117 protein-coding genes (2 of these 117 only partly in view) are annotated in these 115,343 nt (G+C 42.9%); 115 read left to right on the top strand and 2 right to left on the bottom strand.

What is annotated here, in order from left to right; translation table 11 throughout:
• The 31 genes from C509_RS0102015 to pyrE all read left to right on the top strand — a co-directional run.
• A protein-coding gene (locus tag C509_RS0102015; protein WP_018705230.1) for a stage V sporulation protein D crosses the window boundary here: on the top strand, window positions 1-457 show its 3' end. 1,457 nt of this gene lie to the left of the window's left edge; the window shows 457 of its 1,914 coding nt (coding positions 1,458-1,914); its start codon lies off the left edge, out of view; the stop codon is at window positions 455-457.
• A gap of 409 nt (window positions 458-866) precedes the next feature.
• Window positions 867-2,327 (top strand): UDP-N-acetylmuramoyl-L-alanyl-D-glutamate--2,6-diaminopimelate ligase, encoded by a 1,461-nt coding sequence (locus tag C509_RS0102005; RefSeq protein ID WP_018705228.1) that lies wholly within the window; start codon window positions 867-869, stop codon window positions 2,325-2,327.
• Window positions 2,321-2,764 (top strand): hypothetical protein, encoded by a 444-nt coding sequence (locus tag C509_RS23210; RefSeq protein WP_018705227.1) that lies wholly within the window; start codon window positions 2,321-2,323, stop codon window positions 2,762-2,764. Before C509_RS0102005 ends, C509_RS23210 begins: the two co-directional genes overlap by 7 nt.
• A gap of 3 nt (window positions 2,765-2,767) precedes the next feature.
• Window positions 2,768-3,742, top strand: coding sequence for a phospho-N-acetylmuramoyl-pentapeptide-transferase (gene mraY / locus C509_RS0101995; protein WP_018705226.1), 975 nt, complete (start codon window positions 2,768-2,770; stop codon window positions 3,740-3,742).
• A 1-nt stretch (window position 3,743) separates the two neighbouring features.
• Window positions 3,744-5,105 carry a UDP-N-acetylmuramoyl-L-alanine--D-glutamate ligase gene (gene murD / locus C509_RS0101990; RefSeq protein WP_018705225.1) on the top strand — a complete coding sequence of 454 codons (1,362 nt, stop codon included), beginning with the start codon at window positions 3,744-3,746 and terminating at the stop codon, window positions 5,103-5,105.
• A gap of 50 nt (window positions 5,106-5,155) precedes the next feature.
• Window positions 5,156-6,256: a stage V sporulation protein E gene (gene spoVE, locus C509_RS0101985; protein WP_018705224.1), complete on the top strand. Its 1,101-nt coding sequence runs from the start codon at window positions 5,156-5,158 to the stop codon at window positions 6,254-6,256.
• Window positions 6,257-6,405: 149 nt separating this feature from the next.
• Entirely contained in the window at window positions 6,406-7,509 is a 1,104-nt protein-coding gene (gene murG / locus C509_RS0101980; protein WP_018705223.1) for an undecaprenyldiphospho-muramoylpentapeptide beta-N-acetylglucosaminyltransferase, read from the top strand.
• A 13-nt stretch (window positions 7,510-7,522) separates the two neighbouring features.
• A complete protein-coding gene (murB, locus tag C509_RS0101975) occupies window positions 7,523-8,434 on the top strand; it encodes a UDP-N-acetylmuramate dehydrogenase (RefSeq protein ID WP_018705222.1) in 912 nt (303 codons plus the stop codon).
• Between the two features lie 426 nt (window positions 8,435-8,860).
• On the top strand, window positions 8,861-9,616 hold the full coding sequence (locus C509_RS0101970) for a cell division protein FtsQ/DivIB (protein ID WP_018705221.1): 756 nt from the start codon (window positions 8,861-8,863) through the stop codon (window positions 9,614-9,616).
• 409 nt (window positions 9,617-10,025) lie between these two features.
• A complete protein-coding gene (gene ftsA / locus C509_RS0101965) occupies window positions 10,026-11,318 on the top strand; it encodes a cell division protein FtsA (protein WP_018705220.1) in 1,293 nt (430 codons plus the stop codon).
• A 37-nt stretch (window positions 11,319-11,355) separates the two neighbouring features.
• On the top strand, window positions 11,356-12,492 hold the full coding sequence (ftsZ, locus tag C509_RS0101960) for a cell division protein FtsZ (RefSeq protein ID WP_018705219.1): 1,137 nt from the start codon (window positions 11,356-11,358) through the stop codon (window positions 12,490-12,492).
• Between the two features lie 88 nt (window positions 12,493-12,580).
• Window positions 12,581-12,793, top strand: coding sequence for a hypothetical protein (locus C509_RS26330; RefSeq protein ID WP_169509167.1), 213 nt, complete (start codon window positions 12,581-12,583; stop codon window positions 12,791-12,793).
• Window positions 12,794-13,103: 310 nt separating this feature from the next.
• Window positions 13,104-14,030 (top strand): sigma-E processing peptidase SpoIIGA, encoded by a 927-nt coding sequence (gene spoIIGA / locus C509_RS0101950; protein WP_018705217.1) that lies wholly within the window; start codon window positions 13,104-13,106, stop codon window positions 14,028-14,030.
• A gap of 36 nt (window positions 14,031-14,066) precedes the next feature.
• A complete protein-coding gene (sigE, locus tag C509_RS0101945; protein WP_018705216.1) occupies window positions 14,067-14,786 on the top strand; it encodes an RNA polymerase sporulation sigma factor SigE in 720 nt (239 codons plus the stop codon).
• A gap of 137 nt (window positions 14,787-14,923) precedes the next feature.
• Complete coding sequence (gene sigG, locus C509_RS0101940) at window positions 14,924-15,706, top strand: RNA polymerase sporulation sigma factor SigG (RefSeq protein WP_018705215.1); 783 nt, start codon at window positions 14,924-14,926, stop codon at window positions 15,704-15,706.
• Between the two features lie 187 nt (window positions 15,707-15,893).
• The gene (locus C509_RS0101935; RefSeq protein ID WP_018705214.1) at window positions 15,894-16,169 is read left to right on the top strand and encodes a YlmC/YmxH family sporulation protein; all 276 of its coding nucleotides are present in this window, start codon (window positions 15,894-15,896) and stop codon (window positions 16,167-16,169) included.
• A gap of 94 nt (window positions 16,170-16,263) precedes the next feature.
• Entirely contained in the window at window positions 16,264-16,938 is a 675-nt protein-coding gene (locus tag C509_RS0101930) for a YggS family pyridoxal phosphate-dependent enzyme (RefSeq protein WP_018705213.1), read from the top strand.
• 18 nt (window positions 16,939-16,956) lie between these two features.
• Entirely contained in the window at window positions 16,957-17,400 is a 444-nt protein-coding gene (locus C509_RS0101925; RefSeq protein ID WP_018705212.1) for a cell division protein SepF, read from the top strand.
• Between the two features lie 5 nt (window positions 17,401-17,405).
• The gene (locus C509_RS0101920) at window positions 17,406-17,669 is read left to right on the top strand and encodes a YggT family protein (RefSeq protein WP_018705211.1); all 264 of its coding nucleotides are present in this window, start codon (window positions 17,406-17,408) and stop codon (window positions 17,667-17,669) included.
• 51 nt (window positions 17,670-17,720) lie between these two features.
• Window positions 17,721-18,497, top strand: a complete 777-nt coding sequence (locus tag C509_RS0101915) for a YlmH family RNA-binding protein (RefSeq protein WP_018705210.1) — start codon at window positions 17,721-17,723, stop codon at window positions 18,495-18,497.
• Window positions 18,498-18,582: 85 nt separating this feature from the next.
• Entirely contained in the window at window positions 18,583-19,098 is a 516-nt protein-coding gene (locus tag C509_RS0101910; RefSeq protein ID WP_018705209.1) for a DivIVA domain-containing protein, read from the top strand.
• Window positions 19,099-19,442: 344 nt separating this feature from the next.
• On the top strand, window positions 19,443-22,199 hold the full coding sequence (gene ileS, locus C509_RS0101905) for an isoleucine--tRNA ligase (RefSeq protein WP_018705208.1): 2,757 nt from the start codon (window positions 19,443-19,445) through the stop codon (window positions 22,197-22,199).
• Between the two features lie 138 nt (window positions 22,200-22,337).
• The gene (gene lspA, locus C509_RS0101900; protein ID WP_018705207.1) at window positions 22,338-22,814 is read left to right on the top strand and encodes a signal peptidase II; all 477 of its coding nucleotides are present in this window, start codon (window positions 22,338-22,340) and stop codon (window positions 22,812-22,814) included.
• On the top strand, window positions 22,801-23,712 hold the full coding sequence (locus tag C509_RS0101895; RefSeq protein WP_018705206.1) for an RluA family pseudouridine synthase: 912 nt from the start codon (window positions 22,801-22,803) through the stop codon (window positions 23,710-23,712). Before lspA ends, C509_RS0101895 begins: the two co-directional genes overlap by 14 nt.
• A gap of 180 nt (window positions 23,713-23,892) precedes the next feature.
• Window positions 23,893-24,438, top strand: coding sequence for a bifunctional pyr operon transcriptional regulator/uracil phosphoribosyltransferase PyrR (gene pyrR, locus C509_RS0101890; RefSeq protein WP_083934505.1), 546 nt, complete (start codon window positions 23,893-23,895; stop codon window positions 24,436-24,438).
• 154 nt (window positions 24,439-24,592) lie between these two features.
• Window positions 24,593-25,477, top strand: a complete 885-nt coding sequence (locus tag C509_RS0101885; protein ID WP_018705204.1) for an aspartate carbamoyltransferase catalytic subunit — start codon at window positions 24,593-24,595, stop codon at window positions 25,475-25,477.
• 15 nt (window positions 25,478-25,492) lie between these two features.
• Complete coding sequence (locus tag C509_RS0101880; RefSeq protein ID WP_018705203.1) at window positions 25,493-26,779, top strand: dihydroorotase; 1,287 nt, start codon at window positions 25,493-25,495, stop codon at window positions 26,777-26,779.
• On the top strand, window positions 26,779-27,879 hold the full coding sequence (locus tag C509_RS0101875; RefSeq protein ID WP_018705202.1) for a carbamoyl phosphate synthase small subunit: 1,101 nt from the start codon (window positions 26,779-26,781) through the stop codon (window positions 27,877-27,879). The genes C509_RS0101880 and C509_RS0101875 overlap by 1 nt, the downstream gene beginning before the upstream one ends.
• Window positions 27,863-31,063 carry a carbamoyl-phosphate synthase large subunit gene (gene carB, locus C509_RS0101870; protein ID WP_018705201.1) on the top strand — a complete coding sequence of 1,067 codons (3,201 nt, stop codon included), beginning with the start codon at window positions 27,863-27,865 and terminating at the stop codon, window positions 31,061-31,063. The genes C509_RS0101875 and carB overlap by 17 nt, the downstream gene beginning before the upstream one ends.
• Entirely contained in the window at window positions 31,063-31,776 is a 714-nt protein-coding gene (gene pyrF / locus C509_RS0101865) for an orotidine-5'-phosphate decarboxylase (RefSeq protein WP_018705200.1), read from the top strand. Before carB ends, pyrF begins: the two co-directional genes overlap by 1 nt.
• Before the next feature lie 4 nt (window positions 31,777-31,780).
• Window positions 31,781-32,404, top strand: coding sequence for an orotate phosphoribosyltransferase (gene pyrE / locus C509_RS0101860; protein ID WP_018705199.1), 624 nt, complete (start codon window positions 31,781-31,783; stop codon window positions 32,402-32,404).
• Window positions 32,405-32,434: 30 nt separating this feature from the next.
• Here pyrE and C509_RS0101855 read toward each other — a convergent pair whose 3' ends face one another.
• The gene (locus C509_RS0101855; protein ID WP_018705198.1) at window positions 32,435-34,144 is read right to left on the bottom strand and encodes an Rqc2 family fibronectin-binding protein; all 1,710 of its coding nucleotides are present in this window, start codon (window positions 34,142-34,144) and stop codon (window positions 32,435-32,437) included.
• A 299-nt stretch (window positions 34,145-34,443) separates the two neighbouring features.
• Between C509_RS0101855 and C509_RS0101850 the strand changes: the two genes are divergently transcribed.
• The 16 genes from C509_RS0101850 to spoVM all read left to right on the top strand — a co-directional run bounded on the left by C509_RS0101850 (window position 34,444) and on the right by spoVM (window position 51,157).
• Window positions 34,444-37,128 carry a calcium-translocating P-type ATPase, SERCA-type gene (locus C509_RS0101850; protein WP_018705197.1) on the top strand — a complete coding sequence of 895 codons (2,685 nt, stop codon included), beginning with the start codon at window positions 34,444-34,446 and terminating at the stop codon, window positions 37,126-37,128.
• A 288-nt stretch (window positions 37,129-37,416) separates the two neighbouring features.
• On the top strand, window positions 37,417-38,286 hold the full coding sequence (locus C509_RS0101840; protein WP_245542421.1) for a YicC/YloC family endoribonuclease: 870 nt from the start codon (window positions 37,417-37,419) through the stop codon (window positions 38,284-38,286).
• A gap of 46 nt (window positions 38,287-38,332) precedes the next feature.
• Window positions 38,333-38,590: an extracellular matrix/biofilm regulator RemA gene (gene remA, locus C509_RS0101835; RefSeq protein WP_018705194.1), complete on the top strand. Its 258-nt coding sequence runs from the start codon at window positions 38,333-38,335 to the stop codon at window positions 38,588-38,590.
• Between the two features lie 9 nt (window positions 38,591-38,599).
• Window positions 38,600-39,214: a guanylate kinase gene (gene gmk, locus C509_RS0101830; RefSeq protein WP_018705193.1), complete on the top strand. Its 615-nt coding sequence runs from the start codon at window positions 38,600-38,602 to the stop codon at window positions 39,212-39,214.
• 1 nt (window position 39,215) lies between these two features.
• A complete protein-coding gene (gene rpoZ / locus C509_RS0101825; RefSeq protein WP_018705192.1) occupies window positions 39,216-39,455 on the top strand; it encodes a DNA-directed RNA polymerase subunit omega in 240 nt (79 codons plus the stop codon).
• 120 nt (window positions 39,456-39,575) lie between these two features.
• A complete protein-coding gene (gene coaBC, locus C509_RS0101820; RefSeq protein WP_018705191.1) occupies window positions 39,576-40,778 on the top strand; it encodes a bifunctional phosphopantothenoylcysteine decarboxylase/phosphopantothenate--cysteine ligase CoaBC in 1,203 nt (400 codons plus the stop codon).
• Window positions 40,775-43,177, top strand: a complete 2,403-nt coding sequence (gene priA / locus C509_RS0101815; protein WP_018705190.1) for a primosomal protein N' — start codon at window positions 40,775-40,777, stop codon at window positions 43,175-43,177. Before coaBC ends, priA begins: the two co-directional genes overlap by 4 nt.
• A 24-nt stretch (window positions 43,178-43,201) precedes the next feature.
• Window positions 43,202-43,705, top strand: a complete 504-nt coding sequence (gene def, locus C509_RS0101810) for a peptide deformylase (RefSeq protein ID WP_018705189.1) — start codon at window positions 43,202-43,204, stop codon at window positions 43,703-43,705.
• Complete coding sequence (gene fmt, locus C509_RS0101805; protein WP_026319630.1) at window positions 43,693-44,646, top strand: methionyl-tRNA formyltransferase; 954 nt, start codon at window positions 43,693-43,695, stop codon at window positions 44,644-44,646. The genes def and fmt overlap by 13 nt, the downstream gene beginning before the upstream one ends.
• Entirely contained in the window at window positions 44,639-45,976 is a 1,338-nt protein-coding gene (rsmB, locus tag C509_RS0101800; protein ID WP_018705187.1) for a 16S rRNA (cytosine(967)-C(5))-methyltransferase RsmB, read from the top strand. The genes fmt and rsmB overlap by 8 nt, the downstream gene beginning before the upstream one ends.
• Before the next feature lie 51 nt (window positions 45,977-46,027).
• Window positions 46,028-46,789: a Stp1/IreP family PP2C-type Ser/Thr phosphatase gene (locus C509_RS0101795; RefSeq protein WP_018705186.1), complete on the top strand. Its 762-nt coding sequence runs from the start codon at window positions 46,028-46,030 to the stop codon at window positions 46,787-46,789.
• Entirely contained in the window at window positions 46,783-48,741 is a 1,959-nt protein-coding gene (pknB, locus tag C509_RS0101790) for a Stk1 family PASTA domain-containing Ser/Thr kinase (protein WP_018705185.1), read from the top strand. The genes C509_RS0101795 and pknB overlap by 7 nt, the downstream gene beginning before the upstream one ends.
• Before the next feature lie 21 nt (window positions 48,742-48,762).
• Complete coding sequence (rsgA, locus tag C509_RS0101785) at window positions 48,763-49,644, top strand: ribosome small subunit-dependent GTPase A (protein WP_018705184.1); 882 nt, start codon at window positions 48,763-48,765, stop codon at window positions 49,642-49,644.
• A gap of 2 nt (window positions 49,645-49,646) precedes the next feature.
• Window positions 49,647-50,303, top strand: coding sequence for a ribulose-phosphate 3-epimerase (gene rpe, locus C509_RS0101780; protein ID WP_018705183.1), 657 nt, complete (start codon window positions 49,647-49,649; stop codon window positions 50,301-50,303).
• Window positions 50,304-50,320: 17 nt separating this feature from the next.
• Window positions 50,321-50,974 carry a thiamine diphosphokinase gene (locus C509_RS0101775; protein WP_018705182.1) on the top strand — a complete coding sequence of 218 codons (654 nt, stop codon included), beginning with the start codon at window positions 50,321-50,323 and terminating at the stop codon, window positions 50,972-50,974.
• Between the two features lie 102 nt (window positions 50,975-51,076).
• Window positions 51,077-51,157, top strand: a complete 81-nt coding sequence (gene spoVM, locus C509_RS23205; protein ID WP_018705181.1) for a stage V sporulation protein SpoVM — start codon at window positions 51,077-51,079, stop codon at window positions 51,155-51,157.
• 323 nt (window positions 51,158-51,480) lie between these two features.
• Here spoVM and rpmB read toward each other — a convergent pair whose 3' ends face one another.
• Window positions 51,481-51,669 carry a 50S ribosomal protein L28 gene (rpmB, locus tag C509_RS0101765; RefSeq protein WP_018705180.1) on the bottom strand — a complete coding sequence of 63 codons (189 nt, stop codon included), beginning with the start codon at window positions 51,667-51,669 and terminating at the stop codon, window positions 51,481-51,483.
• A 237-nt stretch (window positions 51,670-51,906) separates the two neighbouring features.
• Between rpmB and C509_RS25945 the strand changes: the two genes are divergently transcribed.
• The 68 genes from C509_RS25945 to C509_RS0101420 form a co-directional block, all read left to right on the top strand.
• Window positions 51,907-52,047: a hypothetical protein gene (locus C509_RS25945; RefSeq protein WP_154654306.1), complete on the top strand. Its 141-nt coding sequence runs from the start codon at window positions 51,907-51,909 to the stop codon at window positions 52,045-52,047.
• Between the two features lie 57 nt (window positions 52,048-52,104).
• Complete coding sequence (locus tag C509_RS0101755; protein WP_018705178.1) at window positions 52,105-52,467, top strand: Asp23/Gls24 family envelope stress response protein; 363 nt, start codon at window positions 52,105-52,107, stop codon at window positions 52,465-52,467.
• A gap of 16 nt (window positions 52,468-52,483) precedes the next feature.
• Window positions 52,484-54,142 (top strand): DAK2 domain-containing protein, encoded by a 1,659-nt coding sequence (locus C509_RS0101750; protein WP_018705177.1) that lies wholly within the window; start codon window positions 52,484-52,486, stop codon window positions 54,140-54,142.
• Between the two features lie 29 nt (window positions 54,143-54,171).
• Window positions 54,172-56,220 (top strand): ATP-dependent DNA helicase RecG, encoded by a 2,049-nt coding sequence (gene recG, locus C509_RS0101745; RefSeq protein ID WP_018705176.1) that lies wholly within the window; start codon window positions 54,172-54,174, stop codon window positions 56,218-56,220.
• Between the two features lie 97 nt (window positions 56,221-56,317).
• Window positions 56,318-56,881, top strand: a complete 564-nt coding sequence (gene fapR / locus C509_RS0101740) for a transcription factor FapR (RefSeq protein ID WP_018705175.1) — start codon at window positions 56,318-56,320, stop codon at window positions 56,879-56,881.
• Between the two features lie 351 nt (window positions 56,882-57,232).
• Window positions 57,233-58,222 carry a phosphate acyltransferase PlsX gene (gene plsX, locus C509_RS0101735; protein ID WP_018705174.1) on the top strand — a complete coding sequence of 330 codons (990 nt, stop codon included), beginning with the start codon at window positions 57,233-57,235 and terminating at the stop codon, window positions 58,220-58,222.
• 13 nt (window positions 58,223-58,235) lie between these two features.
• Window positions 58,236-59,183, top strand: coding sequence for an ACP S-malonyltransferase (fabD, locus tag C509_RS0101730; protein ID WP_018705173.1), 948 nt, complete (start codon window positions 58,236-58,238; stop codon window positions 59,181-59,183).
• Entirely contained in the window at window positions 59,180-59,923 is a 744-nt protein-coding gene (fabG, locus tag C509_RS0101725) for a 3-oxoacyl-[acyl-carrier-protein] reductase (protein ID WP_018705172.1), read from the top strand. Before fabD ends, fabG begins: the two co-directional genes overlap by 4 nt.
• Before the next feature lie 419 nt (window positions 59,924-60,342).
• A complete protein-coding gene (acpP, locus tag C509_RS0101720) occupies window positions 60,343-60,576 on the top strand; it encodes an acyl carrier protein (RefSeq protein WP_018705171.1) in 234 nt (77 codons plus the stop codon).
• Between the two features lie 78 nt (window positions 60,577-60,654).
• The gene (gene rnc, locus C509_RS0101715) at window positions 60,655-61,386 is read left to right on the top strand and encodes a ribonuclease III (protein ID WP_018705170.1); all 732 of its coding nucleotides are present in this window, start codon (window positions 60,655-60,657) and stop codon (window positions 61,384-61,386) included.
• A gap of 30 nt (window positions 61,387-61,416) precedes the next feature.
• Entirely contained in the window at window positions 61,417-64,983 is a 3,567-nt protein-coding gene (gene smc, locus C509_RS0101710; RefSeq protein ID WP_018705169.1) for a chromosome segregation protein SMC, read from the top strand.
• A gap of 17 nt (window positions 64,984-65,000) precedes the next feature.
• The gene (gene ftsY / locus C509_RS0101705) at window positions 65,001-65,990 is read left to right on the top strand and encodes a signal recognition particle-docking protein FtsY (RefSeq protein ID WP_018705168.1); all 990 of its coding nucleotides are present in this window, start codon (window positions 65,001-65,003) and stop codon (window positions 65,988-65,990) included.
• 638 nt (window positions 65,991-66,628) lie between these two features.
• A complete protein-coding gene (locus tag C509_RS0101700; RefSeq protein WP_018705167.1) occupies window positions 66,629-66,961 on the top strand; it encodes a putative DNA-binding protein in 333 nt (110 codons plus the stop codon).
• A gap of 13 nt (window positions 66,962-66,974) precedes the next feature.
• Window positions 66,975-68,318, top strand: coding sequence for a signal recognition particle protein (ffh, locus tag C509_RS0101695; protein WP_018705166.1), 1,344 nt, complete (start codon window positions 66,975-66,977; stop codon window positions 68,316-68,318).
• 95 nt (window positions 68,319-68,413) lie between these two features.
• Window positions 68,414-68,686 carry a 30S ribosomal protein S16 gene (gene rpsP, locus C509_RS0101690; RefSeq protein WP_018705165.1) on the top strand — a complete coding sequence of 91 codons (273 nt, stop codon included), beginning with the start codon at window positions 68,414-68,416 and terminating at the stop codon, window positions 68,684-68,686.
• A gap of 11 nt (window positions 68,687-68,697) precedes the next feature.
• Window positions 68,698-68,931 (top strand): KH domain-containing protein, encoded by a 234-nt coding sequence (locus C509_RS0101685; RefSeq protein ID WP_026319629.1) that lies wholly within the window; start codon window positions 68,698-68,700, stop codon window positions 68,929-68,931.
• A gap of 197 nt (window positions 68,932-69,128) precedes the next feature.
• On the top strand, window positions 69,129-69,521 hold the full coding sequence (locus C509_RS0101680; protein WP_018705163.1) for a YlqD family protein: 393 nt from the start codon (window positions 69,129-69,131) through the stop codon (window positions 69,519-69,521).
• Window positions 69,522-69,524: 3 nt separating this feature from the next.
• On the top strand, window positions 69,525-70,043 hold the full coding sequence (gene rimM / locus C509_RS0101675) for a ribosome maturation factor RimM (protein ID WP_018705162.1): 519 nt from the start codon (window positions 69,525-69,527) through the stop codon (window positions 70,041-70,043).
• Entirely contained in the window at window positions 70,040-70,756 is a 717-nt protein-coding gene (gene trmD / locus C509_RS0101670; RefSeq protein ID WP_018705161.1) for a tRNA (guanosine(37)-N1)-methyltransferase TrmD, read from the top strand. The genes rimM and trmD overlap by 4 nt, the downstream gene beginning before the upstream one ends.
• 148 nt (window positions 70,757-70,904) lie before the next feature.
• Entirely contained in the window at window positions 70,905-71,249 is a 345-nt protein-coding gene (rplS, locus tag C509_RS0101665) for a 50S ribosomal protein L19 (RefSeq protein WP_018705160.1), read from the top strand.
• 201 nt (window positions 71,250-71,450) lie between these two features.
• Window positions 71,451-71,990, top strand: coding sequence for a signal peptidase I (gene lepB / locus C509_RS0101660; RefSeq protein WP_018705159.1), 540 nt, complete (start codon window positions 71,451-71,453; stop codon window positions 71,988-71,990).
• Between the two features lie 19 nt (window positions 71,991-72,009).
• Window positions 72,010-72,867 (top strand): ribosome biogenesis GTPase YlqF, encoded by an 858-nt coding sequence (ylqF, locus tag C509_RS0101655; protein WP_018705158.1) that lies wholly within the window; start codon window positions 72,010-72,012, stop codon window positions 72,865-72,867.
• Between the two features lie 524 nt (window positions 72,868-73,391).
• The gene (locus tag C509_RS0101650; RefSeq protein ID WP_018705157.1) at window positions 73,392-74,168 is read left to right on the top strand and encodes a ribonuclease HII; all 777 of its coding nucleotides are present in this window, start codon (window positions 73,392-73,394) and stop codon (window positions 74,166-74,168) included.
• Between the two features lie 40 nt (window positions 74,169-74,208).
• Window positions 74,209-75,450 (top strand): hypothetical protein, encoded by a 1,242-nt coding sequence (locus tag C509_RS0101645; protein ID WP_018705156.1) that lies wholly within the window; start codon window positions 74,209-74,211, stop codon window positions 75,448-75,450.
• On the top strand, window positions 75,447-75,749 hold the full coding sequence (locus C509_RS0101640) for an EscU/YscU/HrcU family type III secretion system export apparatus switch protein (RefSeq protein ID WP_018705155.1): 303 nt from the start codon (window positions 75,447-75,449) through the stop codon (window positions 75,747-75,749). The genes C509_RS0101645 and C509_RS0101640 overlap by 4 nt, the downstream gene beginning before the upstream one ends.
• 78 nt (window positions 75,750-75,827) lie before the next feature.
• Window positions 75,828-76,988 carry an ADP-forming succinate--CoA ligase subunit beta gene (sucC, locus tag C509_RS0101635; RefSeq protein ID WP_018705154.1) on the top strand — a complete coding sequence of 387 codons (1,161 nt, stop codon included), beginning with the start codon at window positions 75,828-75,830 and terminating at the stop codon, window positions 76,986-76,988.
• Between the two features lie 68 nt (window positions 76,989-77,056).
• Entirely contained in the window at window positions 77,057-77,959 is a 903-nt protein-coding gene (sucD, locus tag C509_RS0101630) for a succinate--CoA ligase subunit alpha (RefSeq protein ID WP_018705153.1), read from the top strand.
• A gap of 218 nt (window positions 77,960-78,177) precedes the next feature.
• Window positions 78,178-78,894, top strand: a complete 717-nt coding sequence (dprA, locus tag C509_RS0101625) for a DNA-processing protein DprA (RefSeq protein WP_306419630.1) — start codon at window positions 78,178-78,180, stop codon at window positions 78,892-78,894.
• Between the two features lie 383 nt (window positions 78,895-79,277).
• On the top strand, window positions 79,278-81,353 hold the full coding sequence (gene topA, locus C509_RS0101620; RefSeq protein WP_018705151.1) for a type I DNA topoisomerase: 2,076 nt from the start codon (window positions 79,278-79,280) through the stop codon (window positions 81,351-81,353).
• A 413-nt stretch (window positions 81,354-81,766) separates the two neighbouring features.
• On the top strand, window positions 81,767-83,068 hold the full coding sequence (gene trmFO / locus C509_RS0101615) for an FADH(2)-oxidizing methylenetetrahydrofolate--tRNA-(uracil(54)-C(5))-methyltransferase TrmFO (protein ID WP_018705150.1): 1,302 nt from the start codon (window positions 81,767-81,769) through the stop codon (window positions 83,066-83,068).
• Between the two features lie 64 nt (window positions 83,069-83,132).
• Window positions 83,133-84,032, top strand: coding sequence for a tyrosine recombinase XerC (gene xerC / locus C509_RS0101610; RefSeq protein ID WP_018705149.1), 900 nt, complete (start codon window positions 83,133-83,135; stop codon window positions 84,030-84,032).
• Window positions 84,033-84,049: 17 nt separating this feature from the next.
• Window positions 84,050-84,592, top strand: coding sequence for an ATP-dependent protease subunit HslV (gene hslV, locus C509_RS0101605; protein WP_018705148.1), 543 nt, complete (start codon window positions 84,050-84,052; stop codon window positions 84,590-84,592).
• A 73-nt stretch (window positions 84,593-84,665) separates the two neighbouring features.
• Window positions 84,666-86,054, top strand: coding sequence for an ATP-dependent protease ATPase subunit HslU (gene hslU, locus C509_RS0101600; protein WP_033369676.1), 1,389 nt, complete (start codon window positions 84,666-84,668; stop codon window positions 86,052-86,054).
• A gap of 50 nt (window positions 86,055-86,104) precedes the next feature.
• Entirely contained in the window at window positions 86,105-86,884 is a 780-nt protein-coding gene (gene codY / locus C509_RS0101595) for a GTP-sensing pleiotropic transcriptional regulator CodY (protein ID WP_018705146.1), read from the top strand.
• A 199-nt stretch (window positions 86,885-87,083) separates the two neighbouring features.
• Window positions 87,084-87,473 (top strand): flagellar basal body rod protein FlgB, encoded by a 390-nt coding sequence (flgB, locus tag C509_RS0101590; RefSeq protein ID WP_018705145.1) that lies wholly within the window; start codon window positions 87,084-87,086, stop codon window positions 87,471-87,473.
• A gap of 8 nt (window positions 87,474-87,481) precedes the next feature.
• Window positions 87,482-87,934, top strand: a complete 453-nt coding sequence (gene flgC / locus C509_RS0101585; RefSeq protein ID WP_033369674.1) for a flagellar basal body rod protein FlgC — start codon at window positions 87,482-87,484, stop codon at window positions 87,932-87,934.
• An 18-nt stretch (window positions 87,935-87,952) separates the two neighbouring features.
• Window positions 87,953-88,261 carry a flagellar hook-basal body complex protein FliE gene (gene fliE / locus C509_RS0101580; protein WP_018705143.1) on the top strand — a complete coding sequence of 103 codons (309 nt, stop codon included), beginning with the start codon at window positions 87,953-87,955 and terminating at the stop codon, window positions 88,259-88,261.
• Window positions 88,262-88,284: 23 nt separating this feature from the next.
• Window positions 88,285-89,895 (top strand): flagellar basal-body MS-ring/collar protein FliF, encoded by a 1,611-nt coding sequence (gene fliF / locus C509_RS0101575; RefSeq protein WP_018705142.1) that lies wholly within the window; start codon window positions 88,285-88,287, stop codon window positions 89,893-89,895.
• Between the two features lie 3 nt (window positions 89,896-89,898).
• Window positions 89,899-90,906 (top strand): flagellar motor switch protein FliG, encoded by a 1,008-nt coding sequence (gene fliG / locus C509_RS0101570; RefSeq protein WP_018705141.1) that lies wholly within the window; start codon window positions 89,899-89,901, stop codon window positions 90,904-90,906.
• Window positions 90,899-91,663: a flagellar assembly protein FliH gene (gene fliH / locus C509_RS0101565; RefSeq protein WP_018705140.1), complete on the top strand. Its 765-nt coding sequence runs from the start codon at window positions 90,899-90,901 to the stop codon at window positions 91,661-91,663. Before fliG ends, fliH begins: the two co-directional genes overlap by 8 nt.
• Window positions 91,660-92,985, top strand: a complete 1,326-nt coding sequence (gene fliI, locus C509_RS0101560) for a flagellar protein export ATPase FliI (protein ID WP_018705139.1) — start codon at window positions 91,660-91,662, stop codon at window positions 92,983-92,985. Before fliH ends, fliI begins: the two co-directional genes overlap by 4 nt.
• Window positions 92,982-93,428: a flagellar export protein FliJ gene (gene fliJ, locus C509_RS0101555; RefSeq protein WP_018705138.1), complete on the top strand. Its 447-nt coding sequence runs from the start codon at window positions 92,982-92,984 to the stop codon at window positions 93,426-93,428. Before fliI ends, fliJ begins: the two co-directional genes overlap by 4 nt.
• 8 nt (window positions 93,429-93,436) lie before the next feature.
• Complete coding sequence (locus C509_RS0101550; RefSeq protein WP_018705137.1) at window positions 93,437-94,042, top strand: MotE family protein; 606 nt, start codon at window positions 93,437-93,439, stop codon at window positions 94,040-94,042.
• 6 nt (window positions 94,043-94,048) lie between these two features.
• On the top strand, window positions 94,049-95,311 hold the full coding sequence (locus C509_RS0101545; protein WP_018705136.1) for a flagellar hook-length control protein FliK: 1,263 nt from the start codon (window positions 94,049-94,051) through the stop codon (window positions 95,309-95,311).
• 10 nt (window positions 95,312-95,321) lie between these two features.
• The gene (gene flgD, locus C509_RS0101540; protein ID WP_018705135.1) at window positions 95,322-95,954 is read left to right on the top strand and encodes a flagellar hook assembly protein FlgD; all 633 of its coding nucleotides are present in this window, start codon (window positions 95,322-95,324) and stop codon (window positions 95,952-95,954) included.
• 15 nt (window positions 95,955-95,969) lie between these two features.
• Window positions 95,970-96,353 (top strand): TIGR02530 family flagellar biosynthesis protein, encoded by a 384-nt coding sequence (locus C509_RS0101535; protein WP_018705134.1) that lies wholly within the window; start codon window positions 95,970-95,972, stop codon window positions 96,351-96,353.
• Between the two features lie 81 nt (window positions 96,354-96,434).
• The gene (gene flgG / locus C509_RS0101530; protein WP_018705133.1) at window positions 96,435-97,244 is read left to right on the top strand and encodes a flagellar basal body rod protein FlgG; all 810 of its coding nucleotides are present in this window, start codon (window positions 96,435-96,437) and stop codon (window positions 97,242-97,244) included.
• A gap of 46 nt (window positions 97,245-97,290) precedes the next feature.
• Window positions 97,291-97,512, top strand: coding sequence for a flagellar FlbD family protein (locus tag C509_RS0101525; RefSeq protein ID WP_018705132.1), 222 nt, complete (start codon window positions 97,291-97,293; stop codon window positions 97,510-97,512).
• Entirely contained in the window at window positions 97,499-97,924 is a 426-nt protein-coding gene (gene fliL / locus C509_RS0101520) for a flagellar basal body-associated protein FliL (protein ID WP_018705131.1), read from the top strand. Before C509_RS0101525 ends, fliL begins: the two co-directional genes overlap by 14 nt.
• 32 nt (window positions 97,925-97,956) lie before the next feature.
• Window positions 97,957-98,982 carry a flagellar motor switch protein FliM gene (gene fliM / locus C509_RS0101515; RefSeq protein ID WP_018705130.1) on the top strand — a complete coding sequence of 342 codons (1,026 nt, stop codon included), beginning with the start codon at window positions 97,957-97,959 and terminating at the stop codon, window positions 98,980-98,982.
• The gene (gene fliY, locus C509_RS0101510; RefSeq protein ID WP_018705129.1) at window positions 98,972-100,126 is read left to right on the top strand and encodes a flagellar motor switch phosphatase FliY; all 1,155 of its coding nucleotides are present in this window, start codon (window positions 98,972-98,974) and stop codon (window positions 100,124-100,126) included. The genes fliM and fliY overlap by 11 nt, the downstream gene beginning before the upstream one ends.
• A 123-nt stretch (window positions 100,127-100,249) precedes the next feature.
• On the top strand, window positions 100,250-100,909 hold the full coding sequence (locus C509_RS0101500) for a flagellar biosynthetic protein FliO (protein ID WP_018705127.1): 660 nt from the start codon (window positions 100,250-100,252) through the stop codon (window positions 100,907-100,909).
• The gene (gene fliP / locus C509_RS0101495; protein ID WP_018705126.1) at window positions 100,906-101,568 is read left to right on the top strand and encodes a flagellar type III secretion system pore protein FliP; all 663 of its coding nucleotides are present in this window, start codon (window positions 100,906-100,908) and stop codon (window positions 101,566-101,568) included. Before C509_RS0101500 ends, fliP begins: the two co-directional genes overlap by 4 nt.
• A gap of 42 nt (window positions 101,569-101,610) precedes the next feature.
• Window positions 101,611-101,880, top strand: coding sequence for a flagellar biosynthesis protein FliQ (fliQ, locus tag C509_RS0101490; RefSeq protein ID WP_018705125.1), 270 nt, complete (start codon window positions 101,611-101,613; stop codon window positions 101,878-101,880).
• A 4-nt stretch (window positions 101,881-101,884) separates the two neighbouring features.
• Complete coding sequence (gene fliR, locus C509_RS0101485) at window positions 101,885-102,664, top strand: flagellar biosynthetic protein FliR (protein ID WP_018705124.1); 780 nt, start codon at window positions 101,885-101,887, stop codon at window positions 102,662-102,664.
• The gene (gene flhB, locus C509_RS0101480; protein WP_018705123.1) at window positions 102,661-103,743 is read left to right on the top strand and encodes a flagellar biosynthesis protein FlhB; all 1,083 of its coding nucleotides are present in this window, start codon (window positions 102,661-102,663) and stop codon (window positions 103,741-103,743) included. Before fliR ends, flhB begins: the two co-directional genes overlap by 4 nt.
• 32 nt (window positions 103,744-103,775) lie before the next feature.
• Window positions 103,776-105,806, top strand: a complete 2,031-nt coding sequence (gene flhA, locus C509_RS0101475) for a flagellar biosynthesis protein FlhA (RefSeq protein ID WP_026319625.1) — start codon at window positions 103,776-103,778, stop codon at window positions 105,804-105,806.
• Window positions 105,806-106,936 (top strand): flagellar biosynthesis GTPase FlhF, encoded by a 1,131-nt coding sequence (gene flhF / locus C509_RS0101470; protein WP_018705121.1) that lies wholly within the window; start codon window positions 105,806-105,808, stop codon window positions 106,934-106,936. Before flhA ends, flhF begins: the two co-directional genes overlap by 1 nt.
• Entirely contained in the window at window positions 106,933-107,799 is an 867-nt protein-coding gene (locus tag C509_RS0101465) for a MinD/ParA family protein (RefSeq protein ID WP_018705120.1), read from the top strand. The genes flhF and C509_RS0101465 overlap by 4 nt, the downstream gene beginning before the upstream one ends.
• Before the next feature lie 60 nt (window positions 107,800-107,859).
• The gene (locus tag C509_RS0101460; protein WP_018705119.1) at window positions 107,860-108,642 is read left to right on the top strand and encodes a FliA/WhiG family RNA polymerase sigma factor; all 783 of its coding nucleotides are present in this window, start codon (window positions 107,860-107,862) and stop codon (window positions 108,640-108,642) included.
• Window positions 108,643-108,644: 2 nt separating this feature from the next.
• On the top strand, window positions 108,645-109,124 hold the full coding sequence (locus C509_RS0101455) for a hypothetical protein (protein WP_033369593.1): 480 nt from the start codon (window positions 108,645-108,647) through the stop codon (window positions 109,122-109,124).
• Between the two features lie 186 nt (window positions 109,125-109,310).
• On the top strand, window positions 109,311-110,042 hold the full coding sequence (gene rpsB / locus C509_RS0101450) for a 30S ribosomal protein S2 (protein ID WP_018705117.1): 732 nt from the start codon (window positions 109,311-109,313) through the stop codon (window positions 110,040-110,042).
• Between the two features lie 204 nt (window positions 110,043-110,246).
• Complete coding sequence (gene tsf, locus C509_RS0101445; protein WP_018705116.1) at window positions 110,247-111,128, top strand: translation elongation factor Ts; 882 nt, start codon at window positions 110,247-110,249, stop codon at window positions 111,126-111,128.
• Between the two features lie 158 nt (window positions 111,129-111,286).
• Window positions 111,287-112,012 (top strand): UMP kinase, encoded by a 726-nt coding sequence (gene pyrH / locus C509_RS0101440; protein ID WP_018705115.1) that lies wholly within the window; start codon window positions 111,287-111,289, stop codon window positions 112,010-112,012.
• The gene (gene frr, locus C509_RS0101435; RefSeq protein ID WP_018705114.1) at window positions 112,012-112,569 is read left to right on the top strand and encodes a ribosome recycling factor; all 558 of its coding nucleotides are present in this window, start codon (window positions 112,012-112,014) and stop codon (window positions 112,567-112,569) included. Before pyrH ends, frr begins: the two co-directional genes overlap by 1 nt.
• Window positions 112,570-112,772: 203 nt before the next feature.
• Entirely contained in the window at window positions 112,773-113,567 is a 795-nt protein-coding gene (locus C509_RS0101430) for an undecaprenyl pyrophosphate synthase (RefSeq protein ID WP_018705113.1), read from the top strand.
• Complete coding sequence (locus tag C509_RS0101425; RefSeq protein ID WP_018705112.1) at window positions 113,568-114,353, top strand: phosphatidate cytidylyltransferase; 786 nt, start codon at window positions 113,568-113,570, stop codon at window positions 114,351-114,353.
• A 24-nt stretch (window positions 114,354-114,377) separates the two neighbouring features.
• Window positions 114,378-115,343, top strand: partial view of a 1-deoxy-D-xylulose-5-phosphate reductoisomerase gene (locus tag C509_RS0101420; protein ID WP_018705111.1) — the 5' portion only. Its footprint extends 180 nt past the window's final position; the window shows 966 of its 1,146 coding nt (coding positions 1-966); its start codon is at window positions 114,378-114,380; the stop codon falls past the right edge of the window.

Genomic DNA, 115,343 nt, shown 5'->3' with positions numbered 1-115,343 from the left:
TTTTATAGATACTTACCGGGTTGGAGGCAAAACGGGGACCGCGCAAAAAGCCAAGGACGGCAGGTATCTTGAGAATAATCATATAGTGTCTTTTATCGGTTTTGCACCTGCTGATGATCCACAGCTAGTCGTATACGCAGCGGTGGACAATCCAAAAGGAACAATTCAATTTGGAGGAACTGTTGCAGCCCCCATTGTAGGGAAAATCATGGAGGACTCGTTGCGTGCCCTTGATGTCAAGCCAAGGAAAGATCAGATCGAAAAAAAGACAAACTGGCTTGATCCCAAGATGGTCACTGTTCCGGACCTGAAAGGATCCACAAGGAAAGAACTGCTTCAGCAAATGTTGAACCTAAAGCTTGAAATCAGCGGGGATGGGACGAAAGTGATCCAGCAAGCTCCTGATCCGGGAGTTAAGGTCGAAGAGGGATCAGTTATAAGGGTTTATATGAAATAAGCAAAACCAGCCTGCTTTAATAGGGTATGAAAGTGAAAAAGTGAGTGGATCAAAAATCTACCCTAATGATTCTAGGGTAGATTTTTCAGATTGAAAAAATATCGGGAACTTATTTCCATATCGGCATATAGATGATAACGGTGCTTTTTCAAACAAATTCACTGATGTGAATGTGAAAATATGAAAATAAATGAATTGTAAAATATCGGAAATACCTTAAAAAATCTGGATTTTGCTTTCCATTGGGTTGCCTGTCGCGGTATATTAAGAATGCTGGATGTGGTAAAATGATGGGAAATAAAGTAGAGTTTATACAGTTGGGAGACTTCTCCTATATGAAATTTTTTGAACTCCGGATCGGCATTAAAATGCCGAACAGGATTTCAATGTTATAGAAAGGATCGTAAGAATGAATCTGAATACACTTTTGAGAGCTATGCCATTGGTAAAGCCGACTCTGGAAAACCCTGAAATCACTGCTATAGTAAATGATCATAGAAAAGTGGGACCGGGCTCGATGTTCATATGTATTAAAGGACATAGTGTTGACGGCCATGATTTTGCAAAAGAAGCAGCGGAAAAGGGAGCAGCTGCCATATTATCTGAAAAACCATTGTCTCTGTCCATACCGGTAATTGTTGTCAATGATACGAAACATGCGATGGCGGTTCTCGCTGATGTATTTTATGGCCATCCTACTGAAAAGCTTCGTTTGGTCGGCATTACTGGAACAAATGGGAAGACGACGACAAGTTTCATGGTTGAAGAGATTTTCAGGGAGGCTGGGCTTGAGACAGGTCTGATCGGAACGATCAGCATGAAAATTGGAGATAGAATCATCGAAACAAAAAATACGACTCCCGACACGATCGTACTGCAGGAAACTTTTGCCGAAATGGTCGGTGAAGGTGTTGACGCTGCTGTCATGGAGGTTTCTTCGCATGCACTTGTACAGGGCAGGGTGGATGGATGCGATTTTGATGTAGCTGTCTTTACCAATCTGTCACAGGATCATTTAGATTACCACAAGACAATGGAAGAATATAAAAAAGCAAAAGGACTTATGTTTACAAAGCTAGGTAATACATACACGAAGCCTAAATTTGCCGTAATCAATGCGGATGATCCGGCAGGGGAGCAGTATATTACCGATACGTCAGCACATGTTGTCACATACGGAATTGATCACTCCGCCGATTTTACGGCTGAAAATATTGTCATGGACAGTAATGGAACTTCATTTACGCTGAATTCTCCGGAAGGGAAAAGCAATGTCTATTTGAAGCTAATGGGGAAATTCAGCGTCTATAATACACTTGCCGCAATAGCGGCGGCATATGTTTCAAATGTTCCGCTTGAATCTATTATTCGTACGGTGGAGGCTGTTCAAGGTGTTCCCGGCCGTTTTGAAAGTGTAGATGAAGGGCAGGATTTTTCAGTAATTGTTGACTATGCCCATACACCTGACAGTTTGGAAAATGTCTTAAAGACGATAAAGGAATTTGCGGGAAAACGAATTTTTGCCGTTGTTGGATGCGGGGGTGACAGGGACCGGACAAAGCGTCCGCTCATGGCCGCAGCAGCATGTAAATATGCGTCTGATCCGATTTTTACATCTGACAATCCGCGTACGGAAGACCCTCTTGCCATTTTGAAAGATATGGAAAAAGGTGTTGAGGGAATGAATTATCAAGTAATCCCTGACCGGAAAGAAGCCATAAATGCTGCAATCAAGGCAGCCCGGGAAGGCGATGTAGTATTAATTGCAGGGAAGGGGCACGAGACTTATCAAATCATCGGAGATAAGGTATTTGATTTTGATGATCGCCTCGTTGCCAGCAATGCCATTAAGGAGTTAAGAAGATGTTGACATATGTAGATGTTGAGAAGGTTTTGCCTGAACCAAAAGGTTATAGAAGTGCCGCCATTTCATTTGGTTGCATTTCTTTTAGTAGCAGTAACGAACAGAAAAAAGGATTATTCATACAAATTGGTCAAGATGATGATTTGCAGGCGGCCATTTCAAACGGCGCAGTTGCTGCCGTTTGGCCTTTGAAAAAAGAACTTCCTTTTTATACACCAAACGATTTTCCGGTCTTTCTTACAGAAGAAGGGCCATTGTCTGCTGCAATCCGGATCATAGAACAGTACAGCGTTAAATTGAGCATGGAAAGTGCAGATGATAAAACGTTAGTGAAATTACCTAACTTCGAAGGCAGTGGTGTGCCTTTGGATATCATTAAAAAAATGGAGCAATTGATTCATTCAGTTCCAAATGACATTGATGACGGAAAAGGGGGAAGGTAACAGATGATGGAAAAAGTCGTCCTATTTACAATCATTATGGCTTTTCTTATTACCGTTCTGTTGTCACCTCTTTTCATACCTTTCTTAAGAAGGTTGAAATTCGGTCAAAGTATTCGTGACGAAGGACCGAAATCGCATCAAAAGAAAAGCGGCACTCCGACAATGGGAGGCATTTTGATTATCGTTTCAATCATTGTTACTACGCTGATCATGACCGGAAAGTATACGGAGCCGGGTTCTGAAACCTATTTACTCCTTTTGGTCACATTTGGCTATGGTTTGCTGGGCTTTTTGGATGATTTCATCAAAATCGCCCTTAAGCGTAATCTTGGGCTGACATCCAAGCAAAAATTGCTTGGCCAGGTGCTCATTGCGCTTGTATTTTATTTTGTATTGAAGACAGTTGGCTTTTCCACAGCCATTCATATTCCACTGACGGAGTTTTCTCTTGAACTTGGGCCTTTGTATGCCTTTTTCATTGTATTTTGGCTTGTTGGATTTTCCAATGCGGTCAATTTGACTGATGGCCTTGATGGGCTTGTTTCCGGAACTGCAGCCATCGCTTTCGGAGCATTCGCCATTTTGGCATGGAGCCAGTCCCAATATGAAGTGGCTGTCTTCTCCGTTGCTGTTGTGGGAGCCGTTTTAGGGTTTCTTGTTTTCAATGCACATCCTGCCAAAGTATTTATGGGAGATACTGGTTCTCTCGCATTGGGAGGAGCGATTGCTGCTGTAGCCATTTTGACCAAGACAGAAATAATCTTATTGGTGATCGGTGGCATTTTCGTGATTGAAACTTTGTCTGTCATATTGCAGGTGATATCTTTTAAACTGACAGGCAAGCGGATTTTTAAAATGAGTCCGCTGCATCATCATTATGAGTTGGTCGGATGGTCAGAGTGGCGGGTGGTTGTCACATTTTGGGCTGTCGGTCTGCTTTTTGCCATTTTAGGAATTTACATAGAGGTGTGGGTGTGAATTGAAGAATATTACGGATTACCAGCATAAAAAAATACTCGTGCTAGGATTAGCGAAAAGCGGCATTGCAGCTGCCACTCTTTTACATGAGTTGGGGGCTTTTGTCACTGTCAACGACCAAAAACCTTTTGAGGCAAATCCTGCAGCCCAGGAATTGCTCGAAAAAGGTATTACGGTCATTTGCGGCAGCCATCCGCCTGAACTGCTTGATGAAGGGTTTGAATTGGTTGTTAAAAATCCGGGCATTCCTTATACTAATCCGCTTGTTTCAAAAGCGATGGAAATGCAGATTCCGGTCATTACGGAGATCGAGCTCGCTTACCGCGTTTCTGAAGCCGGGATCATCGGCATAACTGGGTCGAATGGGAAGACGACAACCACTACGCTTATCTACAATATGCTTGAAAAAGGGGAAAAACACCCGTTGATTGCGGGTAATATCGGGACAGTTGCATCGGAAGTCGCTATGAAAGCGACCAGTGAAAATCAAATGGTTGTGGAATTATCTTCATTCCAATTGATGGGTGTGGATCAATTCAGACCGCATATTGCCATTATCACGAATATATATGAAGCGCATCTTGATTATCACAAGACGAAAGAAAATTATGCGAAAGCAAAAGCAAATATTACATTGAATCAAACTGAGGATGATTTCTTGATTGTGAACGCCGATCAGGAAGAGCTGCTGGAACTTGTAAGTTTTTCAAAAGCTGCAACCATTCCTTTTTCAACAAAGCGCTATCTGGAAAAAGGTGTTTCCATCAGGGAAGGAAAAATAGTTTATTTCGGTGAAGAAATCATTTCGCTTGAAGAGATTCTCCTTCCGGGAGAGCATAATCAAGAAAATATATTGGCGGCCATAGCAGCGGTGAAGCTTCTCGGTGTCAACAACGACGCAATTATCCGGGTATTGACATCTTTTCAGGGTGTAGAGCACAGGACCCAATTCATTTCGGATATAAACGGAAGAAAATTCTACAATGATTCCAAGGCTACAAATATACTGGCAACGAAAAGTGCTTTGCAGGCTTTTAAGAAGCCTGTCATACTGCTTGCTGGGGGATTGGACAGGGGAAATGGGTTTTCCGAACTAGTTCCATATTTGTCCGGTGTGAAAGCACTCATCCTATTTGGTGAAACAGCTCATAAGTTGGAAGATGCAGGTAAACAAGCGGGAATACAATCTATTTATCACGTCGATAATGTAGAAGAGGCTGTTCCGCTTTCTTATAAAGTTTCAGAACCTGGTGATATTGTTTTATTATCCCCGGCATGCGCAAGTTGGGATCAGTACAGGACTTTTGAAGTGCGGGGTAATATTTTTGCCCAAGCCGTGCATAAACTGAAGGAGAGCCGATAAAAAGCTGTAGGGAACAGGCTTAAATACAGTGGAGGCAGAGGTGCTGACTGTTGCCCTTGAAAAAATCTACACCAGACTTTATTTTGATCATCGTCACTATGACATTGCTGGCCATTGGTCTTATCATGGTTTACAGCGCCAGCGCCGTGTGGGCAGATTACAAATTCAATGACTCCTTTTTCTTTGCAAAAAGGCAGCTTCTGTTTGCAGGACTGGGCTTTGCCGCTATGTTTCTGATGATGAACATCGATTATTGGTCTTGGCGAAAGTGGGCCAAGCCAATATTGATCATCTGTTTTATATTATTGCTTGTGGTTTTGGTTCCAGGTATCGGAATGGAAAGGAACGGGTCCAGGAGTTGGATTGGGGTAGGGGCGTTTTCCGTACAGCCGTCTGAATTCATCAAACTTGCACTGATTGCTTTTTTGGCGAAATTCCTCTCTGAAAAACAAAGATATATTACAACGGTAAAAAAAGGCTTGGCGCCCTCTTTATCATTGGTGTTTCTGGCTTTTGGGCTGATCATGCTCCAGCCTGATCTTGGAACTGGTACAGTGATGGTTGGTACATGCATTGTAATGCTCTTCATAGCTGGTGCCCGGATTCTCCATTTCTCCATTTTGGGATTGATCGGGCTTGCCGGCTTTGTCGGCCTGATTTTATCCGCACCTTACCGGATGGCCAGAATCACCTCGTTTCTAGATCCCTGGCAGGATCCTTTAAACAGCGGCTTTCAGATTATCCAGTCATTGTATGCAATTGGACCGGGCGGATTATTCGGATTGGGCCTTGGTGAGAGCAGGCAGAAGTTCTTTTACTTGCCAGAGCCTCAGACAGATTTCATTTTTGCCATCCTATCAGAGGAACTTGGCTTCATTGGAGGAAGTCTCGTCATCCTGTTGTTTGCACTGCTTCTGTGGCGCGGGATAAAAATTGCTCTTGGAGCACCAGACTTATACGGAAGTTTCCTTGCAGTCGGGATCATATCCATGATTGCCATCCAGGTAATGATCAATATTGGTGTTGTGACAGGATTGATGCCGGTAACAGGTATTACACTCCCATTCCTTAGTTATGGAGGCTCTTCGTTGACAATCATGCTGATGGCGGTGGGTGTTCTGCTAAACATAAGCCGCTATGCAAGAGTCTGAAAAGAAACTCAATATCAATTGGGTTTCTTTTTTATTTCAAAATAACAACAATCTGCTATGAACACATTTTTCTTGTATAAAATATAGTAAAATAAGATAATTAAGGAGTTTGGTCTATTAATTAGATTTACACTAACCGAGGTGTTATCATGAAAATTATTGTCAGCGGCGGAGGAACCGGAGGACATGTCTATCCGGCCCTTGCCTTGATCCGGACGATCAAAAAGAAGCATCCGGACACAACGTTTCTATATATTGGAACAGAAAAAGGATTAGAAGCAAATATTATCCGAAGAGAGAATATTCCTTTTGAAGCAGTGGAAATTACCGGTTTTAAACGGTCGTTTTCCTTTGAAAATATTAAAACGCTTGTCCGATTTTTTAAGGGCGTTAAACGAAGTAAACAAATTATTAAGGAATTCAAACCGGATGCGGTCATTGGAACCGGGGGTTACGTCTCTGCTCCTGTTGTATATGCAGCGGCAAAAAAGAAAGTACCAGCGGTCATTCATGAACAAAACAGTGTGCCTGGCCTGACAAATAAATTTTTAAGCAGATATGTTCAAAAAGTGGCCATCTGTTTTGAATCAGCCAAAGAGTTTTTTCCTGCCCCAAAAGTGATGCTCACAGGAAATCCGCGTGCATCGGAAGTGGTTGGTAAGGACGGACGGGGTGAATTGGCCAAGTTGGGCTTAAAGGAAAATGTTCCTACGGCCCTTATTACGGGAGGAAGCAGAGGAGCGAGGCCGATCAATGAAGCCGTTATAAAGTCATTGACGCAGCTTGCCAATAAACCTTATCAGATTTTATACATAACCGGAGAGGTTCATTTCGAGACTGTCAAGAGAGAAGTGGAACTGATTGGAGATTCTCCGAATGTTGCGGTCGTTCCATTTATTCATAATATGGAAGAAGTGCTTACTGAGATTGATGTTGTTGTAGGCAGGGCTGGCGCGACCTCGCTAGCGGAAGTTACAGCACTGGGGCTGCCGTCAATACTTATCCCAAGTCCGTACGTAACGAACAACCATCAGGAAAAGAATGCTTCGGTACTTACATCTGCCGGTGCAGCCACCATGCTGCTGGAAAAGGACTTATCCAGCCAAAAGCTGATATCAGCACTTGATGATATCCTTTTGGACGATAAAAAAAGGAAGAACATGAGCGAGGCTTCCAAGAAATTGGGGATGCCCGATGCATCAGACCGGTTATATAATATACTTCTGGACTTGATTCAAAGCGGCAGGAATTGAAAGGGGCATGAAAATGGAAAGGATTATTAAGGAATTACGTGCAAACGATGTTGGAAAAGTGAAAGAAAATGAACCCCTGTCCAATCATACGACGATAAAAGTCGGAGGGCCGGCGGAAATTTTTGTAGAGCCTGACTCTGTAGATAACTTATTAAAGACAATGGAAATTGTCCAAAAATATCAACTGCCTTGGAGGGTGATCGGCCGTGGTTCCAATCTCCTCGTATCCGATGAAGGGATTGAGGGAGTGGTTATCAAACTTGGAAAAGGCATTGACCATCTTGAAATAGAAGGAACCCAAGTTCGGGTTGGTGCTGGGTATTCCTTCATCGTCCTCGCCAACGCATTGGGAAGAAAAGGTCTGAGCGGATTTGAGTTCGCAGGCGGTATACCGGGATCTGTTGGAGGAGCCGTATATATGAATGCCGGTGCACATGGCTCTGATATTTCAAAGATATTGGAAAAGGCGCGGGTGCTATTTCCTGATGGGACTGTGGAATGGCTTACCAATGAAGAAATGGAATATTCATACCGGACCTCTGTTCTTCAAAAGAAGCGCCCAGGAATTGTTCTGGAAGCTGTCTTTAACCTGAAAGAAGGGGACCGTGAGATGATTGCAGCCGAAATGAAGAAGCATCGGACCTACCGGCGTGATACCCAACCTGTTAAACCATGCTGCGGGAGCGTATTTCGTAATCCGCTGCCGGAACATGCCGGCAAGCTGATCCAGGACGCCAGCCTAAAGGGATATTCCATTGGAGGGGCACAAATATCTGAGCTCCACGGTAACTTTATCGTTAATAACGGATCAGCAAAAGCGGAGGATGTTTTGGCACTGATCAAGCATATGAAAGAAACGGTTCTCGAAAGAAACGGCATTGAAATGCATACAGAAGTCGAGATAGTAGAAAGAAATCGGGAATAGTGAAGAAACAGAGCCCATTTATCGCCGGACAGACTGGGGTACTCAGACAAGATCGGGGATTAGGAAGCCTGCTATGAATGATATATAGATTACGAGCGCTAAATAAGGTACAGTTTACTTGCATGAGCATCGACCTTTGAACTGATGGCACTTGAGCGTCTCAAAATGTTACAGTCTGTTCGCCGGAAGGTTCAGTACGGCCGCCTCTTGTCGCTTTAAATGCACTGGGACATCCTGTCCATCGGATCCGATGTTGACTTAACTGAAGAAAAGCCGATGGCATTTTTACAGTGGATCCTCTGAATAAACACCAAACAGATTTAAGACATGATAACAAAATTTCTTGAATAGTCCAGAGGAAAAGCAAAGAGCGAACCTAGCGGTGCAAAGACTGGGGAAAGTCAGTTTGAAAAGGGGGGAATAGCCGTGGATCAAAGGAAAGTTTTATCGCTGGAAGAAAGGATTCCCAAAATAAAAGAACACCGGAAGCGGAAAGCGAACAGACGGCTTATTTTCCTTATTTCGTTGTTTTTTCTCCTGATTATGCTAGTAATTTATTTTCAATCCCCGTTAAGCCACGTGAACGAAATAAAAGTTAAAGGTAATGAATCCGTCCCTGATAAGACTATTATTGATAAAAGCGGTCTTAAGACGGGTGCCAACATTTGGAAGTTGGACAAGAAGAAAGCAGTTCAAAAGTTAGAGGATCATCAAGAAGTGAAACATGCAAAAATTAAAATCGGTTTTCCCAACACCGTTTATTTGCAAATTCAGGAATATGAGACGATTGCTTACGTATCGACAGGAACCGATTTCCATCCAATTTTGGAAAATGGGCTAATTGTAGAAAATGGCACTGAAGGTACGGTTCCGGTGAATGCTCCAATATTATCCAATTTCAATGAAGATCGCATTTTAGAAAATATGGCTGGGGAATTGAAGGAACTGCCTCCAGAAATTGTAAATGTTATTTCGGAAATTCATTATACACCGAAAAATACCGATAAATACCACATCACCCTTTTTATGAATGATGGATACGAAGTGAGCGCGACTATTTTGACTTTCGCAGAAAAGATGGTGCATTATCCTTCTATTGTCAGCCAGTTGGATCCGAAGGTCAAAGGGGTTATTGATATGGAAGTTGGCTCATTCTTTAAAGCATATGAAACCAAAGAGTAGAATGGGATGAGCTCTGCAAGAACAACAAGTGAGTTCTTTAGTACCAGTTTTTAAAAGCTTGGTGACAAAGTTCTACATGATTTTTTTCCTATCATTACACGCTAATATTTTTCTAATCGCAAGTTTGGCTTTTCTAGGGCTCCATCTTAGTGTAGACTAATGTTTAGCAGCTGTTTTTATAGCCGCATTAAAAAAATATGTAGTAAAACGCAGAATATTGTCGAATATAGTGACCGGGCTGCCAAGAAAATTAACGAATGAAACTCACATAAATAATTCGATAGATTAAAAGGAAATTACCTGAATTTGCCGAATACATAAAAGTAATTGCTATGTCAAGGATGATTCTTTATGAATATTCGATATTTCAAGTTCAAGATAAAGAGAGAGTTGAAGGAGGTGCCGCGGAATGAACAATAGCGAGATGTATGTGAGTCTCGATATAGGAACATCCACAGTAAAAGTGATCATAGGTTCCATGGGCAGCGATTCCTTGAATGTAATTGGAGTAGGAAATGTAAGTTCCAAAGGAATTCGGAAAGGTTCTATAGTTGATATAGATGAGACTGTTCATTCGATTAAGAGTGCGGTCGAGCAGGCGGAGAGAATGATTGGAATGAAAATTAATGATGTGATTGTCGGTATTGCCGGCAACCATGTCGCTTTACAGCCTTGCCATGGAGTGGTGGCCGTATCAAGCCAAAATCGGGAAATTACAAATGAGGATGTAGCCAGGGTAATGGATGCGGCACAAGTCATTTCCATCCCTCCGGAAAGAGAAATCATCAATGTGATCCCTCGTCAATTTATTGTTGATGGATTGGATGAAATTACTGACCCTCGTGGTATGATTGGCGTCAGACTTGAAATGGAAGGGACCATTATCACCGGGGCGAAAACAATTCTACATAATACGCTTCGTTGCGTTGAACGGGCTGGGTTGAGCATTACAGATATTGTACTTCAACCACTTGCTGCAGCTGCTGCAGCCCTTTCAAAGGATGAGCAGCAGCTTGGTACTGCATTAATTGATATGGGAGGCGGATCAACGACGCTCTCTATATTTGAAAATGGCAGCATCAAGAATGTAAGTGTCATCCCGGTAGGTGGAGAACATATTACAAAAGACCTTTCTATCGGCCTAAGGACAGCTACGGAAGATGCAGAGAAAATCAAGATTTCATATGGTCATGCATTTTACGATCATGCATCGGAAGATGAGGTTTTCAGTGTACCCATAATTGGCAGTGACCAGCATCAGCAATTCAACCAATTGGAGCTTTCGGATATTATTGAAGCCAGGATGGAAGAGATTTTTGAATTGGTTCAGGATGAATTGAAAAGAATGGGAATCACTGACCTTCCGGGAGGTTTTGTGTTGACTGGCGGCTCGGCCAATATGTCCGGTGTCGTTGAACTGGCACAAATGATTTTCCAAAGTCGGGTCAGGGTAGCCATCCCGGATTATATCGGTGTCCGGGAGCCCCAGTATACGACAGCTGTAGGATTGATCAAATATTCCTACCAGAATGCCAGATTGCAAGGGAGAAGCGTCAGCGCATCTCCTGTCCAGGTGACTAATGAACACGATGACGGGTCAGTTGCAGATACGCACCAGCCCCCAAGACAGAAGCCTGAAAAAGACCCGGACAAGAAAATATCAAATAAAGTTAAAAAGTTTTTTGGCTACTTTTTCGAATAGGCCATCCGGTTGAATAAAACGAACAGGAGGACATGTCATGTTGGATTTCGATACGAATATTGATTCTTTGGCAACTATAAAGGTAATCGGAGTTGGCGGCGGCGGAAACAATGCTGTCAATCGCATGATTGAACATGAAGTGCAAGGTGTTGAATTTATAGCAGTAAACACTGACGCACAAGCATTGAACTTATCCAAAGCCGAAATAAAAATGCAAATTGGTGCGAAACTTACTAGAGGACTTGGAGCAGGAGCGAATCCTGAAGTCGGTAAAAAAGCTGCCGAGGAAAGCAAGGAACAGATTGAGGAAGCATTAAAAGGGGCAGATATGGTTTTTGTTACGGCTGGAATGGGAGGCGGTACTGGAACAGGTGCTGCGCCTGTCATCGCCCAGATTGCCAAAGATTTGGGAGCTTTGACAGTCGGAATTGTTACAAGGCCGTTTACTTTTGAAGGGCGGAAACGTGCAACTCAGGCGAGCGGTGGAATAGACGCAATGAAAGAGTCTGTTGATACTCTGATCGTTATTCCCAACGACAGACTTTTAGAAATCGTTGATAAGAGCACTCCGATGCTTGAAGCATTTAGAGAAGCCGACAATGTATTGCGGCAAGGTGTTCAGGGGATTTCGGAATTGATTGCTGTTCCCGGTTTGATTAACCTTGATTTCGCAGATGTCAAAACGATTATGACTAATAAGGGGTCTGCCTTGATGGGGATTGGGGTTGCAACCGGTGAAAACCGCGCAGTGGAAGCAGCTAAAAAAGCTATTTCTTCCCCACTATTGGAAACCTCTATTGACGGTGCACAAGGTGTTTTAATGAATATTTCAGGAGGAGCCAATTTAAGTCTTTTTGAAGTCCAGGAAGCGGCCGATGTCGTAGCTTCTGCCTCCGATCAAGAAGTAAATATGATTTTTGGCTCTGTTATAAATGATAATTTGAAAGAAGAGATTGTTGTAACGGTCATCGCAACCGGGTTCAACGATACGAAACCACAAAGTAAGCCACAGAGTCCATTGTTTGGACAAATGCGACAACAGCAAACTCCAGTACAGAACCGTGAGCCAAAAAGGGAAGAAGTGCAAGAGCCTGTAAGGCACGGACAGCAACAATCTCTAGAAGATACGCTGGATATCCCGACTTTTCTTAGAAATAGAAATAGAAGAAGATAAGTATTGCGATTTGAACCAGATGATATTCATCTGGTTTTTTGATTTCAGAAACTATAACCGACAGGTTGTTAATAACACTTATCATGTAATGTTTCGAAGAACAGGAAGTATTAGTGCGGATGATCTTGTCGAAACCAAAGGGAGCACTTTGAGGCGTCGTGCGACTATTGATTTGCGCATTTCCTTTCTTGTCCTTCTGGGGCAAGGTTTATTTCAACGAACATTCATAGCAAAGCTGCATATCGTCTACTCAAAGCAAGTGGCCATCTCAGGTTGCAGCTTTCATATGAAAGTCAAGTAAACATCAGCTCCTTTAACGCTACATTTCTTTTATCTTGTAAAGGCACTTAAGTATGTATCACACGAACAAGTGCTTGTATTTTATTCTTATAGAAAATAAAGGGGACCGTCGTATGCTCTCCTGTTCTGAACCTCTATAAGTTTCCTCTTCCCTCATTAGTCATTCTTCGATGTAAATTGTGAAAACTTCTATAAATTCACGTACAGGAAATGACACATTCCATTTTTTGCGTCCGTTATACTAATCATTAATAGAAAAAGCCGGGCAATTCCAATGCTTTGCCTCTTTGGAGGGGGGCCTTTTTATAATCATGACCATTTATTTGGATGTTATCTGGTTTTTGAATTTCCTTGTGGATTGTTTACTGCTATGGATCACAGCCATCTTTTTGAAGAGATATGTGAAAGCCTGGAAAATTCTCTTGGGAGGGCTGCTGGGTTCAAGTCTGATTTTGTTAGCCATCACTCCTTTGGCTGCAGCAGCAAGCCATCCCATTGTTAAGATGGGTGTTTCCCTTTGCATGGTTTTAACAGTATTTGGATTTAAGAGACTCAAGTCTTTTCTCTCCTGTTTGCTTACATTCTATTTCTCAACTTTTCTAATGGGCGGAATTTTAATGGGGACTCATTACTTTCTAACATACGATCTTAAGTTGAGGACCGCTGTATCATTGGAAAGCATCCGCGGATTCGGAGATCCGGTTAGTTGGCTGTTTGTAGCAGCCGCATTTCCGATCGCTTGGCATTTTTCGAGAAAAAGAGTTGAAGATTTGACCATCTCTTCCATTGAGTATGATGTCCTGATTGATGTCACCATTGAAATCAATGGCCTTAATATTCAATTGAAAGGATTGATTGACAGCGGAAATCAACTATATGACCCCATTTCCAAAACTCCTGTCATGATTGCATCCATATCCAGTTTTAAGGAGCAGCTGCCGCATGAGATTCTGCTTTTGTCCGACAAGAATAACAATCCAATTGAACTGGCGGATAAACTTCCGGAAATGTGGAGTGAGAAAATGAGACTGATACCTGCAAAAACTCTTGGAGCCAATAACGGTTTGCATTGTGCATTCAAACCTGAGGCCATTTATCTTCAGATGGAGGACGAGCGGAAGTCCGTCCAAAAAGCCATGATTATTTTTACAGATCAAGAATTATCCAGTGACGGCCGTTTCCAATGCATTGTTCACCCAGCAGTAGTGGAGCTGGCTGTTGTACAAACTGCATCTTAGGCAGAGGTCTCAAAAAATATAGGAGGAGGAGACTGCGTGAAAAAAATTCGTTTGCATCTCACCTATTATTGGTATAAGCTCCTGAAGAAGCTAGGCTGGAAATCCGATGAAATTTATTATATAGGAGGTAGTGAAGCCTTACCTCCACCCCTATCCAGGGAAGAGGAAGCTATCTTGCTTAAAAAGCTCCCAAATGGCGACAAGACGGCAAGATCTATGTTAATTGAAAGAAATCTGAGGCTCGTGGTATATATTGCAAGGAAATTTGAAAATACCGGCATCAATATTGAAGATTTAATAAGTATCGGAACCATCGGCCTGATTAAAGCGGTCAACACATTCAACCCGGAAAAGAAAATAAAGCTTGCTACATACGCATCACGATGCATTGAGAATGAGATATTAATGTATTTGAGAAGAAACAATAAAATCAGGTCCGAAGTGTCCTTTGATGAACCGTTAAATATTGACTGGGATGGAAACGAACTGCTTTTATCCGACGTTTTGGGCACTGATAATGATATTATAACCCGTGACATAGAGGCACACGTTGATAAGAAGCTTCTGCTGACCGCGCTTCAAAAGCTTTCCCAAAGAGAAAAACAAATCATGGAATTGAGGTTTGGTCTGGCGGGGGAAGAAGAGAAGACGCAAAAAGATGTGGCAGAAATTTTGGGAATTTCCCAGTCCTATATTTCACGTCTTGAGAAAAGAATTATCAAGCGGCTTCGTAAAGAATTTAACAAAATGATTTAATCAATAGTATCAATAATTCTGCCTGTTTTTGATGAATTTTTATCTGATTTTTTCATGCTTCCATGAAGTTAGCCATGCATATATTTTCCTCCTCAGGAGATACTTATTTCTAGCAACTCCTGGTAGGAGGGAAATAAGTGAAGCGAAATAAAGTAGAAATATGCGGTGTGGATACTTCAAAGCTCCCTGTCCTTAAAAACGAGGAAATGCGAGAACTTTTAAAGCAAATGCAGCGGGGCGATTTAACAGCAAGAGAAAAACTGATCAATGGGAATCTTCGCCTAGTGTTAAGCGTCATTCAGAGGTTTAACAACAGGGGAGAATATGTGGATGACCTCTTCCAAGTTGGTTGTATCGGTTTGATGAAATCGATTGACAACTTTGATTTAAGCCAAAATGTCCGGTTTTCCACTTATGCCGTTCCAATGATCATAGGAGAAATTCGCCGTTATTTGCGGGATAATAATCCCATCCGTGTTTCACGGTCATTGCGCGATATCGCTTATAAAGCACTCCATGTAAGAGAACGTCTTATGGCAAAAACTTCCAAAGAACCTACGGCAGCAGAGATCGCCAGGGAATTGGAATTACCTCATGAAGAAGTTGTTTTTGCCCTGGACGCTATACAGGACCCTGTATCATTATTTGAGCCGATTTATAATGACGGCGGTGATCCGATATTTGTAATGGATCAGTTGAGTGATGAGAAAAGCCGTGACAGTCAATGGATTGAGGAGATTGCATTGCATGACGGTTTGCAGCGGCTTAATGAGAGAGAAAAAATGATTATTCGAAAACGTTTTTTTCAAGGGAAAACACAAATGGAAGTGGCTGAGGAGATCGGGATTTCGCAGGCACAGGTGTCTCGTCTCGAAAAGGCTGCCATCAAGCAAATGAATAAGAATATTAATATTCAATAAGATGTTTAGGGGTCTGACCCCCTTTACTGCAGTAAAGGGGGTCAGACCCCTTTACCATGGAGCCGGGTTTCCATCGGGGAACATCCGGCTCTTTTCTATTATCATGAATAGCGGTACGAACAGCATATATATAAATTATGAAGGAGTGAACGCCTGTTTAAATGAATGACGGAAGCGGGGAATGAAAATGGTGAGAATCTCGGAGTTTCAAATAAAGGATGTCGTCAACATTTCAGATGGAAAAAAGTTGGGGAATATAAGCGACATCGAGATTAATCTGGATAGCGGCAGAATAGAATCAATCATTATTAGCGCTACTGGGAAGCTGCTTGGTTTTTTTGGAAAAGAAGATGAAGTTGTCATCCCGTGGAACCAGATTATCAAAATCGGAGAGGATGTCATTCTTGTCAGGCACAGCGAATCACAATATACACAGCAGCAGCTTGGAACGCCAAAAGACTAGATAAATCGGATGCCGTTCGCATACTTTTATGGTACACTTAAGAAAATGTCTTTTTTTCAGGAAAAAACAAGAAGATATAATAGGAGTAATCAACGTGAGAGATGTAAAAGAGAATTTAGCTTTTATTCAAGGTCAAATTGCAGAAGCATGCGAACGGTCCGGCCGTAAACCGGAAGATATTCATATCGTGGGAGTTACAAAGTATGTTTCGGTTGAAAGGGCTGCCGAAGCCTTGGAGGCCGGAATACGGAATCTTGGAGAAAACCGCGATGATGGACTAATCTCCAAGTGGGAGGTATTGAAGGACAAGCCATTGTGGCATTTTATAGGGACGCTTCAATCCCGTAAAGTAAGAAATATCATCGATAAGGTAGAATTCATTCATTCACTTGATCGTCTGTCATTGGCAAAGGAGATTCATAAACGCGCAAGCAAGAGGGTTAAATGCTTTATTCAGGTCAATGTTTCCGGGGAGGAATCCAAACATGGCCTCCAGCCCGAAAATACAGTAGAATTTATACAACAGCTTGAGCCTTTTGAAAATATAGAGGTCGTTGGGCTAATGACAATGGCTCCATATACGGATGATGAAGAGGCATTGCGTACTTGCTTCAGGCGGCTGAGAAACCTCAAAGAGGAAGTGGAAGGGATGAAATTAAGGCATGCTCCGTGTCATGAGTTATCAATGGGCATGTCAAATGATTTTCAAATAGCCATTGAAGAAGGGGCGACATTCATACGGATAGGGTCTGCCCTTGTCGGAGAATGATGCTGAGGAGGCCGAAAAATGGGCATTAAATCAAAGTTCAAAAATTTTTTCCTATTAGAAGATGAATACGAATACGAAGAAGAGAAAAATGAAGTTGAACCCCAAGCAGAAAAACAACCTGTAAAAACGGCATCCAACAAAAAACAAAATGTTGTCAGTCTTCAAAGCGTTCAGCAGTCTTCAAAGGTCATACTGATTGAACCGAGAGTGTATGCAGAAGCACAAGAAGTTGCCGACCATCTCGTCAGCCGCCGTGCGGTTGTAGTCAACTTGCAACGGATCCAGCACGATCAAGCGATTAGAATTGTAGATTTTCTAAGCGGCACGGTTTACGCGATTGGCGGGGATATCCAAAGGGTTGGCAAGGATATTTTCCTATGTACACCGGATAACGTGGAAGTGTCCGGAAACATAACTGAAATGTTTGATGATGAGAATTATGAAGATCCGAGGTGGTCCTAAACGGTATGAATCTAATCGTAGGAATTATTGTACAGTTGATAAGCCTGTATTCATGGGCATTGATTATCTATATATTGATGTCTTGGTTTCCAAATGCAAGAGAGACGTCGATAGGCCAGCTTCTTGCCAGGATATGCGAACCTTATTTGGAACCTTTCCGCAGAATCGTTCCTCCGCTCGGGATGATTGATATTTCCCCGATTGTTGCGTTTTTGGTCCTCAGGTTGGCAACAGCTGGACTGTGGGAAATCGCCAGATGGGTAAGTTAAAAGAGGAAAGCTGAATAGCTCTCCTTTTTTATGTTATAGGAGTTGTAGCGGATGTCATCAATCTATCAACACTTCAGGCCGGAGGAAAAGCAATTTATCGATACGGTCCTGGATTGGAAACAATACGTCGAAAATACATATGCTCCCAAACTGACTGACTTCTTGGATCCCCGGCAGCAGTTTATTTTACAGTCTGTCATAGGGGAAGGGACGGATGTTCGTTTTAATCTGTTCGGAGGAAGTGAACAAAGTGAGAGAAAAAGGGCCCTCCTGCATCCGGAATATTACCAGCCTGTAAATGGGGATTTCCTTGTAGGCTTGTACGAAATAGAGTATCCGCGGAAATTTATTAAGCTTGAGCACCCCATGGTATTGGGTTCTTTAATGTCATTGGGGGTAAAGAGAGATAAATTTGGCGACATTCTGGTAAATGAAGAACGCATTCAATTTTTTTCAAGTGAAGAAATTGAATCATTTCTAATGACGGGGCTTAGAGAAATTGGGCGGGCATCCGTACATCTTCGGAAACTTCCGGTGGAAGAAGCAATTCAAGAGTCGGAGCAATGGAAGGAGATGGAAATATCTGCCGCCTCATTAAGACTGGATGGTATTATATCCGCAGCTTTCAATTTATCAAGACAAAAATCGCAGGCACTAATTGAGCAAAAGCTTGTTAAACTAAACTGGAAAACGGTAGAAAGCCCAGCAGCGGAATGCTTGGAGGGAGATCTGATTTCCGCACGGAGGCTTGGCAGATGCAAAATCATCGAGCTGTTGGGTACTACGAAGAAAAACAAGGTAAGATTGAAAATTGGATTATTAAAATAATATTAAAATAAAAAAAGCCCGCCAACTATAGACGAAATTCGAGTATAATAAGTTAATAGACGCACATAGTAATGGAGGTGGCAAGATGCCGTTAACACCAGTCGATATACATAATAAGGAATTCAGCAAAGGATTCCGGGGATATGATGAAGATGAAGTCAATGAGTTTCTTGAACAAATCATAAAAGACTATGAAATGGTCATCCGTGAAAAAAGAGAACTCGAAGAGAAGATTGCCGCGATGAATGAAAGGCTGGGGCACTTCAGCACAATTGAAGAAACACTCAACAAATCAATTGTTGTAGCCCAGGAAGCTGCGGAAGAAGTCAAAGGCAATGCGATGAAGGAAGCGAAACTCATCATTAGGGAAGCGGAGAAAAACGCTGATCGGATTGTCAATGAGTCGTTATCCAAAGCCCGTAAAATTGCACTTGAAATCGAGGAATTAAAGAAGCAGTCAAAAGTATTTCGTACACGGTTCAGAATGCTGATTGAAGCCCAGCTAGATTTGATCAATAATGATGATTGGGATCAGCTAATGGAGTTTGAATTGGATGCAACCGAACTTAATTCCTTGGAAGAAGTCGAAGAATTGGAGTAAAACTTGACTCCTGATTTCGGATTCTCATATAATGGAATAAAATTATTTAAATATGCTAAGCGATGAAAGGGAGAGTACAATCTTATTTTCTGTTGAAAGCGAACTGGGGACGGTGGGAGCCCGGCAATGGAAGAGATTTGGAAAATCACCCTTGAGTACTTGATTCGAAAGCCTGGCAAGTAGATGAGAGCGGACCATCCACGATACGGATTTATGAGCGGGCAATTACACAAGGTAGTTGTCTATTTGGGTGGTACCGCGGGAATGAACCTTCTCGTCCCTTTTATGGGATGGGAAGGTTTTTTGTTTGTTGAATTGGAAAGTTAAACAAGGAGGAAGATGAATTGGATTACAAAGATACGTTACTCATGCCGAAAACGGATTTCCCAATGCGCGGAAATTTGCCGAAAAGAGAGCCGGAAATGCAGGCAAAGTGGGAAGAGGAGAATATTTATCAAAAAATTCAGGAGCGTACGAAAGGAAGGCCGCTTTATGTTTTGCATGATGGACCGCCGTATGCCAACGGTGATCTTCATATGGGCCATGCTCTTAATAAAACATTGAAGGATTTTATCGTCCGCTACAAATCAATGGCGGGCTTTTGCGCACCATATGTTCCCGGATGGGATACACATGGACTTCCTATTGAGCAGGCGCTGACTAACAAAGGGGTCAACCGCAAGGAAATGTCCGTTGCAGAATTTAGGAAGAAATGTGTACAATACGCATATGAGCAAATTGAAAATCAGAGAACGGAATTCAAACGCCTTGGAATCCGTGGAGATTGGGAGAATCCTTACATTACACTGAAGCCTGAGTATGAGGCAGAACAAATAAAAGTGTTCGGGGAGATGGCTAAAAAAGGCTATATTTACAAAGGGAAGAAGCCTGTATATTGGTCGCCTTCCAGCGAATCAGCCCTTGCGGAAGCAGAGATTGAATATAAGGATAAGCGCTCGCCTTCCATCTATGTTTCTTTTACAGTAACAGACGGAAAAGGTGTTGTGGACAGTGGAACCAATATCATCATTTGGACGACCACACCATGGACGATTCCTGCAAATCTCGCTGTTGCTGTCCATCCTGATATAACCTATGCAGTTATTGAACATGGTAACAAGAAATATATTGCTGCCGAGGAACTCGTTTCCAACCTGAAGGAAGCATTCGATTGGTCTGATGCCAAGACTGTCAAAACAATGAAAGGAACGGATCTTGAGCATGTTGTTGCAAAACATCCGTTTTATGATAGAGATTCTATTGTTATTTTAGGTGAACATGTCACGGTGGATTCAGGTACCGGATGTGTCCATACCGCTCCAGGCCATGGGGAAGATGACTTTATCATAGGGCAAAAATATGGTCTTGATGTTTTATGTCCCGTTGATGACAAAGGCCATATGACAGAAGAAGCGCCAGGATTTGAAGGCTTGTTTTATGATGCGGCCAACAAGCCGATCACCGAAAAACTTGAAGAAGTAGGCGCTCTGCTGAAGCTTGAATTTATCACTCACTCCTATCCTCATGACTGGCGTACCAAAAAGCCTGTTATCTTCAGGGCCACTTCCCAATGGTTCGCATCCATCAAGGATTTCAGGGAAGAACTTCTTGAATCTGTCAAAGATGTGAAATGGGTGCCGAAGTGGGGAGAAACAAGGCTGTATAATATGGTAAGAGACCGAGGAGACTGGTGTATCTCTCGCCAAAGGGTATGGGGAGTGCCGATTCCGGTATTTTATGCCGAAAATGGTGAAGCCATCATTACAGATGAAACGATTTCCCATGTATCAGAGCTTTTCCGTAAATATGGTTCCAATATTTGGTTTGAGAAAGAAGCATCTGAATTATTGCCGGAAGGATTTTCCCATCCAGGTAGTCCAAATGGAACTTTTACAAAAGAAACGGATATCATGGACGTTTGGTTTGATTCCGGCTCTTCGCATCAAGGAGTTTTAGTGGAAAGAGATGATCTAAGGCGTCCAGCAGATCTTTATCTGGAAGGTTCTGACCAATACCGCGGATGGTTTAACTCTTCACTGACAACAGCAGTCGCTGTGACAGGAAAGGCTCCTTATAAAGGTGTTTTAAGCCATGGGTTTGTTCTAGACGGTGAAGGCCATAAAATGAGTAAGTCTTTGGGGAATGTCATTGTTCCTGCTAAAGTAACCAACCAGTTTGGCGCAGAAATCCTTCGTTTATGGGTGGCATCCGTCGATTATCAGTCAGATGTAAGAATTTCTGACGCGATTTTGAAGCAGGTCAGTGAGGTTTATCGGAAAATACGGAATACATTCCGTTTCCTACTTGGAAACTTGGCCGATTTTAATCCGGAAGAGAATACAGTACCATTTGATGAACTCCGGGAAGTGGATCAATTTTTGTTGGTAAGGCTGAACAATTTGGTCAAGGAATCGCTTAAAGCTTATGATGAATTTGAGTTTGCTGATATTTACCATGCGGTCAATAACTTCTGTACAGTCGATCTGAGCTCGTTCTATATGGATTTTGCAAAAGACGTTCTATATATTGAAGCGGAAAACAATTTTGAAAGAAGAGCAATGCAGACTGTCATGCATAAGTGTGTTGTTTCTTTGGCAAAACTATTATCACCGATTTTACCGCATACGGCAGATGAGGTCTGGACTTATATCCCTGGAATAGAGGAGAAAAATGTCCAACTGACTGATATGCCGGAAGTGGAAGAGTTTGAAAATGGTGTTGATCTGGAAAGGAAATGGAAAGAATTTCTTCTTGTCAGGGACGATGTGTTAAAAGCGTTGGAAGAAGCAAGGAATGAAAAAGTGATCGGTAAATCACTGACTGCCAAAGTGATCTTATATGTCAATGAGGATGTAAAGAATTTGCTCGACAACATTTCTGAGAGCTTGAAACAGCTGTTTATTGTCTCTGGTTTCGAAGTGGCCGGATCATATGATGAAGCACCGGCAGACGCTCTAAAACTTGATAAGGCAGCAATTGTTGTTGAAAAAGCGGACGGCGAGACATGTGAACGCTGCTGGGTCGTTACACCTGAAGTGGGAAAAGTAGAAAAGTATCCAACTATTTGCCCGCGCTGTGCATCCGTTGTGGAACAACTTTAATATGAAGGGCCCTCCGCTTTTGGAGGGCTTCTTCCTTTTATTAGATTACAATCCGATTAAAGCTTATAATTCCTATTTAAAATTCACCTTTTATGCTAAAATTCAAAAGAACGACTTTTACGATTCGGAGGTTTGCGCGTGGGTTATTATTTGATTGCATTGTTTGTCATCATTTTGGACCAGTTCACAAAATGGACGATTGTCCGTAATATGGAAATCGGAGAGAGCACTAAAATCATAGACAACTTTTTTTACCTCACGTCCCATCGTAATAAAGGGGCGGCCTGGGGAATGTTGGAAGGTCAAATGTGGCTATTTTATATTATAACGTTAATTGTTGTTTCTGGGATCATCTACTATATGCAGACGCAAGCCAAAGGCAAGCCGCTGTTCCAAGTAAGCCTCGCGTTTATTTTGGGGGGAGCTGTCGGCAACTTTATTGACAGGCTGTTCAGAAAAGAAGTTGTCGATTTTTTGGATACATATATTTTTGGGTATGATTTCCCTATTTTCAATATTGCCGATTCAGCCTTGACGATTGGTGTCATTCTTCTTTTTATCCAAATGTTTAAGGAAGAACGAAAAGAAAAGGTGAGAACACATGGAAAAAATTGACTATCAAGTAAAGGAAGAAGAAAATGGGGAGCGGATTGATAAACTGATTGCATCCATCGGTGAAAATTGGTCTCGCTCTCAAGTACAGCAATGGATAAAAGATGGAAACATTTCAGTAAATGGGGAATCGGTCAAGGCTAATTACAAGTGCAGCTCAAAAGATCTCATAGTTATAGAGGTGCCGGAACCTGAGCCTCTGAATGTTGAACCGGAGGAAATGGGTCTCGATATTTATTATGAAGACGAGGATGTTCTGGTTGTCAATAAACCGAAAGGGATGGTTGTCCACCCTGCGCCGGGTCATCCAACCGGAACATTAGTGAACGGGCTGATGGCCTATTGCAAAGATTTATCGGGTATCAACGGGGTGCTTAGACCGGGAATTGTCCATCGCATTGATAAGGATACATCAGGTCTTTTAATGGTGGCAAAAAATGATAATGCTCATGAGAAGCTTGTTCAGCAGCTTGTAGATAAAACGGTAACCCGGAAATACTTTGCGCTCGTGCATGGAGTGATTCCTCATGATCATGGAACCATAGATGCTCCAATTGGAAGGGACCCGATTGAACGCCAAAGTATGGCAATCACCGATAAAGGAAAATCGGCGGTTACCCATTTTACTGTACTGGAGCGTCTTGAACCTTACACGCTTGTGGAGTGCGTCCTGGAAACCGGAAGGACTCACCAAATCAGGGTCCATATGAAATATATCGGGCATCCGCTGGTTGGAGACCCAAAATACGGTCCAAGGAATACCCTGTCCACTGACGGGCAAGTTTTGCATGCGGGAGTTCTTGGATTTAAGCATCCCAGAACAGGGGAATACAAAGAATTCAGTGCTCCATTACCGGATTATTTTACTCAATTGCTAAATAAACTTCGACAAAATCATTGACAACCGTCTAGATGAAGTCTATATTTATTATTAGTTGAATATGACCTTTAAATCGGTCCCGTGAGGCCGGGAAGGTACGGATTAGTTGCATTGATTGATTTTGCTACAATTTTGTCGACGTTTGTACCCTCCTGCAGAGCCGCGGGAGGGCTTTTTTCATTAAAAAGGGGTGTGAAAATAGTGGATCCAAAGGCGATTGTTCTTGACGAAAAGGCAATACACCGGGCCTTGACAAGAATTGCCCATGAGATTATTGAACGGAATAAAGGGATTGAAAGCTGTGTACTAGTCGGAATCAAAACACGAGGCATTTATCTTGCACAGAGGCTGGCCGATCGGATTAAAAGTATTGAAGGCGAGAATATATATGTCGGTGAATTGGATATCACGCTGTACAGGGATGATTTGACAATTAAAACGGAAAGCACAGAGCCAGAGGTGAAGGGATCAAACCTTCCGGTTGATATCAAGAATAAAAAAGTGATATTGGTAGATGATGTTTTATACACTGGCAGGACAGTAAGAGCTGCAATGGATGCTTTGGTCGATATTGGCCGCCCTTCCCAAATCCAACTCGCTGTATTGGTTGACAGAGGACATCGGGAACTCCCGATCCGGGCAGACTTTATTGGAAAAAACATTCCGACTTCAAGTCTTGAACGGATTGTTGTTGAGCTTATGGAAACAGACGGGCATGATCAGGTAGGAATTTATGAAAGTGAATAATACCCTTTTAATTCAGTCCTGTGAGGCTGGCAAAGGGGAGGCTTTTTTAAAGCAAGCTGGCGAACTGTGCCTGGCTTCGTTTTGCAAACCCTCTTTGCCAAAATAAGGCATAGAGGGTTTTTTTATGACAATTTAGAAAGAACGGTGAGCGGCCATGAATAATCTATTCTCCATGAAGGACTTGTCCACTGAGGAAATACTTGAAATATTGCATACAGCGGAATCATTTGCAAAGGGAGAAAATTGGGCTCCTGCAAAGCAAACCTTCGCAGTCAACCTATTTTTTGAACCGAGCACAAGAACAAAAACAAGCTTCGAAATGGCTGAACGCAAATTAGGTATTGAAGTGATCCCTTTTGAGACAGGAACATCTAGCATTTTAAAAGGGGAAACGCTGGAAGATACATTGAAAACACTTGAATCGATTGGGGTGGATCTTGCTGTTATCCGCCATGAACAGGATGCTTTCTATGAATCTCTCGCAGGAAGAGTTCAAATGAAAATAGTCAATGGGGGAGATGGATGTGGCCAGCATCCGACACAGTCATTACTGGATCTTCTGACAATCAAGCAAGATTTTGGCAAGTTTGAAGACTTGAAGGTGACGATTGTCGGTGATTTGAGCCACAGCCGGGTTGCAAGGTCCAACACAGAAGCGTTAACCGCCTTGGGAGCTGAGGTTTTTTACTCGGGGCCCCCTGAATGGTTTGAAGGTGACGCAGAAAATGCCCAAAACTACGTGGATATTGATGAAGCTATCAGGTTCTCGGATGTGATTATGCTTTTAAGAATCCAGCATGAGAGACATGATTCAATGATGGACCTGACTGCAGAGCAATATCATGAAAGATACGGTTTGACACAAGAGAGAGATGAGAGGATGAAGCCTGGAAGCATCATCATGCATCCAGGTCCTGTAAACAGAGGTGTCGAAATTGCCGACAGTCTTGTGGAAAGCCGTAAATCAAGGATTTTTAGGCAAATGGAAAATGGCGTGTATGCAAGAATGGCAGTCATAAAACACATTCTTGATAAATAAAAGGAGGAGTTCCGCATGAATTGGCTGATCAAAAATGGAAACACACTGCAAGATAATGGTGAATTGAAAGAAATGGACATAAGGGTCAAAGATGGTCTTATCGCTGAAGTTGGCATTCATCTTGAAAACAATGGAGAGGAAGAGTATGATGCAGCAGGTCTGCTTATCACACCGGGGTTAGTGGACCTCCATATCCATCTTCGGGAACCGGGTGGAGAACTAAAAGAAACAATTGCAACAGGAACTATGGCTGCCGCAAAAGGCGGTTTTACAACTGTTGCATCCATGCCAAATACGAATCCTGTTCCCGATAATGAAGAACAGATGGGATGGCTTGTCAGCCGCATCAAAGAAACTGCCCATGTCAATGTACTTCCTTATGCTGCCATTACTCATGGCCTGCAGGGAGAGGAACTTATCGATTTCAAAGCGTTAAAAGAAGCGGGAGCTTTCGCTTTCACAGATGATGGGGTGGGTGTTCAGACAGCTGCTAAAATGTATGAAGCGATGCAAAAGGCAGCAAAGCTTGATATGGCCATTGTTGCCCATTGTGAAGACAATTCGCTCATCTATGGCGGTGCCCTTCATGAAGGGGAATTTTCCAGAAAAACAGGTGTTCCGGGAATCCCTTCCATTTGCGAATCTGTCCATATTGCACGGGATGTACTGCTCGCTGAAGCAGCAAACTGCCACTACCATGTATGTCATATCAGTACAAAAGAGTCTGTACGGACAGTAAGAGATGCAAAAAGGGCAGGGATTAAAGTGACAGCGGAAGTCAGCCCACATCATCTTCTTCTGTGTGATGATGATATTACGGATGCAAATGACACTAATTTCAAAATGAACCCGCCCCTCCGTGGAAAAGAGGACCGGGAAGCCCTAATTGAAGGACTTCTGGATGGGACAATCGATTTTATTGCAACGGATCACGCCCCTCATACAGCAGAAGATAAAGCAAAGAAAGTGACGGAGGCTCCTTTTGGAATTGTCGGGCTTGAAACAGCATTCCCGCTGCTTTATACGTACTTTGTGGAGAAAGGCCACTGCACCTTGAAGCAATTGGTTGATTGGTTGACAGCTGCGCCTTCCAATACATTTAACTTGGATTGTGGAACTTTAGCGTTAGGGAAGCCTGCAGATATAACCCTGATCGATTTGGAAAAAGAACAGCAAATAGAGTCAAGCAAGTTTTTATCTAAAGGAAAAAACACTCCATTCAATGGATGGACATGCAAAGGTTGGCCAGCAGCCACTTTTGTCAATGGAGAAATCAAATGGTCGGAAGGACGTGACAATTGATGAAACGCCAGCTCATTCTAGAAGATGGAACAGTTTTTGTCGGCGAAGCAATCGGTAGTGAAAAAGAGACAACAGGTGAAATCATTTTTAACACAAGCATGACCGGGTACCAGGAAATCATATCTGACCCATCCAATTACGGCCAGATTATCGTGTTCGGCTTTCCGCAAATCGGGAACTATGGAATGAACCGTGACGATTTCGAAAGTATCCAGCCTGTCATTAAAGGGGTCGTTGTAAAGGAGGCTGCTGATTATCCGTCAAACTGGCGCAGCAACATGTCCTTTGGAGAATTTTTAAAAGCGAAAGACATTCCTGGGATTACTGGTATCGATACAAGAAAATTAATCAGGATCATCAGGTCAAAAGGAACGATGAAAGGGGTCATGTGCGGATTTGGCGAAGGCATTGAAACGCATCTTTCCCGTCTGCACGCGGTTGAAAGCCTGCCGGATCAAGTAAAGCAAGTGTCAACCGTCAAACCGTTCCCGGCTCCGGGCCGCGGCAACAATGTCATCGTCGTGGATTTCGGCTTAAAACATGGCTTATTGCGTGAGCTAACTAAGAGGGGCTGTGATGTGACAGTCGTTCCTTACAAGACCTCAGCAAATGAAATCCTTTCTTTACAGCCAGACGGTGTGATCTTATCCAATGGACCGGGGAACCCAGAAAATGTTCCTGAAGCGATCGAGACGATTTGTGACATTCAAGGAAAAGTTCCTCTGTTCGGCATCGGACTCGGCCATCAATTGTTTGCCCTCGCCAATGGGTGCAAGACAAAGAAGATGTTTGTCGGACATCGGGGTGGAAGTTATCCGGTGAAAGATCTTGAAACGGGCAAAGTGGTTTTCACTTCTCAAAACCATGGATTCGAAGTGGATAAACAATCATTGGATGGCAGCGAACTGACCATCACACATGTCGAATTGAATGAAGGATCCATAGAAGGACTGTCTCACCAACATCATTCAGCCTTTTCCGTACAATTTGAACCGGAAGGCGCACCAGGCTCAGAAGATGCCAAGTACTTATTTGATCAATTCTTGGAATTAATGGATGAAAACAATAGAAAGGTGGATGACCATGCCAAAAAGAACTGACATCAATAGCATTTTAGTAGTGGGGTCAGGCCCCATCGTAATTGGACAGGCGGCTGAATTTGACTATGCCGGCACCCAGGCTTGCCTTGCTTTGAAAGAAGAAGGGTACAGGGTCATCCTAATCAACTCAAACCCAGCCACAATCATGACAGATTCCGAGATTGCGGATGCTGTTTATATCGAACCGTTGACTCTTGAATTTGTCAGCCGGATTATTAGAAAAGAAAGGCCAGATGCCATCCTGCCTACTCTTGGTGGACAGACCGGCTTGAACATCGCCATGCAGCTGGCTAAAGCAGGTGTACTTGAAGAATGCCAAGTTGAAATACTTGGTACGAAACTCTCAGCCATTGAGCAAGCAGAGGACAGGGATCAATTCAGAAGCTTGATGAACGAACTGAATGAACCGGTGCCCGAAAGTGTGATCGTCCATACATTGGAAGAAGCGGTTGACTTTGTGGAAGAGGTTGGATTTCCTGTCATTGTCCGGCCTGCCTACACACTTGGCGGAACTGGCGGAGGTATTTGCAAAAATAGCGAGGAACTCGATTCCATTGTATCGAGTGGATTAAAAAACAGCCCGGTCAACCAATGCCTGATTGAAAAAAGCATCGCCGGATATAAAGAAATAGAATTTGAAGTGATGAGAGATGCAAATGACAGTGCGATTGTGGTCTGCAATATGGAGAATGTGGATCCGGTCGGCGTCCATACCGGTGATTCCATCGTTGTGGCCCCTTGTCAAACGTTGAGCGACAGGGAAATTCAGTTGATGAGAAACACGTCTTTGAAGCTGATTCGTGCACTTGGAATTGAAGGAGGATGCAATGTACAACTTGCCCTTGACCCGGAGAGCTTCCAATACTATATCATTGAAGTGAATCCGCGAGTCAGCCGTTCATCCGCTCTTGCTTCCAAGGCGACAGGATTTCCGATTGCAAAACTGGCAGCAAAAATTGCCGCCGGATATACATTAGACGAACTTATGAACCCTGTGACAGGGAAAACATATGCCTGCTTTGAACCGGTTATTGACTACATTGTCACTAAAATTCCGAGATGGCCTTTTGATAAATTCGAATCTGCGAACAGAAGCCTTGGAACCCAAATGAAAGCAACAGGCGAAGTCATGGCAATTGGCCGCTGTTTCGAAGAATCATTGTTAAAAGCGGTACGTTCCCTCGAAATCAGCTTGTATCACTTGGAAAACGAAGAGGCAAGATCGATGGAACAATCCGACCTTCAGGCCGGAATTGAAAATGCTACAGACGAACGGCTTTTCATTGTGGCAGAAGCGTTAAGAAGAGGTATTTCAATACAGACCATCCATGATTGGAGCAAGATTGATCTATTTTTCCTTCACAAACTGAACAAAATCATCGAGCTTGAAAATAAACTGAAAAAGGAACCGTATAACCCTGAACTGGCTGTTCTAGCGAAGAAAATGGGTTTTGCGGACATCACCCTAGCAAAACTGTGGGAAAGCAATGAAAAGGAAATTTATGAATGGCGCAAAGACAATCAACTTGTGCCAGTATATAAAAAGGTAGATACATGCGCAGCTGAATTCGAATCCGACACGCCGTACTTTTACGGTACCTATGAAGAGGAGAATGAATCTGAGCGAACAGGTAAAAAGAGCGTAATCGTACTTGGATCTGGACCGATCCGCATCGGGCAGGGAATTGAGTTTGACTATGCGACCGTACACAGTGTTTGGGCCATCCAGCAGGCAGGTTACGAAGCGATCATCATAAACAATAACCCTGAAACAGTGTCGACAGACTTCAGTATTTCTGACAAGTTATATTTCGAACCGCTCACAATTGAAGATGTTATGCATATCATCGATTTGGAGCAGCCGATAGGTGTTGTCGTGCAGTTTGGCGGCCAAACAGCAATCAATCTGGCATCAGATCTTTCCGAACGTGGAGTGAATATTCTGGGCACTTCTCTTGAAAGTCTTGATAGAGCAGAGGACAGGGAACAATTTGAGCATGCCCTTTCTGAGTTGAACATACCACAGCCAAAAGGGAAGACAGCTTTTTCAGTGGATGAGGCTGTAAAAATCGCCTCAGATATTGGTTACCCTGTATTGGTGCGTCCTTCCTACGTACTTGGGGGAAGAGCGATGGAAATCGTCTATGAGGAAAAAGAACTGCTGCATTATATGGAAAATGCCGTAAAAATCAATCCTGAACATCCGGTTCTTGTAGACCGCTATTTGACAGGAAAAGAAATAGAGGTTGACGCGATTTCCGACGGAGAAAATGTGTTGATTCCGGGGATCATGGAGCATATTGAACGTGCGGGCGTCCATTCAGGAGACTCCATTGCAGTATATCCACCGCAAAATATCAGTGCAGATATGATTAAAAAAATTGAAGATGCTACGGTCCGTCTTGCCAGAGGTCTTGAAATTATCGGACTTTTGAACATCCAATACGTCATCTCAAATAATGAACTGTATGTCATTGAAGTAAACCCGCGTTCAAGCAGAACAGTGCCGTTTTTAAGCAAAATCACTGGCATTCCGATGGCAAACCTTGCCACGAAAGTGATTCTGGGCAAAAAGTTGCCTGAACTAGGATACGAAACTGGTTTGATCCAAGAAATGAGCGGTGTTTATGTCAAGGTTCCAGTTTTCTCCTTTGCCAAGCTTCGCAGGGTGGATATCACTCTGGGACCTGAAATGAAGTCCACCGGAGAAGTCATGGGAAAAGACAGGACGATGGAAAAGGCGTTATATAAAGGGCTGGTTGCTTCCGGAATAGAAATTAAAACCCACGGTACTGTATTGATAACTGTAGCGGACAAAGACAAGGATGAAGCGGTGAAGCTTGCCGAAAGGTTCTCTTCCATCGGTTACCAAATCATTGCTACAAGCGGGACGGCGAAAGCCATTACTGATTCGGGCATTAAGGTCCAAACAGTCGATAAAATTGGAGCACCCGGACATAACTTGCTCGATACGATCAAGCAAGGTGATGCACAGCTTGTCATCAATACACTTACAAGAGGAAAGCAGCCTCGAAGAGATGGTTTCCGTATCAGAAGGGAATCCGTTGAAAATGGCATCCCATGTTTAACATCGTTGGATACAGCCAGAGCAATCCTGGACGTTCTTGAATCGATGGTTCTTTCAGCTGAAGCAATGCCGTCGGGCATAAAGGTGGTTCAATAATGGACGGAAAAAATTTGCCGATCATAGCTCTTGATTTTCCGGATGGCGAAAAAGCTTGGGATTTCTTGAGCCGATTTGATGGTGAACAGCTGTATATAAAAGTTGGTATGGAGCTCTATTACCGAGAGGGGGCAGAGCTCCTCAAATCCTTGAAGGAAAAAGGACATTGGATTTTTCTTGATTTGAAGCTCCATGATATTCCCAATACGGTTCAACGGGCAATGAAAGTTCTTGCTGGACTTTCGGTCGATATGGTCAATGTCCATGCGGCAGGTGGAACAGAAATGATGAAAGCGGCACTATACGGATTGGAAGAAGGAACAAAGGCGGGTAAGACCCGCCCCACTTTAATTGCTGTCACGCAGCTGACAAGCACGAGCGAAGAACAAATGCAGCGTGAGCAATTGATAGACCGGTCAATAGATGAGTCTGTCCTCCACTATGCGTTACTTGCTAGGGAATCCGGTCTTGATGGAGTTGTATGCTCCGCATACGAAGCTTCTTCCATTGCAAAGGAAGCTGGATCCGGCTTCTTGCGGGTAACTCCGGGAATCCGTATGTCTGAAAGCAAAAGCGATGATCAAAAGCGAATCGTGACTCCTTCGGATGCAAGGGAAATGGGATCATCGTTGATTGTGATCGGTCGTCCGGTTACACAAGCGGCCGATCCAGTTTTTTCCTATAAAAAAGTGTTGACAGAATGGGAGAGGTAAAGCAATGAGCCAATCAATTGCAGAACATTTACTTGAAATAAAAGCCGTCTTTTTGCAGCCGAACGATCCGTTCACATGGTCGTCCGGGATGAAGGCGCCAATTTATTGCGATAATCGATTAACGATGTCTTATCCGGAAGTTAGAAAAGCAATCGCCGAAGGGCTCGCGGAATTGATTAAAACCAAATTTCCTGAATCGGAACTGATTGCCGGAACAGCTACTGCGGGCATCCCGCATGCAGCATGGATCAGTGAAATTCTTAGCCTTCCCATGTGTTATGTAAGATCAAAAGCCAAGTCTCACGGAAAGGGTAACCAGATAGAAGGAAAAGCTTCAAAAGGGCAGAAAGTTGTTGTTGTTGAAGACCTGATCTCTACGGGAGGAAGCTCAATCACTGCTGTCAAAGCACTTAAAGAGGCAGGCTGCGAAGTTTTGGGAGTTGTCAGTATTTTTTCTTATGAGCTGGATAAAGCGAAAAAAGCTTTTGAGAAAGAAGGCATCAAAGCATTTTCGTTAACAGGCTACTCGGACCTGATTGAAACTGCATTCAAGAAAGAACTCATTAAAGAGGGGGATCTTTCAACACTTCGCAATTGGCGCGAAAACCCTGAAGACTGGGGAAATTAATAGAAGGCTGCCTTTTTAGGCAGCCTCTTTCTAATCAACCTTCATGGACCTGACCAGCTCTTCATTGGGAGTTACATACACAGTTTTCTGCTGCTCATAAATGACGAATCCAGGTTTGGATCCGTTTGGCTTTTTAACATGACGGATTTTTGTGTAATCAACGGGAACAGAAGAAGAATCTCGTGCTTTGCTAAAATATGCAGCGAGTATAGCTGCTTCCTGGATAGTCGTATCTGTCGGGTCGGTGCTTCGGATAACGACATGTGATCCTGGTATATCTTTAGTGTGGAGCCAAATTTCGTCCCTTCGTGCCAACTTGTTTGTCAAATAATCATTTTGAGTATTATTTTTCCCCACAAGAATTTCGGTTTTGTCACTCGCTTCGTATCTTTCGATAGCAGGTTTGCCCGTTGCCTTTTTTCTTGCTTTTTGTTGTCGGCGTCTGATGTAGCCTCCTTCAATCAGCTCATTCCGGATTTCGTCGATATCTCCGACTGATGCAGAAGATAGTTGCTGGAGCAGCCCATCAAAATAAGTTATCTCTTCCTTGGCTTGCTGAATCTGTTGTTTGACTACGCCAAGAGAGTTTTTGGCCTTTTGGTATTTGGAAAAATAGTTTTGAGCATTTTCCGATGGTCCTTTTCGCGGATCGAGTGGGATGTTGATTGTTCCCCCATCAGGGTCATAATAATTTACCACAGATATTTCCTTCATCCCTTTTTTTACAAGATGCATATTAGCAGTTAAAAGTTCACCCAAAAGCTGGTACTCATCCGCTTGTTCAGCTCTTTCCAATGTCGCCTCAAGTTTAATGACTTTCTTTTCATTTTTTTCCTTCTCATTCTTCATCAATCTTTCCAGATCCATCGCCTGTTGCTTGACCCGGTCTCTTTGGGCTTTGCCAAAATAAAAACTGTCAAGCATGCCGCTTAAAGTTGAAAAAGACTTGAGTTCTCCCATCATGTGAGTAATCGGAATCAGATAAAAAGCACTCTTGACCCCGTTTGTGGTAATGGAGTAGTTGTATTGTTGTGATTTAAAATGTTTCATTAACTCTATAAAAACAGGTGGTAGTGTGCTCCTGTTTGCAATGCCGCAGCGGAAGGTGATCTCTTTGGCGATAAGCGGGGAAATTCCCGCAAAATGCTGGACGATCTGCCGGTCAATTTTACCACTGTTAAAATCAATGTTCCGTAAAATATCGTCAACTTCTGCTTCCAGTGGATTCAATTTGTTTTGTTCAGGCGGATATACATAGGTACCGCCAGGTAATACAGTCCGGTAGCTGTTAACAGAAGCCGGAATATGCTTGATGCTGTCTATTATTTTATCATTTTCCTTATTCACAAGAATAATGTTACTGTGCCTTCCCATAATCTCTATGATTAAAAGCTTGATTGATTCATCACCAAGTTCGTCTCTGCCTTTTAATTCAAAAATGATGATTCTGTCAAGGCCTGCCTGATATATATTTTGCACAATGGCACGGTCCAGGTGTTTTCTCATCATCATGCAGAACATGGGTGGCTCATCCGGACTTAAAGATGATTCTTCAGTCAACTGGACCCTGGAATAGCTGGGATGGGCGGAAAGCAGAAGCTTATGGTTCTTTCCTTTCGCACGGACTGTTATAATCATTTCATTTTTATAAGGCTGCTGAATTTTATTGATCCTGCCGCCAACCAATGTATCATTAAGTTCTTTTGTCATAGCCCTGGTAAACAATCCGTCAAAAGCCATAAAAAACATCCTTTACTTTATTTATAGTGAAGCAATTGAAAGGTACGTCTAAAACAGGCGACCGCGCTGTTCTATTATCAAGCTGCGGTGCTCAGAGACAAGAGGTTCTCTTCATCCCTATGACCGTCAATATCTGCTCGCTGCGGTAATGCCGGAATTTCTTTAGCACCTCAGGAACCGTCCAGCCTGAATCGCTTCGCCTATCTTTAAAAAAATTATATCATGAATCTCCCTTATCCTGAATAAGCTTGCAATGATAGGACAACTATTGCTTGTCATAGAGGGAAGGCGGGGGTGCGATGATATACCACCAAATGGATGAAAATGATGTGGCAAAATCACTTCAAACAAATATAAAGACAGGCTTGTCCACTAAGATGGCTGATGAGAGGAGAAAAAAGGTTGGCCTGAATGAATTGTCGGAGGGTGAAAAACAATCTGTCATCCTTCTTTTTTTCAGTCAATTCAAGGACTTTATGGTGCTTGTATTATTGGTGGCCACGTTAATATCCGGACTTCTGGGTGAATATGTTGATGCGGTTGCAATCATGGTCATTGTTTTAATCAATGGCCTGCTGGGTTTTATTCAGGAAAGAAAAGCTGAAAAGTCCTTGCAAGCATTAAAAAATTTGTCTGCACCAAAGGTTACTGTTCTCCGGGATGGCCGTTGGATGAAAATAGATTCAAAAGAGGCGGTTCCGGGTGATATTCTTAAACTTTCAAGCGGTGACCGGGTAGGCGCCGATATGAGGATAATCGTTTCCAACAATATGGAAATAGAAGAATCGGCCCTAACGGGGGAATCAATCCCTGCTCAAAAACATTCAGATCCCATTTCGGATGACAATCCTTCTCTGGGAGATTTAAATAATATGGCATTCATGGGAACGATGGTCACCCGAGGAAATGGACTGGGCATCGTAACTGCAACCGGAATGGGCACAGCCATGGGGAAAATTGCCGGGATGATCCAGGCAGCCGAAACGATCATGACTCCTTTGCAGAGAAGACTTGACCAGCTTGGAAAAATTTTAATATCTGTAGCTCTTCTTTTAACTGTTGCGGTCGTAATAGCAGGTATTTTTCACGGGCACGACATTTATACAATGTTTTTGGCAGGTGTTTCCCTTGCAGTAGCTGCTATCCCGGAAGGTCTGCCTGCTATTGTCACTATTGCCTTGTCACTTGGCGTACAAAGGATGATCCGTAAAAATGCCATTGTCCGAAAGCTCCCGGCTGTAGAAACGCTAGGATGCGCCTCAGTCATTTGTTCAGACAAGACGGGGACGATGACACAAAATAAAATGACTGTCACTCATTTATGGAGCGGAGGAAAAACATGGACAGTTACAGATTCATCTTACCAGGGTTCCGGAGAATTTTCCGCTGATGGAAAGAAGGTTGAGGTCGATAGAGAGAAAGCACTTTACCAGTTACTCACTTTTGGGACACTGTGCAATAATGCTGAAGTGAAATATAAGGGCCAGGAAATGATGGTTGATGGGGATCCGACGGAAGGTGCATTGTTAATTGCAGGAGCTAAGGCTGGAATCGAAAAAGAGTCGCTCCTTGAGCAGTTTACAATTGAAAAGGAATATCCATTTGATTCCGCGCGAAAGATGATGAGCGTCATAGTCAAAGGTCCATCTGGAGAACGGTTTATCATTACAAAAGGAGCACCAGATGTACTGTCATTAAAAAGTGATGCCATCTTGTGGGAAGGGAAACAAAAACCTCTAGGTAATCAACTGATGCAGGAAGTCAATGGAGCCGTAAAACAGCTGGCATCAATGGCGCTCAGGACGATTGCCATTGCCTATAAGCCTTTGATAGGCACAATCCCGGAAAGAGCCGATGATGTTGAACAAAATTTGACATTAATCGGTTTACAGGGAATGATTGATCCTCCACGCCCAGAAGTGAAAGCAGCCGTCGCAGAGTGTAGGAGGGCAGGGATCAAAACGGTGATGATCACTGGTGATCATATGGAAACCGCATGTGCCATCGCCAGACAGCTGGGCATTTTGTCAAAAGGCGAGAGGGATTCAGAAGTCATGGACGGACGCAGGTTGAATGAGCTTACTGTAAAAGAGCTTGAATCCGTAGTGGAAGACATATCTGTTTTTGCTAGGGTATCTCCGGAGCATAAATTGAAGATAGTGAATGCCCTGCAAAACAAAGGCCATATAGTAGCGATGACTGGAGACGGAGTAAACGACGCACCGGCGATCAAAGCTGCCGATATTGGAATCTCGATGGGAGTCACTGGAACAGATGTGGCAAAGGAAGCCTCTTCCCTCATCCTTTTAGATGATAATTTTGCAACGATTAAAGCTGCAATCAAAGAGGGAAGAAATATTTATGAAAACATCCGGAAATTCATTCGGTATTTGCTTGCATCAAACGTGGGTGAAATACTTGTCATGCTGTTTGCCATGTTGATGTCTTTGCCGCTTCCCTTAGTTCCAATTCAAATTCTATGGGTCAATCTGGTCACCGACGGATTGCCGGCAATGGCTCTGGGGTTGGATCAGCCTGAGGAAAATGTGATGCAAAGGAATCCGCGACACCCAAAGGAAGGTGTATTTGCCCGAGGGCTCGGCTGGAAAATCCTTTCCCGAGGATTTCTAATCGGAGTTGTCACTTTAGCTGCTTTTGTCATCGTCTATCATCGGAATCCAAGCAATTTGCCATATGCACAGACTGTGGCATTTGCTACACTTGTCATGGCCCAACTCATACACGTATTCGACTGCCGAAGTGAAATATCGATTTTCTCACGAAATCCCTTTGAGAATAGGTATTTGGTATGGGCAGTGATATCCTCGGCTTTATTGATGTTCATTGTCATTTATGTACCTATGTTCCAGCCGATTTTCCACACCGTGGCGATTGTGCCGAGCGACTGGCTGTTGATACTTGGATTAAGTGCAGTGCCTACTTTTTTGCTGGCAGGAACGTTTTTTTCAAGAAAAAGAAGATAGTGTATGTTATAATCAACAAGGTGATAGAGGAATCTATTGCCTTTTTCTTCATGTTTAAAAAAACAATTCATATTTTTACACATTTTAGACAGGAAAAGTACAAGTTTTGGTCCAGCTTTGAGGGACAGGACATCCTGATGTCACCGACTCTAAAGGATGTGGCAGTTCGGAGGCAACCAGATCTAGCTCTGCAAGGTTCAAACCACTATCCTGTGTGGTTTGTAAACTGCCTCGACGTGCTGACCAAGGCGCTTTCGCTTTTCTCTAACGGGGGTGACTCACTTGGTGATGAGCATGACCGGTTTTGGACGGAGTGTTAAACAGACAGATAAATGCATGGTGCAGGTTGAAATCAAAACTGTTAACCATCGCTACCGCGAATTCCACATAAAAATGCCTCAACAGCTTTCCCAGGCTGAAATTCCGCTTCGGAACCAACTTAGCAAGCAATTTAACAGGGGCCGGATTGAACTGAATGTCAAATTGTCAGGCAATATTTCTCCAGGCAAAGAATTGCATATTGACTGGGGTTTGTTGGACAGTTATTATCATTTTATAAAGGAAGCAAAGATCAGATATCGATTGACTGAAGAAGCGACATTATCGGATCTGCTGAGGATGGATAACGCTGTTCTAGTCGAAGAAACAGGTGATATTGACGTAGAAGTACTTCCATTATTATTTGGTGCTGCCGAAGATGCAGCAGATCAAGTACTGAAAATGCGGGAAACGGAAGGCAATTCTTTATCCATTGAATTGGATACCTACATAAGCTCCCTAGAAGAACTTGTCCAAAAGACAAAGGAACTTTCCCCAATGGTTCAAAAAACATATACTGAACGACTCCGAAGCAAATTATATGAAATGGTTAAGGAAAACATAGATGAAACAAGAATTGTTTCCGAAGCTGCCATTTTTGCCGACAAAGCCGACATAAGTGAAGAAACGGCAAGACTCTTAAGTCATATATCCCAATTTAGAGAAGCGCTTATTGCGAGTGGGCCGATTGGGAGGAAAATGGATTTCATCATACAGGAGATGAATCGGGAAGTAAATACGATCGGCTCCAAAGCGAACGATTCAAACATTGCCATCATGGCTGTTGAAATGAAAGTGTTGATTGAAAAGTTGCGAGAACAGGTGCAAAATATCGAATGAATGATTGAAATAAGGCTGAGAAGCCGAAGTTGACTGGAGGAGCAGCATGCCGATACAGCTCTTAAATATAGGATTTGGAAATATTGTTTCTGCTAACCGGATCATTTCAATTGTCAGCCCTGAATCTGCTCCGATCAAAAGGATGATTCAGGATGCAAGGGAACGGGCGACGTTAATAGATGCCACCTATGGTAGAAGAACACGTGCAGTTATTATTATGGACAGCGAGCACGTCATTCTTTCAGCAGTACAGCCTGAAACGGTTGCCCAACGTTTAATTTCGAATGGCCAGGAAGAAGGGTAGGATTATTAGATGAGTGATAAAGGGATATTGATTGTGCTTTCCGGACCATCAGGAGTAGGGAAAGGGACTGTCAGAAAAGCGGTTTTCTCACGGCCTGATGCCAAATTTGAGTATTCTATCTCCATGACGACCAGAAAACCCCGGGAAGGGGAAGTTGACGGAGTCGACTATTTCTTTAAGTCCAAGGAAGAGTTTGAAAAGCTGATTGAAGAGGGAAAACTTCTTGAATACGCACAATACGTGGGAAATTATTACGGTACCCCTGTTGATTATGTAAAGGAAACATTGGAAGCTGGAAAAGATGTCTTTTTGGAGATCGAAGTTCAGGGAGCCAAACAGGTCCGGGATAAATTTCCAGATGGCCTCTTCATCTTTCTCATGCCCCCGAGCCTTGACGAACTGAGAAACAGAATTGTCGGCAGAGGAACAGAGTCGGTTGATCTGATTCACAACCGAATGGAAGCGGCAAGAAAAGAAATTGAACTGACAAGTATGTATGATTATATTGTTGTAAATGATGATGTTGAGCGGGCAGTTGATAAAATCAATGCGATTGTACAGGCAGAGCACTGCCGCAGTGAACGCGTCATAGATAAATATATCGAAATGCTGGAGGTAAAATAGCATGTTGTATCCTTCTATTGATAAATTGATGAATGTGATTGATTCAAAATATTCGCTTGTAACGATTGCAGCCAAAAGGGCGCGTCAGTTGCAAGAAGATAATAATCCGCAGCTTGATAAGTATAGATCACACAAATTTGTCGGAAAATCTCTGGAAGAGATCTATAATGGTGTCTTGACGATGAAAGAATCAGCAGACGATGAATCTGAGGATGAAATCAAAGGCGAACCGACATCATAACTTATCCTATTCAACCTGTCGACAAGATAGGTTGTTTTTTCTTTTATATAGGCTAAAAATCATTCATAATAGAAGGAATAAAGTAGAACGAACTAGGAATATTTAAAGGGGATATTTGCTGTGGAAAAAAAGAATGTTTTGTTATGTGTTACAGGAGGCATAGCAGTTTATAAAGCTGCCGATTTGACAAGCAAACTTGTACAGTCAGGCTTCAATGTGAAAATCATCATGAGTGATTCCGCGAGAAATTTTGTTACTCCGCTGACGTTCCAGGCTTTATCACGGAATGAGGTCTATATAGACACTTTTATCGAAAATAATCCGGAGGTGATCGCCCATATAGACCTTGCTGATTGGGCTGACCTCATTTTAGTGGCGCCTGCAACGGCCAACATAATTGGCAAGCTGGCAAATGGGATAGCGGATGACATGATGACGACAACACTACTGGCGGCGACAGCCCCTGTTTGGATCGCTCCCGCAATGAATGTTCATATGTACGCTCACCCGGCGGTCAAAAGGAATATAGAAACACTTTTGCAAATGGGGTGCGATTTTATAGAACCGGGGGAAGGATATTTAGCCTGCGGCTATGTGGGTAAAGGCAGATTGGAAGAGCCGGAAAAAATATTGGAGAAAGTGAAGGGCTATTTTGGAACAGAAAAACTATTCAAAGACAAAACGTTTTTAATAACAGCTGGACCTACTAAAGAAAAAATCGATCCTGTCAGGTATTTTACCAATAGATCTAGCGGGAAAATGGGTTATGCCATTGCAGAGCAAGCAGCGATGTTAGGAGCTGATGTCATTTTGGTTTCAGGTACAAATGCTCTGCCGGAGCCAAGGGGAGTAAAAGTAATTCATGTTGAAAGCGCAGCGGATATGTACGACGAGGTAATGATGAATGCGGATAAATCTGACGTGATCATCAAAAGTGCCGCGGTGGCAGATTATAGGCCCAAGCAGGTGTTTGAGTCGAAAGTGAAAAAGCAGCAGGGAAATGTAACCATAGAAATGGAGAGGACGAAAGACATCCTATTTGAATTGGGTCAAAAGAAAAAACACCAATTTCTAGTAGGTTTTGCTGCGGAAACAGACAATATAGAAGAGTATGCGCAGAATAAGCTGATCAAGAAAAATGCCGATATGATCGTGGCAAACAATGTAATGGAAGAAGGGGCAGGATTTGCGGGGGATACGAATATCGTTACAATTTTCCATAAAGATTTTTCAAGCGTTTCTCTCCCATTATTAAGTAAAAAAGAAACAGCAAGAAGGATTTTATATGAGATATCGGAAAAGCTGGAGGATGAACACTCTTGACAATAGCACAGGTCATTGTTGATGTCCCTTCTTTGGGAACAGACAGGGTATTTGATTATGCTATTCCAAAAAAGTGGGAAGGCATGATCCAGCCGGGAATGCGTGTTGCTGTTCCGTTCGGTCCAAGGTCTATACAGGGCTTTGTCGTTAAATTAAATGAACATACGGATATAGAAAAAATAAAAAAAATTATTCAGCCGCTTGATTTGGCTCCCGTTTTAAATGAAGAGCTGCTTCGGCTCGGAAGCTGGATGGCTAAAGAAACGATATCTTTCAAAGTTTCTGTATTTCATGCGATGCTCCCCGTGGCAATGAAAGCCAAATATGAAAAAGTCATCAAAAAGAAGGATGGTTCGAGCCTGTTGCTTGAAGGATTATTCGAGGATAAGCAGGAGATTTCATGGAAGGAAGCCGAAAAACGCAACCTTCTTCCTGCACTTTATAAAGAAATTCAAAGCGGCAATGCCGAAGTGATTTACTTTGTGAAAGACAGGGCAAGGAAAAAACTGAAAAGGGCAGTTGAGCCGAATGTGGAAAAGACAGAAATGGAGGAGATGCTTCAAACACTCCCTTCCAATGCTGTCAACCAAAGAAAAATCATTCATCACTTGTTAAAATCAAATCAAGATATGGTTGAAGCGGCTGTTTTGGCCAAGGAAGCCGAGGTCCCAGCATCTACCATTAAGGCCCTGATCAAAAAAGGCGTTTTATCGGAACATATGGTAGAGGAATATCGTGATCCATACGAGCATAAAGACTTTGAAAAAACTAGTCCTCTCCCGCTTACTAAGGATCAGCAGGCAGCGATGACTCCGATTTTACATTCCATTGGGCGCCAAACCCATGAGACGTTTCTTTTATATGGCGTTACAGGTAGCGGAAAAACCGAAGTGTATCTCCAGGCGATCCAGGAAGTGATCAAACAGGGAAAGGAAGCGATTGTCCTTGTTCCTGAAATTGCTTTGACTCCCCAGATGGTTGAACGATTCAAAGGAAGATTCGGAAGCGATGTTGCAGTCTTGCACAGCAGACTTTCAATAGGGGAGCAATATGATGAGTGGAGAAAGATTCAAAGAAAAGAAGTAAAAGTAGTCGTCGGTGCAAGGTCTGCGGTTTTTGCCCCTTTTGAAAACCTGGGCATCATTATCATTGATGAAGAGCACGAGTCAAGCTATAAACAGGAAGAGATTCCAAGATATCATGCCAGGGATGTTGCCATCAAAAGAGGGGAATACCATCGCTGTCCAGTCATTCTAGGCAGCGCCACACCTTCACTCGAGTCTTTTGCGAGAGCCCAAAAAGGTGTATACCACCTTCTCACTCTCTCCAAAAGAATGAATGACAGGGAATTGCCTCCTGTTTCGGTTGTTGATATGAGAGAGGAAATGCGAAGTGGAAACCGGTCCATGTTTTCAACAGAACTGTTTGAAAAAATAAAGGATCGCCTTCATAAAGGGGAGCAGACCGTCCTTTTTCTTAATCGGCGGGGGCATTCCACTTTCATCATGTGCAGGGATTGCGGTTATGTCATGCAGTGTCCACATTGTGAAATCTCGATGACCTATCACCGCTCTTCCAATGAAATGAAGTGCCATTATTGCGGTTTCCAAACAGGGGTTCCAACAGAATGCCCTGAGTGCAGCGGCAACCATATCAGGTATTTTGGGATGGGGACTCAAAAGGTTGAGGAAGAATTGGTCAAACTCCTTCCTGAAGCAAGGATCATAAGGATGGATGTGGATACAACTACAAGAAAAGGGGCACATGAGCGGATTCTTGAACACTTTCAATCAGGTAAAGCCGATATTTTACTGGGTACGCAAATGATTGCCAAGGGGCTGGATTTTCCAAACATCACTCTTGTAGGCGTGCTTAGTGCGGATACGATGCTCCATCTACCGGACTTCAGGGCAGCTGAAAAAACATTTCAGCTTCTTACCCAGGTCAGCGGGAGAGCGGGAAGACACGAATTATCCGGAGAAGTAGTCGTTCAGACGTATACTCCCGAGCATTACAGCATCCAATTGGCAGCCATGCAGGATTATCCACGCTTTTACAACCAGGAAATGTCAATGAGAAAGATTGGTTCTTACCCGCCTTTTTATTATCTGGCGCTCGTGACCGTCACCCATGAAGATCTGATGCAGGCGGTGGCCGTTACCGAGAAAATCTCAAACTACTTAAAATCAAAAATATCTGAAGAAGCGATACTATTGGGTCCTGTCGCTTCGCCGATACCTAAGATCAATGATAGATATCGGTATCAATGTCTGATAAAATACAAGCGTGAACCTAACCTTTTTTCAGCATTGAGAAAAATACTAGAGCATTACAATCCTCAAGCTTCCCGTGATGCATTATCCATCACGATTGATATAAACCCATATAACATGATGTAGTGAATAAAGAAAGAAGGGACAGCATTGCCTATACTAGAAATCATCCACTATCCTAATGAAATTCTTGATACTGAATGTGAGCGGGTGAGTAGCTTTGATAAGGATCTCCACCGCCTATTAGATAACATGTACGAAACGATGATCGCTGAAGATGGCGTCGGACTGGCAGCTCCGCAGGTCGGTATACTTAGCCAAATTGCTATTGTAGACATTGGGGAAGGGGAAGAGTCAGAGCTCTTTGAATTGATCAACCCGGAGATTGTTGAGCAAAGAGGCAATCAGATCGACATTGAAGGATGCTTGAGTTTTCCGGGACTTTATGGAAAAGTCCCTCGGGCAAAAGTCATCAAAGTCAAAGCGAATGACCGATACGGCAATGAATATCATTTGGAGGCAGAAGGCTATTTGGCGCGTGCTATCCAGCATGAGATCGATCATTTGCATGGAGTACTTTTTACCTCAAAAGTGGTTGAGTATGTCCATGAATCGGAATTGACGGATTGGAGTGAAGAACAATTACAAAGGTAATATTCATGGGCACGCCTGATTTTTCCGTGCCCATTTTAAAAAGACTTGTCGAAGATGGATATCATGTTGCGGCTGTAGTGACCCAACCTGATAGGCCAGTTGGAAGAAAAAAGGTGCTGACCCCTCCGCCAGTGAAGGGTGAAGCGGTTAACCTTGGAATACCTGTCATCCAGCCGGAAAAAATACGTTCTGCGGAAGAAACAGATAAAATATTGGCTATTGGTCCTGATCTGATCATAACGGCAGCCTATGGACAAATTTTGCCAAAAGAAATTTTGGAATTTCCAAAACTTGGGTGCATCAATGTACATGCCTCTCTTCTGCCTGAACTTCGCGGGGGTGCCCCTATTCACTATGCCATTTTACAAGGGAAAGAAAAAACCGGTGTTACAATTATGCATATGGTTGAAAAATTGGATGCGGGCGATATGATTAGCCAGGTCGAAGTTCCGATTGGAGAAGGGGATGATGTCGGGTCCCTCCATGATAAATTGAGTGCAGCGGGTGCGGAGCTGCTTTCAGATACACTGCCGAAGATAATCTCCGGCGAAGCGGAAAGAATTCCACAAGATGATGACTTGGCCACGTTTGCTTCCAATATTACCCGTGAACAGGAGAAAATTGACTGGAGCAAAACAGGCCGCGAAATCTACGACCATATCCGCGGGTTGCGTCCTTGGCCAGTCGCCTATACAAAGCTGAACAACGAAGTTTTAAAAATCTGGAAAGCTGAAAAATATCAGGACGGACAATATGAGAAACCCGGGACGATTGTAAAAGTCGAAAAAGACGGTTTTATCGTTTCCACCGGTGACGACACAGCCATAAAAGTAACCGAACTTCAGCCTGCCGGTAAGAAGAGGATGGCCGCTTCTCAATTTTTAAGGGGAGCCGGCTCGTTCATTGGGCAAGGAATGAATTTGGGCGGTCATGATGAGTAGACCTAAAAAGAAAGTCAGGGAGGCTGCACTGGATATCATTGAAGCGGTTGAAAAGAACCAGTCATACAGCAATCTGATACTCAATCAAACCATTAAAAAGTATCAATTCACAGGCCCGGATGCTGCTCTTTTGACGGAAATCAGCTATGGAACAATCCAAAGAAAATTGACACTTGATTATTATTTGAGCCCTTTTATGAAAAAGAAAGTAGAACATTGGGTCAAGCTTCTATTGAGGCTTTCTGTTTACCAGATGGTGTACCTTGATAAGATCCCTGATCGTGCAATCATTCATGAGGCTGTTGAGATTGCTAAAAAACGCGGTCATAAAGGAATAGCCGGGATGGTAAATGGAGTTTTGAGATCCATCCAAAGAGAAGGGCTTCCCTCTTTGGACAAAATAAAAGATTCAACCAGGCGGCTTTCTATAGAGACGAGCCACCCCGAATGGCTTATCAAGCGCTGGATTGGTCAATATGGTCTTGATCAGACAAAAAAAATGTGTGAAGAAAACCTTTTTCCCCCTGTTCAGACTGGAAGGGTGAATGAAACCCTTACAACCCGGGAAGATGTCATTAATCGATTGAAGGAAGAGGGGGTTTCGGCAGTCCCGAGTCCTTTTATTCCAATAGCCATCAGGGCGGTGGAAGGAAATCTTGCGCGTTCAAAAGCATATAAAGAAGGACTTTTTACGATTCAGGATGAAAGCTCCATGTTAGTGGCTTATGCCCTGGAACTTGAACCTGGCCAGCAAGTGCTGGATGCATGTGCAGCCCCGGGAGGAAAAACAACCCACATTGCAGAAATGCTCAATAATACAGGGAAAGTGGCGGCCTTGGATCTTCACCCCCATAAGGTGAAGCTGATTTTGGATCAAGTTAAAAGACTTCGTTTGGAAAATGTTGAGGCTAGGGCCTTGGACAGTCGGAAAGCTGGGGATGTCTTTGAGATTGAATCATTTGACAGAGTCCTTGTTGATGCCCCCTGTTCGGGACTTGGTGTACTGAGAAGAAAGCCCGATATCAAATATTCAAAGGTTGAAGAAGATATATATGCACTAAAAAGTGTCCAGATGGATATCTTGCATGAAACGTCCAAGCTAGTAAAAAAAGGCGGATTGCTTGTGTTCAGCACGTGTACTGTCGATAAAGAGGAAAATGTTGAAACGGCTGCCCATTTTCTCGAACATCACCCTGAATTTGAACCTAATCGTCTCCAAATGCCCGAAGGAATCCCAATGAAGGATCATGAATATTTATTACAAATTTTCCCGCAGGATTTTGGTGGAGACGGGTTTTTCATATCCTCTTTCAGAAAAAAAGGATTATAGAATGGAAAGAATGAAAGTAGCAGATTACGTATAAGGGTGAGGTGATTGGAAATGCTGGCAATTTTTAAAACAGATAAGGGAAGAGTCCGACCGCAAAATGAGGATAATGGTGGGATATTCCTTAATATTCACGGAGAAATGCTTGCTATTGTCGCTGATGGAATGGGGGGGCATAAAGCGGGTGAAGTGGCAAGCGGTATTGCAGTGAATGATCTAAAGGGTCACTGGGAAGAGGTCCGAACTGCCCTATCGCCTGCAGAAGCAGAACAGTGGCTTCGGGACCATGTTGCTGCGGTCAACAAAAAAATCTTTGAACATGCGAAAGAAAACACACAGTGTGAAGGTATGGGGACCACAATTGTTGCCGCAATCTGCACAGAGAGGTTTGCCACGGTGGCGAATGTCGGGGACAGCCGCTGTTATGTAATGAATGAGCAGGGCTACGTCCAATTGACAGAAGATCACTCTTTTGTGAACGAGCTTGTCAAAACAGGCCAAATATCACCTGAAGATGCTGTGCATCATCCCAGGAAAAATATCGTATTAAAAGCCGCAGGGACACAAGAGGAAATAGAAATAGATACAAAAACCATTACTTTTGAAGAAGGGGACAAAATACTGCTTTGTTCGGACGGTTTATCCGACAAGGTAAGTAAAATTGAAATGGAACATACATTAAAAGCATCTTTGACAAAAGAAGAGAAGGCTGATCGATTGATAGACCTGGCCAATCAATATGGCGGAGAAGATAATATATCACTTGCCATCATAGAGTATGCGGCCCGCGATGAAAGCAGGTGCAAGGAATGCTGATCGGAAAAAGAATTAGCGGGCGCTATAAAATCATAAAAATGATTGGCGGCGGCGGAATGGCCAACGTTTATCTGGCCCATGACATGATATTGGACCGGGATGTTGCGGTGAAGATATTAAGATTGGATTTTGCGGACGAAGAAGAATTCATCCGTCGGTTCCAACGTGAGGCGCAGTCAGCGACCAGCCTGAACCATCCTAATATCGTGAACGTTTTCGATGTTGGGGAAGAAGACAATATCTATTATATCGTCATGGAATATGTCGATGGGATGACCTTGAAGCAATACATACAAAGCTATTACCCCATTTCAGTTGAAAAAGTGATTGATATTGTCAAGCAGTTGACTTCTGCCCTTGAGCATGCTCATTATAACCATATTATCCATCGTGACATAAAACCTCAAAATATTTTAATAGATCACGAAGGCATTGTGAAAATCACAGATTTTGGTATTGCCATGGCATTGAGTGCCACGTCTATCACTCATACAAATGCAGTGCTTGGATCTGTACATTATTTGTCTCCCGAGCAGGCAAGGGGAGGAATGGCGACCAAAAAGTCGGATATTTATTCACTGGGGATTGTCATGTTTGAGCTTTTGACAGGAAGGCTTCCTTTTTCAGGTGAGTCTGCTGTCTCTATAGCGTTGAAGCATCTACAATCGGAAACTCCCCCGCCGACAAGATGGAATCCAGATATACCGCAAAGTGTGGAAAATATCGTATTGAAGGCAACTGCGAAAGATCCGTTCCTCAGATATAACAGCATTGAAGAAATGGAAAAAGATTTGGAAACGGCACTTGATCCTGATCGTCTGCAAGAACCCAAGTTCATCATTCCTGAAGATAATGAAGCAACCAAGGCCATCCCGGTCATCACGGATGAGCATGTTGAATCGATGAATGATGATACAATGGTCCATAAAATCGATAATAAAGAGCCAGCAAAACAGAAGAATGAAGAAAAAGTTGCAAAGAAAAGAAAAAAATGGCCCTGGGTGGTTGGCTCCATTTCAGCAGTCTTGCTTATTGCCATTGCGCTTCTATTAATTGTTATGCCCTCACTGATGAGCGCCAAAGTAGTACAAGTGCCTGATGTAAGCGGAGAGATGTATGATGATGCGGTTTTAAGCCTTGTAGAGGCAGGTTTTGAAGTCGGTGAAACAATTGAGACTCCAGATGAAGAAGTTGCGGAAGGTGAAGTGATTAAGACAAGCCCGAAGGCCGGACGTGAAGTGAAAAAAGGCAGTTTGATCAATATTTATCTGAGCACAGGAAAGGAAAAATTTCTCCTATCAGATTATAAGGGCAGGGACTATGAAGAGATTGATGAACTGCTCGACAAAGAAGGATTCGACCATATTGATAAGGAAGAAGAGTATGACTCTGCTGCTCCGGGCACGATTATTGGGCAAGATCCGGCACCAGGCTCTGAAGTAGTTCCTTCTGAAACGACAATCATTTTTAAAGTAAGTATTGGTGAAGAGAAGGTCACGTTGAAAGATTTATCGGGCTATAACCAAAAAGGCCTCGAAAACTATGAAGAATCAACAGGATTAAAAATTGATTATTCCAGTGAGGAATACTCAGATGATGTACCTGAAGGACTTGTCATGGCGCAGGATCCAGCTCCAGATACAGAACTGATGAAAGGTTCTACTGTAAAGGTGACCATATCAAAAGGCCAGCAAGAAATACCTCCTGAAAAAGTGACCAAGGAAATTACCATACCATATGAACCGGAAGAAGAAGGCAAGCCGCAGGAAGTCAGAATCTTTATTGAAGACATGAACAACAGTATGACTGTCCCGGCAGAAACATTCACAATAAATTCCACTACGAAAAAAGAATTGGAATTCACGATAGAAGAAGGAAAAAAAGCAGGATATAAAGTTGTTCGGGATAATACGGTCATCTTGGACGAGGAAGTATCATATCCGAAAGATTAATCATTAGGAAGGAAGGATGCCATGTCGGAAGGAAAAATCATCAAAGCATTGAGCGGGTTTTACTATGTGCTTGCAGGAGAGAGCATCATTCAATGTCGTGGACGGGGAGTTTTTAGAAAAAAAAATATCACGCCTCTTGTAGGTGATTATGTTGTCTTTCAATCTGAAAATGAAACAGACGGTTATATTATGGAAATCAAGCCGAGAAAAAATGAACTCATCCGGCCTCCGATAGCCAACATCGACCAAGCGATATTGGTCTTCTCAGCGGCTAGGCCTGACTTTAGTCCGGTGCTTCTAGACCGTTTTTTATCAGTCATTGAAGCAAATGATATTACTCCCGTTATATGCATCACAAAGATGGATCTGTTATCTGGGCAGGAGAAGGAAAAAATCGACTGGTATATTGAAGGATACCAGTCGATTGGCTATGAAGTTTTTCAATTATCGGCAAGGACTGGTGATGGGCTAAAACAGCTATATCCATTAATTGATGGGAAAATCAGTGTATTGGCCGGACAATCAGGAGTGGGGAAGTCGTCTCTGCTCAACTCATTGCATCCTTCATTGGAAATAAAGACAGCAGATATTTCTGAGCACTTGGGAAGGGGAAGGCATACCACACGCCATGTGGAACTTCTTCAAATCGGGGGGGGACTTGTTGCTGATACCCCTGGATTCAGTTCATTGGAGTTCCCGGAAATGGAGGCGGCTGATTTACCATACACATTTCCGGAAATACAGCAATATGGAGAAAACTGTAAATTTCGAGGCTGTCTTCATATCAATGAACCTGGTTGCGCGGTGAAGCAGGCGACCGAATCTGGAGAAATCCGCCAATATCGCTATGATCATTATCAGGACTTTTATGAAGAAATAAAGAATAGAAAGCCGAGGTATTAACGATGAAGATTGCACCATCGATTCTTGCAGCAGATTTTTTAAAACTTGGAAATGAGATAAAAGAAGTAGAAGCGGGAGGAGCGGATTACATTCACATTGATGTCATGGATGGACATTTCGTCCCGAACATCACGATGGGGCCCGGAACTGTCGCCGCTATCAAATCAGTGACAGATCTGCCGCTTGACGTCCATTTAATGATAGAAAATCCTCATCTCTATATAGAAGACTTTGCTAAAGCGGGGGCGGATTACCTAACGATCCATGTCGAAACGGACCCGCATCTTCACCGGACACTCCAGGAGATAAAGAAGCATGGAGTTAAAGCGGGGGTCGTATTAAATCCAGCCACTCCCGCAGAATCAATCCAATATCTTTTGGAAGACATCGATATGGTTTTATTAATGACAGTCAACCCCGGTTTTGGCGGACAGTCATTTATTGAGTCAGTCCTTCCAAAAATAACAGAAATTAAAAAAATGGCGGATGAAAGAGGGCTGGATTTGGAAATCGAAGTGGACGGGGGGATTCATCCTGAAACAGCCCGTCTATGTAAGGAAGCAGGTGCGAATGTATTTGTAGCCGGTTCTTTCATCTTTAATCAACCTGATCGTACAAAAGCGATAGAAGACATTCGAAAACAACTTGGACAGCCATGACCAGAGGTGAAGGTCCATTGGAAAAAACATTTCATATCGTTGCAGGGGGACCGGAAAATTTAATTCCGGATTTATCTGAATACGAAAAAGAAAACACTATATGGATCGGTGTCGACAGAGGCGTACAAATAATTATCCAGGCGGGTCTCTACCCTGATTTGGCTGTGGGCGACTTTGATTCGATCAAGGAAGAAGATTGGGAGAAGATCGAACGGAAAGTTCCGTCACTACGTCGGTATAAGCCGGAAAAAGATGAAACGGACATGGAATTGGCAATCATGTGGGCATTGGAAATGAAGGCGTCTAATGTAAAAATTTTCGGTGGAACAGGTGGTCGGCTTGATCATTTCATGGCAAATGCGCTGATGTTGGGCAAATTTAAACAAGATTATCCCGATATCAATTTTGAATTAATTGATGTTCAAAACAATCTTTCGGTTCATTTGCCTGACAGTTATGAAATAAAATGGGATGAGGAGAAAAAATTCATCTCCTTTATCCCTATTTTTTCAGATGTATACGGGTTGACATTGGAAGGATTCAAATACCCCCTTAATCATCATCACGTCCCAGCAGGTTCCTCGCTATGCATCAGTAATGAACTTATTCAGGAAACTGGTCATTTTTCATTCAAAAAAGGCATACTTATGATGATAAGGAGCAAGGATTAATATTGTCTTGAATGAACCGGGCATGTGTACTTATGTATAGATCATGAATATGATATGAGTGAGAAAATGTCAGTTTCTTATAGTGATGAGGAGGGAACCTGTATGAAGTTTTATACAATCAAGCTTCCGAGGTTTTTAGGGGGCATTGTAAGGGCAATGCTCGGAACGTTTAAAAAAGATTAACTCAAAAGTGCAGCGGCTGTTCATCGATATAAAGACAGGAGCACTTCCTACGAGGGAAATGCAAGGGAGATTCTTATCGGTGACAAGCATAAGACAGGCGTTTCAGGAAAAAATGAGCTTAATCTTGGGGCCGACGACATTTGGCAAGCTTAGACATCGACTTTCTTTCGGTCGGAGCTGGCTGTTAAATGATCGTAGAAGTATACGCGAAGTTTGCAAGTTGATAGGTAATGAAGCTGGACGTAAGGTAAGTAGTTTCTTGAAAGTGAAATTAAAGCAAAGGAAAAGAGGCACCTGTTCGAGGCGCCTCTTTTTGACATTATTTAAACTCTTTCAACTTTGCCTGATTTAAGGGCGCGGGCTGAAACCCATACACGCTTTGGCTTTCCATCCACCAAAATGCGGACTTTTTGAAGGTTTGCACCCCAAGTGCGTCTATTAGCATTCATTGCGTGTGAACGTTTGTTTCCTGTGCTTGTTTTTCGTCCTGTAATAACACATTTTTTAGACATTGATGTTCCCCTCCTATCACTAACACTACCTCAAATAATCGAATGATTATTTCATCCTCTTTTATGAAAAGATACTTTAATAATTTATCATAGAAAGTTCCGCAATGCAACAAATCAATCGACTCTGTCATGGTTGCTTCCTTGACAGAAGAGATGGCTTGATATTATCCCTATGTTTCCGCTTTTAAAAAAGAACCCGTTATAGTAATATAATCATAGCTCTAGCACTAAAAGAGGATGTTCAAAAGTCACCAAATGATAAGCGGCGAATCTCTTCGTTGGCTCATTTCTGTGCTGATCATGTATTTAAAAGCATTCAGTCCGCTGCTCGAAGCTTTGCCATTAGGCTTGCTTGTTTCTGATTTGGCAACTTTTTGAACACGGACTAAAAGGAACATAACGTACGTGACTCATTAAACTAGGGGGGGATATTTTGTGTCCATTGAAATGAAAACGAAATTTGGCCAAATTGATATTTCCAATGAAGTGATTGCTACGATTGCCGGTGGCGCTGCCATCGACTGCTACGGCATCATCGGGATGGCTTCCAAAAACCAGATCCGTGACGGATTGACGGAAATCCTGCGAAAAGAAAACTTCTCCAGGGGTGTTGTCTTGCGTCAGGAAGGTGATGAACTTCATATCGACATGTACATAATTGTCAGTTATGGGACAAAAATTTCTGAAGTGGCCTTTAATGTACAGTCTAAAGTCAAATACACATTGAAAAAAACGATCGGAATGTCTGCCGATACAGTTAATATTTATGTTCAGGGGGTTCGTGTGACGAATCCATAATGAGGAGGAAAAGTTCGTGTCGATAACATCTTTGGATGGGAACCGCTTTGCCGAAATGATTCTAAGCGGTGCGAATCATTTGTCAGCAAACGCTGAAATCGTTGATGCATTAAATGTTTTTCCCGTACCGGACGGTGATACGGGAACAAATATGAAGTTATCTATAACTTCCGGTTCAAAAGAAGCACAGGCAAATAAGCAGAGCCATATCGGAAAAGTCGGGGCAGCGTTTGCCAAAGGTCTGTTAATGGGAGCTCGAGGGAATTCAGGGGTCATTTTGTCCCAGCTGTTCAGAGGCTTTTCAAAAGATATTGAACACAGATCTGTTATCACAGGTGAGGAATTCGCCCACGCATTGAAAGCAGGAGTTGAAACAGCCTATAAAGCGGTCATGAAACCTGTCGAAGGGACCATTTTAACAGTAGCCAAGGATGCCGCAAGTGAAGCTGTAAAGACTGCCGGAAAAACAGATGATCTTATAGAGATCATGCAAAAAACATTAGAAGAAGCAAAGAGGTCTTTAGAAAGAACGCAGGACCTTCTACCGGTATTGAAAGAAGTCGGAGTCGTAGACAGTGGCGGGCAGGGACTTGTATTCGTCTATGAAGGTTTTTTATCTGCTCTCACTGGAAAGGAGATTCCTGAAGTGGGTCCTGCTGTCCCTTCGATGGAAGATTTGGTCAGCGCGCAACATCATCAAAGTGTTCATGGCTTTATGGATACCGAGGAAATTGAATTTGGATATTGCACCGAGTTTATGGTTCGGCTGGAAGACGGCAAACGTTCTTTTGTCGAAGATGAGTTCCGCTCTGATCTCAGTCAATACGGTGATTCGCTTCTTGTCATTTCGGACGATGATGTGGCGAAAGTCCATATTCATTCAGAGCGGCCCGGCGATGTACTATCGTACGGACAACAATACGGCCCTCTGATCCATATGAAAATTGAAAATATGAGGGAACAGCACAGTGCCCTTACGAAAGAAAAACCAGCCGTACAAGCTCCGGTGAAAGAAAAGCAAGAGTATGCCATTATTTCGGTTTCGATGGGGAAAGGTGTTGGGGAGCTGCTCAAAAGCATAGGAGCTTCTGCCATCATAGAAGGCGGACAAACGATGAACCCAAGTACGGAGGATATCGTGGAAGCTATAAAGGCTGCAAATGCAAAAAATGTCATCATTTTGCCAAATAATAAAAATATCATTATGGCAGCAGAGCAGGCTGTGGAAATTGCGGAAGAGAATGTCGTCGTTGTTCCATCAAAGACGCTTCCTCAAGGGATGGCCGCGATTCTTGCTTTTAATCCGACTGCTTCTCTTGAAGGCAACCGCGAGGGTATGACCGATGCTATGAAGGAAGTAAAGACGGGGCAGGTCACATACGCAGTCAGGGATACGGTCATTGATGGAGTGGAAATCACTAAAGATGACTATATGGGTATAGCGGATGGTAAAATTGTAGCGTCAGGGCCAAATCTTTTGGATACTGCCAAAAACCTGTTAAACGAAATGATTGATGAAGAATCAGAAGTTCTGACCATCCTTTATGGTGAGGATGCGGACAAGTCTATACTGGATCAACTCACTGATTTTGCAAGTCAGAATTTTGAAGACGTGGAAGTCGAAGTCCATGATGGAGGACAGCCGGTATATACCTACATTTTTTCCGTTGAATAATGATTAGATCAGGGGGCGGTCTGTAGATCATGAATAGTCCGTTGGATCAAGAAGTGACAGTTTTAAAGGGAATAGGCGAAGAGACCGCTGTTCAGCTGGCCGGCCTGGGCATTCATACAATCCGCGATTTATTGTACTATCTTCCTTACCGATACGATGACATGAGGCTGCGTGATCTGTCCGAAGTTGAGCATGAGGAACGCATTACGATTGAAGGGAAGGTTCATAGTGAACCTTCCCTTGTGTATTACGGCAGAAAAAGAAACCGTCTGACCGTCCGTCTGCTGGTTGGCAGGTATTTGGTAAAAGCGGTCATGTTTAACCGGGGATACTTGAAAGGGAAACTAAAGCCTCATAGCACAATCACTGTCACTGGTAAATGGGATAAACACCGGCAGACGATCACATGTAATGAGGTCGTGCTAGGTCCTCACGAAGGGGTTGGAGATTTCCAGCCGGTATATGCAGTAAAGGGACAGTTGACTGTAAAATCTTTACGGCGCTTTATTAAAGATGCATTCGATGACTACGGTGGATACATTAATGAAACCCTTCCAGAATCTCTCTTGGAAAAATACAAGCTGGCAAGCATTGCTAACGCATTGAAATTCATGCATTTTCCCGAATCAGGAAAGGAAATGAAACAGGGGCGAAGACGCTTCGTATATGAGGAATTCCTTTTATTTCAACTAAAGATGCAAGCTCTTCGAAGGACGAGGAGGGAAGGTACACGGGGTGTCGACCAAAACTATGACCTTCATAGACTCAAAGCCTTCATTTCTGAACTTCCTTTTTCACTTACAAATGCTCAGAAAAAAGCAGTGAACGAGATTTGTTTTGATCTGAAATCCCCATATAAAATGAACAGGCTTCTCCAGGGAGATGTCGGTTCAGGAAAAACAGTTGTGGCTGCCATTGCACTGTTTGCCAGCGTAACCGCAGGATACCAGGGAGCCCTCATGGTGCCGACAGAGATATTAGCTGAGCAGCACGTGGAATCGCTCCAAAAGATTTTTTCGCATACCGAATTATCTATCGAATTGCTAACAAGCTCAGTGAAAGGGAAAAAGCGGGAAGATATTTTGAACCGCCTTCGATCCGGTGAAATAGATATTATGATCGGCACGCATTCCCTGATACAGGAGGATGTGGATTTCCATCATCTAGGCCTTGTCATTACAGATGAACAGCACCGATTCGGAGTGGAACAGCGCCGGGTCTTGAAGGAGAAGGGAGAAAGTCCGGATGTCTTGTTTATGACGGCCACACCTATCCCCCGCACACTGGCCATAACAGTTTTTGGGGAAATGGATGTCTCCATCATCGATGAACTTCCAAAAGGAAGGAAGCCGATTGAAACGTATTGGGCAAAGCATGATATGTTGGATCGGGTGCTTGACTTCATGGAAAAGGAACTACGCGAGGGGAGACAGGCCTATGTCATCTGCCCTTTAATTGAAGAAAGCGACAAACTGGATGTCCAAAATGCGATCGATGTTTACGACATGCTATCCCAACATTTTAAAGGCCGTTTTAAGACAGGCCTGATGCATGGCCGTTTGCATGCAACAGAAAAAGATGATGTCATGAAAGCCTTCAGTAAAAATGAGATTCAGTTGCTCGTATCGACAACTGTCGTGGAAGTCGGAGTAAATGTTCCAAATGCGACATTTATGTTGATTTATGATGCGGAAAGGTTTGGATTGGCTCAGCTCCATCAATTACGCGGCAGGGTTGGAAGAGGAAGCAGCCAGTCCTATTGTGTTTTGCTTGCGGACCCGAAAACGGAAATCGGGAAAGAAAGGATGCAGATCATGACAGAAACAAATGACGGATTTGTTCTAAGCGAGCGGGATCTTGAATTGAGGGGGCCGGGCGATTTCTTTGGAAAAAAACAAAGCGGCCTTCCGGAATTCAAAGTGGCAGACATGGTGCACGATTACCGTGTTCTCGAGGTTGCAAGGAACGATGCATCAGAACTAATAAAGTCCGATTCATTTTGGAAAGATGAACAGTTCCTTCCGCTTAGAGAGCATTTGAAGGAGTCGGGCGCCCTGTCCGAAGAGAAATTGGATTAGGCTTCCCAGTTGCTGATTTTTTAGTTGCAAGCTTCCAAAGCATTTTATATACTACTATTAATACCAAGTCTTAATATCGGGAAATGATGTGAATCAGATGAAGCCTTCGAAAAAGGAAAGACAGAAATTGCTCATAGAGACGATAGATGCCAATCCTTTTGTTACGGATGAGGAGCTTGCAGAAAAGTTCATGGTAAGTGTACAGACCATTAGGTTGGATCGTATGGAGTTGGCAATACCGGAATTGAGGGAAAGAATTAAATCCGTAGCGGAAAAGCATGTGGAAAATGAGGTAAAATCACTTCCGATGAGCGAAGTTATCGGTGAGGTGATCGATCTCAATCTGGATCAAAACGCCATTTCGATATTCGATGTGCAGGAGGAACATGTTTTCACACGCAACTCCATCGCTCGGGGCCATCATTTGTTCGCTCAGGCCAATTCACTTGCAGTTGCTGTAATCAATGATGAACTGGCTTTAACCGTCAAAGCGAAAATCCATTTCACCCGCTCCGTTAAGGTAAGAGAGAGGGTAGTGGCAAAAGCAAAGGTCCGTCCGTTTAAAAAAGGTGATAAACGGACGGTCGTGGATGTTGAGAGCTTTGTCGGCGGGGAACTGGCGTTCAGGGGAGAATTTGAAATGTACCGTTCCAGTGAATAAGAAAAAGAAGGCACCTGATGAGCTTCGTACAAACCGGAGCACTCTAGAGTGGGATCGAAGTGAGATGAAAGAAACACGGCGCAGAAGCCAGCCTCAAGCCGCCTCATTCTGCGGCTTTGGCAGGCTTTGGAATCGACATGTTTTTAGTACTTCATGTACCTTCATGGACTAGAGATGTTATCCATCAAGGCCGATGTTGATCTATAGTGTCCTCTGTATTAACTTCCCTCGAAAAAGCGAGCTTTTTTCGAGGGAAGCTGTGTGAAGTTTACAAGTCGCCGGGTTATGTGGGTGGACAGTTTTTAAATGAATTTTTTGCAGCCTTAGCTTTTGAAAAAAGGGAGATAGTTTATGAAAATAGCAATTGATGCCATGGGCGGCGATCACGCGCCGAAAGAGGTCATTCTAGGCATAAATAAGGCTGCCCAGGATTTTTCTGATACTGAGTTTATTTTATATGGTGATAAAGAACAGATAGAGAAGTACCTTCAGCCGAATGAACAGGTGACAATTGTCCATACGGATGAAATGATCAGTCCCACGGATGAGCCGGTCAGGGCTGTCCGTCGCAAGAAGGAAGCTTCAATGGTGAAAATGGCCCAAGCGGTAGCGGACGGTGAAGCCGATGCCTGCATATCTGCAGGGAATACCGGAGCACTGATGACTGCCGGTTTATTTATCGTCGGTAGAATCAAAGGGATCGAGCGGCCTGCACTTGCTCCTACTCTTCCAACATTGGATGGAAAAGGTTTTTTGATGCTGGATTTGGGAGCAAATGCTGATGCGAAGCCGGAACATCTTCTTCAGTACGCGTTCATGGGGCAGATATATGCTGAAAAGGTGAGAAAAATTGAAAAACCAAGGGTCGCACTGTTAAATATCGGCTCTGAGTCCAATAAAGGCAACGAATTGACCAAAAAAACATTTGAACTTCTCGAAGGGTCTAATGTTAATTTTGTCGGGAACATTGAAGCGCGTGAATTGCTGGAAGGACATGCAGATGTCGTTGTTACAGACGGTTTTACCGGAAATGTGGTACTGAAAGCCATAGAAGGGACCGCTGCTTCCCTCTTTTCAATGTTAAAATCGACCTTCACAAGCAGCTTTAAAAATAAGCTTGCCGCTGGATTAATTAAATCAGATTTGGTTGAGTTGAAGAACTTGATGGATTATTCGGAGTACGGGGGGGCCGCATTGTTCGGTTTGCAGGCACCTGTTGTAAAAGCTCATGGTTCGTCTAATTCTAACGCGGTGTATCATGCGATTCGTCAAACAAGAGATATCGTGATGAATGATGTGGCCGAAACGATAAAATCCGCTGTAGCGGAACAAAAAGAATAAAGGGGTTTGGACATTGGGAAAAATAGCATTTATCTTTCCTGGCCAGGGTTCGCAGACCGTAGGCATGGGAAAAGAAGCGGTTGAAGTGAACGAAAAGGCCAAAATGATTTTTGAGCAGGCAGATGAACGTCTGGGATATTCACTTTCTTCTATTATTTTCGAAGGTCCTCAAGAAAAGTTGACATTGACTGCCAACGCACAGCCTGCTCTTCTGACGACAAGTATCGCCCTTTTACAAAGCTTAGGGGAAGCGGGCATCAACCCGGACTATACTGCGGGCCACAGCCTTGGTGAATATACAGCTCTTGTCGCCAGCGGAGCAATTGATTTTGCAGATGCAGTTTATGCAGTACATAAACGCGGCGAATATATGGAGGAAGCTGTTCCAGATGGAAAAGGAACAATGGCCGCTGTTTTGGGACTTGATAGAGGCATCCTTCAGGAAGTTTGCGAAAGTGTTTCCGAAGAAGGGGCCACAGTCCAATTGGCCAATATGAACTGTCCTGGTCAAATTGTTATTTCCGGAACGGTGGCAGGTGTCCAAAAAGCAGGTGAAAAAGCGAAGGAGCGAGGGGCAAAGCGTGTCCTTCCATTGCAAGTAAGCGGTCCATTCCATTCAAGCCTTATGAAGCCCGCAGCCGAAAAGTTCGGTGCGGTCTTGAATGATATTCCTATTCGTGATGCTTCTGTCCCGGTAGTCGTCAATGTGACGGCTGAGCCAGAAACAAATAAAGAAGCATTTCAGGAAAAACTGATTGAACAGCTATATTCCCCGGTACTATGGGAGGATACAGTACAAAAGCTTATTAACCTTGACGTAGATACGTTTGTGGAAATCGGACCTGGAAAAGTGTTGTCCGGATTAGTGCGAAAAGTGGACAGACAGGTCAGGACAATTTCAGTTCAAGATCCGGAAAGCTGTCAACAGGCTATAGAATTATTAAGGGGGGAATCAGTATGAAACTGGAAGGAAAGGTAGCGCTTGTAACGGGTGCCTCAAGAGGGATCGGCAGAGCAACTGCACTAGCGCTTGCGGAAGCTGGAGCCAATGTGGTAGTGAACTATGCAGGCAGTACCGATAAAGCCAATGAAGTCGCTGAGCAAATAAGGGCAATTGGTAGAGAAGCCATCACCTATCAGTGCAACGTATCAGACAGTAATGCAGTACAAGCTATGATTAAAGATACGATAGCAAAGTTTGGGAAGATTGACATTCTTGTGAATAATGCCGGTATCACCAGGGATAATCTTCTGATGAGAATGAAAGAAGATGAATGGGATGATGTGATTAACACAAACTTAAAAGGAGTCTTCCTTTGCACGAAAGCTGTCACTAGACAGATGATGAAACAGAGAAGCGGTAGAATCATCAATGTCGCTTCTATTGTGGGTGTCATCGGGAATCCTGGACAATCCAACTATGTAGCAGCAAAAGCAGGAGTGATCGGCCTGACGAAGTCGACTGCCAGGGAACTTGCATCCCGGGGAATCACTGTCAATGCCATTGCACCTGGATTTATTACAACAGATATGACAGACGAGTTGACTAACGAGCAAAAAGAAGCAATGCTGCAGCAAATCCCTCTTGCCAAGTTCGGGCAGGCTTCGGATATTGCTAACGCAGTATTATTCCTAGCCTCAGATGATGCTAATTATATTACCGGCCAGACGCTTCATATTGATGGCGGCATGGTCATGTAATGTGAATGTTTATCAGGCTTTGATGGGTACGATACCTATAGATTGCATTCAACGTGCTTCGGTAAATAAGCAGATACTGCTCCTTGTACCATAGCTTAATTGTGAGGTCTTGACCAAACTTGTCAAAATGCAGCACGGAGGTTTTTCAAGGAGCAAATTCCTGATGAAGTGAACGGCTTAGCTCCTGTAGTGCGATATTTTCTGTATCAAAGCGGCGTCACTCTGTTAGCTGTAAATCTTGGTCCCTCGAGGTCATCATTCAATTTCTGGTGAGTGGCAGAAAAACTGCTTCATCGGGAATTGTCTTATTATGGTTGACGGGCTGATCAGGTCGTTCCTGCATTTTCGGTTGATGGGCAGGTTCGCACTTTTGTTCTTACAGTGTTTCGATTATAATGGCTTGAGGGGAGGTGAACCGGATGGCAGATATTCAAGAAAGAGTAACTAAAATTATCGTAGACCGTCTTGGAGTGGAAGAGTCAAAGGTTGAATTGGAATCTTCTTTCAAAGATGATCTTGGAGCTGACTCGCTTGACGTAGTAGAACTTGTCATGGAATTGGAAGATGAGTTTGATATGGAAATTTCCGATGAAGATGCGGAAAAAATTTCCACTGTCGGCGATGCAGTCAATTACATAAAAAGCAATAGCTAGTCGTTGGAAACTAAATGTCCCGTTGATTGCCAGCGGGGCTTTTTCTACTTTAACTTTACCTTATAAGGTGGATAGACAATGCGAAAATCTAGAAGAGATGCAAAAGCGGCGGAAAGGGAGGCGTGCCTGTTTAAAAAGCTGCAGGAGCGGACAGGCATCCATTTCTCAAATGAAAAACTATTAAAGAAAGCTTTTACACATTCATCCTATGTGAATGAGCATCGCAAAAAACCGTATGAAGACAATGAACGCCTTGAATTTCTCGGTGACGCTGTCTTGGAATTGACAGTCTCCCAATTTTTATATGAAAAATACCCTATGATGAGCGAAGGTGAATTGACGAAATTAAGAGCGGCAATTGTTTGTGAGCCATCTCTTGTCACATTTGCCAACGAACTGGAATTTGGTGAAGCAGTCCTGCTCGGTAAAGGGGAAGAGATGACGGGGGGAAGGAAAAGGCCTGCATTGCTTGCAGACGCATTTGAAGCATATATTGGAGCTTTATACCTTGATCAGGGGTTGGAGAAAACCCAGGCATTTTTGGATGAGATTGTTTTTCCAAAGGTTGAAATAGGTGCTTTTTCTCATGTGATGGATTTTAAAAGCCAATTGCAGGAAGTTGTCCAAAGAGACGGATCCGGTACGCTTGAATATCAAATTTTGAAGGAACACGGCCCGGCTCATAACCGGCTATTTGAATCGCAGGTCACACTCAATGGAGAAGTGCTCGGTGAAGGAAAAGGCCGTTCCAAGAAAGAGGCCGAGCAGCATGCTGCACAGATGGCCCTTGGAAAATTGAATGAACAGTGATAGATGGTAGATGAAAAGGAGGAAAAGTGATTGTTCCTCAAGCAGTTGAACATTTATGGCTTTAAGTCATTTGCAGAAAAAACGGAACTGGAATTTGTCCCTGGTGTAACTGCTGTTGTGGGACCGAATGGCAGTGGAAAAAGTAATGTAACCGATGCGCTCCGCTGGGTTCTTGGGGAGCAATCCGCCAAGTCCCTGCGCGGCGGTACGATGGAAGACATCATTTTTGCAGGCAGTGATGGAAGGAAACCTCTGAATTATGCTGAAGTATCCATTATTTTGGATAATCAGGCAGGAAAACTGCCTATCGATTATAATGAGGTCAGTGTAAAAAGACGTGTTTTCCGAACCGGAGAAAGTGAATTTTTCATCAACGACAATCCTTGTAGATTAAGGGACATCGTTGACCTGTTTACAGACTCTGGCCTGGGCCGCGAAGCATTTTCTATCATTAGCCAGGGAAAAGTGGACCAAATTTTAAATAGTAAACCCGAAGAGCGGCGAACCATTTTTGAAGAAGCCGCAGGTGTGCTCAAATATAAGCAGCGCAAGAAAAAAACCGAAGAAAAGCTTACTGAGACAGAAGAGAATCTTAACCGTGTACAAGATATTCTTCATGAATTGGATAGCCAGCTTGTTGTATTGAAGGAACAGGCTGAAACAGCTGAAAAGTTTCTCGAAAAGCAGGATGAGCTGAAGAAAATTGAAGGGGCCCTCATCGTCCGGGAAATTGAGAATCTATATGGCAAGTGGGAGAAAATAAAAAGTGAGGTTGAAGCACATACAGACTCAGAAATCAAGCTATCCAATGAAGTGCACCAACTTGAAGTGGCAACGGATGAAGAAAGAAAAAGACAAAATGAATTGGATGAGAATATAAGCCGTTTACAGGAAGAGCTTCTTTCGGTTTCCGAACATTTGGAGAAGCTTGAAGGCAGGCGCCAGGTACTTCAGGAAAAAAACAGAAATGCGGTCCGAAATAAGGATATGCTGGAAGAAAAAATAAAGAACGCACAGGCAAAAAACAACGAACTACTGAATGAAAAAAGGGAAACAGAACGACTCATCTCACAAAAACAGACTGAAGCAGATGCTTTTAAGAAGCAGCTATCGGAAAAGAAGAGGGAACTGAATCAGTTGGATGATTCAATCGATCATACAATTGAATCATTAAAAAGTGACTACGTTGACTTGATGAACGAGCATGTTTCAGACAAAAATGAACTTCAGTATATTGAAAAACAATTAGACCAGATGGAAGTAAGATTGCAAAAACTTGCAGGGGACAAAAATAAATACGACGAAGAAAAGACTTCGTTAGAAAAAGAACTCAGAATAAAGCATGAGAAGCTGCAGGAACTGAAGGACCGGATAAGCGCTTTTGAAAAAGAAGAGCAGCTTTTTTTAGAGGAATCGGAATCTCTCAAAAAACAGAGTGAGCTTCAGCAGTCAAGGCTATTTCAATTGTACCGTGAACATCAGCAATTGAAAGCGAAAAAAGAGAGCCTTGAAACGATGGAGGAAGATTATGCTGGTTACATGCAAGGGGTTCGTGAGATCCTAAAAGGCAAGGGAACAATTTTACACGGCATTGAAGGCAGTGCTGCAGATTTAATCCACGTTCCGAAGGAACTTGAAACGGGGATAGAGACGGCTCTTGGCGGTGCGGTTCAACACGTAGTGGTCCAAACCGAAGCCGACGGGCGTGAGGCAATCAACTATTTGAAAAAGAATCGCCTGGGAAGGGCTACCTTTCTGCCTTTAAGTATAATAAAGGCGAAATACCTCAACGCAAGCGTAAAGGCGGTCCTTCAGAACCACGATTCTTTTCTGGGTGTAGCCGCAGACTTGGTAGGCTGTGAAAAGAAATATGAACCTGTAATCAGGTATTTGCTCGGCAACGTCGTTGTTGCAAAAGATTTAAAGGGCGCCGGGGAATTGGCAAAGTTGGCTGATTATCGGTTGCGCATTGTCACTCAGGCCGGGGAAATCATCAATCCGGGAGGCTCCATGACCGGTGGAGCATCCAAGCAAAAAAAGAGCTCTTTGATCGGAAGGAAAAATCAACTTGAACAGATCAGAAAAGATCTTGTTGTTTTGGAACGCGAGATAACTTCCACTGAGTTGTCTGTCAATAGTGTAAAAGAAAAACTGGCTGATTACGAAAAACGTATGTCTCAAGGGCAGACGAAAAAGAAAGAATTGGAAGGCTTGCTTTATGAGCTTCAGTCAGATGCTGCACGGCTAGAGATTTCAAAGAAAAACACCGAAGAATATCTTACTCTTTGTGCGATGGAGGAAAAGGAGCTTGCTGAAGAAGAAGAAACGTTAAAGCTCCATAAGCATGAAATTACAGAAGCCATAAAAAACATGGAACAGTCCATTCGTTCATTGGAAGAAAAAATACAGGGTCTATCTGAAAAGAAAAGCTTACAACAAAGTTCAAAAGATCTTCTTATGTCTTCAATCAACCAATTGAACATTCAAAATGCCCAATTAGAAGAACAACTGGTTGCAGCACAATCGAATCTTGAGCGGATAGAGGCTTCGATTGAACAAACAAGCTTGGAGTCAGAAGCAGCCCATAAAGAATTGAATGCTCTTTATGCCGAAAATGAAGATATATTGGGCCAAGTAGCTGAACTAGAGAAAGAAGCAGAGAAAGTCCAAGCCAGGAGAGAGGAAACATTTCAAAATATCTCAAATTGCCGAAATGAAAGAGCTCGGCTTCAGGAAGCTGTCTCTGGCAAGGAGATTGAGTTGAAAGAACTTGCAAGACAGCAAAAAAGACTGGCAGATAAACTGAAAGGCGAAGAACTGAAGGTTAATCGCCTTGAACTTGAGATGGAGAATCTCATAAAAACTTTGAGAGATGAATTCACCATCTCCTTTGAGCGTGCCCAAAATGAATTTTCTTTATCTGTGGAAGTTTCCGAAGCGAAGCAAAGGCGGGATGAGCTCAAAAAGGAAATATCGGAAATCGGAACTGTAAACATAGGAGCGATCGAGGAATATAAAAGGGTGAACAACCGTAGCCAATTTTTAATGGAACAGCAGACAGATCTTTTACGTGCGAAAGAAACACTATACCAAATCATGGATGAAATGGACGAAGAAATGACAAAAAGATTTGGCAGAACGTTCCAATCCATTCAACAGGCATTCCAAGGAGTGTTTTCCTCCTTGTTTGGAGGAGGAAGAGCGGAGTTGAGATTGACACAGCCCGATGATTTGTTATATACAGGGGTTGATATCATTGCCCAGCCGCCGGGAAAGAAGCTCCAGAATCTAAGTTTACTGTCCGGAGGAGAAAGATCCTTGACTGCCATCGCATTGCTCTTTTCAATCTTGAAGGTCAGACCTGTGCCTTTTTGTGTTCTGGATGAAGTTGAAGCAGCCCTGGATGAGGCAAATGTCAATCGGTTCAGTGAATATTTAAAAAAATTCAGCGAAAACACCCAATTCATTGTGATCACCCACAGACAGGGAACAATGGCTGGTGCTGATGTCTTATATGGGATCACTATGCAAGAATCGGGTGTTTCAAAGCTAGTATCTGTCAAATTGGAAGAAGAACGGATGATGGCGCAAATTTAAAAATTGAGGTGATGCAAATGAGCTTTTTTAAAAGGCTGAAAGATAAATTAACAGCTTCCAGTGACTCTATTTCGGAAAAATTTAAAGATGGACTTGTGAAAACCCGTGATAATTTTTCCAATAAAATCAATGATCTGGTCTCCCGTTACCGTACGGTCGATGAAGATTTTTTTGAAGAACTGGAGGAAATTTTGATCCAGGCGGATGTCGGCTTTGAAACGGTCATGGAACTGGTGGAAGAATTGAAAATGGAAGTGAAAAAAAGAAATTTAAAAGATCCAGGAGATGTGCAATCTGTAATATCCGAGAAACTGATTGAAATATACGAATCCGGTGAAGAGAACCTTAACACTCTCAACATCCAGGAAGATGCCCTTACGGTTATTTTGTTTGTCGGAGTGAATGGGGTAGGTAAAACAACCACCATCGGTAAGCTTGCCCATAAGTTCAAATCTGAAGGGAAAAATGTACTCCTGGCTGCAGGCGACACTTTCCGTGCCGGAGCCATTGAACAGCTCGAAGTATGGGGGGAGCGTGTCGGTGTCGATGTCATTAAGCAGGCTGAGGGGTCAGACCCGGCAGCTGTCATGTATGATGCAGTGCAGGCAGCCAGATCTCGTAAAGTGGATATACTGCTGTGTGATACAGCAGGGCGCCTTCAAAATAAAGTCAATCTCATGAAAGAACTGGAAAAGATCAAAAGAGTGATTGAGCGGGAGATTCCGGGAGCACCCCATGAAGTTCTCCTTGTGTTGGATGCGACAACTGGACAAAATGCTCTTGTACAGGCAAAAACATTTAAGGAAGCAACGGATGTCAGCGGCATCGTCTTATCTAAACTTGATGGGACTGCCAAGGGCGGGATCGTATTGGCAATCCGTAATGAAATGAACATTCCGGTGAAATTTGTCGGTCTTGGCGAAAAAATGGACGATCTTCAAGTGTTTGATCCGGAGAAATATGTGTATGGGCTATTTTCAGATGCAATCGAAAAGGCCGAGGATTAAAAGTTGTTTTAAGTAGTTGCAGGTTTAATATGACGAATGTCCAACCCTGACGTACAGGAGGTCCTAGTACCAACAACTCTGCATGATTTGTCGGTTTATAACTGCCAGTTCCTAGCCCCTTCAGACGTTCCCCTGTGGGGCTTAGGGGTTCCCTCTTCTGAAACCTCTTGAGCTGTCAAGACTGAACAAGGTTCTATTAGTATGAAAAATTACCTTGTTCTAACAAAATTTTTATTTTAGGAGAGAGCGAATTAGAAGTTTTTAAAATAGAATTTGGCGAAAATGATAACCTCCAACATCGGAATCAAATGGAAGAAGTTTTGGCTTGTGTACTAAGAAATTTCCAAATATAATGCTAAAAATACAAGGAGTCAGCCTATGTGTTTACCGATCACAGCATAAGGTTGGCCGTTTTTATTTGCTCGGCGGTTGCTTAAGGGAGGGGGGCGTCAAGAGACAATGGTCAACGGTATTGGAATGAAGCTGATGAGTTGACCATTTCATTGCACCAGAACCCTCTTGGGTTATTGAGAAATCGATTTTTTATCTTTTTCGGTAAGAACTTGACGCCGCGTTGGAAAGAGTATATCATTTAAGAAGTGTAAAGGTTTTTGACTTAACAAGGTGGAGATTAAAGTATGCTTGAGAAAACAACGCGAATGAATTATTTATATGATTTTTATCAATCGTTGTTGACTTCGAAGCAGCGTAGTTATATGTCCCTTTACTACCTTGACGATTATTCGCTTGGTGAGATTGCCGAAAATTATGGAGTCAGCCGCCAAGCGGTATACGACAATCTTAAAAGAACAGAAATTTTGTTGGAAGAGTATGAACAGAAACTTTCTTTGTTCAGGAAATTCGAAGAGCGAAGGAAATTGATCGCATTAATTAGACGAGGTATGAATGAACATCCGGATGACAATGGCACGCTTAACCGTTATTTGGATGAATTAGAGGAATTGGATTAGGGGGCGGAGATCGATGGCATTTGAAGGATTGGCCGACCGCTTGCAAACGACCATCCAAAAGATCCGCGGTAAAGGCAAGGTGACCGAAGCGGATGTCAAACAGATGATGCGAGAGGTACGCCTTGCACTCCTCGAAGCGGATGTCAACTTTAAAGTAGTCAAACAGTTTGTGAAAAAAGTAAGTGAAAGAGCGGTGGGCCAGGAAGTGATGAAGAGCCTCACTCCTGGCCAGCAAGTCATCAAAGTCGTTAAGGAAGAGCTGACAGAACTCATGGGCGGCGAGCAGAGTAAAATCGCTGTAGCGAAACGCCCGCCGACTGTCATCATGATGTCGGGTCTCCAAGGGGCAGGTAAAACGACGACGACCGGAAAGCTTGCTAATCTGCTGCGGAAAAGCTACAATCGCAAACCGTTTCTTATTGCGGCGGATATTTACCGTCCTGCAGCGATCAAGCAGCTTGAAACAATCGGGAAACAGCTGGATATGCCTGTCTTTTCACTTGGGGACAAGGTGAGTCCGGTTGAAATTGTCCGGCAGGGAATCGAGAAAGCGAAAGAGGAACATTATGACTATGTACTGATTGATACTGCAGGACGTCTCCACATCGATGAAGAATTGATGCAGGAGCTTAGTAGTATCAAGGAATTGGCGCAGCCGGATGAAATATTCCTAGTGGTTGATGCAATGACGGGGCAGGATGCTGTGAACGTTGCCGAGAACTTTAATGAGCAGCTGGATATCACAGGAGTCATTTTAACCAAGCTTGACGGGGATACCCGTGGCGGTGCCGCCCTGTCCATCCGCTCAGTTGCACAAAAGCCGATCAAATTTGTCGGTATGGGTGAGAAAATGGATGCCCTTGAGCCGTTTCATCCCGAGAGGATGGCTTCAAGAATCCTTGGCATGGGTGATGTTCTGACCCTGATAGAGAAAGCCCAGTCTTCCGTCGATGAGGAAAAGGCCAAAGAAATGGAGCATAAATTCCGTACTGCATCGTTCACATTCGATGACTTTCTTGACCAGCTTGGGCAGGTAAGAAACATGGGCCCATTGGATGAACTGATTAAAATGATGCCCGGTGCCAATAAAATGAAAGGCCTGGACAATCTACAGGTCGATGAAAAGCAAATCGGGCATGTTGAAGCGATCATCAGGTCTATGACAAAAGAGGAAAAGGAACATCCCGAGATCATCAATGCCGGCAGGCGCCGACGGATTGCAAAAGGGAGCGGAAGAACGATCCAGGAGGTCAACCGGTTATTAAAGCAGTTTGAAGAGATGAAAAAAATGCTGAAACAAATGACCGGTATGCAGCAAAAAGGTAAAAAGAAGGGATTTAAATTTCCTTTTATGTAAGTAATTTTAACGTGTTAAGAAAAAACACTTTACAAACAAAACACAGATTGATATTATACTGATTTGTGTAAAACAATTCGGAGGTGCTATGTAAAATGGCAGTTAAAATTCGTTTAAAACGTTTAGGAGCAAAGAAATCTCCTTTCTATCGTATCGTTGTTGCAGATTCCCGTTCACCACGTGACGGACGAATCATTGAAGAAGTAGGCACTTACAATCCGGTCGCTCAGCCTGCGATCGTTGACATCAACGAAGAGAGTGCCTTAAAATGGCTTCAAGATGGTGCAAAGCCATCCGATACTGTCAGAAACCTGTTCTCCAAACAAGGGATCATGGAGAAATATCACAACGCTAAAAATAGCAAATAAAAGTGATGAATATGCAAGAATTGATTATGTCGATTGTAAAACCGATTGTTGATCATCCGGAAGATGTACAAGTACGGGTAGATGAAAGCGAAAAGCGTATTACCTACCACTTGTCAGTTCATGAAAATGATATTGGAAAAGTGATAGGGAGGCAGGGGAGAGTGGCAAAAGCCATCAGAACAGTCGTTTACGCCGCAGCAGGTTCAAAACAACATAAGAGGATTTTTTTAGAGATCGACGAATAAGGGGGCTGAAACACCCCCTTTTTTTATAAGAAAATAAAGCGATCATCAGCCTGTGTGTTATATCCAATTAGTATATAGCCTGGCTATAAACACTACCGGTACAAGGATTGGCGATGCTTAAGGAACGCCTACTCGGAACCGGCAAGGCACCTTGCGCTTTTCTTTAAACCATGAAAACTAGGGCGGAGGATGAAATTGTGAAAATTATCCAAACAGTCACCGTCAAACAGGTTTTAACTGAAAAAAGCAGAGAGGAACTTTCAGCTAAATATACACAATCGAAACAGCAGCTTCAAAAAGAGTGTGACCAATTGCTGTTCGAAATGAAAAAACTAGAGAGAACAAGAAGATTTTCTGCAGCAGGACTCAAAGCCCAGTTTGATAAAGAAGTCGAGCTTCGCAAGGAAAAGATCAAGCTGATTGACTTCCAAATTGAACAGCTTGGAATGCTTCCGTATGGAAGTGAGATTAAAGACCAGGATATCCAGGCATTAGTGGATATTCAAGTGGGAGATCAATGGGAAGATATCATCAATGGAAAAACGATAATCGTCAAAGACGGAATTATTGCAGAAATCAGGGAGAGGTGAAGTATGGACAATTGGTTTAATGTTGGGAAAATCGTTAACACACATGGCATTCGCGGTGAAGTCCGGGTCATTTCCTCAACCGATTTTCCTGATCAAAGATACGCCCCCGGCAACACCCTTTATCTATTCCCCGGAAACAATCAGGAACCGACCCCATTAACAGTAAAAACACATCGCAAGCATAAAAATTTTGATCTTCTTAGTTTTGAAGGGTATGAAAATATAAATGATGTGGAGAAATGGAAAAATGCTACGTTGAAAATCAAAGAAGATCAATTGACTGAACTTCCTGAAGGAGAATATTATTTCTATGAAATTATCGGCTGCAGGGTTGTTACCGAACAGGGAGAGGAAATAGGGGCTGTAAAAGAAATTTTGACCCCTGGAGCAAATGATGTATGGGTTGTTGACGGCAACAACGGAAAAGATATATTAATTCCTTATATTCCCGATGTAGTAAAAGAGGTATCTGTTGAAAAGAAAAAGATCGTCATTGATCCTATGGAGGGTTTACTGTCATGAGGATCGACGTATTGACCCTTTTTCCTGAAATGTTCACAGGAGTATTTGGATCTTCCATCTTAAAAAAAGCTTCTGAGAAAAATTCAGTTTCATACCACCTTACAAATTTCCGGGATTTTTCCACCGATAAGCATAAAACTGTCGATGACTACCCTTATGGAGGCGGAGCGGGCATGGTACTGAAGCCCCAACCAATCTTTGATGCGGTGTCCCATGTCCAAATGGGCAGCGGGGAATCACGCGTCATTTTGCTGTGCCCTCAAGGAGAGCGTTTCGACCAGAAGAAAGCGGAAGAATTGGCAAAAGAGGATCATTTGATCTTCATATGTGGGCATTATGAAGGATACGATGAACGGATAAGGGAAAAAATTGTCACGGATGAAATTTCAATCGGAGATTTCGTTTTGACAGGTGGGGAATTGGCTTCTATGGTTATCATTGATTCCGTTGTCCGTCTGTTGCCGGGTGTCCTTGGGAATGAAAATTCAGCAGTGGAAGATTCCTTTTCCACCGGACTGCTGGAACACCCCCATTACACAAGGCCTGCAGACTTTCGGGGAATGAAAGTTCCTGATATTTTGTTATCTGGCAACCATGGCAAAATAGAGGAATGGCGGCAGAACGAATCTTTAAAAAGAACCAGAGACCGCAGGCCGGATCTGTATGAAAAATATGTTCATGCTGAAAAGAAAAAAACTGGCTTGAATGATTAAAACTGTTTCAAAATTTAATTGTAAATATGCTTGCTATATGATATTATTACCTTTGTGACTGTGACAATCAGATTGTCCGTCTGTAACTACGGTGTTCCGCTGCAACGAAATATTTTGTAAGAGCATCGGTTGGAAGGAGATGAATACGATGCACAAATTAATTGAAGAAGTGACTAAAGAACAATTGCGTACTGATCTTCCTGCTTTTCGCGCCGGTGATACTGTTCGTGTTCACGTGAAAGTTGTGGAAGGAACACGCGAGCGTATCCAGTTGTTTGAAGGTGTAGTCATCAAACGCCGTGGAGGCGGAATCAGCGAAACTTTTACTGTCCGCAAAATTTCTTACGGTGTTGGCGTAGAGCGTACTTTCCCTCTTCATACACCAAGGATTGCCAAAATCGATGTCGTGCGTCGCGGTAAAGTTCGTCGTGCGAAACTTTACTACTTGCGTAAACTACGCGGTAAAGCAGCTCGTATTAAAGAAATTCGTTAATTTACGCTTGGTTTCTTGACGGAAGTAAACCTTGCTGGATGATAAGTAAATCCGTTGATAAAAAGGGGCTTGAGTTCAAGCTCCTTTTCTATTTCATTTGACGGGAATTTTACAGTGTTTTTACTTGTTAATATACTGTACAATAAAATTGGATATAGTGTATTCGTAGACATCTTTAGTTCAGGAATGGATGGTGACAATATGGCAAAGGAGAAAAACGAGCTTTGGGAATGGACAAAGGCCTTGCTTATTGCTGTAGGATTGGCTGCACTCATTCGATACGCCCTTTTTACACCGATAGTGGTGGATGGTTTTTCCATGATGCCGACCCTTAATAATGGGGATCGGATGATTGTAAATAAACTGAGCAAGCCCGATCGGTTTGATATTATCGTTTTCCACGCACCTGAGCAAAAGGATTATATCAAACGGGTCATTGGTCTTCCGGGGGACACAGTCGAATACGTCAGCGACACTTTGTATGTAAACGGTAAAGCATATGATGAGCCATATTTGGAAACCTATAAAGAGCAAACCCCTGAAGGGCCGCTTACTGAAGACTTTACTTTGGAGGAAATCACAGGTGAAAAAACTGTGCCGGAAGGGGAGCTTTTCGTAATGGGGGACAATAGACGCTCAAGCAAGGATAGCCGCCATATAGGAACTATTTCCATGGATAAGGTTATTGGAGATACTAGGGTTGTTTATTGGCCGATTAAAGATATAAGAATTGTTAAGTGATGATGGAGGAACAAAATTCATGACTATCCAATGGTTTCCCGGCCATATGGCAAAAGCACGTCGGGAAGTGACAGAAAAATTAAAGCTTGTAGATATCGTTTTTGAGCTGGTGGATGCCCGTATCCCTATTTCATCCGCCAATCCGATGCTCCAGGAAATCATACAACAAAAACAGCGCCTGATACTTCTCAACAAGTCAGACATGGCAGATCCGGTGTTGACAAAGCAGTGGATCAGCCGATTCTCGGCAGAGGGGAATAAAGCGCTTGCGATCAATTCCCAGTCAGGAAGAGGGTTGAACGAAATTGTTAAAGCGGCAGAAGAGCTGCTGAAAGAGAAAAGGGATCGCCGGAAAGCTAAGGGCTTGAAGCCAAGAGCTATCCGGGCGATGATTATCGGCATCCCTAATGTTGGCAAGTCCACTCTGATCAACCGACTGGCCAAGAAAAACATTGCTAAAACCGGCAACACGCCTGGAGTTACGAGAGGCCAGCAATGGATCAAAGTTGGAAAAGACCTTGAACTCCTCGACACTCCTGGGATATTATGGCCGAAGTTTGAAGACCAGGAAATAGGGTATAAGCTTGCCTTGACCGGCGCTATCAAGGATTCCCTTTTAAATATGCAGGATATCGCGGTTTTTGCCTTGCGATTCCTTGAAACCAACTATCCGGAATTGGTGAAAAAAAGGTATCAACTTGAAGTCATTCCTGAAGATATAGTGGATTTATTTGATCAGATCGGAAAACTTCGCGGATGCCTGACTTCCGGTGGTGAAGTGGACTATGAAAAGACGGCAGAGACAGTCATCATGGATGTACGAGCACAGAAACTTGGCAATATTACCTTCGATGTTCCGAGTGATACATTTGAATGAGACCTGCGAGAGTCTTTATTTTAAGTAGGAAATAAGTTTTCTAATCTAATTTAATCTTCAGGCGCAAAGATCAAGCCCAATTAAACATAGTTCAGGATGAATGTGTTTCTGCGGCACAGCTATTTGTGAAGGCTTTGGTCCTCCTCTTCACAAAGCTGCCTGAAGAAGTTTAAACAAGAAATCAGCAGATTTTCTGTTGCAGCCGTGTAACTGCTTCCTCGACATTCACCTTGAACTTCTCTTTTCTATTTGGGGAGACGAGTCCCAGTGTTAACTTGACAGGCACTTCGCTCCTTCAACTACTATATTCACTTACATATTATGATTCTGGTCCTTAAAATTCAGTTGTTAAACGGGACATTCCTACTTCAGGGTTTTCGAAAGCGAAGCGCATTTCGAATTTTTTCTTTTTATATTAAGCTATACTGACAGTAGCTTTGAATGGCAGATTGATATTGGCTTTTATTGAATTTACATAAAAAGTACAATCATAACTTTTTAGATTGAAAGGTGAAAGGAACCGGATGAAAAATCAGACCATCGCACAGATTAAGGAAGCTTTGACAGGAATAAAAAACGAAGATGACCCTTTTTTTGAGGAATTACAGTCAGATTCCAGAAAAGGTGTACAAATTCTTTTAAATAAATGGAAAGCTGAAAGGGAGAAGGAACGTAAGGAACATGATCGGTACATCCGGATGTCGGTTCATGAGAGGCGTCTAAGTAAACAGGGATTCAAGTCGATCAGTGGAATTGATGAGGCAGGACGCGGCCCTTTGGCAGGGCCGGTTGTTGCTGCCGCTGTCATTTTGAATCAAGACAGCTGTATTTATGGTTTGGATGATTCAAAAAAATTGAGTGCAGCTAAGCGGACAGAACTTTTCGATCGGATCCATGAAAAAGCAGAGGCAATAGGCGTAGGCATTATACCTGCAGAGGAGATTGACCAGCTCAATATCTACCAGGCCGTAAAAAAAGCGATGAAACAGGCTGTCAGCGAACTTGCCGTACAGCCGGATTTTTTGATTTTAGATGCTATGAAAATTGAAGCCCCATATCCTCAGGAATCGATTATAAAAGGCGACGCGAATAGTATTTCCATCGCTGCAGCCTCAATCATTGCAAAAGTCACCCGTGACCGCATCATGGAAGAATACGACCGGGAATATCCGGGGTATGGATTTGGAATACATAAAGGCTATGGAACGAAAGCCCATATGGATTCATTAAAGAAGCTCGGGCCTTGCCCGATTCACCGCCAATCTTTTACTCCCGTCAAGGCGGCTATGATTCAATCATGAAGGGGGGATCGTCCTGGATATTCACGCATTAACCCATGAATTGTTTCAAACTCTGAGTATGGAGCAAAATCGTCCGCTCACACTGAGAAAAGGACAAATATTTTTTGCTAAAGTACATAAAATCTTTCCGAACCAGCATGCTGAGATACAGCTCGGGGCCCACAAGCTGATTGCCAAGCTTGAAGCTCCACTGGAAAGCGGAAAAGGCTACTTTCTTCAGGTCGAGTCAGGGGAAGGGGAACCCCGGCTGAAATTGATTGCAACAAGGCAGGAGGGCCAGCCCTCATTCACGAAGCAATTGTCCCTTCCAAACGAAAAAGGCTACCGTGCCCTAGCTGAATTTTTTACAAAGGAATCCATTAGCATGACGCATGAGCAGATTCATAAGGCTGGGAAGTGGGTCGGGGCAGAAACAGATAAAAAACTCGCATTGGAAGTCATTAAATTGATGAGCAATAGGGGGATGCCCTTTTCGGACAATGTGTTCAAGGCGCTAATTGCCGCAGGGAATAAGTATCCCTTAACTGATCTTATTTCTTCCCTCCTTACAGCTCTTGTTTCTGAAAATACTCCAGATTCAACAGCGCTGCGGATTGCCAATTATATTGAAGCATTGGGCATAGAGTTGGCCCAAAAACGGATAACTGCAGCGCCGGATGTAATACAAGGAAAACAAGCGATGGAGAAAATAAAGTACATCATAAAGCAATTGGGAATGTTCAGTGAGCATTCACTCGTACATAACAAAAATGCAGACGGGACAGAGTCCCTTAAATCCCTGCTTATTCAATATTTGGGCCAGACGGACGCAAAGACGAATTCCGTCGCCAGGCAGACAGCGGAGCACTTGCTTAACAGAATGAACGGGCAGCAGCTTCTCTCCATTGATACAGGTCCAATACAGCAAATATGTTTTGACTTGCCAATTGAGCTCCATGGCCATCGTACAGATCTCTCCTTCCAGTGGGAGGGAAAGCGTAAGAAGGATGGGAAAGTTGATCCGGATTATTGCAGGATTATTTTTTATCTAAATTTACTAAATCTGGGAAATACGGTAGTTGACGTGAAAATCCAAAATCGGATTACCAATATTACGGTCATTAATGAATCTGCGACAGTCAAAAACCTTGCTGCTGTGCTTATTCCTGAATTGGAGGAAAAGTTAAAAGAGAATGATTATGAGTTGTCAGCAGTTCATTTTAAACAGCCTTTTCGTAAGGTAAACAGACAATTACAGAAAATCAGTACTTTTCCGTACTCAGGAGTTGATATTCAAATATGAGCAGTAACCGTGACCATTTGAATTCAAATGAAGCCGTAGCACTTGGAGGTCTGATGGAAGATGGAAGCCCGCCTGTTATTCTTGCAAAAGGGAAAGGGAGCACCGCAGAAAAAATACTGGAAGCTGCAAAACAAAACGGAATACCGATCCAACAAGATCCTGCACTCGTTGAAATGCTGGGACAACTGGATCTAAATGAGGCGATACCGGAGGAGCTTTTTGAAGCTGTCTCGGAAGTTTTTGCATTTATATATAGGCTTGATCGGAAAATGGCTGATAGCAAAACTGGCCAACCGTAAAAAGTGGACTTCCTGACGTCATTTTAATACAATAAACACGCAATCTATTTTTTCGTAGTAACGATAGGAGGACGGAAAATGAATATCCATGAATACCAGGGTAAAGAAATCCTTAGAAAATACGGAGTATCTGTACCTAATGGAACAGTTGCTTTCACCGTGGACGAAGCAGTGGAAGCTGCAAAAGGACTTGGTTCTGATGTCACTGTTGTAAAAGCTCAGATTCATGCCGGGGGCCGCGGAAAAGCAGGCGGGGTAAAAGTGGCAAAAAACTTGGATGAAGTCCGTACATATGCTGAGGAAATTCTCGGAAAAACCCTTGTTACGCATCAGACAGGACCTGAAGGCAAAGAAGTAAAGCGTCTGCTGATTGAAGAAGGATGCGATATCAAGAAGGAATATTATGTCGGGCTTGTAGTGGACAGAAGCACTGACAGAGTCGTTTTGATGGCTTCTGAAGAAGGCGGTACTGAAATTGAGGAAGTTGCAGAGAAGACACCGGAAAAGATCTTCAAAGAAGTTGTTGATCCACTCGTTGGATTAACCGGTTTTCAAGCACGCAGAATTGCTTTTAATATCAATATTCCTAATGAACTGGTCGGAAAAGCTGCCAAATTCATGATCAGCCTTTATAACGCCTTCGTAGACAACGATTGTTCAATCGCGGAAATTAACCCTCTTGTTGTTACGGGAGATGGAAATGTTCTTGCGCTTGATGCGAAATTAAATTTCGATGATAACGCTTTATTTAAACATAAGGATATCCTGGAATATCGTGACCTGGATGAAGAAGATGCAAAAGAAATTGAAGCATCTAAATATGATTTGAGCTACATCGCCTTGGACGGAAATATCGGATGTATGGTCAATGGTGCAGGTCTTGCCATGTCAACAATGGATATCATTAAGTATTATGGAGGAGAGCCCGCAAACTTCCTTGATGTTGGGGGCGGAGCAACAGCGGAAAAAGTGACGGAAGCTTTTAAAATCATCCTTTCTGATGAAGCGGTCAAAGGCATATTTGTTAATATTTTCGGCGGCATCATGAAGTGCGATGTCATTGCGTCCGGAGTAGTCGAAGCCGTTCACCAGGTTGGACTTGAAGTTCCTTTAGTTGTCAGACTGGAAGGAACAAATGTGGACAAAGGCAAAGAAATCCTCAACGAATCCGGATTAAATATCACGGCTGCGGATTCCATGGCGGACGGTGCGCAGAAGATTGTTGAATTGGTCAAGTGAAAAAAATCTGGGCAAATGCTTTCGGAATCAATCTTTAATCAAAGATCATTTGAAAGGCAGGGAAAATCATGAGTGTTTTTGTCAATAAAGACACAAAAGTAATTGTACAGGGAATTACAGGCTCAACAGCCCTTTTTCATACAGAACAGATGCTTGAATATGGGACAAAAATTGTCGGTGGTGTAACACCCGGCAAAGGCGGCCAAGAAGTGGCAGGTGTTCCGGTTTTCAATACGGTGGAAGATGCTGTAAAAGAGACAGGAGCGAATGCTTCAGTCATTTACGTTCCGGCACCCTTTGCAGCAGATGCCATCATGGAGGCGGTCGATGCTGAGTTGGATCTGGCTATTTGTATTACAGAACATATTCCGGTAATGGATATGGTGAAAGTTGTCCGCTATATGGAAGGCAAGAAGACAAGACTTGTCGGCCCTAACTGTCCTGGGGTTATCACTCCTGAGGAATGTAAGATCGGAATCATGCCTGGTTATATTCACAAAAAGGGCCATGTTGGAGTTGTCTCCCGCTCAGGTACATTGACATATGAAGCCGTTCATCAGCTTTCTGAAGCAGGTATTGGCCAGTCAACGGCAGTTGGGATCGGAGGGGACCCTGTAAACGGCACAAACTTCATTGATGTTTTAAAAGCATTTAATGATGATCATGAAACTGAAGCTGTTATCATGATTGGTGAAATCGGAGGAACAGCGGAAGAGGAAGCTGCTCAGTGGGTAAAAGCGAACATGACCAAGCCGGTAGTAGGATTTATTGGCGGAAGGACGGCACCTCCAGGAAAGCGTATGGGACATGCCGGAGCCATTATCTCGGGCGGAAAAGGAACTGCGGACGAAAAAATCCGTGTCATGAATGAATGTGGGATCAAAGTTGCCGATACTCCTGCCGTAATTGGTGAAACATTGATCGGAGTCCTAAAGGATAAGGGATTATACGATAAATGTAAGACGCATTGATTAAACATCCGGGAAGCCTCATGAAAGAGGCTTCCCTTTCAAAAATAATAAAGGAAGTGATCCGCATTTTTAATGAAAGGCTCCTTCATTTGATCCATTGTCCTCAGCTAGGGAGCGCAGCTATCCGAAATCTTCTTAAATATGACCCCTCTCTTTCAAACCTTTATTCTTTCCCTTCCTCTGAACTCCAGCAACTCCTTAAATTGAACAACTCTTGTATGAGGAAATTCTACCATGACTTCCAAAGGATCGATATCAACAAAATGGTTGAAAAATACCATGACTGTGGAATCTCGATTATTACTTTCAGAGACCAGGAATATCCGGAAATGCTCAAAGAGATTTATGATCCACCACTTGCCCTTTTTACTATAGGGGATCATTTGCTTTTAAAAAAACAATCGATTGCTGTAGTCGGAGCAAGGAAAGCTGGAACTTATGCTAAAAAAGCTATTGATCTGCTCCTTGAGCCCCTTCTGGAAAGTGGCTTTGCCATTGTCAGTGGGCTTGCCAAAGGCACAGACGCTTTTGCTCACGAGCAAACGATACGGCTTGGCGGAAAGACAATCGGCGTCCTAGGTGGCGGTTTCTTCCATTTATATCCGCAGGAGAATAAGGGTCTGGCTGAAAAGATGAAAAAAGATCACTTAATTGTATCGGAATATCCCCCGATCTGGCGACCGCAAAAATGGCATTTTCCCCAGAGAAACCGCATAATAAGCGGATTGGCAAAAGGCACCGTCATCGTACAGGCAAAATCAAGGAGTGGATCACTTATCACTGCCGACTTTGCCTTAGAAGAAGGAAGAGAAGTTTTCGCTGTTCCGGGACCGATAGATGCGCCGCTCTCGGAAGGGGCAAACCGCCTGATACAACAGGGTGCAAAGTTAGTAACTTCGGGTCATGATATATTAGAAGAACTGTATGTCGAATAAGTTATTTTATCTCTAAAAATCAAAAAAACTTGCAATTTTGTAGAAAGTGGGATAGATTCATCAAAAGAAGCTTGGAACAGGTGCTTAAGCTTTTCTCGTTGTTAAAGAAAGCATAAAATTCCACAACTGTGGATAATATTTCCTTGTCTAGCTCCAGCGCTCAGCGACTAGCAAACTTCGCGCCTCCTCCTACGATAAGTCAACATCGGCTCATGCTTCGCCGTGTTTCCTTTATCTCGTCGGAGGCGCTCCAGTTTGTACGTCGCTAAACGAGCGCTTACGCTTTTCTTGTGGCCTGTTCTATTTCTTTCGTTGACAAACATACGATACACATATAAGATTTATTCTGATTTATTGAATTTACCTCTGGGGAGGATTTTTGCATGTCGGATTACTTGGTGATTGTGGAATCGCCTGCAAAGGCGAAGACCATTGAACGATATTTAGGAAAGAAATATAAAGTAAAAGCATCCATGGGGCATGTCCGGGATTTGCCGAAAAGTCAAACGGGTGTAGATGTTAACAATAATTATGAACCAAAATATATTACAATTAGGGGAAAAGGTCCTGTCCTTAAAGAATTAAGAACAGCTGCGAAGAAGGCGAAAAAAGTGTATCTGGCTGCTGACCCCGATAGAGAGGGAGAAGCAATTGCCTGGCATTTGGCACATAGTCTTGACGTAGACATTCATTCGAACTGCCGTGTCATTTTCAATGAAATTACAAAAGATGCAATCAAAGAATCCTTCAAACACCCCCGTCCCATTAATATGGATCTAGTGGACGCGCAGCAGGCAAGGAGGATATTGGACAGGCTTGTAGGATATAATATCAGCCCGCTGCTATGGAAAAAAGTGAAAAGAGGATTAAGCGCCGGCAGGGTACAGTCAGTGGCAGTCCGGCTCATCATAGACAGGGAAAACGAAATCAAAAATTTTATTCCTGAAGAATACTGGTCAATTGAAGGACTGTTTAAAAAAGGGAAAGACCAATTCCAAGCAGCTTTTTATGGCGTAAATGGGAAAAAGCTTAAACTACAATCCGAAGATGATGTTAAAGAAGTGCTTGGAAAAATAGATGGCAGCAGCTTCATTGTTCAATCCGTGACGAAAAAAGAAAGAAGGAGAAATCCCGCTCGTCCGTTTACAACGTCTTCACTTCAACAGGAAGCTGCGAGAAAACTTAATTTTCGAGCTAAGAAAACAATGATGCTTGCGCAGCAGCTATATGAAGGGATCGACTTGGGAAAAGAAGGTACAGTCGGTCTCATTACCTATATGCGAACGGATTCCACAAGGATTTCCGATATCGCAGTGAAGGAAGCTTCTGAATATATTACAGAACAATATGGAAAAGAATATTTGGCAACCGGTTCACGCAAAGAAAAAAAGCAGGCGAATACTCAGGATGCACATGAAGCGATCCGCCCAACTAGTACTATGAGACAACCGAGTGATGTTAAACCTTTCTTAAGCCGTGATCAGTTGAGATTGTACAGATTAATTTGGGAGCGTTTCGTTGCAAGCCAAATGGCTCCTGCCGTCATGGATACGATGACTGTCGACCTGAAAAACGGCGATGTCATTTTCCGTGCGAATGGTTCTCAAATAAAGTTCCCGGGTTTTATGAAGGTGTACGTAGAAGGTACGGATGATCAATTGGAAGAAAAAGAAAACGTGCTCCCTTCATTTGACGAAGGTGAAAAAGTGGCATCTGATAAACTGACTCCAAAACAACACTTTACTCAGCCGCCTCCAAGATATACAGAAGCGAGGCTAGTCAAAACATTAGAGGAACTTGGTATTGGAAGGCCCTCGACATTTGCTCCTACTCTGGATACGATTCAAAGACGGGGTTATGTTGCATTGGATAACAAACGATTTGTACCAACAGAACTCGGTGAGATTGTTACAGAACTAATGATGGAGTTTTTTCCAGAAGTACTTGATGTTGAATTTACAGCAAAAATGGAAACGAACCTGGATGAAATTGAAGAAGGGCATGTCGCCTGGGTCAAAATTATAGATGAATTTTACAAAAAATTTGAAGTGAACTTGAAAAAAGCGGAAATTGAAATGAAAGAAGTTGAAATCAAGGATGAATATGCCGGGGAAGACTGCGAGCAATGCGGAAATCCTATGGTTATCAAAATGGGGCGATTCGGCAAATTCATGGCATGCAGCAATTTCCCTGATTGCAGAAACACAAAGCCCATTGTGAAAGAAATTGGCGTAAAATGTCCGAAATGTAAAGAAGGAAATGTCATTGAGCGAAAAAGCAAGAAAAAGCGCATCTTTTACGGATGTGATCGTTATCCCGAATGTGACTTCCTATCCTGGGATAAGCCGATCAACCGTCCATGTCCGAAATGCGATGGACTCCTTGTTGAAAAAAAGCTGAAAAAAGGAAAGCAGGTCCAATGTGTCAATTGCGACTACAAGGAGGAAACCCAACAATAAAGGTGAGTGCATCTTGCACTCACCTTTTACTGGTCTATAAGCGATAATTTGCCATATAAAGGTAACTATGCCAAATTTAATTGCGATGGTGAGGTCACAAACCGCTTCCCTGTGGTGACTGAAATACTGCCTCCTCGGGACCCGTCTTGTGCTTGTCGAGGCCGATCGAGGCGCTTCCGCTTTTCTTTTGTCCAGCTGCAGGCGGCAGGAGCTCGAGGTCGCTTCGGTCACTCCAATGAAGTCAAAAGACGACTTCCCTGGAGTTTCCTCCAGCGCTTGTCGCCTCTAAGCAGCCGCCTTCCGCTTTTCTTATAATGCGCATTGTTTTTATTTGTAACGTATTTAGGGTAAAATGCTATAGGGATTGAGGAGAAAAATTGTGAAAGATTGATCATATACTGGAGGTTACATACATGCAATCAGTAAATATCATAGGAGCGGGTTTAGCAGGGAGTGAAGCGGCATGGCAGCTTGCAATGCGGGGAATCCGGGTTGATTTATATGAAATGAGGCCTGTCAAACAAACACCTGCCCATCATACAGACAAATTTGCCGAACTGGTTTGCTCCAACTCATTACGGGCAAATTCCCTTACGAATGCGGTCGGTGTCCTAAAAGAAGAGATGAGAGTGATGGACTCCCTCATCATCCAAGCTGCTGATCAATCATCCGTTCCAGCAGGCGGAGCCCTTGCAGTTGACAGGCACGACTTTGCCGGATATGTCACGGGAAAAATCCGTAATCATCCACTCATTACAGTTCATAATGAGGAAATTACTGATATTCCTCCGGGTATTACAATCATAGCAACAGGACCGCTGACAAGCGATAGTCTGTCTAAAAAGCTTCAGGAGCTTACAGGGGAAGACCAGTTGTATTTTTATGATGCTGCTGCACCTATTATTGAAAAAGAAAGCATAGATATGGATAAAGTTTACTTGAAATCACGCTATGACAAAGGGGAAGCAGCTTACCTGAACTGTCCGATGAACGAAGAAGAATTCAATCGTTTTTATGATGCTTTAATCAATGCAGAAACAGTTCCCCTTAAAGAATTTGAAAAAGAAATATTTTTTGAAGGGTGCATGCCAATTGAAGTGATGGCACAAAGAGGAAAGAAAACAATGCTTTTTGGCCCTTTAAAACCAGTGGGATTGGAAGATCCGAAAACCGGAAAAATTCCTTATGCTGTTGTCCAGCTCCGGCAGGACGATGCTGCAGGTACACTGTATAATATAGTAGGGTTCCAAACCCATCTCAAATGGGGACCGCAAAAAGAAGTGTTAAGGCTGATTCCGGGACTGGAAGAGGTTGAAATAGTCCGTTATGGTGTTATGCACCGCAATACGTTTATCAATTCGCCAAAGGTCCTCAACCGAACATATCAATTTAAAGAAAGGCCCGATTTGTTTTTTGCAGGGCAGATGACCGGAGTTGAAGGCTATGTGGAATCTGCAGCCAGCGGTTTGGCTGCGGGTTTGAATGCTGCGTTATTGGCACAGGGAAAGGAACCGGTAGTTTTTCCGGAAGAAACAATGATTGGAAGTCTTGCCCGCTATATTACATCAACCGGCTCTAAAACTTTCCAGCCGATGAATATTAATTTCGGATTGCTGCCTGAATTGCCTCAAAGGATTAAAAACAAAAAAATGAAGAATGAGAAATATGCGGAACGGGCATTAAACACAATTCAAAACTTTGTGAAAAATGTTTAATTTCCTTTGCACAGAAAAATGAATTGTGATAATATTTAGAAGGCTTGAAAGTCGGGGTGGAGAGATGAAAGAAAACTTAGCTTTAGCTATGAACCGTTTTTTGGAATACTTGCAGATTGAAAAAAACTATTCATCCTACACAGTCGAATTTTACAAAAAAGATATTGAGCATTTCAGTTTGTTCATGCAAGAGCAAAGTATTGCAACGTTTAATGATGTGAAATATTTCGATGCCCGCCTCTATGTGTCTTCATTGTATGAACGACATTATGCAAGGACAAGTGCTGCCAGGAAAATCTCAAGCCTGCGAAGCTTTTTCAAGTTTTTGCTAAGAGAAAAGATAGTGGATGAAAATCCTTTTATATTGGTGATCCAGCCCAAAAAGGGAGTAAGGCTCCCGAGTTTCCTCTACGAAGAAGAGATGGAACAATTATTCAGCTCCTGTGATGATAGAACTCCGCTGGGGAAACGAAACCTTGCGCTCATGGAGTTGCTGTATGCTACTGGCATCAGGGTAAGTGAGTGTGCAAATATCCAGCTGGATGATGTGGATTTTGACTTGTCAACGATACTTGTAAAAGGAAAAGGCAAAAGGGAAAGGTATGTCCCTTTTGGTATTTTTGCTTCTCAAGCACTGGAATCCTACATAAATGGTGCAAGAAGCTTGCTGTTTGATCGCTCGGACCACCGAAATCTTTTTGTGAATGCCAGAGGGGGGCCATTAACTGCAAGGGGAATCCGCCATGTCCTCAATGAAGTAATGAAAAAGGCATCCTTGTCAGGAAAAATCCATCCCCATATGTTTCGGCACAGCTTTGCGACTCATATGCTCAATAATGGGGCGGATATGCGAACGGTCCAAGAATTATTGGGACATACGCACCTGTCATCGACACAGGTTTATACACACGTGACAAAGGAACATTTAAGGAAAACATATATAAACAGTCATCCGCGGGCTTGATAGTAAGGAGGTAAACGATGGATAAATTCCATGCAACGACAATTTTTGCCGTCCATCATAAGGGTAAAAGCGCCATGGCCGGCGATGGACAAGTGACATTTGGTAATGCGGTAGTTATGAAACATACTGCACGCAAGGTCCGTAAATTATTCAATGGAAAAGTATTGGCTGGGTTTGCAGGATCGGTGGCTGATGCCTTTACTTTATTTGAGAAATTTGAAGGAAAGCTCGAGGAATTCAATGGAAATCTCCCCCGGGCTGCAGTTGAACTGGCGAAGGAATGGCGGAGTGATAAAGTTTTAAGAAAGCTTGAAGCCATGCTGATTGTCATGGATGACACGGATTTACTACTCATTTCCGGTACCGGAGAGGTTATTGAACCTGATGATGGGATTTTAGCTATAGGTTCAGGCGGCAATTATGCTCTTGCTGCGGGCAGAGCCTTGAAAAATTATGCTTCTGATCATTTAACTGCGAAGGAAATGGCCAAAGCGGCCTTGGAAATAGCTGCAGACATTTGCGTCTACACAAATCGACAAATAATTGTCGAAGAATTGTAACACATGTCGACGCTGCAATACGTTACTGTAAAAGGGAGGGACTATTTTGACAGTCGTTAACAAAGGAGCTGGCATGACTCCTAGGCAAATTGTTGAAAAGCTCAATCAATATATCATTGGTCAGAATGATGCAAAGCGGGCGGTCGCGGTGGCTCTCCGCAACCGTTACCGAAGGGGCCTTTTAAGCGAAGAACTTAGAGATGAGATCATTCCAAAAAACATCTTGATGATGGGCCCAACCGGCGTGGGGAAAACAGAAATTGCCCGCCGTTTGGCCAAGATGGTCGGCGCACCTTTTGTAAAAGTGGAGGCGACCAAGTTTACAGAAGTGGGGTATGTGGGACGCGATGTCGAATCAATGGTCAGGGATCTGGCCGAGACATCAATCAGGATTGTTAAAGAAGAGAAAATGCAGGAAGTGAAGGGGCGTGCGGAGATTCAGGCGAACCGCCGTCTTGTAGAACTGCTTGTACCTAAAAAAAAGAAATCGGAAAACTTTAAAAACCCATTTGAAATGATCTTTGGCGGGAGCCAGCAGTCCGAAAGCTCCTCATCTCAGGATGAACAGGAAGAACTGAGCATCCGCGAAAAGAGAAGGATCATTGAAGAGAAACTTGCCAATGGAGAACTTGAAAACGAGATCGTTCAGGTGGAAGTTGAAGAACAGCAACCTTCCATGTTCGATTTGTTCCAAGGATCCGGCATGGAGCAGATGGGTATGAATATGCAGGATGCATTAAGCAGCCTGATGCCCAAAAAGCTCAAGAAACGCAAGCTTCCTGTCAAGGAGGCCAGAAAAGTACTGACAAATGATGAAGCCCAAAAGCTAATCGACATGGATGAAGTGACACAGATGGCGATTTTTAGGGCCGAACAAACAGGGATCATCTTTATTGATGAGATTGATAAAATCGCCAGCAAAAGCCAGTCTTCCTCTGCAGATGTCTCGAGAGAAGGCGTTCAGCGGGATATCCTGCCGATTGTCGAAGGATCAACTGTAGTCACCAAATATGGTCCGGTCAAAACAGATTACATTTTATTTATTGCTGCCGGAGCTTTCCATATGGCTAAGCCCTCGGATTTGATTCCGGAACTTCAAGGTCGGTTTCCGATTCGGGTTGAGCTCGAAAAGCTTACGGTAGAAGACTTTCACAAAATATTGACTGAACCAGATAATGCACTGATCAAACAATATTCAGCATTATTGGAAACAGAGGGTATACAAATAGAATTTTCTGACGATGCTATTAACAGACTTGCAGAGATCGCTTTTGATGTGAACCAGAATACGGATAATATCGGGGCGAGACGCCTGCATACAATTATGGAAAAACTGCTTGAAGATTTGTCGTTCGAAGCTCCGGATGTCACGATGGAAAAGGTGGAAATTACCGCTCAGTACGTTGACCAAAAACTTTCAGCAATTTCAAAAGACAAAGATTTGAGCCAGTTTATTTTATAGTAAATGTGTCATAATAGTTGTAAGATTGGAATAATTTAGGAGGAGAAACAATGGAATTATTAACAAGGACTAGAACGATTAATGCAATGCTGCAAAAAGCTGCAGGAAAACCGGTGAATTTTAAGGAAATGGCTGAAACATTGTCAGATGTCATTGATGCCAATATTTATGTATTGAGCAGGAGAGGCAAGGTGCTCGGATATTCTGTCCGCCAGCAGATTGAAAACGACAGAATGAAATCTATTCTTGAAGAACGGCAATTCCCGGAAGATTATACAAAAAGCCTATTTAATATTTCCGAAACATCTTCAAATCTCGATGTGAACAGTGAATACACTGCCTTCCCTGTGGAAAGCAAAGATTTATTCGCAAACGGTCTGACAACAATCGTACCGATCATCGGCGGAGGAGAAAGACTCGGGACATTGCTTTTGGCAAGACTTGAGCAGGAATTTGATAATGATGATCTGATTCTTGCTGAATATGGAGCAACAGTTGTCGGAATGGAGATTCTTCGTGAAAAAGCCGAAGAAATCGAAGAGGAAGCACGCAGTAAAGCGGTTGTCCAGATGGCTATCAGCTCCCTTTCGTACAGTGAACTAGAAGCTATCGAGCATATTTTTGAAGAGCTCAATGGAACAGAGGGGCTGCTTGTAGCTTCCAAAATTGCCGACAGGGTAGGAATTACACGATCCGTCATCGTTAACGCGCTCAGAAAATTGGAAAGTGCCGGTGTTATCGAATCCCGTTCACTTGGAATGAAGGGTACTTATATCAAAGTGTTAAACTCTAAGTTTCTTGTCGAATTAGAGAAATTGAAATCCAACTAAATATAAAAGCAAAAAAAGAACGTTCGAAGTCATTCGGGCGTTTTTTTTTATTTTGCAAATGGGACTAAAGAATCAAATTTCGAGTTTTTCATCGAAAATTCACCAAGATTTACTCACCACGTATAGACGCAATATGACAAAAAGATTACAATAGTGGATAGTTTAGGAAAAAGAAGAAAAAAATTGGCAGGTGTTTAATTTGAATCTCTTTTCCGGAAGCTTTCAAACAATAGAACGTTCTATGGATTATTCTGCATTAAAGCATGAAGTGACAGCCCAGAATATCGCCAATGCCGATACGCCTAATTACAAAGGGAAGAAAGTGAGCTTTGGCAAAGTGTTAGATGAGGCGGTTTCTGCTGCAAAATTGCAGATGACTGATCCGCGGCATATCAACGGCCAGAGGCAGAAAAACCCTGCTATTAAGTTATCGGACAGGCGGGTTCAATACGGGCACAATGGTAATAATGTCGATATTGATAAAGAAATGTCCGACCTTGCTTCTAATCAGATTTATTACAGCATTTTATCAGAAAGATTGAGCGGGAAATTCAATTCATTACAAAATGTCATAAAGGGAGGAAAGTAGTAGTGACAATGTTCTATTCAATGGGAATTTCTTCCTCTGCATTGACTGCCCAACGTCTGAGGTTGGATGTCATCTCCTCTAATATGGCAAATGTCGACACGACGAGGGAAAAGCTTGTTGACGGTGAATGGCAGCCTTATAGACGAAAAATGGTTGTAATGCAGCCGAACGAAAATTCATTTTCTTCAGCCCTAAATAAAGCAATGGGCTCTCCTTCCGGAAACAAAAGTTCGGCAGGAGTAAAGGTGACCAGGATTGTGGAAGACCAGACGCCTTTTAAATCTGTTTATGATCCGGAACATCCTGATGCGGATGAAAATGGATATGTTTATCAATCAAATGTAGATCCGCTTCGTGAAATGGTGGATATGATCAGTGCCACAAGGTCATACGAAGCAAATGTCACAGTATTCAATGCGACAAAGTCGATGTTGATGAAGTCACTGGATATTGGAAAGTAATCAAGAAGGAGGCGGAGAATGATGCAAATCAATCCTATGATCTCTCATTTGCCATCTACAGCGTCAATAAATAAGAAACAGCCAGGGATTGAAAATTTTAATAAAACGAATAATTTCGGTGATTACTTAAAAAATGCAATCCAGGATGTAAATAAACTTCAAATTCAATCGGACAAGGCAACATCAATGTTTGCAGAAGGAAAGAAAATAGACTTGCATGACGTGATGATTGCCGGCCAAAAAGCATCCATATCCATGCAGGCAGCGCTCGAAATCAGAAACAAGGCTGTTGAGGCATACCAGGAAGTTATGCGAATGCAAGTGTAACCAGAATGTTAAGGGGATTATCGATGAAAGACTTACTGTTTAAGCGTTTTTCAAATTTGAAAGAGTTTTGGATACAAAGAACAAAAAAACAAAAGATCGTATTTGTTTCATCGGCAATGATTTTACTTTTATTCATTATCATTTTAACGGTCCTATTAACCCATAAGACAATGGTCCCTCTTTATACAAACTTGTCTCCGTCCGAGACTGGTGCCATCAAAGAAGAGCTCGATGCAAGGGGAGTGAAGTCCGAAATAACGGAGAACGGTACTACTATAAGAGTACCCGAGGGAAATGCGGAAAGCTTGATGGTTGAACTTGCAGCAGAGGGTATCCCTAAATCCGGGAATATCGATTACTCTTTCTTTAGTGAGAACGCTGGTTTCGGCATGACAGATAATGAATTCAATGTATTAAAGCTCGATGCTACACAGAACGAACTGGCCACTCTCATTAAAAGTATTGATGGGGTAGAAGACGCAAATGTAATGATCACAATGCCTGAAAAAAGTGTTTTTGTGAAAGAGAACAACGAAGAAGCATCAGCATCAATCGTTTTACATACAAAGCCTGGCCATGAATTTAATGAGAAGCAAATTAAATCACTGTATCACCTTGTTTCAAAAAGTGTACCTAATTTGCCGACAGACAATATTGTCATCAGAAACCAGTATCTAGAGTATTTCGACTTGAATGATAGTTCTTATGCTGATAATGGCATTGATCAGCAAATGAAAATAAAGGAGCGCCTTGAAAGGGATATTCAGCGTCAGGTGCAACAAATGCTTGGAACCTTGATGGGCCACGACAAAGTTATGACTTCCGTTACAGCGGATGTAGATTTCACCCAGGAAAACAGGGAAGAGAATCTTGTTACTCCAGTGGATGAAGAAAATATGCGTGGAATTGCCATCAGTGCCCAAAGGATCACGGAAACATTTTCTGGTGACGAAGCTCAGGCAGGCGGTATACCGCAAGGCGGCGACCCAGCTGACAGTGGAGCAAGCCAATATCTGGAAGGAAACGGTAATTCAGGTGACTATGAACGTTCCGAAGAAACCCTGAACTATGAAGTAAACAAAGTGCGCAAAGAAATCGTGGAAAGCCCTTATAAAATCCGTGACTTGGGAATTCAAGTCATGGTTGAGCCGCCGGACTCGGAAGAACCTGCTTCCTTTCCGGAAGAGCGAAGGGAAGATATCCGTCAGCTGCTGTCGACTATTGTAAAAACATCCATTGACAAGGAAAGCGGTACGGACATATCTGATGCGGCTATTGACGAAAAGGTTGTTGTAACAGTACAGCCATTTAACGGAAACATGGATCGTGCGGAAGATTCATCTAAAGGTTTGCCATGGTGGGGTTACGTTGTTGGAGGAATTCTACTTGCGATCATAGCTGTTCTCCTTTTCCTCTGGACAAGAACAAGAACACGGAAAGCGGAAGAGTTGGAAGAATTGACTGCAATTCCTGCAGAAGAGCCTGAGGCACCTGCGCAGCCGACACAGGAGGAACTGGCAGCCCAGAAAGCGGCGGAGAACCGCGAGCAACTTGAAGAATTAGCCAAGGAGAATCCGGAACAGTTTGCCAGCCTGTTGAGAACATGGATTGCTGAGGAAGAGGAGGAGATATAAAGAATGGAAAAGAAACAAAAAATGTCAGCCATTCAAAAGGCAGCAGTGCTTCTCATCTCTCTTGGTCCCGATACCGCTTCAAAAATCTATAAACAATTGACGGAAAAAGAAGTAGAAAAACTTACGATGGAAATTTCAAGTCTCAGGAATGTGACCCCGGAAAGAAAAGACAAAGTGGTCAATGAATTTCACCATATTGCCCTAGCACAGAAGTACATCACACAGGGTGGTTTAGATTATGCCAAAGTGGTGTTGGAGAAGGCATTTGGTTATGAAGAGGCAACGAAAATGCTGAAAAGGCTCAATGCTTCCTTGCAAGTCCGTCCATTTGACTTCGCCAAAAGAGCCGATGCAGGACAAATTTTACATTTTATCCAAAATGAACATCCGCAGACGATTGCACTTGTCCTATCATATTTGGATCCGGAAAAAGCAGGACAAATTTTGTCTGAACTTCCGAATGACACACAGGCAGATATAGCCAGGAGGATCGCCGTGATGGATGGAACTTCTCCGGATGTTATCCGTGAAGTTGAAGAAATTCTTAAAAGAAAGTTATCAGCTACTGTTACAGATGACTATTCCCAAAGCGGTGGGATTGAATCGATTGTCCAAGTGCTTCAAGGGGTCGACCGGGCAACCGAAAAAACTATACTTGATACACTTGGAATCCAAGATCCCGGTCTTGCGGAGGACATCAGAGAAAGAATGTTTGTATTCGAAGATATTGTCATTTTGGATAACCTTTCGATTCAGCGTGTGATCAGGGAATGTGACAGTGATGACTTGATGCTTGCGCTCAGGGTTGCAAGTGATGAAGTGAAGGAAACAATCTTCAAGAACATGTCCACCCGGATGGCGGTGACTTTGCAAGAGGAAATCGAATTGATGGGACCTGTACGTTTGCGCGAAATCGAAGAAGCTCAGTCAAATATTGTGGCCATTATCCGCCGCTTGGAAGATGCGGGCGAAATCATTCTTGCCCGTGGAGGAGATGAAATCATTGTCTAACATCATCAAGCTCCAAACGGACCGGATTTTGACCGGCTCAAAGGTCATCAAACCACGGATGGTCGAAAGGCCTGCCTGCGAACAGGATGCTGTAGATCCTTTAGTTGAAGCAAAAGTCAATGAACTCATAATGACGGCGGAGGCAAAGGCTAAAGATACTATAGAGAAAGCCCTTCAAGAAGCGGAACAGCTAAGGAATGACCTTCAAGAGGAAAAGAACCTCTGGGAAGCGGAAAAAAAGCAACTGTCGGAGGAAGCGTGGAGCGAGGGCTATCAAAAGGGGCTAGAAGAAGGAAGGACGGCAGGGGAACAGGAGTATAAAAGTTTGATAGATACGGCCATCGGTACAATCGATAGCGCCAAAGCGGACACTAAAGGATACATTGTACAGGCGGAACGGACCATCCTGGACCTGGCAATGGCAAGTGCGGAATCCATCTTGGAATCCGCCATTTCTGAAGAGCCTGAAAAGTTTATCGGGGTTGTAAAAAAAGCTTTGAATGAATTGAAGAATGAAAAACAAATAGAGATCTACGTACACCCTACCAAATTCCAATTGCTTGTTTCATCCAGAAATGTGCTGGAATCTGTTTTTCCTCGAGAGGTGCAATGTTATATTTATCCAAATGAGGAAATAAATGAAAATGGCTGTGTCGTTGAATGTGAAACGATCAGAATTGAATCCGGCATCGACAGCCAATTGTCCGAGTTGAAAGAAAGGCTTGCGGAGCTTCTTACCGCTGAACAACTAGAATGAAAGCACAGGAGCTTCTACCATATATAAAAAATATCAACCCACTTAAAAAGTACGGGAAGGTTGTCAAGGTTGTCGGCCTGATGATTGAGTCATTCGGACCCGAGAGTTCCATCGGGGATGTCTGCATTATACATACTGGCACTTCAGCAAACGCCCGTACTGTTATGGCCGAAGTTGTAGGTTTTAAAGGGAAGCATCTGATTTTAATGCCTTATACTAATTTGCTGGATGTATCTCCAGGAAGCCTCGTTGAAACTACTGGAAAACCTTTGGAAGTACACGTCGGTCCCGAAATGGTCGGTAAGGTTGTGGATTCACTTGGACATCCGATGGATAAATCTGCCATTCCCCGGGGAATGACTGCTGTACAAATAGATTGCGATCCGCCGAACCCGTTGACAAGGCCCCCTATCGCCGAGCAGCTTGAAGTGGGTGTACGGGCTATTGACAGCATGCTAACGGTTGGAAATGGACAGCGGATGGGAATTTTTGCAGGAAGTGGTGTAGGAAAGAGTACGCTGCTTGGAATGATTGCCCGAAATACGATGGCGGATATTAATGTCATTGCCCTGATCGGTGAACGAGGTAGGGAAGTTAAAGAATTCTTGGAAAACGATCTTGGGCCTGAGGGGTTGAAAAAGTCGATCATTGTGGCATCTACCTCAGACCAACCGGCACTCATGAGAATCAAAGGGGCTTTTACAGCGACAGCGATAGCTGAATATTTCAGAGATTTAGGCTGCAATGTGAATCTTTTGATGGATTCAGTTACAAGGGTTGCCATGAGTCAGAGAGAAGTGGGCTTGGCTGTCGGCGAGCCGCCTGCCACAAGAGGTTATACCCCTTCCGTTTTCGCACTGCTGCCCCGCCTTCTTGAAAGGACAGGGACAAGCCCGCGAGGGTCGATCACTGCATTCTATACTGTACTCGTGGACGGTGATGATATGAATGAGCCGATTGCGGATACTGTAAGGGGAATTTTGGACGGGCACATTGTACTTGACCGCACCTTGGCAAACAAGGGCCATTATCCTGCGATCAATGTGTTAAACAGTGTCAGCAGGCTCATGAACCAGCTTGCCGCCCCCAAACATCTGACAGCTGCCAATACGATTCGGAATCTCTTAAGTACGTACGTGAATGCTGAAGACCTGATCAATATAGGCGCATATAAAAAAGGTGCATCGAAAGAAATAGATGAAGCGATTGATTATCAGCCGGAAATCATAAAGTTTTTACAGCAAGGGACGAATGAACAGGCAACGAAGGAAGAAAGTATCCAATCGTTGATCAATTTGGCAGAAACGGGTGAGTTTCGTTGAAGTTTGATTATAAATTCCAGCATATTTTGACGCTCAAAGAGAGAGAAAAGGAAGAGACCTATTCGCTTTACGAAGAGTCGGTCCGTCAATTTGAGCAGGCTGCCAAAAAATTATATGAACTGCTAAAGAAAAAAGAAGTCCTGGAACAATTTCAATCAGAGAAGCTGGAAATAGGCTTTTCTATTCAAAAGATCAGGCACCATCAACTGTTCATCAACAATCTTGAAGAAACGATCCACTATTGGCAGAAACAGGTCATGGCAACTCGGAATGAGATGCAATATTGGGAAGAGAAGCTTCTTGAAAGCAATATCGAAGTAAAAAAATACGAGAAAATAAAGGAAAAAAGCTATGCGTATTTTCAACAGTTGATTAATGCGGATGAAAATAATCGAATGGATGAAATAGCAGCCATCCAATTTCAACATCGAAAAGGAAATTAGGTGACAAGGTGGGTAGTACTGCAGAAACACAAAAAGAGAATAAGAAATCCAGCCTTTTTCAAAAACTTCTAATATGGGCTGTCATCCCTCTTTTGCTCATATTGTTCCTCACCTTACTGACTGCTACCATAACCGGTGTGAATGTATATGAAAAAGCTAAGGAAATCGGAGGGAAAATCCCTGTGGTATCCTCTGTTCTTGGAAGCAAAGAAACAGTGAGCATTGATGAGCACAATGAGGCGATTGTCAAGCTTGAAGCACAAATTGAGGAAAAAAATGCGAAAATTAGCCGTTTAGAAAGAAAAGTGGAAGAAAAAGAGTCCGAAGTTGATTCCCTGACTCAAGATAAAAAAAGACTGGAAACAACCATGGAAGAAAAAAGTCAGGTGGAGAACGAAGGCAAACGGGGTATGAAAGAAATCGTTGCAGTATATGAAACGATGATGCCCAAACGGGCAGCTTCCATCATTGTGGAAATGAAGGATGAAGAAGCTGTCAATATTTTATCAAACCTGGGTCCCGAACCACTTGCAAGAATTATGGAAAAGATGCCTCCTGAAAAAGCAGCGGCATATACCCAGATGCTTGCTGTGAGGACAAGTGAAGGGAGGTGAGTCAGAGTGAAGGTCCCCATTTTTGAAGCTGCTCCCAATTTTACAACGGTGAAGCAGTCCGAAAGGGTGAACGGACAAGGTAATGGATTGTTCGGCGAGATTCTGAATTTGAAACTGCAAAACCATCAGGCAGAACCCGAAATGGATGGAGACGAAACGGCAGAAGGAAATAAAGACCTGATGCATCTGTTATCGAGTGTTTTAGATGTATTACAAGATTTACAAGAAAAAGAGGGAAATGAACTGGATGAAGTGCAACAGGAATTATTGCAGAAGTCGATTGATTTGCTGGAAAGCATTGATGATGCCGAATTCCTGAAAACAGAGGCAGTTTTGAAGCCGGTTTTGGAAAAGTTCGTTTTGTCCTTTGGACAGCTCGATTCTGGTGCAGAAAAAATAGATACTGAAAAACTTTCAGCATTTTTAAAAGACCTAACGGAATCTATTAGATTTACTTCCCAAAAGAGAGAAGGGTTTCATTTTGAAGAAACTAACCAGACCCCTTTAAAGCACAATTTGTATGTCTGTTCAGACATGTTGCGGAATAATGGTGATCATCATGCAGCGAAAGCCATTAAAGGACAGTTTATCAGCGATCCGGAAAACACAGAAGCAGAAAACGCAAAACCGTTGTCTACCCGATTAGAAACTGCTAATACAACAAAAGAAGATTCCGCCCGGATGACGACGTTGACGAAGGTGACAGAAAATAGAGGTACGATTACGGAGAATATCCCATCTAAGGCTGATACAACTTCCGGTCAGGCATCAAATGTAAACAGAAACGATACGGAAGAGGTAATTGTAAGGCTTACTGAAACAAGCTCCAATGAGAGGAAGGGAAGAGAGTTAATCAGGCAATTTACAAATATTCTTCAAAAATCTCATTTTAGCCAAGGAGTTCAGATGAAAAGTATGACACTCCGTTTGTATCCCGAACATCTCGGTTCACTCAGGATAGAACTGACGCAACAGAACGGAACCATGATTGCACGCATTTTGGCATCGAGCAATATGGCAAAAGATATACTTGACTCGCAGATTCACCAACTAAGGCATGCTTTCATACAGCAGAATATCCAGGTGGACAAGGTGGATATTTCCTACCAGGAAGGACTCGATAAATACAGTAGCCAAGGTCAAAGAAATGAAGACCAGGAAGAGTCTGGAGCAGATCAAAGTTCTGACAAAGAAGCTTTTAACGGGGACAAAGATGAGGAAGAGTTCTCGAAATTTCTCCAAAAGGTTTTATTTGAAATGGAAGTGTAGGTGACGAAGAATGCCAAACACGATTGGAAGTGATTACTTTCTTCCGACAGAAACAGTGAAAAGGGAGACGTCAAATAACGATTCACTGGGAAAAGATGCTTTTTTAAAAATTTTGTTCGCACAACTTCAAAACCAAGATCCGCTAAGTCCAATGGACGACAAGGAATTTATCGGACAGATGGCCACTTTCTCTTCCCTGGAGCAATTAACTAACATGAATCAGACAATGGAAAAATTTGTGGAGAGTGCTTCACAGGCGAATCTTATCGCCTTCAGTGAATTCGTTGGAAAAGAAGTAACATGGCATCAAATAATAGAAAATGATGATCCCTTGGAAGATCCTGAAATACTTGAAGGGAAAGGTATCGTCAGTTCTGTACAATTTTTGGGTGATTCGGTAAAAATCATTTTGGAAGATGGCAAGGAGCTGATGCCAGCGAACATATCGGAAATACATAATGAAAATGGCGAAAGCCCGCTAGTCAAAGCGAGCCATCTGATCGGAAAAAAAGTATTGTGGATGGATGGTGAGCAGGAAAAGTCCGGTTTTGTCAAATCCGTGACATCCAAAGGCGGCATCATTTCGGTCATATTGGAAGATGGGGCAGTGATTGAATCCCGAAAACTTATAAAAATTGAATAAGGGAGCTGGTCACTTTTGAATACCTGTATCCATCCTTTTCAAATCCATTTGAATACAAATGCCGCAAGAAACGAGCCTTCGAAGCAAAAGGTTGAAGGAAGTTCCTTTTCAAATGAGCTAATGCAGGCAATAGAAAAAGCTGGCCATTTGAAAATCAGCAAGCATGCAAGGGCAAGGATGGAACAAAGAAATATCGATATCAGCCCGGCAAAATGGCAGCAGATTGAAGAGAAAATAAGAGAAGCAAAGGTCAAGGGTGTCAAGGAACCTCTCGTACTATTGAACAATGCCGCTTTGGTCATCAGTGCAGTAAACAACACAGTCATCACAATGATGGCGAGGCATGAAGCAAACGGCCAGATATTCAACAATATCGATGGAACGATCATAGTAGACTAGGAAAAACGGCTGGACCTTAAAAAGGAAGCCGAAAAGCCGCCGATTGACTGAAGCGGCAAACAAGAAGGGGGAAATGGGAACATGCTACGTTCTATGTACTCAGGAATAAGCGGAATGAAGAACTTCCAGACCAAACTGGACGTCATTGGAAACAACATTGCTAACGTCAACACATACGGGTTCAAAAAAGGCCGTGTGACATTCAAGGACATGGTTAGCCAAACAATCTCGGGGGCGAGCGCAGGGGATGGAGCCCGCGGTGGTGTAAATCCTAAGCAAGTCGGTCTTGGTTCACAGCTTGCATCTATTGATACGGTTGATACTCAGGGGAGCCTTCAGACAACCGGTAGAGTGCTAGATCTAGGTATTCAAGGTGATGGCTATCTGATAGTTGAAGATGTAAGTGGTATGGCCAAATATACTAGAGCAGGAAACTTATTCTTTGATAATAATGGCTACCTTGTAACTGCTTCTGGCGACATTGTTCAGGGGTATAATGCTGATGGTCAACTTGAAGGGATTCGGATAGAGGATCCGGAAACAATCTCTAATCTGAGTATTGGCGAGGATGGAGTAATCTCTTATAAAAAAGGTGAGGATTCCAATTCTGACTGGACGATTGCCGTTGCCAGATTCCCGAATAACGGCGGGCTGGAAAAGGTAGGAGAAAATTATTACATTCATACAAATGCGGCTGGAGCAGTTGCAAATGGAAGACCCACTGAAGGCGGAGCCGGCAAACTCGTATCTGGAACCCTTGAAATGTCCAATGTAGATCTTTCTGAGGAGTTCACAGAAATGATTGTAACCCAACGCGGGTTTCAGGCAAATACGAGAATTATTACAACTTCTGATGAAATTCTGCAGGAGCTTGTCAATTTAAAACGATAGGTAAGGGAGGGACAGGACCGGGCATTGTCCGGTCCTGGATGGTTCATTGATACATATAACAAAGTTGAATGGAAAGACTTTTCATTTGAATGCTTTATACATTGAAACAGTTGAGTCTTTTCCCGATACGACCATCACTTTGATGAATGGCCGCAAATATGTTGTGGCTGAGTCTGAGCAGCTTGTCAATGAGAAGATTCTTAAGTTCTATCAATCTATTCAATTGCTGGGACACGGGCAGCAGGAGGATTCTGATGAAAAAAAATAAAGTACTCATTATTATTACTGTCATTTTACTAGTTGGAGCTGCCGGGTTGCTCGCGTATGACAAACTGGGATTTGGAAAAAAGGCCGAAGTCGGAACTGATCAGTCAATTGATGATGTATTAAAGGTTTCGGTTGATATTGGAGAAATAGCGACAAACCTGCTGGATAACAGATATGTAAAAATCTCTTTCACAATCGAAACGGACAGTAAGGATGCAAAAGGTGAACTAGAGAAACGAAAGTTTCAAGTCCAGAATATCATTATCACGGAATTATCGGAAATGAAGGCCCCACAATTGGAAGGCAAGGAAGGCAAGCAGCAATTTGAAGACGCAGTAAAGACTAGAATCAATGAAATAATGCAAGAAGGGGAAGTAGTAAAAGTTTACATCACTTCTTATATCATTTCATAGGTTCCGGCACGCAACGTTAGGAGGTGACGGCAATGCCAGACGATGTCTTGTCCCAAGGGGTTTTATCACAAACCGAAATTGACGATCTCATTTCTACTTTAGCAGCCGGCGACAACAATGATGAATCAAAGAATGCTCCGGTTTCAAATGAACTTGAAAAAGTAGTCAAAGTCTATGACTTTAAAAGGGCACTCCGGTTTTCAAAAGACCAAATACGGAGCTTGACAAGAATATATGAAAACTTTGCGCGCCTTTTGACCACTTTGTTCTCAGCGCATTTAAGGACATATGCCCACGTTTCTGTTGTTTCTTCCGGACAGGTACCATACGGGGAATACATCCGTTCAATCGACAGCATGACTTTTTTGAATGTCATCGAAATCCCCCAACTCAAAGGAAGAATGATCATGGAGGTCCAGCCTGATATTGCCTATGCAATGATGGACCGTATTTTGGGCGGAAAAGGGACAGGCATAAATAAAATCTCCCTTTTGACCGATATTGAGATGAAACTGTTAACGAACCTGTTTAATAAGACATTGGATCCCTTGCAGGAGGCTTGGGCCAGTATTTCCCATATTGAACCGGAATTGTCGGAAATTGAAGTCAATCCGCAATTTTTACAGGTTGTCTCTCCAAATGAAACAGTTGTCGTCGTATCGATGCATGCAGTGATCGGTGATACAAACGGAACAATCAATATCATGATTCCCCATGTTGTCTTGGAACCGATTATTTCGAAACTGACAGCCCAATATTGGATGGAATCCGGTTCAAAGGAAAAGAAACCGGAAGCACTCGACGCACTAAAACAAAGTATCAAAGAAACCGATGTAGAGGTGGATGTCGAGCTAGGCAAGACTTTCTTGACGATAAGGGATTTCCTTTCATTAAACAAAGGGGATGTATTCCAATTACGTAAACGGATTGATGAGCCGCTTACGGTAAAAATTGCGGGAGTCCCTAAATTTATGGGGCAGCCCGGAATGAAACACAACCATCTGGCTGTTCAAATTTTAAATATGATAAATGAGGGAGATGAGGACAATGAATGGTGAGAAGCTCTCCCAAGAAGAGATTGAGTTGTTATTCTCGGAAATGAATCAATCAGAAGACGAAACGAATGAAAAGGATGAGCTGAGTGAAATAGAAAAAGACGCCTTGGGAGAAGTGGGGAATATTTCTTTCGGCAATGCAGCGACAGCCCTTTCCGCCATGATGAACCAAAAAGTAGAAATTACAACACCGACAGTATCCATCATCGATTGGCAGACTTTGTCCGCATCAAAAGATCCGGGTATGGCTGTTCAAGTGACTTATACATCGGGATTTTCAGGAGTTAATGTGTTATTCCTGAAAAAGAAGGATGTTTCAGTCATTGCGGATGTTCTAATGGGCGGTGACGGGACCAATCCATCAGAAGAAATGGACGAAATCCAGCAAAGTGCTGTACAAGAGGCAATGAATCAGATGATCGGCTCCTCCGCTACTTCAATGTCCTCGTTTTTTGAAAAACGGGTCGATATCTCTACACCGACGTTTCATGTTTCTAATGAAACATTGGGTGAAGTGCTCCAGGAACTTTCGGATCAATCGCCTTTTGCACAAGTGTCTTTCGACTTGAAAGTGGGAGAAATCATTGATTCGAAGCTGACGATGTTCATACCTGTTAACTTCGCAAGAAGTCTGGTGAAAGAGCTATGGTCACAGGCAGAAGAAACAAACAAAACAGAAACATCTGCAGAGACTTCGGCAGAAACGCAGGCAGAAACAGCCTCTGCAATAGATTTTGCTCTAGAACAGACAAAACAAGTGGAAGAACCGGTGCCTTCAACGGCGTCGGGCAATCCAAGCAAGTCACGCCGTGAAGATAATAAGGATGTAAACGTCCAACGAGCAAGCTTTGCCCAGTTTGACGATGGCTTTGAAGAACAAACGGATACTAAAAATCTTGATGTCCTGCTCGATATTCCGCTCCAGGTAACAGTGGAACTGGGCAGAACGCACAAATCGGTGAAAGAAATATTGGAAATGGGGTCGGGGTCCATCATCGAACTGGACAAGTTAGCTGGTGAGCCAGTGGACATCCTGATCAATAACCGGCTGATTGCTAAAGGGGAAGTCGTGGTCATCGATGAAAGCTTTGGGGTAAGAGTAACGGATATTCTGAGCAGGAAAAACCGTCTGCAATATTTGAAATGATTTTTTTGAAATTAGATTGTGAGGGAACGATCGTGTTAAAAAAGCTGTACAACGCTTCTAATCAACAATGTCAACAAAAGGGAAGAAGCAAAGAAAGAATAATAGTGAATTCAGGTATAAAATATGAAAAATAAATGGGTAGTTCTATTATTGCTTTTGATCGTCCTCACAAATGTCAAACCGCATCTTGTGCAAGCGAGCCCGAAAGGATCCGTGGAGGAATGCATAAAAAATCCAAATAAATGCGAGGAGCCTGACGGCCCAAATCAATCACTTCAGGAAAACAACAGTGATGAATCTTTTTCCATCAGCTTTTTTGATGTTATTAAAATGATTGCTGCATTGGTGTTTGTCATTGCATTGCTGTACTTTTTGTTGAAATTCATTAATAAAAAAAGCCAATCTTACCAGCAGAACCGCCTTATTCAAAACCTGGGCGGGACTGCGCTTGGTGGAAACCGTTCGATACAGATCGTGAAAGCAGGAAATAGGTTGCTCGTGTTGGGCGTCGGCGAAGACGTCCACCTACTTAAAGAGATTACAGATGAACAGGAGCAGCAAAATATTTTAAATCAATATAATGAACAGCTTGAGGGAAGCATCCAGCCGGCTGATGCCGTTTCAAAACTTGCAGGAGCAATAAAATCCATGTTGAACTCAAAACAAGATGAGAACAATCATGGTACATTCCAGAAACACTTTAAAAATGAAATGGATGCAATCAAGAAGCAGCGGCAAAGTATTTTAAAAGAGTTTCAGGGAAAGGAGCACGATGAAAAATGAATGAAGTAATGGAGTTTTTCAACAGCTCACCTGAAACAGTGTCAACATCAGTGAAACTATTTCTATTGCTGACTGTTCTTTCCATTGCACCGGGAATCCTGATTGTTATGACTTCATTCACCAGGATTGTGATTGTTCTTTCCTTTGTACGTACATCACTAGCCACCCAACAGATGCCTCCGAACCAAGTGATTATCGGATTGTCCCTGTTCCTTACTTTTTTTGTGATGGCTCCGACTATGAACCAAGTGAACAAAGAAGCCCTGACGCCGTTGTTTAATGATGAAATTACCTTGGAAGAGTCGTATGAACGGGCCGCGGTTCCGTTCAAGGAGTTTATGAGTTCATACACGAGGCAGAAAGACCTGGAATTATTTTTAAATTATTCGGGGGCAGAACGACCCCAGACCATTGAAGATATACCGTTGACAGCACTTGTACCGGCTTTTGCCTTAAGTGAGTTGAAGACGGCATTTCAAATTGGATTCATGATTTTCATCCCGTTCCTTGTGATTGACATGGTTGTAGCAAGTGTATTGATGTCAATGGGGATGATGATGCTTCCGCCGGTGATGATTTCACTGCCTTTTAAAATACTTCTGTTTGTATTGGTCGATGGGTGGTATTTGGTTGTCAAATCATTGCTGCAAAGTTTTTAGTCTACATCCCTATTTGAATACAATCCCAAGGAAGGTGATGTTATGAGCGCCGAATCAGTCATTTCTCTGGCTGGAAAAGGAGTATTTACAATATTGATTGTGGCCGGGCCGTTGTTGTTGCTTGCTTTGGCGGTTGGATTGATTGTGAGCATCTTTCAGGCTACGACGCAAATCCAGGAACAGACATTGGCTTTCATACCAAAAATCATTGCAGTCCTTGTGGGCATTGTCTTTTTTGGACCTTGGATGCTGAGCAGGATGCTTTCGTATACAACAGATATTTTTCAAAATCTGACCCGGTTTGTAGGTTGATAGAATGATAGACATCGTACCGGCCTTTTCAGTATTTCTTCTGATATTCATGCGTGTGTCGGCTTTCTTTGTAACCATGCCGCTGTTTTCCTACCGGACGCTTCCGGCCATGTTTCGCATCGGGTTTGCTTTCTTTATTTCGCTGTTGATGTACTATTCAGTGGATGCTCCCCCGATAGAGATCAATCTGGAGTATTTTCTATTGGTCATTAAAGAAGTGCTTGTAGGACTTTTTATTGGATTTATCGGCTATATGATTTTGTCCGCGGTCCAGGCAGCAGGCAGCTTCATTGACTTTCAGATGGGGTTTGCAATCGCTAATGTTATCGATCCGCAGACAGGCGCTCAATCCCCTTTGATCGGACAGTATTTATATATATTTTCATTACTGCTGCTTCTAGCTGTTGATGGCCACCACATGTTTCTGGACGGAATTTTTTACAGCTATCAATTTATCCCGATTGACAAGGTCTCCATGGGATTCGGAAATGCGGGCGTTGTGGAATATGTGACCAAAGCATTTGCCATGATGTTTGTCATTGCATTTCAAATGGCTGTCCCTGTTGTGGCAGTACTGTTTTTGGTGGATGTGGCGCTTGGCATTATTGCAAGGACGGTTCCGCAGATGAATGTGTTTGTTGTCGGTTTTCCAATCAAGATTGCGGTCAGTTTTATCGTTATCTTTATTGTCATTGGTGTAATTTTGGGCATTGTGCAAAACTTGTTTGAAACGACTGCCCATATGATGAGGGATGTCATGGAAATGCTCGGTGGTCTGGAATGAAGCTTCTTCAACTTGATCTGCAGTATTTTGCCGGTGAAAAAACGGAAAAAGCAACGCCTAAAAAGAGGCAGGATACTAGAAAAAAGGGACAGACGGCAAAGAGCCAAGATGTCAATACAGCTATCAGCTTATTGTCTGTCTTTGGTTTCCTATTGTTTTTTTCTTCCAGTATCGGCCAAGTGGTGATCGACATTTTTCGCCGGACGTTCAATGAATATATGCTAATGGATCTGTCAGCTGAAAATTTACACCAAATCGGATTGGATCTGATATTGGGGGTTGCTGTGCTGTTGGGTCCGATCATGCTGGTGGCATTGGTGGCAAGCCTTGGTGCAAACTTATTGCAAGTTGGCTTCCTGTTTACTGCAGAGCCTATGAAACCTAAGCTTGAAAAAATTGATCCTATCAAAGGGTTCAAGCGGATTTTCTCCGTCAGGGCGATTGTTGAACTGTTAAAATCCATCCTGAAAATTGGATTCGTCGGTTTTATCACATTTCTTGTTTTGTGGCTTCGGATTGATGAGGTCCTGATCCTATCGCATAAATCAGTTCCGTCGGCATTAAAAACGATTGGCAATTTAACTTTGCAAATGGGGATTAGCGCATCAATCGCTTTATTATTCCTGTCATTATTCGATTATTTATATCAGCGGTATGATTTTGAAAAAAATATCCGAATGTCCAAGCAGGATGTAAAAGATGAATTTAAGAATATGGAAGGCGATCCTCTGATCAAATCAAAAATCAAACAGAAGCAAAGAGAAATGGCAATGGCAAGGATGATGGAGGAGGTTCCCAAAGCAGATGTAGTTATTACGAACCCGACCCATTTTGCGATTGCCCTCAAGTACGACGAGGAAAAAGCAGATGCTCCGGTTGTTGTAGCTAAAGGAATCGACTTCATGGCCCAGAAAATAAAACGGGTAGCCTCCGAGCATCAAATTGTGCTTGTGGAAAACCGCCCACTTGCCCAAGCGCTTTACAAACAGACAAATATCGGGGATGCCATCCCGGACGAGTTTTTTAAGGCGGTTGCCGAAATTTTGGCTTATGTATACAGGATCAAACATAAAATTTGAAATTCAGCACATGGAAGGAGGGGCCAAGCATGATGAAGACAAAGGACATTGCTGTATTGCTAAGTGTGATTTTAATTGTAGCCATGCTGGTCATTCCATTTCCGCCATGGATGCTTAGCTTTTTGATCATAACCAATATATCCCTGGCGCTGCTTGTGCTTTTGACAACGATGAATGTGAACGAACCGCTCCAGTTTTCAATATTTCCTTCATTATTATTGCTTCTTACTTTATTCAGGCTGGGGCTTAATGTTTCCACAACAAGATCAATTCTTTCAAAAGGGGATGCCGGTGGGGTTGTTGAAACGTTCGGAACATTCGTAGTCGGTGGAAATATACTAGTAGGACTCGTTGTATTTTTTATCTTGATCGTCATTCAGTTTATCGTGATAACCAAAGGTTCGGAGCGTGTATCTGAAGTGGCGGCAAGATTTACGCTTGATGCGATGCCGGGTAAGCAGATGAGTATCGATGCGGATTTGAATGCGGGAATCATTTCAGAACATGAAGCAAGGAACCGTAGGGAAAAGGTTTCCCGCGAATCGGATTTTTACGGAGCAATGGATGGTGCCAGCAAGTTTGTAAAGGGCGATGCCATTGCAGGTATCGTCATCGTGATTATCAACCTGATTTTCGGCATATTGATCGGTATGATCCAGCAGGGACTTCCAATCGCTGAAGCGGCAACAAAATATTCAATGTTGACAGTCGGTGATGGAATAGTTAGCCAAATCCCGGCACTCTTGATTTCTACCGCGACAGGTATTGTAGTAACACGTGCAGCTTCAGAAGGGAATCTGGGATCGGATATTGCAGGCCAGTTATTTGCCTATCCTAAAATTCTGTATATTGCCGGTTCAACAATCCTTTTGCTTGGATTAACGACTCCGATCAGTAATGTGATTACCATCCCGATTGCCATAGCATTGATAGGCGGGGGATATGCACTGGGCCGAATCCCTGAAAGTGATGAAGATCCACTTGCTCTTTCTGCCGATGAAGCGGAAGCAGATGAAATGAAATCACCTGAAAGTGTGCTCGATTTATTACAGATGGATCCGATTGAATTCGAATTTGGTTATGGTCTTATCCCGCTGGCGGATGTAAATCAGGGTGGAGATCTGCTTGACCGTATAGTCATGATACGCAGGCAGCTTGCTCTTGAGCTGGGAATCGTTGTACCTGTTGTAAGAATCCGGGATAACATTCAGTTGGAGCCCAATGAATATCAAATCAAAATAAAAGGTGATGAAGTTGCGAAAGGGACGATCCTTTTAGACCATTATCTGGCGATGAGCCCGGGAACGGAAGATACACTCCAGGGTATCGACACAATTGAGCCTTCATTCGGACTTCCCGCGAAATGGATTTCGGAAGAGGTAAAGGAACAGGCTGAGATTGAAGGATACACTGTTGTAGATCCACCGTCTGTTGTGTCGACACATTTGACGGAAGTTTTAAAGTCAAATGCACATTTGCTGATCGGTAGACAGGAAACAAAAGAACTTATCGACCATCTTCAGGAGTCTTATCCGATTCTTGTTGAAGAGGTCACACCCAATCCTCTGACAGTTGGTGAGGTGCAGAAGGTGTTGGCTAAGCTGTTGAAAGAGAATGTTTCTATAAGGAATTTGCCGTTGATTTTTGAAACTCTGGCTGACTATGGGAAAGTCACGCTTGATACTGACATACTTGCCGAATATGTAAGGCAGGCATTGGCGAGACAGATTACGAAACAATATGCAGATGATGATCCGGTATTAAAAGTCGTTACGATTTCAGGAAAGGTTGAAAAAATGATTGCCGATAGTATCCAGCAGACCGAAAATGGAAATTATCTGGCAATGGATCCTGGGGATTCCCAAAAAATATTGGAGGCGGCTGCTACCCAAATTGAAGAGCTGTCGAAAATCCAACAAACACCGATCTTCTTATGTTCCCCGGCGGTAAGGATGTATTTGCGTCAGTTGACAGAAAGGTATTTTCCTCAAGTGCCCATCCTTTCTTACAATGAACTGGAAGCTGATGTGGAAGTCCAAAGTATTGGGGTGGTGAATGTTTAATGGGTATTAAAAAAATCACGGCACCTTCTATGCCGGAAGCCTTTCAAAAAGTAAAACAAGAGGTGGGAGAAGAAGCGGTCATTTTAAGTTCCAGGGTTGTATGGACAGGAGGCATTCTAGGTTTTTTCAAGAAAAAGCAGTTCGAGGTCATTGCAGCCATGGATGACGACAAACAAATGCCGGGAACTGATCCCGCCCTTTTGTTAAGAGAGGTCTCGGAAAACAACGAGTTAAAGCAGAACGAGCACGATTATGAAAAATCTCTTCTTTCCGAACTGGCTGAGTTGAAAAAAATGGTTGCATCCGGCCAAAAATCGGCGAATCCGGATTTGGCTGTTTATCCTGCCCCGATTCAAACGGTGCTTGGAAAGCTGTTGGACCACGAAGTGGACGAAGGCCATGTGAAGAAAATCGGTGAGGGCTTACTTGAAATATGGCGCCAGGCAAAAAAGGAGCCTGAGGTAAAAGAAGTCATACAAGAAACAAAGAAAATCCTGATTGAAAAAATAGAGCAACTAAATTTTTCGAGGGGCAAGAATAAAAAATTTATTGCTCTTGTAGGACCTACCGGGGTTGGTAAGACGACTACTTTGGCAAAATTGGCCGCACATGCCGCGTTGGAAGAGAAGAAAAAAGTGGCTTTTATCACCTTGGATACGTATCGTATAGCAGCAATTGAGCAGCTAAAGACATATGCTGGTTTGCTTAATATACCGGTAGAAGTAGCTTATGAGCCGGATGACTTCATGAAAGCTATAGAAAGCTTTTCAGATTATGACCAAGTGTTCATTGATACCGCAGGCAGAAACTATCGGGATGCTGAGTACGTTCATGCATTAAACAATATGTTGTCATTGGAGAACGATCTTGAAACTTTTCTGGTTTTAAGTGTAACAATGAAGGAAAAAGACATTGATCCGATCATGGATAACTTTAAACATATGTCGATCGATCGGCTGATTTTTACAAAATCGGATGAAACAAAACACTTCGGATCGATGCTGAATATTATGCTTAAGTACAATTTGGCCGTATCTTATATCACAACCGGACAGGACGTTCCGGACGACATCATTCTAGCAGCGCCCGAATTGTTTGCCGATTATATTTTTGGAGATGGCAGTAAATGAGGAATGATCAGGCAGAAAATTTACGTAGAAAAATCAACAGGCAACCCCGAAAAAAAGCAAGAACCCTTGCGGTCGTCAGCGGAAAAGGTGGAGTGGGGAAATCCAATATTTCCAGCAACATGGCAATTATTCTTGCCGAACAGGGGTTTAATGTGCTTGTTGTCGACTTGGATATTGGTATGGGGAATGTCAATTTGCTGATGGGCGGATCGGCAACGAAGACAATGGGTGATTTTATTTATAATCAAGAACCGCTTTCAGAAATTGTAGAGTTGGGCCCCGGCGGTGTATCGTTCATAGCAGGAGGAAACGGTTTTCAAGAGGCGGTTGAATTGGACGAGACTACGGTCGACCGGCTTTTTTACGGCTTTAAACGAATGCAGGAAATCTACGATATAATCATTTTTGACATGGGAGCAGGTGCAGGGCAATGGATGCTTCGGCTGTCACTGGCAGCTGATGAAGTCATAATCATCACTACTCCAGAGGCTACGTCCATCATGGATGCCTACTCCATGATGAAGCTGATACATCGGGTTCGGGCGGACGCCAGTCTGCTTATCATATGCAACCGTTCAGACAGCGATAAACAAGGGAAGGAGACGTTTGAACGTCTCAAAAAGGCGATGGCAACCTTCCTTCAGAAGGAAATCCATTTACTGGGTATACTTCCGGAAGATAAACATATGAGAAAAGCGGTTCTAGCCAACCGTCCGGTATATATGGAATTTCCGAAAGCCCCTGTCTCAGTCAATCTGAAAAAAATTGCACTGTCTGTTATCAATGGAAATGAACGACAAAAACCTGTTCACATGAAAGAGTCATTTATTGCAAGGTTACAAAAGTTGTTTTACAACAGATAGACTAATGCAAAAAAGATTTCTTTTCCGAAGCAATCTAATTTGTTAGAGGAGGGGATACATATGCCGCTTACACTGCCCCTTGAGGAACATAAACATTGGGAACGCTGGAGAGAGGAGCGAGACCCGGAATCAGGCAACCACTTAGTTAAAAAATACATGCCGCTTGTCACCTATCATGTTCAAAGGATCTCCGTCAATTTGCCTCAAAATGTGAGCAGGGAAGAATTAAAAAGTCTGGGAATCATGGGATTGCTCGATGCATTGGATAAGTTTGATCTTAACAGGAAGCTTAAATTCGATACCTACGCTTCTTTTAGAATCAGAGGTGCTATTATAGACGGTCTGCGAAAAGAGGATTGGCTTCCGAGGAGCACCCGTGAGAAGGCCAAAGAAATAGAGAGCGTACAAAACTCCTTGGAACAGGAACTCATGCGCCATGTAACGGCGGAGGAAATTGCCGAAAAAATGGGTGTGTCCGATACTGAAGTGGTCAAAACAATGAATGAATACTTCTTTGCTCAGGTTTTCTCTGTAAATGAATATATGACGGGAGAAGAGGAAGACGAAACTCATTCTTATACAATCAAAGACGATCACACCCCTACTCCAGAAGAGCAGATCATAAAAAAAGAATGGCTTGAAGAAATGGCGGAAGTGATTACAACCCTTACTGATAACGAACAGCTTGTTTTAAGCCTCTTTTATGACGAGGAATTAACATTGACCGAAATCGGTCATATTATGCAGCTGTCAACTTCAAGAATATCCCAAATCCACTCCAAAGCACTCTTTAAATTAAGACGGCAGTTATTGAAGACGGAAAATAATGACAGGCGGGGATGAAAGTGACAGGGACACTTATATTTATTTTATTTTTAATGAACATCCTCTTAGCTCTTGCACTGCTACTACTATATTTGCGCCAAAACAAGCTGCTGGAAATAGAAAAAAGGCAAAAACTCGTGCTTGATGAATCAGAACAGCTGATGGCTACTCTTCTTGAAGAAATCAAAGAAGAAAATGAAAAACTCTTGAGCAGAATGAATGACCGCAGGGAAAAAGAGAAAACCGAGAACGCCATGGTTGAGGAAAAAAGCCTTCTTCCAATGGAAGATGAGCTCAAAGATTTACAGTCATTTGATCCGAAAAAGCCTCCCGTTACTTCACAAACTAATGAATCTAATGAATCCGATGAAGGTGCAGTTCCGTTGTCGCTAAGGGAACAGGCGAAAGTACTGGCTGAACAAGGAATGACGGTAACGGAAATTGCCAGGAAGCTGAATAAAGGAAAAACGGAAATAGAGCTTTTGTTGAAATTTCAGTGATTGAACGTTATGCTAAACGGCCGCTTCCGCATTTCTTACTTGATTAACATTTTCGGTTATGCTATATTATTTGATGGTATTAATACACACGTTTCATGATTCTGCGACAGGGTGCTGTTTTTTTCGATAGGAACAGTCTTTCCGGAAGATGAGTGAAACGGAGGGAAAACCAAGGAGGAAAAAATTATGTCAATCATTTCTATGAAGCAATTGCTTGAAGCAGGTGTACATTTTGGACACCAGACACGCCGCTGGAATCCTAAGATGAAAAGATATATCTTTACGGAAAGAAACGGCATCTACATCATCGACTTGCAAAAAACAGTCAAAAAAGTTGAAGAAGCTTATAACTTCATGAGAGAGCTCTCCGAAAATAATGGAAAAGTTCTTTTTGTCGGAACTAAAAAACAAGCTCAGGAATCCGTAAAAGAAGAAGCTGAACGTGCAGGCCAATATTACGTGAACCATCGCTGGCTTGGCGGGACACTAACTAACTTTGAAACGATCCAAAAGAGAATCGAACGCTTAAAAGCGATTGAAAAAATGGAAGAAGACGGCACATTCGAAGTCCTTCCGAAGAAAGAAGTAGTTATGCTGAATAGAGAGCGCGACCGTCTTGTTAAATTTTTGGGCGGTATTAAAGACATGAAAACTCTTCCGGATGCAATGTTCATCATCGACCCTCGAAAAGAGCGTATTGCTGTAGCGGAAGCGCGCAAGTTGAATATTCCGATCGTTGGTATTGTTGATACAAACTGTGATCCGGATGAAATAGATTATGTCATTCCAGCTAACGATGATGCAATCCGTGCAGTGAAATTGCTTACTTCCAAAATGGCTGATGCTCTATTGGAAGCGAAATACAGTGAAGAGCCTGCAGAAGAAGAGGAAGCAACTTCAGAAGCTGCCAACGCATAATCGTCATATGATATTGGCCTGGAATCAGGCGATTCGAAAGGTGATAATAGTGATGACACTTTGTCACCTTTTTTCACAGAAATAAAACGCAAACTTTGCTGTTAAATTGATGATTTGTTATGCTTAGCTCGGGTCGTCATCGCCTTTTTCGACTTGCGCTTTCGTAACACAATCATGTCTGTTACTCACAAGGAGGAAATGAAAATGGCAATTACTGCTCAAATGGTTAAAGAATTGCGTGCCCAAACTGGTGCCGGCATGCTTGACTGCAAAAAAGCATTGACAGAAACAAACGGAAACATGGAGGAAGCGATTGATTTCCTCAGAAAGAAAGGTATGGCTTCGGCTGCCAAGAAAGCTGACAGAATCGCTGCTGAAGGTACAACCTATATTTTAAGCGAAGGCAACTCAGCAGTTATTTTGGAAGTGAACGCTGAAACTGACTTCGTTGCCAAAAACGAAAATTTCCAACAGTTAGTAAAAGAATTGGCTGAGCATCTGCTTGCCAACAAACCTTCTTCTCTCGAAGAAGCTTTGGAACAAAAAATGAGCAGTGGCGAAACTGTGACAGAATATATTAACAGTGCTATTGCCAAAATCGGAGAAAAAATTACGCTTCGCCGATTTGAAGTTAAAACAAAATCTGATAACGGCGTATTCGGCGAATATCTCCATATGGGCGGCCGTATTGGGGTTTTGACAGTACTTGAAGGTACAACGGATGAAGAGGCAGCAAAAGATGTTGCTATGCATATTGCTGCGATCAATCCTAAATATATTACACGCGACCAAGTTTCTGAAGAAGAAATCGACCGTGAACGCCAAGTGCTTACACAACAGGCATTAAACGAAGGTAAGCCTGAAAAAATTGTTGAAAAAATGGTAGAAGGCCGTCTTGGTAAATTCTTTGAGCAAATTTGTCTTCTTGATCAGTCGTTTGTCAAAAACCCTGACGAAAAAGTTGGTAAATTTGTAAAATCCAAAGGTGCTGAAGTTGTCGGGTTTGTTCGCTATGAAGTGGGCGAGGGAATGGAAAAACGCCAGGAAAACTTTGCTGAAGAGGTTATGAGCCAAACGAAGAAGTAAGCATAGTCTGATTGGCTAGTTACGACTGCAAATGTCGAGGCCTAACAATCATAAGCATCGCAATTTTATAGGTTCAAATGGGGAACACGTCGTGTTCCCCATTTTAAAAAGACAAACATGCGTCATTACATATCACTATGGGATTATTGGAGGTTCAGATGGATACCCCAAAATACAAAAGAGTCGTACTTAAATTAAGTGGTGAGGCACTGGCCGGTAATGAGGGATTCGGCATCAATCCGGCAGTGATCAAATCCATTGCAGAACAAGTCAAAGAAGTGGCAGAGCTTGATGTTGAGGTTGCTGTAGTCGTTGGTGGCGGAAACATTTGGCGTGGAAAAGTCGGCAGTGAGATGGGCATGGACCGCGCTACCGCCGATTATATGGGAATGCTGGCAACGGTGATGAACTCCCTTGCATTGCAGGATAGCCTTGAACAGCTCGGTATTGAAACCCGTGTTCAAACGTCCATTGATATGCTTCAAGTTGCTGAACCATACATAAGACGCCGTGCCATCAGGCACTTGGAAAAGAAGCGTGTCGTTATATTTGCGGCAGGGACAGGAAACCCGTATTTCTCAACAGACACAACTGCAGCATTAAGAGCGGCAGAAATAGAAGCTGATGTCATTTTAATGGCAAAAAACAATGTGGATGGTGTATATAACGCAGATCCGAAGCTTGATAAGGATGCAGTCAAGTATGATCAGTTGTCATATCTAGATGTATTGAAAGAAGGGCTTGCTGTCATGGACTCTACCGCATCATCATTATGTATGGATAATAATATTCCGCTGATTGTGTTCTCATTTACCGAGAAAGGGAATATCAAGCGTGCCGTCATGGGCAAGCAAATCGGAACGATAGTAAGGGGGAAGGAATAATGCCGACCAAAGTAATTTCAAATGCGAAGGACAAAATGGGAAAAGCTATTCAGGTGTACAGCCGGGAATTGGCAAGCATCCGTGCAGGACGTGCAAATGCAGCCCTTTTGGACAAAATTTTTGTTGATTATTACGGTGCTCCGACACCAATCAATCAAATGGCAAACATTTCAGTACCTGAAGCCCGTCTCCTTGTGATCCAGCCTTATGATAAAACTGTTTTAGGGGATATTGAAAAAGCCATCCTGAAATCAGACTTAGGCCTAACACCTACAAATGATGGCTCCCTTCTTCGGATTTCTATCCCGCAGCTTACGGAAGAAAGGCGCAAAGATCTTGTAAAGCAAGTTAGAAAAGAAGCCGAGGATGCCAAAGTCGTCATTAGAAATATTCGACGGGACGGAAACGAAGAGCTGAAAAAACTCGAGAAAAGCGGGGAGATTTCTGAAGATGACCTACGCGGTTTTTCAGATGACATCCAAAAGCTGACCGATGAACATATCAAACAAATCGATGAACTGACAAAAGAGAAAGAACAGGAAGTCTTAACTGTATAAGTCCAAAAGCGAGAGCGCCTGTTCGATGCAGGTAAACAAGAAAAGTTCTTATTTTTAAATATAGATCCCTCCTTTCGGAGGGGTTTTTCCTTTTATGGCAAATAGAAGGGATAAATCGACGGAGAATCATATCGCATCCTCATATGGATATGCTAAAATATGTTTGACGCACAGAAGAATGCATTTCTGACGGAGGACTCATTATGTTCAATAAAATGAAGTTATGGAAAACTTCAAAAGAGCAAGATTTGCAGGATGACCGTATCAGTCAAATACTAGCCCACCCCATTCCGGAACATGTCGCCATCATTATGGACGGAAATGGACGATGGGCTAAAAAAAGAGCACTTCCCCGCGTTGCTGGACACCATGAGGGGATGAAAACAGTAAAAAAGATAACAAAGGCAGCTAATAAACTTGGAATCAAAACCCTTACACTATATGCTTTTTCAACTGAAAATTGGAAGCGGCCCAAAACAGAGGTTGACTACCTTATGAAGCTCCCAGAACAGTTTTTGAGCAGCTTTTTGCCGGAATTGATAGAGGAAAATGTCAAGGTTTCAACAATGGGAGACATCGATCGGCTCCCCGCAAGTACAAGGAAGGCTGTTGATCACGCCATAGAAAAAACAAGAAACAATGACGGCCTAATTTTAAATTTTGCTCTGAATTATGGGAGTCGCTCAGAAATAATTGATGCAATAAAACATCTTTCTTCAGATTTGAAAAAAGGTATCATTAATGAAGAGGATATTGATGATGAATGCTTTTCTAATTATTTGATGACTGACAGTTTGAAAGATCCGGATTTGCTTATCAGGACAAGCGGAGAGGTTCGCTTAAGCAATTTCATGCTCTGGCAGCTTGCATATACCGAACTGTATTTCATGGATGTCCTCTGGCCAGACTTTTCGGAAGAACACTTGCTTGAAGCGGTAGAATCGTTTCAAAAGCGCTCCAGAAGATACGGTGGATTAATTGGTGAGGAGATACAATAAATGAAGGTAAGAATCATTTCAGCAATAGTGGCAATAGCCATATTTTTACCGCTTCTGTACATAGGCGGGATCCCATTCATTCTATTGGTATATGCAATGGCAACGATGGGGTTATACGAATTATTAAAAATGCGGAAACAGCCGCTAATTTCTATACAGGGTGTCTTGTCTCTAATTCTTTTATGGATTATCCTTTTACCAGGGCAGGTATTCGAAACAGGGCAGGGGGCGGATATTAAAATGAATGCCGCCATCTTGGCTGTCCTCCTTTTTTTATCATATACTGTTATAAGTAAAAATAAATTTGATTTTGATGATGCCGGATTTGTCACCTTATCGGTATTATATGTAGGGATCGGTTTCCATTTTCTAATGGAAACGCGCGAAGCCGGGATCGTTTATTTATTTTATGTTCTGTTTGTTGTATGGGGAACAGACTCCGGGGCGTATTTTGTCGGAAGATCCTTGGGTAAGCGTAAGCTGTGGCCGGAAATCAGTCCGAACAAAACGATTGGAGGCTCTGTCGGAGGTATTTTAATTGCATTGCTTATTGCATTGGCTTTTTACACCTTTACCACAATAGACATCCCTCTGCTCAAGCTTCTGATCGTTACTGTAATTCTTTCTGTTTTTGGCCAGTTAGGAGACTTGGCCCAATCAGCATTTAAGCGCCATTATGGAGTGAAGGATTCAGGCAATATTATGCCGGGCCATGGGGGAATATTGGACAGGTGTGACAGTTGGTTGTTTGTACTTCCGCTTTTCCATCTGCTGCAAATTATTTAATTGTAGTCATCAGGAGTGAGGAGTTTGAAATATATTAGTTTATTGGGGGCGACAGGTTCAATCGGGACCCAAACCCTCGAGTTGATCAGGGAGCATCCTGAACAATTTCAATTGACCGCTATATCAGCGGGAAGAAATATAGGACTTGTCAGGAAGATCATTTCGGAGTTTCATCCGCAGCTTGTTTCGGTGCAGACGAAAGAGGACTGTACAACTTTGCAGGAGGAATTTCCAACTGACATTCAATTTGTATACGGGGAAGAAGGGCTGGTAGAAGCAGCTGTTTACGACCGGTCAAATATCGTTCTGAACGCAGTCATTGGAAGTGTCGGACTTTATCCGACATTACAGGCGATTGAAGCCGGAAAAAAGATTGCAATTGCCAATAAAGAGACATTAGTGACTGCGGGTCATCTTGTCATGGCGGCGGCAAGGGAAAAAAATGTGGATATCCTCCCGGTCGACAGCGAACACTCGGCCATTTTTCAATGCTTGCAAGGTGAGAATATGAACGAAGTTTCCCGGTTGCTGATAACTGCATCAGGCGGAAGCTTCCGGGATTTGAGCCGGGAAGAATTGAAGTTTGTGACACTGGAACAGGCTTTAAATCATCCAAATTGGTCAATGGGCTCCAAAATTACGATTGACTCTGCTACAATGATGAACAAAGGCTTAGAAGTGATAGAGGCCCACTGGCTGTTTGATTTGCCTTATGATAAAATAGATGTCCTTTTGCACCGAGAAAGCATCATCCACTCGCTTGTCGAATTTCACGATAGCAGCGTGATTGCGCAGCTTGGAACACCTGACATGAGAGTTCCTATACAATATGCTCTAACCTATCCGGAGCGTCTGCCGCTTCAATCGGCAAAAAGGCTGAATCTTGTAGATATCGGACAGCTTCATTTTGAAAAGATGGACATGGACCGTTACCGCTGTTTATATTTTGCATATGAAGCAGGGCGGTGCGGGGGAACAATGCCTACAGTA

Origin of the sequence: Siminovitchia fordii DSM 16014 = CIP 108821 (assembly GCF_000374565.1) — a bacterium.
Taxonomy (GTDB): domain Bacteria; phylum Bacillota; class Bacilli; order Bacillales; family Bacillaceae_C; genus Siminovitchia; species Siminovitchia fordii.
The sequence above is the reverse complement of the archived record's forward strand: the minus strand, read 5'-3'. Positions and strand labels throughout refer to the sequence as shown.

What these genes read in the sequence shown, in the direction of transcription:
- carB (WP_018705201.1), top strand. Translation starts at nt 27,863, where the DNA reads ATGCCAAAAAGAACTGACATCAATAGCATTTTAGTAGTGGGGTCAGGC.
- C509_RS0101650 (WP_018705157.1), top strand. Translation starts at nt 73,392, where the DNA reads ATGAAAAATCAGACCATCGCACAGATTAAGGAAGCTTTGACAGGAATA.
- fliL (WP_018705131.1), top strand. Translation starts at nt 97,499, where the DNA reads ATGAAAAAAAATAAAGTACTCATTATTATTACTGTCATTTTACTAGTT.
- sucC (WP_018705154.1), top strand. Translation starts at nt 75,828, where the DNA reads ATGAATATCCATGAATACCAGGGTAAAGAAATCCTTAGAAAATACGGA.
- flgC (WP_033369674.1), top strand. Translation starts at nt 87,482, where the DNA reads ATGTTCTATTCAATGGGAATTTCTTCCTCTGCATTGACTGCCCAACGT.
- acpP (WP_018705171.1), top strand. Translation starts at nt 60,343, where the DNA reads ATGGCAGATATTCAAGAAAGAGTAACTAAAATTATCGTAGACCGTCTT.
- rpsB (WP_018705117.1), top strand. Translation starts at nt 109,311, where the DNA reads ATGTCAATCATTTCTATGAAGCAATTGCTTGAAGCAGGTGTACATTTT.
- C509_RS0101925 (WP_018705212.1), top strand. Translation starts at nt 16,957, where the DNA reads ATGGGCATTAAATCAAAGTTCAAAAATTTTTTCCTATTAGAAGATGAA.
- pyrF (WP_018705200.1), top strand. Translation starts at nt 31,063, where the DNA reads ATGGACGGAAAAAATTTGCCGATCATAGCTCTTGATTTTCCGGATGGC.
- ffh (WP_018705166.1), top strand. Translation starts at nt 66,975, where the DNA reads ATGGCATTTGAAGGATTGGCCGACCGCTTGCAAACGACCATCCAAAAG.
- pyrE (WP_018705199.1), top strand. Translation starts at nt 31,781, where the DNA reads ATGAGCCAATCAATTGCAGAACATTTACTTGAAATAAAAGCCGTCTTT.
- C509_RS0101850 (WP_018705197.1), top strand. Translation starts at nt 34,444, where the DNA reads ATGATATACCACCAAATGGATGAAAATGATGTGGCAAAATCACTTCAA.
- flgG (WP_018705133.1), top strand. Translation starts at nt 96,435, where the DNA reads ATGCTACGTTCTATGTACTCAGGAATAAGCGGAATGAAGAACTTCCAG.
- remA (WP_018705194.1), top strand. Translation starts at nt 38,333, where the DNA reads ATGCCGATACAGCTCTTAAATATAGGATTTGGAAATATTGTTTCTGCT.
- pknB (WP_018705185.1), top strand. Translation starts at nt 46,783, where the DNA reads ATGCTGATCGGAAAAAGAATTAGCGGGCGCTATAAAATCATAAAAATG.
- flhB (WP_018705123.1), top strand. Translation starts at nt 102,661, where the DNA reads ATGAAGCTTCTTCAACTTGATCTGCAGTATTTTGCCGGTGAAAAAACG.
- xerC (WP_018705149.1), top strand. Translation starts at nt 83,133, where the DNA reads ATGAAAGAAAACTTAGCTTTAGCTATGAACCGTTTTTTGGAATACTTG.
- rimM (WP_018705162.1), top strand. Translation starts at nt 69,525, where the DNA reads ATGGACAATTGGTTTAATGTTGGGAAAATCGTTAACACACATGGCATT.
- fliP (WP_018705126.1), top strand. Translation starts at nt 100,906, where the DNA reads ATGAATGAAGTAATGGAGTTTTTCAACAGCTCACCTGAAACAGTGTCA.
- topA (WP_018705151.1), top strand. Translation starts at nt 79,278, where the DNA reads ATGTCGGATTACTTGGTGATTGTGGAATCGCCTGCAAAGGCGAAGACC.
- flhA (WP_026319625.1), top strand. Translation starts at nt 103,776, where the DNA reads ATGAAGACAAAGGACATTGCTGTATTGCTAAGTGTGATTTTAATTGTA.
- rplS (WP_018705160.1), top strand. Translation starts at nt 70,905, where the DNA reads ATGCACAAATTAATTGAAGAAGTGACTAAAGAACAATTGCGTACTGAT.
- C509_RS0101880 (WP_018705203.1), top strand. Translation starts at nt 25,493, where the DNA reads ATGAATTGGCTGATCAAAAATGGAAACACACTGCAAGATAATGGTGAA.
- C509_RS0101915 (WP_018705210.1), top strand. Translation starts at nt 17,721, where the DNA reads ATGTCATCAATCTATCAACACTTCAGGCCGGAGGAAAAGCAATTTATC.
- plsX (WP_018705174.1), top strand. Translation starts at nt 57,233, where the DNA reads ATGAAAATAGCAATTGATGCCATGGGCGGCGATCACGCGCCGAAAGAG.
- hslV (WP_018705148.1), top strand. Translation starts at nt 84,050, where the DNA reads ATGGATAAATTCCATGCAACGACAATTTTTGCCGTCCATCATAAGGGT.
- C509_RS25945 (WP_154654306.1), top strand. Translation starts at nt 51,907, where the DNA reads ATGTTCAAAAGTCACCAAATGATAAGCGGCGAATCTCTTCGTTGGCTC.
- fliG (WP_018705141.1), top strand. Translation starts at nt 89,899, where the DNA reads ATGGAAAAGAAACAAAAAATGTCAGCCATTCAAAAGGCAGCAGTGCTT.
- ftsZ (WP_018705219.1), top strand. Translation starts at nt 11,356, where the DNA reads ATGTTGGATTTCGATACGAATATTGATTCTTTGGCAACTATAAAGGTA.
- C509_RS0101935 (WP_018705214.1), top strand. Translation starts at nt 15,894, where the DNA reads ATGGTGAGAATCTCGGAGTTTCAAATAAAGGATGTCGTCAACATTTCA.
- ftsY (WP_018705168.1), top strand. Translation starts at nt 65,001, where the DNA reads ATGAGCTTTTTTAAAAGGCTGAAAGATAAATTAACAGCTTCCAGTGAC.
- codY (WP_018705146.1), top strand. Translation starts at nt 86,105, where the DNA reads ATGGAATTATTAACAAGGACTAGAACGATTAATGCAATGCTGCAAAAA.
- fliQ (WP_018705125.1), top strand. Translation starts at nt 101,611, where the DNA reads ATGAGCGCCGAATCAGTCATTTCTCTGGCTGGAAAAGGAGTATTTACA.
- murB (WP_018705222.1), top strand. Translation starts at nt 7,523, where the DNA reads ATGGAAAGGATTATTAAGGAATTACGTGCAAACGATGTTGGAAAAGTG.
- lepB (WP_018705159.1), top strand. Translation starts at nt 71,451, where the DNA reads ATGGCAAAGGAGAAAAACGAGCTTTGGGAATGGACAAAGGCCTTGCTT.
- C509_RS0101685 (WP_026319629.1), top strand. Translation starts at nt 68,698, where the DNA reads ATGCAAGAATTGATTATGTCGATTGTAAAACCGATTGTTGATCATCCG.
- fliE (WP_018705143.1), top strand. Translation starts at nt 87,953, where the DNA reads ATGATGCAAATCAATCCTATGATCTCTCATTTGCCATCTACAGCGTCA.
- gmk (WP_018705193.1), top strand. Translation starts at nt 38,600, where the DNA reads ATGAGTGATAAAGGGATATTGATTGTGCTTTCCGGACCATCAGGAGTA.
- C509_RS0101920 (WP_018705211.1), top strand. Translation starts at nt 17,406, where the DNA reads ATGAATCTAATCGTAGGAATTATTGTACAGTTGATAAGCCTGTATTCA.
- C509_RS0101700 (WP_018705167.1), top strand. Translation starts at nt 66,629, where the DNA reads ATGCTTGAGAAAACAACGCGAATGAATTATTTATATGATTTTTATCAA.
- fliY (WP_018705129.1), top strand. Translation starts at nt 98,972, where the DNA reads ATGAATGGTGAGAAGCTCTCCCAAGAAGAGATTGAGTTGTTATTCTCG.
- C509_RS0101885 (WP_018705204.1), top strand. Translation starts at nt 24,593, where the DNA reads ATGAATAATCTATTCTCCATGAAGGACTTGTCCACTGAGGAAATACTT.
- rnc (WP_018705170.1), top strand. Translation starts at nt 60,655, where the DNA reads ATGCGAAAATCTAGAAGAGATGCAAAAGCGGCGGAAAGGGAGGCGTGC.
- spoIIGA (WP_018705217.1), top strand. Translation starts at nt 13,104, where the DNA reads ATGACCATTTATTTGGATGTTATCTGGTTTTTGAATTTCCTTGTGGAT.
- tsf (WP_018705116.1), top strand. Translation starts at nt 110,247, where the DNA reads ATGGCAATTACTGCTCAAATGGTTAAAGAATTGCGTGCCCAAACTGGT.
- pyrH (WP_018705115.1), top strand. Translation starts at nt 111,287, where the DNA reads ATGGATACCCCAAAATACAAAAGAGTCGTACTTAAATTAAGTGGTGAG.
- dprA (WP_306419630.1), top strand. Translation starts at nt 78,178, where the DNA reads ATGAGGAAATTCTACCATGACTTCCAAAGGATCGATATCAACAAAATG.
- C509_RS0101425 (WP_018705112.1), top strand. Translation starts at nt 113,568, where the DNA reads ATGAAGGTAAGAATCATTTCAGCAATAGTGGCAATAGCCATATTTTTA.
- fliR (WP_018705124.1), top strand. Translation starts at nt 101,885, where the DNA reads ATGATAGACATCGTACCGGCCTTTTCAGTATTTCTTCTGATATTCATG.
- sucD (WP_018705153.1), top strand. Translation starts at nt 77,057, where the DNA reads ATGAGTGTTTTTGTCAATAAAGACACAAAAGTAATTGTACAGGGAATT.
- C509_RS0101500 (WP_018705127.1), top strand. Translation starts at nt 100,250, where the DNA reads ATGAAAAATAAATGGGTAGTTCTATTATTGCTTTTGATCGTCCTCACA.
- C509_RS0101795 (WP_018705186.1), top strand. Translation starts at nt 46,028, where the DNA reads ATGCTGGCAATTTTTAAAACAGATAAGGGAAGAGTCCGACCGCAAAAT.
- C509_RS0101460 (WP_018705119.1), top strand. Translation starts at nt 107,860, where the DNA reads ATGCCGCTTACACTGCCCCTTGAGGAACATAAACATTGGGAACGCTGG.
- flgD (WP_018705135.1), top strand. Translation starts at nt 95,322, where the DNA reads ATGCCAAACACGATTGGAAGTGATTACTTTCTTCCGACAGAAACAGTG.
- fliI (WP_018705139.1), top strand. Translation starts at nt 91,660, where the DNA reads ATGAAAGCACAGGAGCTTCTACCATATATAAAAAATATCAACCCACTT.
- fabG (WP_018705172.1), top strand. Translation starts at nt 59,180, where the DNA reads ATGAAACTGGAAGGAAAGGTAGCGCTTGTAACGGGTGCCTCAAGAGGG.
- C509_RS0101430 (WP_018705113.1), top strand. Translation starts at nt 112,773, where the DNA reads ATGTTCAATAAAATGAAGTTATGGAAAACTTCAAAAGAGCAAGATTTG.
- C509_RS0101895 (WP_018705206.1), top strand. Translation starts at nt 22,801, where the DNA reads ATGGAAAAAATTGACTATCAAGTAAAGGAAGAAGAAAATGGGGAGCGG.
- trmFO (WP_018705150.1), top strand. Translation starts at nt 81,767, where the DNA reads ATGCAATCAGTAAATATCATAGGAGCGGGTTTAGCAGGGAGTGAAGCG.
- rpoZ (WP_018705192.1), top strand. Translation starts at nt 39,216, where the DNA reads ATGTTGTATCCTTCTATTGATAAATTGATGAATGTGATTGATTCAAAA.
- fliF (WP_018705142.1), top strand. Translation starts at nt 88,285, where the DNA reads ATGAAAGACTTACTGTTTAAGCGTTTTTCAAATTTGAAAGAGTTTTGG.
- hslU (WP_033369676.1), top strand. Translation starts at nt 84,666, where the DNA reads ATGACTCCTAGGCAAATTGTTGAAAAGCTCAATCAATATATCATTGGT.
- fapR (WP_018705175.1), top strand. Translation starts at nt 56,318, where the DNA reads ATGAAGCCTTCGAAAAAGGAAAGACAGAAATTGCTCATAGAGACGATA.
- C509_RS0102005 (WP_018705228.1), top strand. Translation starts at nt 867, where the DNA reads ATGAATCTGAATACACTTTTGAGAGCTATGCCATTGGTAAAGCCGACT.
- C509_RS26330 (WP_169509167.1), top strand. Translation starts at nt 12,581, where the DNA reads ATGTTTCGAAGAACAGGAAGTATTAGTGCGGATGATCTTGTCGAAACC.
- C509_RS0101910 (WP_018705209.1), top strand. Translation starts at nt 18,583, where the DNA reads ATGCCGTTAACACCAGTCGATATACATAATAAGGAATTCAGCAAAGGA.
- flhF (WP_018705121.1), top strand. Translation starts at nt 105,806, where the DNA reads ATGGGTATTAAAAAAATCACGGCACCTTCTATGCCGGAAGCCTTTCAA.
- C509_RS0101875 (WP_018705202.1), top strand. Translation starts at nt 26,779, where the DNA reads ATGAAACGCCAGCTCATTCTAGAAGATGGAACAGTTTTTGTCGGCGAA.
- rsmB (WP_018705187.1), top strand. Translation starts at nt 44,639, where the DNA reads ATGAGTAGACCTAAAAAGAAAGTCAGGGAGGCTGCACTGGATATCATT.
- C509_RS23210 (WP_018705227.1), top strand. Translation starts at nt 2,321, where the DNA reads ATGTTGACATATGTAGATGTTGAGAAGGTTTTGCCTGAACCAAAAGGT.
- recG (WP_018705176.1), top strand. Translation starts at nt 54,172, where the DNA reads ATGAATAGTCCGTTGGATCAAGAAGTGACAGTTTTAAAGGGAATAGGC.
- spoVM (WP_018705181.1), top strand. Translation starts at nt 51,077, where the DNA reads ATGAAGTTTTATACAATCAAGCTTCCGAGGTTTTTAGGGGGCATTGTA.
- fliM (WP_018705130.1), top strand. Translation starts at nt 97,957, where the DNA reads ATGCCAGACGATGTCTTGTCCCAAGGGGTTTTATCACAAACCGAAATT.
- rsgA (WP_018705184.1), top strand. Translation starts at nt 48,763, where the DNA reads ATGTCGGAAGGAAAAATCATCAAAGCATTGAGCGGGTTTTACTATGTG.
- C509_RS0101840 (WP_245542421.1), top strand. Translation starts at nt 37,417, where the DNA reads ATGAGCATGACCGGTTTTGGACGGAGTGTTAAACAGACAGATAAATGC.
- C509_RS0101465 (WP_018705120.1), top strand. Translation starts at nt 106,933, where the DNA reads ATGAGGAATGATCAGGCAGAAAATTTACGTAGAAAAATCAACAGGCAA.
- rpmB (WP_018705180.1), bottom strand. Translation starts at nt 51,669, where the DNA reads ATGTCTAAAAAATGTGTTATTACAGGACGAAAAACAAGCACAGGAAAC.
- rpe (WP_018705183.1), top strand. Translation starts at nt 49,647, where the DNA reads ATGAAGATTGCACCATCGATTCTTGCAGCAGATTTTTTAAAACTTGGA.
- trmD (WP_018705161.1), top strand. Translation starts at nt 70,040, where the DNA reads ATGAGGATCGACGTATTGACCCTTTTTCCTGAAATGTTCACAGGAGTA.
- mraY (WP_018705226.1), top strand. Translation starts at nt 2,768, where the DNA reads ATGATGGAAAAAGTCGTCCTATTTACAATCATTATGGCTTTTCTTATT.
- rpsP (WP_018705165.1), top strand. Translation starts at nt 68,414, where the DNA reads ATGGCAGTTAAAATTCGTTTAAAACGTTTAGGAGCAAAGAAATCTCCT.
- ylqF (WP_018705158.1), top strand. Translation starts at nt 72,010, where the DNA reads ATGACTATCCAATGGTTTCCCGGCCATATGGCAAAAGCACGTCGGGAA.
- ftsA (WP_018705220.1), top strand. Translation starts at nt 10,026, where the DNA reads ATGAACAATAGCGAGATGTATGTGAGTCTCGATATAGGAACATCCACA.
- murG (WP_018705223.1), top strand. Translation starts at nt 6,406, where the DNA reads ATGAAAATTATTGTCAGCGGCGGAGGAACCGGAGGACATGTCTATCCG.
- frr (WP_018705114.1), top strand. Translation starts at nt 112,012, where the DNA reads ATGCCGACCAAAGTAATTTCAAATGCGAAGGACAAAATGGGAAAAGCT.
- C509_RS0101855 (WP_018705198.1), bottom strand. Translation starts at nt 34,144, where the DNA reads ATGGCTTTTGACGGATTGTTTACCAGGGCTATGACAAAAGAACTTAAT.
- C509_RS0101640 (WP_018705155.1), top strand. Translation starts at nt 75,447, where the DNA reads ATGAGCAGTAACCGTGACCATTTGAATTCAAATGAAGCCGTAGCACTT.